This is a genomic window from Nibrella viscosa, from assembly GCF_039541875.1.
Lineage (GTDB): Bacteria > Bacteroidota > Bacteroidia > Cytophagales > Spirosomataceae > Nibrella > Nibrella viscosa.
On the sequence record NZ_BAABHB010000015.1, the window covers coordinates 1 to 115343 of the forward strand.

Consider the following 115343-nt stretch of genomic DNA (forward strand, 5'->3'; position numbering starts at 1 on the left):
CAGCTTCCTGAAGGATAGCCAGCTTCTCGTCGGCGGTCCAGGTTTTTCGTTTTTTGCTCATGATTGCTACAAAGTTAAAAGTGATACTTTGTAGAATCTATGTCCAGCTATTTAGGGGGCTAAGACACATTTAAAAGACCTGTATCGTGATATCAGCGGAAGGCATATTCCCGGTATCCGCAAAGTCGAAGAATTGCTATTTTAATCCTTATTGTTTTTAAGAAATTAATCGAGCCATTTTGGCTTGCCCCTACAGGGCAGGAAATAGGGCACGATTCGGCAGATGCTATAAACCGCTGACCCCTCCGGGGTAATATAAGACGCTCAACTTACCCCGGAGGGGTCAGCGGTTTATAGTTATGTCCCTTTCTGGAAAACATCACAGCCCTGTAGGGGCAAGCCTGCCCCTGCACAGTTATTTTCTCATAATCAATGAGGGGTGAAGAAGTTCACCAACAGCTTTACGCCAAATAGCTCCCGATACTAACAACATCCGCAAATACCCCCGAAGCCGTAACTTCAGCACCGGCACCGGGGCCTTTTACCACCAGCGGCCGGTCTTTGTAACGCTCCGTGGTGAACGATACGATGTTGTCTGAGCCCGACAGCATGTAAAACGGGTGCTCCGGCCCTACCGAGCGCAGCTCAATGGTTACCTTCTCGTTTTCCAGTGTGGCCACATACCGCAGCTTTTCGTTCCGGCTTTCGGCATCGGCCAGCAGGCTTTCAAAGTAGTCGTTGTTGTTCTCCAACTCCTGAAAGAACGCCGGAATGGTGGGCGCGGCTGTGCAGGCTTCCGGCAGCAGGTTTTTGATGGTCACATCGTCCGGCTCCAGCGGGAAACCGGCTTCGCGGGCCAGAATCAGAATCTTGCGGGCTACATCCATACCGCTGAGGTCTTCGCGGGGATCGGGTTCGGTATAGCCTTTCTCTTTGGCCTCCCGCACAATGGCCGCAAATGAGGTGCCCGACCGGAAGTTGTTGAAGATATACGACAGCGTACCCGACAGAATCGCTTCAATTTTCAGGAAACGATCCCCACTGGTCATTAACCCCTGCAAGGTATTGATAATGGGCAGGCCGGCACCTACATTGGTTTCGTACAGGAACTTAACGCCCCGGTTCAACGCCGTTTTCTGGAGCCGCCGGTACTCGGCAAACGAGCCGGAGTTGGCGACTTTGTTGGGTGTTACGACCGAAATGTTGGCATCCAGCAGCAGTTCGTAAAACTGCACAATGTCTTTGTCGGAGGTACAGTCGATAAACACGCTGTTCGGCAGGTTATAGTACTTCATCTGCTCCACAAAGGCCGGAAGCGAGGTGGTAACGCCCTCGGTGAGCAGCCGTTCCCGCCAATCATCGAGGCTGACGCCTTTCGGATCGAGCAGCATTTTCTTGGTGTTGGACACACCGACCAGACATACCCGCAGGAGTTTTTCGGAACGAAGGAACGCATACTGGGCGCAGATTTGCCGCAGCAGCGTACTGCCAATGAGTCCGGTGCCGACCAGGTACAGATTCAGTATGCGGGCTTCCGACTGGAAGAATACGTTGTGAATGGCGTTCAGGGCCTTCGACAGGTTGTTCTTGTTGATTACGACCGAGATGTTGATCTCCGACGACCCCTGCGCTACTGCCACAATATTCACCCCATTTTTGCCGAGTACCGAAAACAGCTTACCGGCAATACCGGAGCTTTTCTTCATGCCCTCCCCCACAGTAGCAATAATCGACAGATCGCGCTCGATACTAATGTTGTCGATATGCCCGTGTGACATCTCAACGGCAAACTCCGTATCCAGAATGTCTTTTACCTGTTGGGCCGCGCGTGGGTCAATGGCAAAACAGATGGAGTGTTCCGATGAAGCCTGCGAAATCAGGATAACGCTGATGCGGTTGGTCGCCAGCACCCCGAATAACTTGGCCGATACCCCGGCAACCCCAATCATTCCACTGCCCTGAACATTTACCAGCGCAATATCGTCGATAGACGAGATACCCGTAATGGTGTATTGCCGCCGTTCGGCCGTGCGGCTTACCAGCGTTCCGGCATGGGTAGGGTTGAAGGTATTCAGTACCTGAATAGGAATATTGCGGGCAAAGGCCGGTTGCAGGCTGGGCGGGTAAATCACCTTGGCTCCGAAGTGGGAAAGCTCCATCGCTTCGGCGTAGGTGATGCTGGGAATATTAAACGCATTGGGCACTTTGCGCGGGTCGGCGGTCATCATCCCGTCAACGTCCGTCCAGATGTCGATGCGCTCGGCATTCAGCGCGGCACCGATAATGGAAGCCGTATAGTCGGAGCCGCCCCGGCCCAGCGTAGTAGTCTCGTTTTTTTCTGTCGAGCCAATAAAGCCGGTAATCAGCGGTATGCCGCCAGTTTGTAAGGCGGTATTGCGGGCAAAAAAGTCCTGAATGAGCTGGTTTGTCAGGGTATAATTAACCTCCGCCTGCCCAAACTGGCTGTCGGTTTTGATAAGCTGACGGGCGTCGCAGAACACGGCGGGGATACCCCGGCTCTTGATACACTCCGTAACGATAGCCGTGGAAAGCCGCTCGCCGAAGCTCATAATCAGATCGAGTGTGCGGGGCGACAGCTCCCGGATCAGAGAAACGCCCCGGAGCAAGTCTTCCAGTTCATTGATAACCCCCCGGATGCTGGCAAACACTTTACTCTGTTCCTTAACCGGAATCAACGCTTTGATGACGTTGAAGTGCCGGTCTTCAATCCGCCGGACCAGCTCCAGGTAATCGGGGTTGCCGTTGGTGGCCATACGGCCGATTTCGATTAACTGATTGGTTACCCCACTCATTGCCGACAACACAACCGCAATGGACATATCCTCCTGCCGGTGTTGCTCAATAATGTTGATAATCTGCTTTATGCTGTCTACGGACCCAACCGAGGTGCCGCCAAATTTCAATACAATCATGGAAATAGGAATGCTAAATGCGCAAACGGTGGTGCGCGATGGAGCCAACCCGTTCAGGGAACTAATCTCTCAGTTAATGAAGCGTAATAAACTGCAAATATAGGCAAAAGGGCCGCTTATTGATATAGAGGATGGCTATTCAGTCGGGATCGCTGTGTCTTTGTTTCCTGATATTCTGGTGATACTTCAGCCCTAACCAGTAGCTGATTAAGAGCAACTGTAGAAAAATGGTACTAAATATTGGTAAAATGCAGACGTTTATCAGGCACCTAGCTAAAGACAGACCATTTTTCTGAATCCTACCCGCCGGATAGTCGCCTGGGTTTTTCCTGCCAATTCTAATATATTTACCAGAGATAGGCGGAGACGGACATTACCGTTGTGATCGGTATATCCAGCGCCTTCCATTTTCATTCAATGAACATGGCTATAAAAGAATTATCGATAAAAGGCATTGACCACCCCGCTGTGGCAGCCAACGATGTAGAAACGTTGGCGGACTGGTACTGTACCATGTTCGGCTACGAAAAATGGTTCCACCACCCTAAGCCTGTCTGGCTGTTGAAAGCACCTGATGGCTCTCTACTGGAAATAATACCAAAGGACGATACTGCCCGCCCGATGCGTACCTTCTGGACACCCGGCTGGTCGCACCTGGCACTTAAGGTTGACAATATTGATGACGCCATCGCTTTTCTGGACAGCAAGGGCGTCGTCTGGGGTGGTGAAATTGTTGACGCCATCGGCGGTGGCCGTGTTCGTAACCTGTTTGACCCAGATGGTAATATGCTCCAAATTCTTGAGCGCTTATAAGCAGCCGTTTACAATCTGCGCTGCAGAAGCCGACAGAATCGCGCATGTGTGGCTTGAAGGTAGCTTCTTCGGGTTCGTGATACCCAGAATGGTATCTGTCCGGGAGGAATGGAACCACTGCATTTAGTTCCATAGCTGATCGGGCATGAAGTGCAGCCCGTGACTACCCAAGAGATAACGGACAGCGGCCCGGCCAGGCCGATAGACCAGACGGTAGGCAGGGCTACTGGAACGTAGCGGTCTATTACATAGCCCGCTGTTTACCTATAAACTCAGCTTCTCTGCCTGTACCGGCTCTCCGTAGAACAAACTGGCCTGTCGGCTGAAATCCTCCGGCGAGTCGGTGGTGAAGAAGCGTATTTGTCCGCCTTTGCTGCATTGTTCGTCCATTTCGGGGTGACGATGCAGGTAATCGGCCAGGCTATCGGCCACAATCTCACCCTGGCTCAGTATGGTTATGTTATTGGGTATGTGTTCTTTGATTTTGGGCAGCAGCAGCGGATAATGGGTACAGGCCAGCAGCAAGGTATCAATAGCAGGCGATTGTTCCAGTAAGTGATCGATATGCTTTTTGACGAAGAAGTCGGCTCCTGCGCTCATGTATTCGTTGTTTTCGACCAGCGGTACCCACATCGGGCAGGCTTCCTGATAGACCTTTACATCCGGAAAAAACTTCTCGATCTCTACCAGATAAGACTCCGAGGTTACTGTTCCTTTGGTCGCCAGAATGCCCACCTCGCCCGATTTTGAATAGTTGCCGATCACTTCCGTAGTGGGCCGAATTACACCAAGTACGCGGTAATCTGGGTTTATTTTTTCCAGGTCCAGTTGCTGAATGTTGCGCAGGGCTTTGGCCGAAGCCGTGTTGCAGGCCAGAATGACCAGCCGGCAGCCCATACTAAATAAATGCTGCACACATTCGAGGGTGTAGTGGTACACCGTGTCGAACGAGCGGGTACCGTAAGGCGTGCGGGCGTTATCGCCCAGGTAGATGTAATCGTACTGAGGCAGTTTCCGGACAATCTCCTTCAATACGGTCAGTCCGCCGTAGCCGGAGTCGAAAATGCCAATGGGATGATAGGCTGACATACCACAAAGTTACGACTTCTGTTGCCTGGGGCCGTTTCGTCTGCTAAGTTTGGTGATAATCTTATGAAACTGCTCCGTATTCTCCTGAAAGTGCTGGCGGGCCTGCTGATCGCCATTTTTCTGTTCCTGGCTGTCAGTCTGGCTCCCGTCGACGATACCCCGTACCAGCAAACCGACTATTACCAACAAACTAAACAGCGGCTTACTCAGCTGAACCCAACTGTCACCGGCAAGTACCCTATCCGGGCCGGCTGGGCCAGCGCAAACCTGACGCCGGCGTATACGACACCCACCGGTGGTTACGGCGTCCGCCGGGGAAAACACTGGGAAACCGTTGCCGATTCCATTTATGTACGCGCCATCGTTCTCGACAATGGTACCACCAAGGCCGCTATTGTCAGTGCCGACCTGCTCATTATTCCGCCGACCGTAACGGAGCAACTCAAAAAGCGTTTGCCGGAGGTTGGGCTGCACTGGGATAAGGTATTCATGGGGGCTATCCATTCGCATAACAGCATCGGCGGCTGGGCACCGGGCGTGGTAGGTCGATTGTTTTCGGGCGAATACGATGAGATGATCGTTGACCATATCACCAACACCATTTTAAAAGCCATAGCCTCGGCGCAGCAGAATATAGCACCTGTAGCGGTTGGCTTTGGTCAGGTTATGGCCGGTAGCCTGTTGTATAACCGGCTGAACGAAGGTAATCCGGTCGACGGCTGGTTCCGGATGTTGATGCTGCAAAAGACCACCGGCGAGTTGGCGCTGCTCTGTACGTACGCCGGGCATTCCACCACGCTGGATGCCGTTCAGGATTATAAGTACCTGAGCCGAGACTACCCGGGTGTACTGGTAGACACACTGGCAAAGAAAACCGGCAGCTTTACCGTTTTTATGTCCGGAGCCGTGGGCAGTACCGGCCCCAAAGCTGAAGGCGAAACCGGGCTGGATCGAAAACAGTCTTACGCCCTTGATCTGGCATCTGTTGTTTTACCAGCCATACCGCAGATCACCACGAAGCCGGATAGTACCCTGGGCATAGCGACGCTGCCGCTAGGCCTGCGTGAACCCAATGCCCGCGTTCTCGGTAACTGGCGCATCCGGCCGTGGCTGTTCCACGATGTGTACGGCGATTTTCCGTCGGATCTGAAAGCCCTCCGCATCGGCAACACCATTCTGGTTAGCACGCCCTGCGATTTTTCTGGTGAACTGCTGCCGGAATTTAATGCGATTGTAAAAGAGAAACAGGTAAATTTGATGATAACCAGCTTCAACGGCGGTTATGTTGGATACATTACCCCCGATGCCTACTACAACCAGGAGGCATACGAGACACAAACCATGAACTGGTTCGGTCCCTACAACGGCGCTTACTTCGTCGAAATGATGAAAGGGCTTATTGCGAAGATGTAACTGAACAAATCCGATATTCCTGCTGTTTTTCGGGTAGCCGCCAAAAGCTCAGGCCGCTATCGACCAACGACTAACCGCTGACGACTATACTATCGTATGAAAGGCTTTCAATTTTCCGATTATGTTCCGCCCGAGAAGAAGGACGGCAGCAGTTTTGATAAACTGCTCAATATCTTCCAGCAGTTGCTGCTCATTACCTCGGGTGATGTAGAGCAGGCCATGTCGTGGATGAACCAGCTTGACCGGCAGTATGGCCTCACCGACGATAAATACGGCATGGGCGACTTTTTCGAGGACCTGAAAGAAAAAGGCTACCTTACCGAAGAGAACGAAGAAGGCCGGCTGGTGATGACGCCCAAAAGCGAGCAGACCATTCGCCGGAGCGCTCTGGAGGAGATTTTTGGAAAGTTGAAACGGTCTAAATCAGGCGGCAATCACCAGACACCGTATACCGGCACCGGTGACGAACTCAGCAGCGACCTGCGGGCATATCAGTTTGGTGATACCCTGGAGCAGATTTCCATGACGGAGTCGATCCGGAATGCGCAGATCAACAGTGGTCTGGAGGAGTTTGCCCTGATGGAGCGTGACCTGGAGGTAGTGGAGAAAGAGCAGAAGACGCAGACCTCCACGGTGCTGATGATCGACATCAGCCACTCCATGATCCTGTACGGCGAAGACCGCATTACCCCGGCCAAAAAAGTGGCCCTGGCGCTGGTTGAACTGGTCAGGCAAAAGTACCCCAAAGATACCCTGGATATAATTGTGTTCGGCAACGATGCCTGGCAAATTCAGGCAAAAGATCTGCCGTATCTGGAGGTTGGCCCTTACCATACCAATACTGTAGCCGGGCTGGAACTGGCGATGGATCTGCTGCGTCGCCGGAAAAACAAAAATAAGCAGATCTTTATGATTACCGATGGGAAGCCGACCTGCCTGAAAGAAGGCATCCGGTACTACAAGAACAGCTTTGGCCTCGACCGGAAGATCGTCAGCAAAACGCTGACGCTTTCCGCCCAGTGCCGCCGGCTGGATATACCCATCACCACCTTCATGATTGCTTCTGACCCCTATCTGAAGCAGTTCGTGCAGGAGTTTACCAAGGTAAACAACGGACGCGCTTACTACAGCAGCCTTCAGGGCCTTGGTAATATGATGTTTGAAGATTTCCAGCGCAACCGGCGGAAGAATATCAAGTAACAACTGTCGAGCCCAGCAGGGATGCTGGGCTTTTTTGTGCACTTAGCAAAGATGCTGAGGGAGACATCACTCCACCGTAAAACTTCCGGTGGTGCAGACATTGCCCGCATCGGTAGTGAGGCAGATGGGGCCGGTGGAGGCATCGGCCGGCACCGTTATGACAAGTGCATTGCCGGATTGCCGGAATTTAGCCGCCGATGATTTGCCCCCGCCAAACCGGACTTCCTTTACCCCCGTTACATGCTGCCCGGTCAGGGTAATCTCATCACCGGCTTTGCCTGCTTTTGGGGTAAAATCCAGGGCCGAAGGCAGCCGCAGCACGGTAAACGATTCGGGGGTGGTGGTCGATTCGTCGGAGTCGTTTGTGACGGTTAAGGGGCCGGTCTGAGCATTGGCCGGCACTTTTACCCATAGTTCCGTCTCCTCGTTTTTGCCGTCGGTGATGGCTGCGGTCAGGCTGCCCGTAAAGAACACTTTTGCATCCTGGAGATAATTGCCTTTGATAATCACCCGGCTACCCACGGTTGTGCTGCTGGTGAAGCTGGTAACTACGGCTTTCTGGACCACCGTCAGGCTGCGGGTAGTGGTAACGGTGCCGGCGCGGTTGGTAACGGCCACCGGCCCCGTAGTGGCATCGGCCGGTACGGTAACCTGGATCTCAGTACCCTCGGTGCGTTTGGTAATAAGGGCTGTTTTGTTGTTTATCTTCACCTCATTAATGCGGTGCAGGTTCTGGCCTGTAATGAGTACGTCTTTACCGCGACCGGCGCGGATGGGGGTAAACGCGACATTAGCCGGAGCCAGAATCAGCAGGAATGCCTGCTGACTCGTGGCGCTACCGCCAAGGCCACTGACCGTAACCGCTACTTCACCGCCCTGGCTCCGATTGGGAACGGTTATTTCCAGTTGGGTATCGCTAAGAATTTTGAATACGGCCGAGGTGGTGCCAAAAGTAACACTGGTCACATCCCGCAAGTTTTGCCCGGTAACCGTCAGTTTATCGCCGGCAGTGCCTTCTGTGCTGCTTAAACCCGCAGGATTAATAATAGGAGCAAGCGCAATAAACAGGGTGTCGGTGCTGGTAGTCCTAACGCGTTCAAACACGGTAATGGTAATGAGCCCCGTAGTGGCCGCTGCGGGAATAACCGTGCGTATCTCGGTATCCTGAATCTGCGTCCGGCTTTTATCAGTAGCCAGGCCATTTACAGCAATAACGCCATCGAGCAGGTTACGTCCCTGAATCACCAGTTCCGTACCCGCTTTGGCCCGTTTTGGGGTGAAGCTGGTAATTTCCGGCGTACCGGCCACAATAAAGTCACCGGTGCTGCGGCCTCCTTCCGTTTCTACCGTAATAGCCAGCGGTCCGCGCGGTATATTAGCCGGTACGGTAACGGTGACCTCCTGCGGAGAGGCTGGTGTCATATCCGCTACGGGCACATCCGCAAACCGGACGGCTTTTATCCTGTCCAGAAAATCACCGGACAGCCGCACCTTTGCTCCCGGCAGGCCATTGACCGGCACCACAGACGCTAATACTGGTGTTGGCTGAAGAATAATGAATGGAAGCGGGTCTGATACACCATTGTCATTGGAAACCCGGATCTGCGCCGGACCCGTGGCTGACCGTGGAACGATTACTTTTATGGTTTGCTCATCGTGGTTGCGAATGTCGGCATTTACAAAGTTCCCGGACTGTCCTACAGTAACTGCTGGTTTAGCACCGAACTGGGCCCCTTTGAGGGTAATTTCTTCACCAATGGCAGCCTTGTCGGGAAACACCTGCCAGAGCTCAGGCTGAGTTTTCTGAACCCGGCAACCCTGGATGCCAATACACATTAGAAAAAGAAAAAACGTGAGTATACGGTTATTCATACTGTAGGATTTTTAATCCGCTGCCACCAGAGGTGTGGTAAAATTAGCCAATTTAGAAGTCATAAAACCATTTATGTACAAACCCTGTTATCCGACAAAATACCCATCCTTTCAATTCAAGAGTTAATGAGCTACCACAGCCTGAAATCAAACCATTTACTGAAGCTAAAAACACTAGGCGACCTGAAAGCCGCCGGTTATCAGCCACGTTCGATCAAGCAGGAGTTACGGGAAAATCTAATACAAAAGATCCGGGAAAAAGAAGTGGTCTTTCCGGGTATCTGGGGCTACGAAGATACGGTAATTCCGGATGTTGAACGAGCAATCTTATCAATGCATCATATTAACCTGCTCGGTCTGCGCGGGCAGGCTAAGACCCGTATCGCCCGGCTGATGATTAATCTGCTGGACGAGTATATTCCGGTTGTTGAGGGGGCTGAACTGAACGATGATCCGCTCCACCCGCTGTCGCGCTATGCCCACGATCTGATTGCCGAGAAAGGCGACGATACACCTATTTCCTGGATGCACCGCGACGACCGCTATACCGAAAAGCTGGCAACACCCGATGTGTCGGTGGCTGACCTCATCGGCGACGTTGACCCCATAAAGGCGGCTACGCTGAAACTGCCGTATTCCGACGAGCGGACGATCCATTTCGGCCTGATACCCCGCTCGCACCGGTGTATTTTTGTAATTAACGAATTACCCGACTTACAGGCCCGTATTCAGGTGTCGCTCTTTAACATTCTACAGGAAGGTGATATTCAGATCCGGGGCTTTAAGCTGCGGTTGCCGCTCGATATTCAGTTTGTGTTTACCGCCAACCCGGAAGATTATACCAACCGGGGCAGCATCGTAACACCGCTGAAAGACCGGATCGACAGCCAGATCGTTACCCACTATCCGAAATCAATTGAGATCGGTAAGAAGATCACCCAACAGGAAGCGGTCATTAAAACGGAGCAGAAAGGCCTGGTTAAAACCAATGATCTGATTGCCGACCTGATTGAGCAGGTCGCCTTTGAGGCCCGCGAAAGCGAGTATGTCGATTCCAAGAGTGGAGTATCGGCCCGGATGACTATTTCGGCGTTTGAGAATATGCTGTCATCGGCCGAGCGCCGGGCCCTGCTCAACGGCGAGAAGGAGACCTACGTTCGCATTGCCGACCTCTACGGAGCGGTGCCGGCCATCTGCGGGAAGGTGGAACTGGTGTACGAAGGCGAGGTAGAAGGACCGGTAATTGTAGCGCAGAACCTGATCGGAAAAGCCATTCGCAACCAGTTCCTTCAGTATTTCCCGAATCCCGAAAAAGCGAAGAAAGACAAGCGGGGCAATCCGTACAAAAAAATTTCCGACTGGTTCGGCGACGGCAACACCATCGACATTCTGAACGACCTGAGCAACCGCGATTACGAAAACCGCCTGCGCACTATCGACGGGCTGGATGATGTAATCGATCAGTTTCACACCCGGCTCAGCCGTCAGGAACGACTCTTTATGATGGAGTTTGCCCTGCACGGTCTCGCCGAATACTCGGTCATCGGCAAAAAAGCCCTGGATACCGGCCAGCAATTTAAAGACCTTCTCGGTTCCATGTTCAGCCCCGGTAGCCGGTTTGAAGAGGAAGATGATGACGACGACAAATTTTAATGATGAATGATGAATGAGCTGTCGCGCTAACATTTATCGTTCATCATTCATCATTATTCTACCACCACGGCGGTGCCGTTGCAGCTCACCATGAGCATGGAACCGTTGCCGCCGATGGTTTCGTAATCCAGGTCGACGCCGATGATGGCGTTGGCTCCCAGCCGCTGAGCCTGGTCCATCATCTCTTTGATGGCAATACTTTTAGCTTCGCGCAGCCCCTGCTCGTAAGCACCCGATCGGCCACCTACGACATCACGAACGCTGGCGAAGAAATCTTTGACCAGGTTGGCCCCGATAATGGCTTCTCCATTCACCAGGCCAATGTATTTTGTGATGCTTTTTCCTTCGATGTTTGGTGTAGTCGTTATTAGCATAGCGGGCATGTTCACGGCGTATAATCCTGTATTCTTCGACGTATGAATGCGCAAAGGTCGCAGAGTTTTTAATTCTTACAAATACTACCGGACAGGCGGTCGGCTACCAGGATCGCACCGCCTTATTTATTGTTCGGCCGGAAAAAGACTCAACCGGCCGGCAACACAGAAACGGTGGAAGGCTACTCAAACCCGCGTTGGGGTGTTGGTGTGGTTATGTGTCTGAACGAGATGGTTAGGGAACACCAGCCGAAAGGTGGTGCCTTCGCCTACAAGGCTGTCTACCTCAATGGTGGCTTCCAGTTTCTCGGTGAGCGATTTCACAATAGATAAGCCGAGGCCCGATGAACTCTCGTTATTGGTTGGCTGCGCCGAGAGCCGCTGAAAACGCTTGAAAAGTTTAGACATGTCTTCGGGCGGGATACCGGGGCCTTCGTCGCGGACGGCAATGTAGAGCTGCTCCTGCCGCAGATAACTGTTGATGAAGATATTCTTACCGAATAAGGAGAACTTGAGGGCGTTGCTGATGAGGTTATCCAGAATCCGGACCAGCGATTCAGGGTCGGTGTGCAGGATTACCGGTATGTCGGGGCCGTTCAGGTGCAGTTTTATCTCTTTTTGCCGGGCCTGGGCTTCAAAACCATCTACCACCACCTCCAGCAGGTCATTCAGTTCCGTATCTGTCTTCTGCACCGGCTCGCTGGATGAAATAAGTTTGTTGTAGAACACAATACTGTCGATCAGGCCGGCTCCGCGCTTTACGGTTTTCAACCCATAGGTAATATTGTCCTGCTGCTCACTGTTGAGGGGTCCCAGTATCGGCAGAAAATCAAAGACAAAACGGATGGTTGCCAGTGGTGATTTCAGGTCGTGGGCGATCACGCTGATCAGGTTTTCTATCTCATTTTTGGCGTCGACCAACTGTTCGTTCTGCCAGACCAGCAACCGGCGCTGTTCATCAAGCCGGCTATATAAGTGGTATAGTTCCGATACGTCGTTGAACAGCCAGATCCGCCCTTTAAAATAACTGGTTCGAACTGGTTTTGTCAGAACACTCAGAATCTTATCGGGAAACGTCCAGATCCACTCTTTTGTCACAAAGTGAGCATCCATCAGCAGATGACCGGCGGCTTCGTTAATTTCCGGCTGGTTAGTGGCCTGGTTGCGAAGTCGCATCATACCGGCCGAAACGGCGGCTGCCGTTGGGCGCAGGTTGCCGGCTTCCAGCGCCAGCAGATCAATGGCGGCCTGATTGACCCAGGCCGAGTTATCATCTTCGTTGATGCGGATGATGGCCTGCGGAATGGTGGCAAATAAAAACTCGTACTGCTGCTCCAGGTTTAACCGGCTGGCTTCAAGCCGGTAAATGGTCACTTTATCACCCAGCATCCGGAGCGCCATTTCCACATCGACGGTGCCGGTATCCGCCTGGTGCCAGGCCAGTAAAATCCAGCCCCGGAGCGAATCGGTTATGACCCGCAGGCCGGCCACCTGTTTATATTGACCGAGCAGTGCCTTTACCGGCCGGCGGGGAACAAACTGCGGCTCCAGAAAAAAGTCGGAGGAGTGGGTCAGCTCACTAAGTTGGCCTGGATTGACGGACGCGGGGACCGGCATCGGCGGATGCACATACGGTATGGTTGCGGTCCACTCGTCGCGCTCACGGAGCATATAACAGCTATCGGCCCCGGTATATTCCCTGACCAGGGCCACATAGCTGTGGATGGCGTCGAGTGTCGAGGTAGAGGGGGCATATGCCCGCTGGTAGAATTGCTGCTGGAATTGCCGCCAGTTCATAGGCCGTTTAATTTAGAAACGACCTGATGCTGCTGATGACATCCTCCGCATCGCTGATGTGCGGGAAATGCCCCTCCGAATCAATAAAATCCAGCCGCGCATCCGGAATATGATTGTGCAGATAGTGGGTAGCCTGCGGGGGCACTACCAAATCATACTTGCCCTGGATGAGCAGCGTAGGCTGCATGAGCCTTTCAATATCGGTACGGTGGTCGGAGTAAAAGATAACGCGGGCGGTAGCCAGCGCTACATCGGGTCGCATGGCCGACAAGGTTCTGGCAAAGGACAGCGCCAGGTGAGGCCGGCCGGGATTCTGCATGGCCACTGGCGCAAAGCCGCTCGCCCAGGCATGATAGTTACTGCCCATCTGCTCAAAAATGCTTTCCAGGGTATCTTTATCAAAACCACCGGTATAATCAGTATCATTCATGTAGCGCGGTGAGGCATTCAGCAGCACCAGGCGCGAAAACCAGTCCGGCTCTTCAATGGCGGCCAGGGTGCCGGTCATGCCGCCCACGGAATGGCCGAAGAAGATCACATCCCGGAGCTGAAGCTCATCCATGATGTCCAGAATATCCTCCGCAAATACCGGCAGCCGGTTGTATTTGCGTGCATCAAAATACCGGACGGTATGCTCATTGGCCCCTACTATATCGAATAGCACCAGACGATAATCGCCGGCAAAGGCCTGCGCTACGTCATGCCAGGCTGTTTGATCGGTGCCGAAGCCGTGTGCAAATAAAATAGTTTGTGCGGCATCCGGTTTACCGGCAATCCGCACATTGTTACGTTCAGTTACTTTCATTCCGGCCAGTTGACTTAATACTATGGTACAAGTACGGTTTTTTTAGTTAATGGCTGTACTTAGACGAAACGCTCAATAAAAAGTATCGGCACTATCAGAAGTAGTTAAGCCCCAGCCAGTTCCGGTGAGCACTTTAGCCATCGGCCCTGATGGCGGAAATTCAGAGCTTATACCTCCAACTTAAAAAATAGATTCCGTTTCTGCAAGCGTTAGCCGAAATCAGAGCAGACAGTCGGCCAGGGTCCGGATGTATTGGTCTACATAAGCATCGGCCTCGCGGCTGCGGTACTGCAGAATATAGCGAGGGTGATCGAGGGTAACGATACGGTCAAAAAAGCCCTGCTGCCCGTTGAGCCGTTGCAGATAACCTTCATTTTTCCGGCCCAGGCAAACGGCTACCCGGCGGTCATAGCCGAATGCGGTCTGCTGCTTTACTGTATCGGTAATATACGGCCACAGAGCCGCCGTAAGCCCCCGGTCATCGTAGAAGTTGTAGTTTTTGCCGCTTTTCATCAGCGCCAGCGGGTACAGGGAGGTTAGAAAAAACTGGCTGTAAAAAGCTGCGGGTCCGCCGAAGGCATCGACTACCCGGTAAATAAACCGGCTCGACAGTTCGGGTGTCGGCGGCAGGTTGTTGTCAATGCCGCAGTGATTGATGAGGGCCTGGGGTGTGGTAAACGAAATGCCCGTAACACCGGCTCCAAACCGACCCGGATTGATGCCCAGCACAAAGATCCGGGGCCGGTGGTCACTGAAGTACCTGGTGAAGAATGTCTGAATGATTGTTTGCACCTCCGGTTGCCGGTAGGGGTTCAGCACCGATACGCCGGGCGGCAGATGGCCCGGATCTGTCAGGTTGAGGTAATAGCGGATGGCCTGATCGGCAAAAGTAGGGCTCATCGGATAAGGTTACGTTTCATGGTTTGAAAAATACGCTTCATGCGGAGCAAATACCTGTTTACAGCGTAAAGTATTGATCAACAACCGCTTCCCGGTCATATTTGAGCCGTAAATCTAATACGAACTGTTCACGCTACACACAATGAAAAATCTATTCGGACTGCGGCCATTCCTCATAACCGCGCTGGTACTCTCGGTTGCCGTAATTGGTTGCAAGAAAGACAATACGGAAATCAATCCCTCTTCCGGCAGTTCCGTGGAGGGCACCTGGAAAATGTCGGCTATAAAGGCAAGCCCTGCCATTGATCTTGGTAGCGGTCAGAAATTTACAGATCTCTTCGACCTGTTTGGCGCTTTTCCCGACGGCAGGCAGATCGTTTCCTGCTTAAAAGAAACAAAAATTACCTTTCAGAAAAGCGGTAAAGTTACGACCGCCACGTCTGCCGTCTGCAAATCGGTTGATGATGTCGGCCTCAGTGTTCAGGACAATTCTACCTGGAAAGTGCAGGGTAGTAAGATTATTTTGACAGATAGTGACGGTACCAATGAATACGACCTGTCTGTAAACGGTTCTGTTATGAAATGGAGCGTGGTTGCCGACGACGACTGGATGGGCAATGGAAAAGCTATCCGTTATACGTATACCATAGAGTTTCTCCGGCAGATGTAAACAGCCCTGGTGAATGATTCGGCGCTCTTCTCTTTGGAGAAGAGCTTTTTTGTTTACTGCTCAAAAAACCGATAGCAAATCAAGGCAATTTCGCCGATGATGGATTCGGCGTCCGTCGGATTTGTCCCCTGTACCAGTACCGACAGCACAAACGGCCGGCGGGCGTATACAATACCGGCATCTCCGCGCACATACGTGAGCGTACCCGTTTTGTGCGCAACGGCCACCGTTTTCGGTAACAGCCGGGGAATGGTGGTCTGGTCATCGCAGCGTTTTAGCATTTCCAGCATTTCCCGGCACAAGGCCGGAGTGGCCAGTTCATACCCCGCCAACTTCTTCAGCAGCGTATTCAGTTCACCAGCGGCTACGTAGTTGTCCAGGCCCCGCTTCACGGCCGCCGTATCCATCATCATCCGGTTCAGGCGGGTGTGGGTGAGACCCAGCGCCTGCATCCGCTGGTTAACAGCCTCAAAACCAATTTCCTGAATCAAAACATTCGTAGCCGTGTTATCACTATGGGTGATCATCAGCGTGATCAGGTCCCGGTACGACACCCGGCTGCGGCTGGGGTAGGCAGCCAGTACACCCGTGCCGCCCGCCTTTTCGGAATCCACCAGAATATGGATTTCGTCGGGGTCCAGCCGACCGGCTTTTACCCATTCCATAGCTTCGACCAGGATGGGGAGTTTAATGAGGCTGGCGGACGGAACGGGTACATCGGCCCGGTGAGCGAACATGGACTGACCGGCGGCTACGCTATCTGGTTGCAGCGGCTCTACGGCCAGGCTAACGCGGGCGGTGGCCGGAAGTTTTTGCAGGTAAGTGGATAACCGGCTAGGCAGCGACTGGCCGGAAACGACACTGGTAATGAGCAGAAAGCTGCTCAAGAGCAGGGGTAGGCGGAGAAGCGAATACCGGCTGAGTTCCTGGAGAATAGGCATATCGGGTAGCACAGGGCGTAGTACGATTTTTTAAAGATGAAAAAAGCGGTTCAAACGCAGGAAAATAGCGCCGGATACCACAAAAATACGGCCTCTTGGCTGAATCAGAAAGATTGACTTCCGGAAGCCGATTGATGGCAAAATAGTAGGAATTCAGCAAAAAAAGTTGTATTTTTACCATCTGAATTACCCTTACTTTCTGCACCCGCCAAGACCTGTTTATCGACACACAGACAATATTTTAGACACTATATGACAAACGAACTTGTTGAAGCAGACATCCGGACCGAATCAGACGGGCAGAATGGCTACGGCGCCAGCAACATTCAGGTGTTGGAAGGTTTAGAAGCTGTACGGAAACGCCCGGCTATGTATATCGGCGACGTCAGCGCCAAAGGGCTGCACCACCTGATCTGGGAGGTTGTAGACAACTCTATCGACGAGGCTCTGGCCGGGTACTGCGACACCATCCAGGTTACCATCAACGTAGACAATTCCATCACTGTACGCGACAACGGCCGGGGTATCCCGACCGACATGCACCTTAAAATGAAGAAGTCGGCCCTGGAGGTTGTGATGACGGTGCTGCACGCGGGTGGTAAATTTGATAAAGATACCTATAAAGTTTCCGGTGGTCTGCATGGCGTGGGCGTGTCCTGCGTGAATGCCCTGTCGACGCACCTGCGCGTGGAAGTACACCGCGAAGGCAAAGTCTTTGAGCAGGAGTATGAGATTGGCCGTCCGCTGTATCCCGTCCGGGAAATCGGTACGGCTTCGGATACCGGTACGACGGTCCACTTCAAACCGGACGATACCATCTTCAACGAGACGGTTTATAAGTTCGAGACTGTGGCCGGTCGTCTGCGTGAACTGGCTTTCCTGAACAAGGGTATCCGCATTACGCTGACCGACCTGCGCGAACTGGACGAAAACGGCCAGCCGCTGTATCAGGAGTTCCTGTCGCAGGGCGGTCTGACGGAATTTGTTAAGTACCTTGACGAGACGCGTCCGTCGCTGGCCGGCATGCAGCCGATCTACATGGAGAACGACAAAGGCTCGACGCCCGTACAGGTGGCCATGGTGTACAACATGGAAGCCAGCGAGAACATCTCGTCGTATGTCAACAACATCAACACCATTGAGGGAGGTACGCATGTGCAGGGCTTCCGGATGGCACTGACCCGTATTCTGAAGGGTTATGCCGAGCGCAACAGCCAGGTTTTGGGTAAGAGTGCCGGTAAAGTCACATTCGACGGGGGGGACTTCCGGAAAGGCCTCACCGCCGTTATTTCGGTCAAAGTAGCCGAGCCTCAGTTTGAGGGCCAGACGAAGACCAAGCTGGGCAACAGTGATGTAGTAGGGGCCGTTAGCACCACTGTGGCCGAAATGCTGGAAACCTGGCTGGAGGAAAATCCTAAAGTGGCTCAGGAAATTATCCGTAAAGTTCTGATCTCGGCGCAGGCGCGTATTGCCGCTGATCTGGCCTATAAACGCATCATGGCCGACCGTAAAGACTTTATGAGCGGTATGGGCCTGCCCGGAAAACTGGCCGACTGCTCGGATACCGATCCGGAGAAATGCGAGCTTTACCTGGTAGAGGGTGACTCAGCCGGTGGTTCGGCCAAGCAGGGCCGCAACCGGGCGTTCCAGGCCATTCTGCCCCTGCGGGGTAAGATCCTGAACGTGGAGAAGGCGATGGAGCACAAGATCTACGAAAACGAAGAAATTAAGAATATCATTACGGCGCTGGGCATTACCTTCAAGCGCGACGGCGATGAGACGGTGATGAACCTGGAGCGGCTGCGCTACCATAAGGTAATTATCATGACCGATGCCGACGTAGACGGTAGCCATATCCGGACGCTGATTTTGACCCTGTTCTTCCGCCATATGCGGCCGCTGATCGAAAACGGATACCTGTATATTGCCCAGCCTCCGCTCTACCTGGTGAAGAAAGGCAAAGAAGAGCAGTACTGCTGGACCGAGCAACAGCGCGAACAGGCTGTTAGCCGCCTGGCCGGTGCTGGTCGTGAAGAGAACGTACACGTGCAGCGGTACAAAGGACTGGGTGAAATGAATCCCGAGCAGTTGTGGACCACCACCATGGACCCCGACAAGCGCAGCCTGAAACAGGTGACCATTGAATCGGCCGCCGAAGCCGACCACCTGTTCTCCATGCTGATGGGGGATGAAGTGGCCCCCCGAAGAGATTTTATCGAGCGAAACGCTAAATATGCAAGAGTCGACGTTTAAAGAAAAGCGGGCTGATTGGCCCGCTTTTTTGTTTAGTTAACAGGGAGCTTTTCCGGCTTACCCGGTTTTATTTCTTGAACCCAACCGAACAATACCGTGATAGGAAATCTGATACATAAACTGACACAACGCAACAACCGGGAGGTTACCGGGAAGGAGGTAGATAAAATGAGTAAGGTCAGCGAAAAGGTCAGCAGTGTCATTGAACAAAGTAATTACCTCAGCCGGGACCTGAGCTGGCTGAAGTTTAACGAGCGTGTGTTGGATCAGGCCCGCAGCCTCGACCGAACCCTGATGGAGCGGCTGAAGTTTCTGGCTATTACGGCCTCCAACATGGACGAGTTCTTTACCATCCGCGTCGGGAGTTTATACAATTATCTCGACTACGGCAAAGAACGGGTCGATTACTCCGGTTTGCGCGAGGTGCCCTTCCGCAAGGCCTTGCTGACAGCCGCCCAGCAATTCAGCAAAGACCAGCACCAGGTCTTTCTGGAGGAGCTGCTGCCCTTGTTTGTCAAAAACGAACTCCGGCTGGTTTACCACGACGAATTGTCGGCCGAGGAGCAGCAGCAGGCCGAGGGTTATTTCGACCGGACGATCTACCCGATGCTGACGCCGATGCTGTACGACTACACGCATACGTTTCCGGTGCTGTTGCCGAAGGTGCTGATCTTTGGCGTAGTCACCAAAAACCCCGATCAGCCACACGCCCACGAAGATGATCACCAGCGACTGTCGTTTGTGCAGATACCCGCCAACCTGCCCCGGTTCATGAATTTTGAGCGGGAAGACGAGGTGCTGTTTTTGCCTATTGAAGAGATTGTCAGGCAGCATATTAAGAAGCTGTATCGAAATGTCGAAATTCTGTCGGCAAACCTGTTCCGGATTACCCGTAACGGTGATTTTACGCTGGAAGAGAGTGATGATATTGAAGCTGATTTTATTGACGAAATCAAGCAGAAGATCAAGAACCGCCGGCTGGGCCGGGTCGTTCGCGTTGAGCTGGAAGCCGGCCGGCAGGGGCCAGGCCAGGAGTGGATGGTGAATCTGTTGAAGAAGCGCTGGGAGATTGACGATTATAATCTGTTTGAAACGCCTTCGCTGATCGACTACACTAGTTTGTGGCAGATTATTCGCCATCCGGATTTCAAAGAAGAACTGCCGGCTCCGCATCCGCCCGTACCCCCGCTAGGCCTGGAGCGGGAGAAGGTGACCGATATTTTTGAAACCATGAAGGAGCGGGACATCCTGCTGCATCACCCATACAACAACTTTGAACCGGTACTTCAACTGCTGGAGCAGGCGGCTGAAGACCCGAACGTACTGGCTATTAAGCTTACCATCTACCGACTGGCCAAACGCTCCCGGATTACCGAGGCCCTGCTGAAAGCTGCCGAAAACGGCAAGCACGTGTCGGTATTGTTTGAGGTCAAAGCCCGCTTTGACGAAGAAAACAACATCCGCGAAGCGCAGCGGCTGCAAAAGGCCGGCTGCTTTGTGATCTACGGCATCAGCCGCTTCAAGACGCATACCAAGCTGTTGCTGGTGGTTCGGAATGAGGGCAACCGCGTGGTGCGCTACGCCCACCTGTCGAGCGGCAACTACAACGAAGAAACTGCCAAGCTGTATACTGACATTGGTCTGCTGACCACGAATGAGGTGTACACCCAGGATATTTCGGAGTTCTTCAACGTAATCACCGGCCACTCGCTGCCAAACGAGTATCAGTACCTCATTACGGCCCCGCGCGACATGCGCAAGCAGTTGATTAACCTGATCCGCTGCGAGGCCGAGAACGCGCAGAAGGGGCTGCCCAGCGGCATCTGTATCAAGCTAAACTCGCTGGAAGATCAGGAAGTTATCGATGAACTTTATAAAGCTTCGCAGGCGGGGGTACGTATCCGGCTCATCGTTCGGGGCATTTGCTGTCTGCGGCCGCAACGCCCCGGCCTAAGCGAGAATATCACCGTGCGTTCGCTGGTCGGCGATTTTCTGGAGCATACCCGCGTGTTTTATTTCCACAACAACGGCGACCCGAAAGTGTACGGGGGCAGCGCCGACATAATGGTCCGCAGCTTCGACCGGCGCATTGAATCGCTGTTTCTCCTGGCTAACCATCGGGTTAAGCAGGAGGCTATTCAGATTCTCCAGTACAACCTGCTCGACAACATCAATGCCTACGAGCTGAAAGAAGACGGCGATTACAAGCGTTGTCAGGTAGACGATGGTGGTGAGCCGTTCAATATTCAACAAAAGTTCTTCGATTTGACCGAAGACGAAGTGATGAGCGCCGGCTTATTCAACGATGTTCCGGCGCAGGAAGCGGTACCGGATGAAGTAGAAGAGCACGACGAGGAAGAGGTGCATTGAACAGCCTGAACCCTCAAAGCAAAGCCCGCGGAATAGACCTCCGCAGGCTTTGCCTTTTTATGCGTTGCCTGACCGCACAAACCGCAGTACGTCGCTGATAAACCGGTCGTGTTAAGTCTCATTCATCTCTTTTTTTTCGTTTAGCAGAAAGTTCGCAAATGGAACTGCTGAATGCAACCAGTTAGTAAGACCAAAGCCGATGATGCGTCTGATCTTTCGGTGGGGTTTACTCATTATGTTTGTATCTTCGCAGGCTTTTGCTGTAAACTGTACACCTGAAAACTTACGAATCACTTAATGAACCGTTTCACCGGATTAATCGGTATTGTTCTGATCCTGGGCGTTGCCTACGCGTTATCAAATAATCGAAAAGCCATAAATTACCGTACGGTGGGTGTGGGCCTGCTGCTCCAGTTTGGCCTGGCGGTATTTGTTTTGAAAACAGAAGCCGGCCAGCAGATCTTCCAATGGCTAGGGTACAACATCGACCGGCTTCTGCGGAAAGCCGGTAAAGGCGCTGAATTTGTTTTCTCTCCGCTGGTGAAGCCGGAGATCCTTGGCCGGGTATTTGGGCCGGAAAACAACTTTATCTTCTTCTTCCAGATTATTCCAACCATCATCTTCGTGGCGGTACTGGTCAATATTTTCTACCACCTGGGCGTCATGCAGCGGGTAGTAGCGGTTATGGCCCGCGTGATGAAATGGCTGATGGGCGTCAGCGGTGCCGAAGCCCTCTCTAACGTGTCGAGTACATTTGTGGGGCAGGTGGAGGCCCAGATTATGATCAAGCCGTACCTGAAAGGCATGACCATGTCCGAACTGCTGGCATCCATGTCGGGGAGCTTTGCCTGCATTGCGGGTGGGGTATTGGCAGTCTACATTTCGCTGGGCGTTCCGGCTCCGTACCTGCTGGCGGCCAGTATCATGGCGGCTCCGGGCGCATTGGTGATCAGTAAAATTGTGATGCCGGAAACAGAAGTATCCGAAACGCAGGGAACAGTTCGGGTAGACATCAAGAAAAATCACGCCAACCTGCTCGATGCCATTGCGGCCGGGGCCAGTGAGGGCCTGAAAGTAGGATTTAATGTGGTAGCGATGCTAATCGGCTTTATCGCTCTGATTGCCTTGCTGGATAGCCTGTTGTTCCGGCTGGGTTATTATGTGTTTGGCATGACCAACCTGAGCCTGAACTTTCTGCTGGGTAATGTATTTTCGGTGTTTGCCTGGGCTATGGGTGTTCCCGCCAAAGATATTCAGGCGGCCGGTGCGCTGATGGGGACCAAAATGGTGGTCAATGAATTTGTAGCGTATCTGGATCTGGTAAAAGTTAAAGAGACCCTTGACCCTAAAACGGTAGCTATCACCAGTTTCGCGCTCTGTGGGTTCGCCAACTTTTCATCCATTGCTATTCAGGTAGGTGGGATTGGCGAACTGGCCCCGACACGTCGGAGCGACCTGGCGCGGCTAGGCTTTAAGGCACTGATCTGTGGTACGCTGGCGTCGTATATGTCGGCCACGTTGGCGGGGTTGCTTCTTTAAGTTTTTAATCGCATCGGCGGACCGGCGCAAAGGCGCAAAGGAGTACGCCAAGGTCGCAAAGGTTTTCTCTGCGAACTTGGCGTTTTTCTTTGCGCCTTTGCGGTTAAAGTAAAACATAATCTTCCAATATTTACATGTCAATCCACAACGGAAGAACTCAACATGCTACAGACTAAACTTATTCCCCGTACCGCATCGGCTCACGAGCCACCTATGCTGATAAAGAGCTTACTAGCCCAGTCGCTGAAGTACGAACCGCAGCGCGAGATCGTTTACCGCGACCTGTTCCGGATGAATTACCTTGAGTTTAACCGCCGGGTGCGCCGGCTGGCCAATACGCTGACGGCCCTGGGCGTAAAGCCGGGCGATACCGTAGCCGTTTTCGACTGGGACAGCCACCGCTATCTGGAGTGCTTCTTCGGCATAACCGGCATCGGGGCCATTCTGCATACCATTAACGTCCGGTTGTCGCCGGGGCAGATTCTATACACCATGAACCATGCCGAGGATAAGCTGGTGCTGATTCATGAGGACTTTCTGCCCCTGCTGAACGCCGTAAAAGCCGACCTGACCACCGTTGAGAAGTACGTGCTGATTACGGATAAAGTGTACGCGGATTCAACCGTCGGCAATACCGTACCCGATGGATTTGAGGGTGAATACGAAACGCTGCTGGAAAAGGCCTCTGATGAATACGACTTCCCGGACTTCGACGAAAATACCTGGGCCACTACGTTCTACACAACCGGCACCACAGGTAATCCCAAGGGCGTTCACTTCTCGCACCGGCAGTTGTTTATGCACACGATGGGGCTGCTGACCTATGTCTCCGGTTACGAGTGCGTATCGTTTAAGTCTTCGACGGATGTGTATATGCCCATTACGCCTATGTTCCATGTGCATGCCTGGGGCTTCCCGTTCCTGGCAACCATGCTGGCGGCTAAGCAAATTTATCCGGGCCGCTATGAGCCGGAGATGCTGCTGAGGCTGTTGGTGAAAGAGGGTGTAACGCTTTCGCACTGCGTACCGACAATCCTGCAAATGCTGGTCAACAGTCCGGCCGCGCAGCAGTTTAAACCCCAACTGAGCCGCTGGAAAGTAATCATTGGCGGTTCGGCTCTGACCCAGGGCTTAGCCAAAGCAGCCCTGGAGTTAGGTATTCAGGTGTGCGCCGGCTACGGCATGTCCGAAACCGCCCCCATCATGTCGGTTACTTACCTGAACGACGAAGAGCGGCCGTTGCCCATTGGCGAGCAGGTAAACCTCCGCATCAGAGCCGGCCGGATTGCGCCGTTTGTTGACCTGAAACTGGTTGACGACCATGGCAACACGGTGCCGCATGATGGTCATTCGGTGGGTGAACTGGTGGCGCGGGGACCCTGGATGACACAGGGGTACTACAAAGAGCCGGAGCAGTCGGAAAACCTCTGGCGCGACGGCTGGCTGCATACAGGCGACGTAGCCAGCATCAGCCCCGACAACTGGATACAGATTGCCGACCGGACCAAAGATGTGATTAAATCCGGTGGCGAGTGGGTATCTTCCCTGGCGATTGAAGACCTGCTGTCGCGGGTAGAGGGCGTGGCCGAATCCGCCGTGATTGGCCTGCCCGACGACCGTTGGGGCGAGCGGCCACATGCCCTCATTGTGCTGAAGCCGGACTATACCGGCAAAGTGACACCGGCTCAGATTCGAGCCAGTTTGCAACAGCAGGTTGAGCAGGGCGACATTAATAAATGGTATGTACCCGACCGGGTTATTTTTGTGCCGGAAATACCAAAAACAAGCGTCGGCAAGATCGATAAGAAGAAGATTCGCTCGGAAATGCGGGAGATTATTCTGAATGCGTAAAAGACTTTTTAGCATAAATAGCGCGAGGGATGGTGTAGCATTCGCAACTTTGCACCATCCTCCGCGCTATCTGCTTTTATTATGACCCGAATTGGCCTGCTCTCCGACACCCACAGCTATTTAGACCCTCAGGTATTCGACTATTTTAAAGATTGCCACGAAATCTGGCATGCCGGCGATATAGGTGCCCCGCAGGTACTGGAGCAGTTAAAGGCGTTTAAACCGGTGCGAGCCGTATCGGGAAACATTGATGCGAAGAACGAGTGGGACTGGCCGGACAATCTGCGTTTTACCCTGGAGGGACTCACTGTCTGGATAACGCATATTGGTGGGTCACCGCCCGGCTACAACCCGATTGTCAGGCCGCTTTTACGGGCCAATCCGCCTGACATCTTCGTGTGTGGCCACTCCCATATTCTGAAAGTGGCCCGCGACCCAAAGCTGAATAATTTGCTGTACATCAATCCCGGTGCGGCCGGCAAGACCGGCTTTCACCAGGTGCGCACCTGTATCCGTTTCACGCTCGATGCCGCCCGCATAAGCGGTATGGAGGTGATTGAGTTGGGGCGGAAGTAGAACGGAGTTGTACTCCGTTTTTGGGGTGGCAGAAACGGAGTACAACTCCGTTCTACACGCCCTACTGCCACCCACCCCCAAGTGACCGGTATAAATCAATCAGCGAGTTGTACTGGGCCTGCCGGGTCCGGATGAAGCCTAACTCGGCGTTCAGTACGCTGCGCTGGGCGGTAATCACCTCCAGGTAGGAGGCATACCCGCTGCGAAACAGATCGTTGGAGATAGAAACAGCCCGCTCCAGCGCGTCAACTTCTTTCGCCTGAATGTCGGCTACCTGGCGATAATTATCAATGCCTTTCAGGTTGGTCACTACTTCGCTAAAGCCGGTCTGGATACGTTGCTGGTACCGGTACAAGGCTTCGCGACTCTGGGCGACCGAATAGTTATAATTAGCTCTGAGCGGTCGGCGGTTAAAAACCGGGGCTGCCAGGCCTCCCAGCACCCCCGCAGCCAGCGAAGCCGGATCAAACAGGGTAGTGGCTCTGAACGAATTCAGACCAACATACGGCGTTAAGGTCAGCGACGGTAGAAACTGGAGCCGGGCTACTTCCACATCAATATGCGCAGCTTCCAGTTCCAGCTCAGCCTGCCGGATGTCGGGCCGGCGACGCAGCATCTGCGCCGGAATACCAGCGGCCACGGTGGCGGGTAGCTCCTGGTCGTTTATCGTTTTGCTTCTCGGAATTGGCTGGGGGTAACGTCCCAGCAGCCGGTTCAACTGATTTTCGGTCTCCACAATCTGTTGCTGCACCTGTATCTCCAGACTGCGTGTTCCCAGCAACTGCGCCAAAAACTGCTGTACGGCCAGTTCGGTTACCCGCCCGGCCGCTTTCTGTACATCCACCAGTTGCACCGCTCGTTCCTGTAACGCAATATTCTGGCGAATGATATTCAGCTCGCTATCCAGCGCGATCAGGCCGTAATACAGCCTGGCCACTTCGGCAACCAGCGATGTTTTGACCAGATGACGCCCCTGCTCAGACGCCAGAAACCGCACAAAGGCCGCTTTTCGCCGGTTCTTCAGCTTGCCCCAGATGTCAATTTCCCAGGAGCTCCTCAGCCCCAGAAAGAAATCAGGCGTGGGGTTGGGAATACGCCGGTCGGTACCAATGTTATCCGACAAATTGGTGTCGTAATTACCAACGCCATTCATGGTGTACTTGCCAAACCTCTCTACGCCGGCCGAGCCGGCAGCATTCACCGCAGGCAGTAAGGCGGCCCGGTTTACGTCAAAAGTGGCGCGGGCCATCTCGATGCGCTGCGTGGCAATCCGCACATCCAGGTTATTGGCCAGGGCGGTATCAATCAGTCGCTCCAGGTCGGCGTCGGAGAAGAACGCTTTCCAGGTAAGGTCACCGACACTGGTCGAGTCTGCACTCCCGATAAACGAAACCGGGTGTGCGGGTGCTTTGGGCCGTTGCGTAGGCGCATAGACCTGACAACTGCTCAGGAGCAGCAGAAAAAGAAACGCATAGACAGAACGATATTTATTTGCTGACAGTAGCACCATTAACGTGATTTTGGGTGAATACAGGAACCTGATCTGACTCCGCGTCTTGCGGGTGTTTCGGCTTAAACCGCTCAGCCAGTTTGGCGAACAGCACATACAGGCCGGGAATCAGGAAGAGCCCGAAAACTGTGCCGATAAACATACCGCCGGCGGCTGCCGTACCAATGGAGCGGTTGCCTAACGCACCGGCTCCCGACGCAATACACAGCGGAATCAGACCGGCAATAAAAGCAAAGGACGTCATCAGAATCGGGCGCAATCGCGCCAGGGCACCTTCCAGGGCTGCTTTTACGATGGGCAGGCCCTCCTTCTGCCGCTGATTGGCAAACTCGACAATCAGAATGGCGTTTTTACCCAGCAGACCAATGAGCATGACCAGGGCTACCTGCGCATAGATGTTGTTTTGCAGACCCGCCAGTTGCAGGCATAGGAACGAGCCGAACACGCCGGCCGGCAGCGACAGCAGCACCGACAGCGGCAGGAAAAGACTCTCGTACTGCGCTACCAGCAGCAGATACACGAATACCAGACAGATAATGAAGATGTACATCGCCTGGTCACCCGAGGCAATTTCCTCGCGGGTCATACCGGTCCACTCGTAGGTATAGCCGCGCGGCAGTTTTTCTTTTGCCACTTCCTGCACGGCCTTGATGGCATCCCCGCTACTGTAGCCGGGTTTGGGCTCCCCGGTAATCATAGCTGAAGTAAACATATTGTACCGCGTAAGCTGCTCGGGACCGTAGACCCGCTCCAACCGGATAAAGTTCGATAAGGGGACCATTTCACCCGCTTCATTCTTGACGTGTAGCTTGAGTACATCTTCCGGCTTGGCCCGATAACTGGGCGGAGCCTGCACCATCACTTTATACAGCTGATTGAAACGAATGAAATTAGACGCGTAAAAACTGCCCATCAGCGTTTGCAGGGTATTCATGACCGTTTCAATAGATACCCCTTTCTGCGCAGCTTTATCCTGATCCACATGCAGCAGATACTGCGGAAAGCTGGGGTCAAAGCTGGTGAAGGCGTTGTTGATTTCGGGACGCTGATTAAGCGCTTCAATAAAGCCTTTTGTCACAGTGGCGGTCTTTTGCAAATCGCCATCTACGGTGCGGTCCTGAATGCGCAGTTCAAACCCGCTGGCGTTACCAAACCCAGGTACCGTAGGCGGTGAAAAGTACTGAATGCTGGCGTCGGTAATGTGTTTGGTTTTTCCCTGGAGTTCGGCAATAACATCATCGACCGAAGCAGTCCGTTCGTCCCAGTTCTTCAGGTTCACCATCCCCATACCATACGAGGCACCCGCACCATCGGTCATCAGGCTTAAGCCCGCCAGCGTCGACACGTTTTCCACCGCTTCCATCTTGGACGCTACCTCCTGCACCTGATCCATGACTTTTTCGGTCCGCTCGACCGTAGCGCCTGAGGGGGTGGTGACGTTGACATAAATCATCCCCTGGTCTTCCGTCGGAATAAAGCCGGTTGGGAGAATGGTACTGATACCCCAGGTTCCGATAACAAACAAGGCCAGGACGCTCAGCGTCACCGTCCGGCGGTTTATGAAAGGCCGCAACGCACCCCGGTACTTGTTGGCCAATGAGTCGTACGCCTGATTAAAACGGGTGAAGAAACGGCTTGACAGACCCTTCTGCTCCCCGTGCATCGGCCTGAGCAACAGAGCACATAGGGCGGGCGTCAGCGTCACCGCATTAATACCCGAAATGACAATGGATATAGCCAGAGTCAGCGAGAACTGCCGGTAGAAGATACCCACCGGCCCCGACAGAAATGCTACGGGTATAAACACCGCCGACATCACCAGCGTAATGGCGACGATGGCCCCGCTGATTTCGTTCATGGCCGCAAACGTAGCCGCCCGGGCAGATAAATGCTTTTCATGCATCTTGGCGTGTACAGCCTCGACCACCACAATGGCGTTATCGACCACGATACCAATGGCCAATACCAGCGCGAACAGCGTAAGCAGGTTAACGGAGAACCCAATCACACCCATCAGCGCAAACGTACCCACCAGAGCTACCGGTACGGCCAGGGCACAAATCAGCGTAGCCCGCCAATCCTGCAGGAAGAGGAACACCACGATGAATACCAGAATGAAGGCTTCAAACAGGGTGCGTACTACCTCGTGAATGGATGCGTCCAGGAACCGCGACACATCGTAAGCGAAATTATAGTTCATGCCGGGCGGGAAGGTTGTCTCCTTTAACTCGGCCATGCGTTGCTTTACATTGGCAATAACCTCCCGCGCATTGGAGCCCGGACGTTGCTTGAGCATGATAGCAGCCGACGGACGCCCGTCGGTCTTGGAAAGCACGTTATAGTCCTGCGAGCCGAACTCAACATCGGCAATATCCTTCAGACGCAGAATGGAGCCATCGGCGTTTGTGCGAATAACCAGGTTCTCGTATTGGTCTTTATCGATGAACTTACCGGTGTAGCGCAAGACGTATTGCAACTCCTGCGGGTCCCGGTCGGCGCTCTCGCCGACTTTACCCGGAGCGGCTTCTACGTTCTGTTTCCGGATTGCGGCAATCACCTCGTCGGTTGAAACCTCATAACCCGTCATCAGGTCCGGTTTTAGCCACACCCGCATCGAATATTCCCGCGAACCCATAATCTGGGCAAAGCCCACTCCATCAATCCGCCGGAGTTCCTTCAGGATATTGATGTCGGCAAAGTTGTAGATGAATTTCTCGTCGATGGTCGGGTCGTCGCTGACCAGGTTGAGGTAGAGCAGCATACTGTTTACCTCTTTCTCTGTAGTCACCCCGGCTTTGATTACCTCCTCCGGAAGCTCATCAAGTACCGTAGTAACCCGGTTCTGCACGTTAACGGCCGCCAGATCGGGGTCGGTGCCTACCTTAAAGGAGATTTGAACAAGGGTGGTGCCGTCGTTGCCCGATACCGAGGTCATGTACGTCATGCCCGGCACTCCGTTGATGGCTCTTTCCAGGGGTAACGCCACGGCTTTGGCTCCAACCTCGGCGTTGGCGCCGGTATAAGAAGCCGTAACGACCACCGAAGGCGGTACAATATCAGGGAATTGCGTTACGGGTAAATTCATGAGCGACACGATGCCCAGCAGCGTAATCATCACCGAGATGACGGCCGAGAGCAACGGTCTTTTGATGAATGTATTAAACATAAATACGATTTGGGATGTGGGAACGGTACGCCGTCGCGGGTCGGATTTTGGATTTGCTGTAGCAAGCATACTGAGCGCTGCTTTTCCAAAACCTGATTCCTAGTCTTGAGAGAGAGAGATAAGCCTTACTTACTCACTCATTCACTTTTTTGCTCTTTCACTCTTTCGCCGAAGCAACCAGCGCCGGAATGCTATCGGACGGAACAGGCTTGGGAACAATCTGCATACCTTCGCGAATGCCTTGAATTCCTTCGTAGACGATTCGCTCGCCCGGCTTTAACCCAGATTTCACCAGGTAAAATTTGTTGTGCCGGCCACTCGGAACAAAGCTTCTCATTTTAACTTTGTTGGAGTCGCCAACCACAAAGACATAGTTCTTGTCCTGAATCTCAAAAACGGCTTTTTGCGGCACCAGCAGCGCATTCTCTACCTCATTGGTCAGGCGGATACGGCCGGTAGCGCCGTGTTTGAGCAGCCGATCGGGATTGGGAAAGCGGGCGCGGAACGCCAGTGTACCGGAGTTCTCCTCAAACATGCTTTCCATGGTTTCAATTTTACCCTTATGCGCATAAGGGGTGTTATCGGCCAGTCGCAGGTCTACCTGGTTATTCCAGCCCGAGGGCCCCTGCCGTTTTTTGATGTATTCGAGGTATTCTTTTTCCGATACGTGGAAGTACACGTAGACTTCTTTAATGTCGGAAATAGTTGTCAGCAGCGCACCTTCGTCAATCAGGCTACCGCGTTTGAAGGGAATACGATTGATAACACCATTGAACGGAGCCCGGATGCTGGCCTGAGCCAGTCGTAAGGAAGCATTGGCTTTAGCCGACTCGGCTTCCTCAATGGCTGCTTTGGCGGCATCCAGTTTCGCCTTTACTACTTTCAGTTCCGACGGGGAGATTACGTTGTTGTTTACCAGCAACCGAACCCGCTCCAGTTGCACCTCGGCTGCTTTAGCACCCGCGGTTGCACTTTTCAGCGCAGCATTCGCCCGGGAAACGGCCATCTGGTATTCGGCCGGGTTAAGCTGGAAAAGCAGTTGACCTTTGCGGACGACCTGCCCTTCATCGACAAGAATTTTATCGAGAAAGCCCGATACGCGGGCGCGGAGTTCTACGTTCCGGACAGCCTCTAAATCCCCGACGTATTCCCGTTCGAGAGTAGTTGACTGGGTAGTAAGCCGAACGACAGGTAATATCCGTTCTTGAGTTTGTGTTTCTTTTTTTCCTTTGGCCGAACAGCCAATCAGGAGAGTTCCTATAATCAGCAACGGTATGACTGAATGCGTTTTCATAAAGGGTATCTGGTTGAATAAGTAATGATTTGTACCATTGGTGGGTAATATGGAGGGTGTTGTATTGGGTAAGCCCTACAACAGCTAATCTGAAGGAATAGCCATAACCTGTTGGTGTTTCTGACGAGCCGGCATTAAAGCCAGCCTTTCAGGAGATAGGTTATATGCTGAATGTAGATTAATTACAAATAACCGGCGTTTGAATTAGTAGCAGCTTAGAACTAGATTAGTATCTCATTAGAAAAATTCTAATCAAGGGCCGCTCTGTTACTAAAAGTTGGGGAGGAGGGGAGTCTGGTGGAATACACCAGAAAGACCGGTTGCAAAAGTACGTAACCGAGCCCTGGGTTTGGTGACCAATCCAGCGCCTGAAATCGTTTTCATTCATGTCCAGGAAGCCGGATAAGACATGTTGGGATTCGGCGGATTCGGATTGACCTTCAATTGACTCATCAGTCTGCAGGTTAACCTGCGAAACCAGCACCATTTTGCGCCGGATGGGCGGACGCTGGCGCTTCTTTTTGTAAATATCCGGGGTGTACGTCTGAATGGTTAGCTTGTTGATGTGGTTGGGTGATTCAGGCACCGCATAGGGGGCACTGAAAGCGGAATAACACGCTAACAGCAAGAGAACTGTTATATGAATAACACCTTTCATCTTTCCCTTTTTTAGGTGGAGAAACCCGCCTGCCTCTTCAGGATAAATAGTATTTTATCTTGAAGTTAATTAGAGATTTTCTAATAATTGACAGAGAAAGTGGCTTTTTTGACGTTACCTACTCATTTTAACCAAATAATTCTGATAAAAGTTGGAATATTTTTATTTGCCCAACAGCCGGAATTCATTCCGGCTGTTGGGCACCCTGCCTTATGTATTAGCTATAACAGCCGGAATGTAATTCCGGGGTACGAGGGCTTACAACGGTATCTGCTCAAACTTCACCGCTGGTTGACTTTCGTCTTTGAAGGCTTTGCGGGGGCGGATGTTCAGCGTCTGGAACATTTGCCTGTCCTGGTCTTCTTCCGGGTTTGGCGTGGTCAGCAGCTTGTCGCCGGCGAAGATGGAGTTGGCACCGGCCAGAAAACACAGGGCCTGTTCCTCTACACTCATCCGCACACGACCGGCCGACAGACGCACCATCGCTTTCGGCATGATAATACGAGCGGTGGCAATCATCCGAAGCATTTCCCAGACCGATACGCGGGGCTGGTCTTCCAGCGGGGTCCCTTCTACCGGCACCAGCGCATTCACCGGCACCGATTCGGGGTGTTCGGGCAGCGTCGCCAGCGTATGCAGCATACCGATGCGGTCCTGGTGCGACTCGCCCATGCCGATAATACCGCCGGAGCAAACGGATATGCCGGCCTGACGAACGTTCCCAAGCGTATCCAGCCGATCGTCGTAGGTACGGGTGGAGATAATGTCGCCGTAGAATTCCTCGCTGGTGTCGAGGTTGTGGTTATAGGCGTACAGACCGGCGGTCTTCAGCTTCTGGGCCTGCTCATCGGTCAGCATACCGAGCGTGCAGCAGACTTCCATACCCATGGCGTTTACGCCTTTCACCATATCCAGCACCTTGTCGAAGTCGCGGTTATCGCGAACTTCGCGCCAGGCGGCACCCATACAAAAGCGGGTACTGCCGGCATTTTTGGCGTGTTCGGCTGCGGTCAGCACTTCAGCTACTTCCATCAGTTTATGCACCTTCACGTTGGTATGGTAGCGGGCGGCCTGCGGGCAGTAGGCGCAGTCTTCGGGGCAGCCGCCGGTCTTGACCGACAGCAGCGTACAGACCTGCACTTCCTGCGGGTCGTGGTGCTGGCGGTGAATGGTAGCGGCCCGGTAAATCAGGTCCAGAACGGGGGAATTGTATATCTCGGCGATTTCGGCGCGGGTCCAGTCAGTACGTAATGTAGTCATGCAATCACAATCTCAGTGTTGAAAACTCTTGTTAAGCGTAGCCAAAAATAGGAAGTCTTTGGTAGGAAGCCAAAATACCGCTTCACCGGAACAAAAAAGCCCCGGCCTAGTCAGACCGGGACTTTTGTTCCCCTCACTCAACTCGAAACACAAGAACCACAGATATATACGAAAAATTGTTGCGCTTAGATTGGTATCCATAAAGAAAATTAGCCCGGCAATGTAGCCGGGCTAATCTAACCGTCATCATCTTTAACGCGCAAGCACAACCGTGCGCTTTCAGATGCTCCTTGCAACAATACATACGTAAAAACCGGCCGGAGCGTTGCGTCGGACAAAAAATCATTTCATACCGAACAGGAACCGGGTCACCTTAAAAGGGCGGATCAGCAGCAGATAGATGCCCACACATGCGACCAGGGATGTTAAACTCACGACCAGAAAACCATCGTACACCCCGAGCCCGGTTTTTGTCAGGATCTGATAGCCAATCAGCACAATAATCGTCTGGTGCAGAATATAGAACGGGTAGACGGCCTCATTTAATTTCGGCAGTATCGGCCGGTTAACATTCAGATAGCGATAGCCATACGCAATGGTAGCCAGCACCGACGAAACCATGAGACAGAGGCTGTTGGTGAAGAAGGTAAAATCGACCCAGAACAACTCATCAATCTGCTGAGGAGTGTACCAGATTCGCATACCGTATAAGATAACGGTAAACACGAGGGTTGCCGCCAGAAAAATCCGGCGCTGGTCGGTCAGCACCTGCCAGAATGAACGCCGGCTAATAAGCACATAGCCAAACCAGAACAGCAGCAGATTCTCCACAAAATACGCCCAGTCGTTAACCAGCGCGTGCGTTTCGTCGGGGTAAAACGGACGCGTCAGGTACTGGCTGGCAATGATAGTCAGGCCCATCAGCCACAACGCACCACCGGGCCGGGCAATCAGGCGACCGATACGATCTGTAAAGCGCTGCCCACGTTCACCGCGAAACCAGCGAAACACCGGAATGCTGACGAGCGAGTACAGAAACAGATAGGCCACAAACCACAGGTGATGCCAGCTAAAGGCTCCGCCCTTACCGCCGTCTTCGTAAGGTACAAAGTCAAAGACATTCGGGTAAAATTCGACATAGCTTCCGGCGAACCGATCCCGAAATACCCACTCCGTGTAAATCTGGGGTGGTACAATCACAAACATGCCAAACACCAGCGGAAAGAACAGCCGCCTGGTACGCTCCCAGGCATATCGGCCAAATGGGGAAGTAGGGATATCCCCCTTCGGTCGCCGGTTCAGGGCGAAGTAGGTGCCGGCGCCGGAGATGAAGAACAGCAGCGGCATCCGCCAGCGATGCAGCCACCGCATCACATTTTCAAAAACCAGACTGGTTTCGGTACTCTGGATATGCCAGCCCCAGCGAACATAAATCATACCCGTGTGGTAAAACAGCAGAGTCAGGATGGCGATGACCCGCAGCCAGTCGAGGTCGTAGCGACGGACGCTGGATAGAGGTAGAGGAGATGCTTCGGTTGGTGTGGGGCTTATTTGCGTTTGCATTGGGTAAACGTGGTTTGGTTTTGATGGACCAAAAGTGGCAGGGCAAGCGCTTAAAACAGCCATTTTCCGATAATAACGAAGTTCGCGCCGACCGGGACGAAGAAGAAACAGCTTTACCCTCGGCCATTCACCTCCCGCCCCCGGCCCGAACCGTCGGACCGTCCCTGCCTGTACTGCGCCGGGGTCTGGCCTGTAATGCGTTTGAAGGCGGTATGAAATGCTGAGGTCGAATTATAGCCGACGCGTTCAGCTATTTCGTCGATCTTCAGGTTGGTCGTAGCCGGGTCCTGTAGTAGCTTCTGCGCTTCCTGCACCCGGTAGGTGGCCAGCAGATCGAAGAAGCTTTGGTTGAGCCGGTCGTTCAGCAGTTGAGAGAGGTGGTGCGATGAGGTGTTCAGCCGCTGCGCCAGTTTCGGCAGCGACAGGTCTGCTTCCAGGTACGGCTTTTCGCTGGTCATCAACCGGGTCAAGCCATTCATCACAGCTTCTTCTTTTTCCTCCGAAAGCGATGACTTTTCGTACTTCTTTCGCGGTTCCGGTGCGGTGGCGGGCTGAGGAGCTTCTTTGAAAAAGTCGGAGCCGCGCATGACCAGCAGACTGGTGGCGTAAATGGTGACGGTGGCGTAGCAGGCAATCAGGTAATCGCCGAGATCATTGTGAAACTGCGGCTTTACCAGCACGATGACCAGTGGAAACAGGAGAAACAATAACGAAAGGTTTCGCAATTGCGCCAGCCGGGTGGGCGTACGGCTCCAGAGTGTCTGATTTTCGCGCCGGAAAGCGTTCCGAATCGCCAGCAGCGACAGAATGGCATAAATCAGACAGCTCAACAGGGTTAGCTCGTTGATGTAATCACGCAGGCGGGTGAAATCTTCGGGCAAATACGGCTCGGAATGAATAAAGGAGAGTTCCGGGTGATAGGAGTTCAGGTAGGAGTTGTATTTGAACTCAACCGGCTGATATAACCAGGTTACGGCATTGAATACCCAGATAACAAACGGGATCAGATGCCATGCCCAGCGTTGAGGAAGTCGTTGCTGAAGCTTTGACGCAATAAAAAAGAAAAAAAGCGGACCTATCAGAAAATTAACCGGCTCGGAGAAGTCGACAAACGCCAGCAACCGGAACATGTAATTGGTGTAGCACAGAAAGATCTCTGCCGTAATCGCCGATAACCCCAGCATAAACCAGCCAAGGCAGCGATTGGAGACAAGTTTACCCCGACTCCCGGTCAGAAAGAATACGCCCAGGAACAAAGCCTGCGCCACCCCAACCAGGATAATCAGAGCGAACAAATCAATGTGTACCGGCTGGAACTGCATACGTGGGCTAAGATACGAAAATACCCCCAACCCCCTGAAGGGGCCGGGGGTATCTGCGCTCTGCTTGTCTGCGTTTGCAACGCGATACGGGTGAGGTTCGCATTGGTAATGCGATTAAAGGCTTTTGCTTGAGGTGATACTCGCGTCGCAGACGCTGACCTCGCCCGTCCCACGATACAATCGCGGACGAACAAGGCGAAAAATTACCGGATTGTCAGTTCAAACGGCATTCGGGCCTGAATACCTTCCAGGTTTTTCAGCTTCTTCATGTACTTGAGGTACGGAGCTGCTTCGCCTAACTGGCTGTTGATGCGGGCTTCTTCTTCGTCGCTCAGGGTGTTGAAAAAGCGCTCCATAAAGCTGCGCTTCTCCGGAATAAACCGCAGGCGGTAATCGCCGTCTTTCAGGCCGGCGTCTTTGGCGGCCAGTTTTACAGCCTCGTCCAGGCCACCCAGTGCATCGATCAGACCGTTGGCTTTGGCCTGTTCGCCCGACCATACGCGGCCGGAAGCCAGCGCCTTCAGGCTATCGACCGACATTTTACGGCCCTGGGCCGCTTTGGTGGTAAATACATTGTAGGTTCGCTCCACACTTTGCTGAATGATATTCTTTTCAAACTCCGACATCTCGTGGGTTACCGAGGGGAAATCGGAATATTTGTTGGTCGTAACGCGGTCGTAGGTAATGCCCAGTTTTTCTTTAAAGAAGTTCTGCGCGTTGAACAGCATACCAAATACACCGATAGAACCGGTGATGGTATTCGGGTAAGCCACAATACGCCGGCAACCCATAGCCATGTAATAGCCACCCGACGCGGCATAATCGGACATGGAGGCCACTACCGGCTTCACCTTGTTGGTCAGGGTAATTTCGCGCCACATTACATCGGAGGCCAGCGCACTGCCCCCCGGCGAGTTGATACGCAGCACCACGGCTTTAACTTTATCGTCCAGCCGGGCTTTGCGGAGCTGCTCAGCTACTTTGTCGGAGGCTATATTATCCCGGTCGTTGTCTTTGCCGGAAACAATCTCCCCTGACGCCACTATGACGGCAATGCGGTTGCGGCTGTTGCCATCCAGGACATATTTTTTGGCCTTGCCGTATTTGCCCAGCGAGATATAGTTAATCTTCTTGTCCCCGGCAATGTCCAGCTTTTGGCGCAATTCGTTTTCCACTTCGTCAAAGTAGGCAACGCGGGTCACCAGTTTAGCCCTCTGCGCATCAGCTGCGGTTTGAATGCTCAGGTTATCGGCCAGTTTTTGCAGATCGGCGAGTTGCAAGCCCCGGCTTCTGGCCACATTTGCCATAAAATGGTTGTTGAGAGAGTTCAGGAACGACGCCGTCTGTAACTTGTTAGGCTGGCTCATGTCTTCCCGGATAAACGGCTCCACGGCGCTTTTAAACTCGCCTACTCTGAAGATCAGGGGCTTTACGCCCAGCTTGTCGAGGGTGCCTTTAAAGAACATATACTCGCCTTCCAGACCGTTCCATTCCAGGCTACCAATGGGATTGAGGTATATATTATCGGCGACAGACGCAACGTAATAGCCCTTCTCCGACATATTCTCCCCGTAAGCATAGACAAACTTCTTCGACTGCTTGAAATCGATCAGGGCGTTGCGCACCTCTTCGAGCGAGGCCCAGCCGGCTTGTGGGGATTCCGTTTTCAGGTAAATGCCTTTGATGTTCGGGTCAGCTTTGGCGTTGGCCAGCGCTTTGCGTAGTTCTATAAGGCCCATGACGTTACCATCTGAGGTAAACGGCAGCAGTTCGGCAAAGGGGTTGTCTTCGCCGATTTCGCGGATGGGGTTATCCAGATCGAGTTTCAGGACGGATTTTTCGCTGACACTTACCTGCTTGTCGGAGGCCATCGAGATCACCGACGCTATCCCAAACAGCAGCATAAAACTAATGAAGGAAAATAATAGCAGGCCGACAATAGTGGCCAGAACATATTTCAGAAACTGTCGCATGAAGGGTATTTACAAGAATATGATACTTAGGCAGTAACAAATTTAACTGATAAAAGTACTCCCGGACCGGAAAAGTGTTAAAAGTGCAGAAAGAGGGATGAAAGGTTCTGTTACGGGGTGGAGAAAGACTAAAAAAACAAGAGGCAGGTTACCGCCAGGCCCTGACAGCGCAACCCACCTCCTGCAATCCTGATACGCTAAACTTACAAAGAAAGCTGCGCGTAATCGTCCATAGCGGTCCGGATCACCTCTAGTGCTTCTTCCCGGCCATAGACATTGGCCAGTTCCATCACCGCCGGCTCGTCGGGCAGGTTTTTATAGGTCAGAAAATAGTGGCGTAGCCGTTTTACCACCATTTCGGGTAACTGGCTCAGTTCTGTAAACTGCTGGTACATGGAGTCGCCCTTGAGTACCGCAATAATTTTGTCGTCGGCTTCGCCTTTATCGATCAGCCGGAAGCCGCCGATAGGAATAGCCTGCAGAATAATGTCGCCGTGGGTGATTTCGCGCTCCGTCAGCACACAGATATCCACCGGGTCACCGTCTCCTTTTTCAACTCGCTTTCCCGCTTTCTCAGAAGCCAGCCGGGCAATACCGTCGCCACAGTAGGTTTGCGGCACAAAGCCGTATAGCGCCGGAATAATATTGGAGTACTGCTGCGGCCGGTCAATTTTCAGGTAACCGGTTTCTTTGTCGATCTCATACTTGACCGTATCGGTCGGTACAATTTCGATGAAGGCGGTCACAATATCCGGGGCTTTGTCGCCGGGAGATATGCCGTGCCAGGGGTGTGCTTTGGAAGTAGTCTTTGCCATTCGTTCAACAAATTCGCTGAGCATTCGTCAAGTTGGATAAAGTTAAAAATAAAAGGTCATGTCAGACGTACTGACATGACCGTATAAAAATACAGACGGGCAAAATTACACGGAAATCTTGTCGGAAAAACCTATTTTCTCGGCAATCAGGTAATCGCCCGTTTTGTTGGAGTTCTGCCGCACCAGCATTTCGCCGACAAATCCGGCCAGAAATAATTGTACACCCAGGATAATGGCTACCAGGGCAAAAAAGAACAGCGGATTGTCGGTTACGTTCCGGTAGCGCAGCCCCTGGGCAATATTATACAGCTTCTCGCCTAAGAGCCATAGGGAAATTACCGTACCGATAAAGAACGAGAGTGTACCAAACCCACCAAAAAAGTGCATGGGTCGCCGGCTGAATTTCTGCACAAAGGCAATAACCAGGATGTCCAGAAAGCCGTTGATGAAGCGATCCAGCCCAAATTTGGTCGTACCATATTTACGGGCACGGTGCTGTACTACTTTCTCACCAATGCGGCTGAAGCCGTTCCATTTAGCTACCATCGGCAGGTTGCGGTGCATTTCGCCGTAGAGGTTCATCGATTTGACCACCGGCAGCCGGTATGCTTTCAGGCCGCAGTTAAAATCATGCAGGTGTACCCCCGATACCCAGCGCGAGACGGCATTGAAGAGCTTGGTCGGCAGGGTTTTGCTGAGGGGGTCGTAGCGTTTCTGCTTCCAGCCCGATACCAGATCGTAGCCGTCTTCGGTCACCATCCGGTACAGTTCCGGTATTTCGTCGGGGCTATCCTGTAGGTCGGCATCCATGGTAATGACCACGTTCCCCTTAGCCGACTGAAAACCCGTTTGCAGGGCAGCCGTTTTGCCGTAGTTCCGGCCGAAGCGAATGGCCCGCACGTTGGGGTTAATACCCGACAGGTGCTCGATCACCGCCCAGGAGCGGTCCCGGCTGCCATCGTCGATAAACAGGATTTCGTAGGTATAATGGTGTTCCGTCATTACCCGAACGATCCAGTCGTGGAGTTCGGGTAACGATTCCTCTTCGTTCAGGAGGGGGATCAGCACCGATATGTCAAGCTGCTCGGCCATGCCAGTTTAGGGTATCCGAAGACCTGTTAACGTATAAAAGCTGGTTGCTCAGATAGTAAACAATATTTAAACGCAAAGTACACAAAGGTTCGCGCAAAGATGTCAGAAAATCAGGTAAAAGTCTGTCAGCAACGCCCGAAATGGTTGGGTGTACGTTCGGCCATCCGGCTCGTAAATGTCCAGCGTTTCATCAACCACGTTCCCTTCCTGATACGCAAAGCCGGTAATGAGCCGGAATACCGGTTTGCGAACATGGTGGCGCAGGTGCAGCCGCCGGAACGGCTTTAGCCCAACCGTTGCCGCCTGCCGGGCCAACTGACCCGCTTCGTAGGGCGGCAGCAATATCCACCACTGCCCGTCCTGCTTCAGTAACCGCACCACGGCCTCAATCAGTTCCGTACCCGGCAGATCGTCCGTATGCAGTGCCCGGTTCACAGCCGCATCGGGCGAGCGGAGGTGGTTGGTGTAGAACGGGGGATTGGTGAGAATGCGATCGTAGACCCTGGCCGGCGCAAACGCCTGAACCCTGCTTTGCACCACCCATACCCGTTCGGTAAAGGAACTGGCGGCTACATTCTCCCGGGCTTGCTGAGCAGCAGCTTCGTCAATCTCCACGGCATCGATCAGGGCAGTTTCGTTCCGCTGGGCCGCCATGAGTGCCAGCAGGCCCGTGCCGGTGCCAATATCCAGAATCCGGCCCCCCACACCCACATCGGCATACGCGCCCAATACGCACGCATCCGTACAGACCTTCATGGCCGTGCGGTCCTGCCGGATGGTGAATTGTTTGAAGCGAAACATAAAGGAGTTAAGAGTGATGAGTTACGAGTTAAGAATTAAAACGTCGGCTTATGATAACGTTTGGTGCGTCAGCTAACGCATTAGTCTTTAACTCATAATTCCTTTCATTTTCTTCCAAAATCTGCCGGATTTTCCCCCCAATGTGTTGTTTCCCATTTGAGGATGGGGTTGGCGAAGCGGTGGGTTTGCAGCCATTTTTCGGCGCGGGCGAGCAGGTCGAACAGTTCCTGATTGCGGGGGGTGGGGTCGAGTTTGGTATTGGCTTTCTTTTTCTGGACCCAGCCGATGGCGGTGCGGGAGTCGGAATAGATGGGAATATTGCTGTGCTTCTGGTCCAGCAGGGCCAGGGCGTGAACAATAGCCAGAAACTCGCCGATGTTGTTGGTGCCGTCGGCGTAAGGACCCATCCGGAAGATGGTTTGTTTGGTGGGCAGGTAAATGCCCTGGTACTCCATATCGCCGGTGGCAGTGTTCCAGGCGGCATCCACCACTACGCTGTCGGGTATGGGCTTGCCAACAATACCGGGTAACTTGCCCTGTGTGCCGGCTTTCTGCGGTGCGCCAATGTGCAGGTGAGGCTTTTCGGAAAGGGCTTTTTCGGCCAGGCTGCGGCTCTCGAACGATTTGTAGAGGGCTCCGTTAAACCCTTCGATCTGGGCCTGGCAGTCGGCCCAGCTATCGTACACGCCTGGTTGCTTCCCTTTCCAGACGACGTAATATTTTGGCGATTTGGCCATGTACTCCTTGCTTGCTCAGGGGGCAAAGTTACAGTTTTCACCGCTCAGAAGCAGCTATCGCTTCCGGTAAACGCACTGTGTGTTATCCGATGCGCGGTAATAAGACTTGTAGTTCAGCGCCTTCGGATCGGTGCAGCCTTTCAGGTTCAGCAGCTCTACTTTGCGAAAGTCGATGGCGTGGCTCTCACTCTGGAGAGCAATGTAGCCTTCTGCCAAAAGCGTATTGTCTTTTTTGATCCAGTAGTCGGGGTTGGGCACATGAGCCTGGACGAAGTCGTATTGCTTGCTGACGTAGCCGCCCCCGATGCGTGGTTTTTCGTAAGTAAGTACCGTATCACCGGCAATAATGTGGTGAATGATGGAGTCACCAAGCACCAGCGCTTCTACCGTTACCCACTGGTCCCCGTCGTAGGTTTTTGAATCGGAGTCAATGCAGTGGGCCGGGTTTACTTTTCCATTCATCTCCACAATGGTACCGGGGGTACACAGGTTGGCGGTATGCCGTTCGCCTTTCCCTAAACCGCCCAGCAGTTGGATCTCCAGTGAGATCGGAAAATCCTGGTCCTTACCCAGGCTTTGCGCCGACTGCGAGTGAATCATCACTCCGCTGTTCCGGTTGTTCCAGGTGGCTCCGCCCGGTAGCTGGTTGCCGATAAACCGGTACTCAAACCGCAGCAGGTAGTAGGAATAAGGCTTTTTGTAGTAGATGTGGCCATACTTATTGTCGAAATTCTGGTACTGATCATACGCAATCCGCAGCATCCCGTTCTCGACCCGGAACGTGTTTTTGTAGTTCTCGTTCAACGCGTGACCGGCAATCTTGATGTCCCAGCCGCTCAGGTCTTTGCCGTTGTACAACTGAATCCACTCCTGGCGGGAGGGGTTGTTTTGGGCGAGGGAGGGGAGACAGGCGATAAGGAGTAAAGAGAAAAGGAGAAGGGGTATAATGAATAGTTTCATTGGGAAAACAGGGGGCTTAGGCATTTACAGTATAAGTGAGACGCTGGTTTCGTCTACTCTCTCCGGAAGAGTTCGGAGTAGACATACAGTCGACTTTTGCATAGGCACGCAAGTAATCAGAATTTCACTATTTACCGAATAGTAAATCATACTTTCATAGCCTATTGATTTTACGTCTTTTACCGTACATTGGCTTTTATAGGGTACTAATCCGCTATGAGAAATTCCTGATTTTCAGGTGGCTATCCTTCCTGTTTTTTTCCAGCCGAAACTAACCATTTACCTGTATGAGACAACTTCTTTCCATTATTTTCCTTGGTGCTACTCTCACAATTGGCAGGGCTACACCGCCAACCGGTGAAACATTGTTGCTGCGTACGCCAACGCTCAGCGCAACCCACCTTGCCTTTACGTATGCAGGTGATATCTGGCTTGCAGATAAGAGCGGCAACAATCCGCAACGGCTAACGGTACATCCGGAAGAAGAATCCAACCCGATGTTTTCGCCCGATGGGCAATGGATTGCCTTTAGTGGTAATTACAACGGGAACAATGATGTCTATGTGGTTTCTGTGAACGGCGGTATTCCGAAGCGGCTCACGTATCACCCGGCTGTTGACCTGGTACGGGGCTGGACACCCGACGGCAAACACATTCTGTTTTCCTCCAGCCAACAATCAAATTCAACGCGTTACAGCCGGTTGTTCCTTATACCGGTCAATGGGGGAATGCCGGAAGTGCTGCCAATGCCTATGGCCGAACATGGGCAGTTTTCGCCGGATGGAAATACTATTGCGTATACGCCAATTCATGATGCTTTTGACACCTGGAAACAATACCGGGGCGGGCAGACCCCACCGGTATGGCTCTTTGACCGGAAGACGCAGGAAATACAGGTAGTGCCCCATACCAATGCCTCCGATACCAGACCCGTCTGGGCCGGAAAAACGGTGTATTTTCTGTCGGACCGGGCGGGGACTATGAATGTCTTCGCCTACGAAACCGAATCGAAGCAGGTGAAGCAGGTTACTCAACACCAGGATTTTGACGTAAAAGCGCTGGCTTCAAATGGAAAAGAAATTGTTTATGAGCAGGCGGGTCGTTTGCACCTGCTCGACCTGACAAGCGGAAAGGGTAAACCAATCAGTGTACGGATTGCTCCGGATTTACTTTCGCTTCGTGCGCAGTACAAGCCGGCAGCCAAGTTTATCCACCATGCCACTATTTCACCCACCGGGGTACGTGCTCTTTTTGAAGCTCGCGGGGATGTGTTCACGGTACCATTGGAAAAAGGAGATACCCGAAACCTCACTCAAACGCCCGGTACGTTTGAACGGTATCCCTGTTGGTCGCCCAACGGTCGGCATATTGCTTACTTCTCAGATGCCGGCGGAGAGTATAAGCTTATTGTCGCTAATCAGATGGATGGGAAACAGGTGGCGGAGATTGACTGGAACGATCCATCTCATTATTACGAACCAACGTGGTCGCCGGATAGCAAAAAACTGTTGTTTACCGATAAACGGCTCCGCGTGTATTACCTTGATCTGGCTACGAAAAAGCCGGTCCGTGTCGACGAAGATACCTATGATCACCCCCAGCGGTCACTTAATCCAGTCTGGTCTCCTGATAGCAAATGGATAGCCTATACCAAACGACTGGATAATCACCTCCGGGCAGTGTTTGTGTATAACCTGACTACGGGAAAATCGGCGCAGATAACCGATGGGATGAGCGATGCCGTTTCGCCGGCTTTCAGCCGTGATGGCAAATACCTGTACTTTGCCGCCAGTACCAACTTCGGCCTTAACTCAGGCTGGCTCGATATGTCCTCGTATGAGCGGCCAATCAAGCGAAGCCTGTATGTGGTTATGCTTAGAAAAGGAGAACCGTCGCCCCTGGCACCGGAGAGCGACGAAGAAAAGCCAGGCGATGAACCAGCCGATAGTGTAGCCAAAACACCGGCTAAGCCAAAGGGAAAAGTGGACGCTACCAGTAAACCAACCAAACCGGCCGATAGTGTGAAGGTGGCCGTTACCATTGATCTGGATCAGATTGATCAACGCATACTGGCGCTGCCTGTTCCGGAAAACAACTACGAAGATTTGCAGGTGACAGCCGAAGGTAAGTTGTTGTTTACCCAAATTCCGGCAGAGTCCGGAGCCCGAACGCTGCACTGGTTTGACTGGAAAACACGAAAGAGTGACGAGTTCATGAGCGGTATCTGGGGGTATACAATCAGTGCCGACGGCAACAAACTATTGTATTTTGCCCCTTCGGAGGTAGCTGGTATTGTAGACACCAAGGCAAAGCATAAGGTTGGAGACGGCAAACTCGACCTGAGCAAAATGGAAGTTTGGGTTGATCCACAGGCCGAATGGAAGCAGATGTTTGATGAAGTCTGGCGGATCGAGCGGGACTATTTCTACGTAAACAACATGCACGGCTCCGATTGGAAAGCCATAAAGCAAAAGTATGAACCCTTTCTGGTGCATGTAGGCCACCGTTCCGATCTTAATTTTCTCTTTGCCGAGATGATCGGCGAAATGGTGGTTGGTCATAATTATGTGGGTGGAGGTGATGTACCGGCGGTCGACCCTACACCCATTGGGTTATTGGGCGCTGATTACCGGGTTTCTAACGGGCGGTTCCAATTTGCCAGAATTTTCAGCGGGTTGAATTGGAACCCCGACTTGCGTTCTCCGCTTACGGCCCCTGGGGTTGAGATTAAAGAAGGCGAGTATCTGCTGGCGGTCAACGGCAAAGAAGTAACGGCAACGGATAACCTGTATAGTTTTTTTGAAAATGCCGCCGAACGCCAGACGTTGCTCACGGTGAACTCCCGGCCAACAATGGAAGGTGCCCGAACCGTTACCGTAATGCCCGTGAAGAGTGAAAGCGGATTACGCAACCGGGCGTGGGTGGAGAACAATCGCAAACGAGTTGATGAACTAACCAATGGACAGGTTGCCTATGTGTACCTGCCCAACACGGCCCAGGCCGGCTACACCTATTTTAACCGGTATTATTACGCCCAGCTCAACAAGAAAGCGGTCATTATCGACGAACGATTCAATGGGGGAGGGTCCGCAGCCGACTATATTGTCGATAACCTAAACCGGCCGCTCTTAAGCTACTGGGCAACCCGCGAAGGAAAGATGTTTTCTACACCGACAGCCTCAATATTTGGCCCCAAAGTCATGATTGTAAACGAGTACGCCGGGTCGGGTGGCGATGCGCTGCCGCTTTACTTCCGTCGCCGTAATCTGGGTAAGCTGGTTGGTAAGCGTACCTGGGGTGGTCTAGTTGGTATCTATGATTACCCGGTGTTAATGGACAATGGATTTATTACGGCACCCCGATTGGGCATTGTTAGCCCTGATGGCAAATGGGAGGTTGAAAACGAGGGCGTGGCCCCGGATATTGAGGTTGAAATGACGCCCAAAGCAGTTATTAACGGGGGAGATCCGCAACTGGAAAAGGCGGTAGAGGTGATTATGCAGGAGCTAAAAAATCAGTCTGCCCAGCCAGTAGCCAGACCTGTTGATCCCGTGCGGGTAAACAGTGGGAAATCCTGAAAGTTTGGTGTGTAATGCATTGACTGAATAAACCTGCAGCGGGTGATTTTAGCTTATCTCCTGAATACTACCCGCTGCAGGTTATCGACCGAAAAGGTAGTCACCTCCTGACTGGCAGCCGCCTGTTTCCGGCCGGAGGTGACTTCAAAAATCAATTGATTGCCTGAGAGTTCATAGGTAGCCGTAAGAACAATGCCCTGGGTTTCAAACACGCTGTATAGCTTGTTACCGAACAGGTGATCGGCAAGTTCGATACCGTTGCCTTCGTCAGTGACGTAAATTCCTTTAGCTGGGTCTTTGAGCCGCAGCACATAGTCTTTAACCACGGGGTGCTTCGGCGACAGGTACTCGGTTTTCCAGGTCCAGGCATTCGGATCAGCCGTTCTGGCCACTGTATGCCGGACCGGCACACTATCTTTAACCGCCCCCTGCCGGTAAATATACATCGTGCCCGTCCAGGTCCCCAGGCACGCATCACCAAACGGCCGCTGTGCCTGGGCAAAGGAAAGTAACCCCACCATACAGCCAAAAACTACAGATAAGGCTTTCATACAGAAGACGGGGAATGGCTGCGGCATGGAAAGTGACTACCGCTTTGAGCTGAAAAAGGTAAAGGTGCCCAGCAGAAAGTCCTGAATGGCATCGCCGTGGCCCTTGCCGGGCAAGGAGATTAACTCTACGTTGGTAGCCCCCCGCTTCTTCATCGCTTCGAAGGCGTCAACAGAGTTAAAATAAAAAACCTGCTGATCGACCGTGCCGTGGTAGAGCTGCATGGGCGTGCGCGGCTTCCAGTCGTAAATATTATTGTCTCTGACGGCATTGATAAACGGGGTATCCGTTCCGTCGTTTACCCCCTTGCGGAAGGAGTCCATTACGGCCTCGTTGAAGCTTACCGGAATGTTGGCACCGAACGGATTGCTCGTTACGGCCGTGGCATAGGGTTCTTTGAGGTAAAAACTTATCGGCCGGTTCAGCCCGTATACCCGGTTGTAGGTCGATAACACCATGGTATAAAGTCCGTTGTAGGCAGCAATGCCGTGGGTTTTCTGGTTAATCAGGTAGTTCATAAACGCTGAACTGTTATAGGCACCGGCTCCGCAACTGGAAGCAACCAGGTTGAATTCTGTGCCGGTTTCTTCCTCTATTTTCTTTTGCAGCGCCATAGTCGCGAAACCACCCAGCGAATAACCGGCAATCATTAGTTTCTGGTCCCACTTGATATTCTCCTGCCGAATAAACTCCCGCGTTGCCCGTATCATATCCAGCGAGGAAGAAGCCAGCGAGGCCCGGTGCTGATAGGGGTGCGGCAGATTTTTTGATACGCCGTAGCCAATAAAATCGGGCAGGGCTATAATGTATCCGTTGGAGGCTAGTAGCGAACCGATGGAGTAGGTTTCGCTGCCGGGACCATTGTTGGAAGGCGCGTCGGCGTCGGAGAAGATGGTGCCGTGCTGCTCGCTGATAAGCGGAAAGCTCAGGTTCTTATCTGCGGGGTTGGGGATTACCAGCGCTCCCGAGGCCTGCACTTCGGTACCATCGGTGTTTTTGGTTTTATACACAATACGGTACACCTTGATGGGGTGTATCAACAGGAATGCCAGCGCACCGGAATTGGGGATGGCTCCCGTCACCCGGGAAATCACCTGCTCCCGCGAATACTCGCCCAATAGCGTATTGCTGACCAGGTATTGATTGGCGGGTTGGGGATCTGTTGGCTTCTGACAACCGGCCAGCCAGACCAGCAGCAGCACAGTGGATATAACGCGGTAGTAATGACGAAGTGGGTGCATATAATGGGTGTTTAAACAGGACAGAAAGATACGATTTTTGCAGTAGGTATCCTATTAAGTTCTGGTAACGGCTATGACGTATATAACTTACGTGCCTTCAAGGCAAAAAGCGGCTACGCGCCTTCTTCCCAGACCTGACACAGATTGACAATTACTTCCACAGCCTTTTGCATATCCTGCACCGATACCCATTCGAGCCGGGAATGAAAGGCGTGTTCGCCGGCGAAGATATTGGGGCAGGGCAATCCCATAAACGATAGCCGGGAGCCGTCGGTACCGCCCCGGATGCTGCGCCGTGCGGGTGTGAGGCCGCTGCGCCGGATGGCTTCCAGGGCATTGTCGACTACGGCCGGGTGCTGGTCGAGTACCTGCTTCATGTTGCGGTACTGCTCAATGCTGGTAAACAGGGCGCTGGAATTGGGGTAGCCGGCAAGTACCTGCTTTGTAACATCCTGTAGGTAATGCTCTTTTTCCAGCAGTCCCTGTTCCGTAAAGTCGCGGACAATGAATTGCAGCACGGCCTTATCCTGATTCCCTTCCAGATGGGTTGGATGCACAAAGCCGTCGTACCCTTCCGTGGTTTCGGGCGATAGCTGATCTTTGGGCAGGGCGGCCAGCAGGTCGGCGGCTATTTTCAGCGCATTTTCCAGCTTGCCTTTGGCAAAACCGGGGTGCGTGCTGACGCCCTGAATGGTAATCTTAACGCCGTCGGCCGAGAACGTTTCGTCTTCGAGCGTGCCCAGGGCTTCGCCGTCGATGGTATAGCCATAGTCGGCACCCAGCTTCTGAATATCCACTTTGTCGGTGCCCCGGCCTATTTCTTCGTCGGGCGTAAAGAGCAGCCGGATTTTGCCGTGTTTTACCTCCGGATGGGTCATCAGGTAATGGGCAGCATCCATGATTTCGGCTACACCGGCCTTGTTGTCGGCCCCAAGCAGGGTAGTACCACTGGCCGTAATGATGTCGTTGCCCACCTGAGCCGCCAGATCGGGATGGTCGGCAACGCGGATAACCTGCGGAAGGTCACCGGGATTTTCTACGTCGGGCAACACAATGTCAGAACCGTCCCAGGCCTGATGGATAATCGGTTTTACGCCCGCTCCGGTCACATCCGGCGAGGTATCTACGTGGGAGCAGAAACAGATAACAGGCACATTCTCCTTATCGGTATTGGCCGGAATGGTGGCGTAGACATAGCCGTAGGGGTCCAGTTCGGCATCCTGAATACCCATGGCGTGCAGCTCTGCCACCAGCACCCGGCTCAGGTCTTTTTGCTTTTCGGTAGACGGATTGGTCGCAGCATGCGGGTCCGACTGGGTATCAATCTGCACGTAGTGCAGAAAACGATCGGTAACGGTGAATGGGTAATCGTGCATAGGTTATTTACTCAGGATACTCTCCAGATCGGCCGGGGAGTAGTTGATGTTCTTGAGGGTTTTGTTGTCGGCGGTGCGGTACACCAGAAATTTGCCTTCCGACCCGATGTAGTGGCAGTCGACGCCCTTGCTCCGGTAATGATCGACGGTCGCCTGGGCCTCTTCCTCGGTCAGGCAGGCTTTGCTAAGGTTAGAACGTTGTACTTCGTCGAACAGTGTCCTGAATTTCTCGCCCAGCCCGAATTCGAGCACAGCCCCGGACAGAACGTATTGTAAATCGCACAGGGCATCGGCCACGGCCACGATGTCTTTTTCCAGAATAGCCACCTCCAGCTCTTTCAGCTCTTCGGCCAGCAGGGCTACGCGCAACTGGCAGCGGTTTTCGGCCGGCAACTGCGGAGTATCCAGAATGGGGTGGTGAAATGTACGGTGGAATTCGGCAACTTGATTGAGTGAGTCAGGTGATTGCATGGTCTGGAACCAGGATTTTACAGATTAACAGGATACAAGGAGGTCCAAAATAAGGACTAAAATCCGTTGGTAAGCAGGAAGTCTTTTAACGTTTTGATTTCCTCTTCGTCAATGGCCGGAAAGTTGGCGATACGGAAGGTGGTGTTTTTCCAGTCGCCGTAGCCGTTGCCGAGGGTGATGCCCTGCGCCAGCGCTGCGGCCTTAATGGCTGCAATACGCTCGGCCGAACCTTCTACGGCAATAACGGTATCGGAGCGGAGAGCCGGGTTTTGGATCAGGAGGTGCAAATCCTGCTCCGCCGATGCCGCCTGCCCCGACGCAATGAACGTATACCAATCTTCCGCCCGCTGCTTTATCAGGCGGTCTACCTCCTCAATGGGCGGCACCTGCTGCAAGACCCGCATGAGCAGGTAAATGCCGAGACCGTTGGGCGTGTACTGCGTCTGGAACTTCCCGATGTTCTCGTGAATGAAGAGCAGGCTGTTGTAGTACTGACGGTCACTAATGATTTCGGCTTTTTTCAGCGCGGCCGGGGAGTAAATGAGCAGACCTAACCCGGCCGGTAGCCCCAGGCATTTCTGCACGGAGGCAATCCAGACATCCGCCAGCGTCCAGTCGAGCCTGATACCGCCCATCGACGATACGGCATCGACGGCAATCAACCCAGTGAAGCCGTGCCGAAATTCCGCCAGCGTTTCCATCCGTACCTGCGTGCCGTTGGAGGTTTCGTTCTGCACCACGCACAGCACATCGGCCAGACCGGGCTCGATCATCGGCTTGATGCGGTGGGCATACTCCATCCACTTTTTACCGAAAGCCCCGCTATGCGGATGCAGACTGGTAGCCACCGTCAGCGACTGCGCTACAATTTCCCAGCCCTCGGTGGCCGATGAGATAAACGCAATGTGGTAATCGGCCGGGATGTCCAGCTTTTCGTGCAGCAGCCGCAGCGTTTCCTGAACAATGTCCATAAACCCCCGGCTGCGGTGGTTCAGGCTGACAATGCCCTGCTGCACCGCTTCCTGCGCATACTGCGCCACCTGCGGGTAGACTTTGGAGGGGCCAGGGTAAAAGGTGATCATGGGCCTACTGCTGACTTAACAGATACCGAATTGCCAGCTCGTAGCCCATTAGTCCCAGCCCAACGATCACGCCTTTGCATTTGGCAGAGAGGTAGCTGTGGTGGCGGTACGACTCGCGGGCGTGAACGTTGGAGATATGGACCTCAACGGCCGGAGCGGTTACGGCCGAGAGCGCATCCGCCAGGGCGATGGAGGTATGCGTGTAGGCCCCGGCGTTGATGACGATACCGTCGATGGTGAAGCCCAGCTCGTGTATTTTATCAATCAGCTCACCTTCGTGGTTTGACTGAAAATAGTGTAATTGCACGTCGGGGAACTGCTGCTCGACCGTCTTGAGGTAGTCGATAAACGAGCGGTTGCCGTAGATGTCCGGCTCGCGCTTGCCCAGCAGGTTCAGGTTCGGGCCGTTGATGATAAGGATTTTTTTCATAGTGTACCCCGGAATGTAATTCCGGCTTTTATTTTCTCCCGGAATGCAATTCCGGGGTACAGACATGTGGCAAAGTTATATCAATGCGTTTAAAAACTACCTGAAGTTGGAGCGGTCGCTGGCCGAAAATTCGGTGGAGGCTTACCTGCACGATGTCGGGAAGCTCTGGCAGTTTCTGGCATTGGCCGATGAGAAACCCGTTGGACCGCTACAGGTGACGGACCTGCATCTGCGCGATTTTCTGAAATACCTCGGCGAACTGGGGCTGTCGGCGCATAGCCAGGCCCGCATCTTGTCGGGACTGAAAGCGTTTTATAAGTTTCTGGTGCTGGAGAATACCATCCAGCATGACCCTACCCAACTCATTGAGGGGCCGAAGCTGGGGCGAAAACTGCCCGATACGCTGAGCTACCCGGAAATTGAGCAGATGCTCGATGCCATCGACCTCTCCACGCCCGGCGGCACCCGCGACCGCGCCATGCTGGAGGTGCTATACAGCTCCGGCCTGCGCGTCTCTGAACTACTTGACCTCAGGCTGACCAACTGCTATTTCGACGATGGGTTCCTGCGTATTTTCGGGAAGGGCAGCAAATTCCGATTAGTACCGATTGGGGAGGATGCGATTCGGTATACCCGCATTTATGTAGAGCATGTGCGGAACCAGTTGGCTGTGCAGAAAGGCGATGAAGACACCGTTTTTCTGAACCTGCGCGGCAAAAAGCTGTCGCGGGTATCCGTTTTTACCACCATCAAGCGGCTGGCGGCTGAAGTGGGCATCCGCAAAACCATCAGCCCCCACACCTTCCGCCATTCTTTCGCCACCCACCTCATTGAAGGCGGTGCCGACCTCCGGGCCATTCAGCAGATGCTCGGCCACGAGTCCATCACCACCACCGAAATCTACACCCATATCGACCGCGATTACCTCCGGCAGACCATGATCGACTACCATCCGAGGGGGCGTGGTTGATTGGTTAACCAATCAACCAATTAACACATTGCACACGCAGCTACCCTTGGAGGTAATCGTCCTGGTTTCATCCAGTAGCCTGAAGCCGCCTTTGATGGAGTCCCAGAGTTCAGCGCTGTGCTTGTGGTCGTTGATGGTGACAATGAGCAGGCCTTCCGGTTTCAGGTAGGTTGCCAGGCGTTGCAGCGTTTTGAGCGGATGTTTGCTGTAGTAAATGACTTCGTTGAAGATAATCATGTCGAAGGTCCCCTCCGGCTCGTACTTGTCCATATCACCCACCAGGTAGGTGCATTTGGGGTCGGCTGCGGCTTTGGCCTGTTCGATGGCTTTGTCGGCAATATCCATGCCTACATACCGGCCGTAGTTCTGCTCTTGTAGCCGTTGTTGCAGCAGACCTTCTCCGCAGCCAATTTCCAGGATCTCCGGCTGCCCGGGCTTCAGGTATTTGACGTAGCCGACAATGACACTGAACCGCGCCAGCTCATCCAGCGCCTTTAGCCCGTCCCATAAGCCTTTGTCGTATTGATAGTTCCAGCGGTCGCGGTTGATACGAAGGATCTTGCGTTTGAGAAATGACGTCAGTGGGTGCATTCGGTTCGGGCCAGTTGGTTAATCAGTCGTAAAGTACGTCATTTTTCGATAACTTCCCGGCCCGAATACAACCGTTATGTTACAGACAGCCCCCTTATTGACTGGTCAGAAAGACGCTTTTAGCCTGCCCGAAGGCGTACACTACCTCAACTGCGCTACCCGCGCCCCGTTCAGCAAAGCGGTGGAGCAGGCGGGTTACAACGCCATCCGGCAACAGACCAACCCCCTGAACCTGAAGCCCGACGATTTCTTTACGGGTGCCGGTCGGGTGCGTGACTTATTCTCCCGGCTTATCAGCAATCCGGACCCGGAGCGGATCGCCATCATCCCGGCCGTATCGTACGGCATGGCTGTCGTGGCCCGCAATCTGTACCGCAAGCCTGGTTTAAAACCCGGTCAGCACATTCTGATGATTGAAGAAGAATTCCCGAGCGATGTATATTCCTGGGATCGGGTGCAACAGGAACTGAGCCTGACCATAAAGCAGGTGCCGATGCCGGAAGGCTTCCCCAAAAGTGACCGGTGGAATGAGCAGGTACTGGAGGCCATCACGGCCGATACCGCGTTGGTAATCACTCCGCCGGTGCATTGGATGTACGGCACGCGGTTCAATCTGGAGGCTATTTCCCGACGCGCTAAGGAGGTAGGTGCCCTGCTGGTCGTTGATGGGACGCAGGCCGTAGGGGCGTTGCCGTTTGACCTGCAAAGCGTGCAGCCGGATGCCCTGATTTGTGCCGCCTACAAATGGCTGATGGGGCCGTATTCCATCGGCATGGCGTATTTCGGGGAATTCTTCGACGATGGCGTGCCGCTGGAAGAAAGCTGGATGAATCGCCTGGGCAGCAATCAGTTTCACCGCCTGACGCAGTACGAGCCCACCTACCGGCCCAAAGCCTACCGGTACAACATGGGCGAACACAGCCAGTTTATCAATATGCCGATGACCGAAGTAGCTCTGGCGCAGTTGCTCGACTGGCAACCCGAACGTATTCAGGCATATTGCCAACGCCTGACGGCCGGGGTGCTGCCGGTCCTGGAAACAATAGGATGCCGCATTGAGCCGGAGACCGGACGGGCGCAGCACCTGGTGGGCATCTGGTTGCCCGACCATGCCGATTCAATGGCGGTGCAGCAGGCGTTATTCGCCAGAAAGGTATCGATCTCCGCCCGGGGCCGGGCCTTGCGGCTGGCTCCGCACGTCTACAATGATGAAGCCGATATGCAGGCGCTGGTGGATGCCCTCAAGGGGGTGCTATAAGCTGTCGGTAGGTATGGCAGTCGTATCAATCAGGGTATCGGCGGCCGTGTTATCAATTTCGGTAGGCAGGGCCCGTTCCAGTTGCCGGCGTTTATTCCAGGGCGCGGTGGTCCGGCGGCCCATGTCGATGGTAATCAGAATGACAATGGCCGTAAAAATGATGAAAACGATGACAAAGACACGGCGATTGCGTTTCATGCTTCTTTCAGGTGTTTCGGCGCTACGTAAAACAAGAGATTTCCGGTGCGGCCCGAGACCGCAGCCCACTCCAGGTCGGTAAACTCAATGGCCGCTACCGCCCCCTTGCTCATGGAGCCTACGTCCTGGTGCGTCAGGAACTCGGCAAAATAGGTAATGTCCGGATTGTGCCCGAACAGCATCGCCGACTGACAATTGGCCGGCAGCCGGTTCACGGCCGCCAGGTAGGCTTTTGGCCCTCCGTCGAACATGTGTTCGTCGTAGCTGATCGTCTCCGGATCGATACCGAGCTGTTCGGCTACGATCCGGGCGGTGTCCTTTGCCCGCAGGGCTGTACTGCTAATGAGGCAGTCGGCCGTAATGCCTTTATCTTTTAAGTGCCTGCCGATCCGCGCCGAGGCAATAATGCCTTCCGAAACCAGCTCGCGGTCGTGGTCGCGCATAAACGGTGCCCGGTCTTCGGCTTTGGCATGACGAACCAGGTAAAGCGTTTTCTTCATAATCTGCTCTGAGGGGCTTTCTGCAAAGAACAATGACGGAACGTATTAGTTTGAAAAGTTTGAGCAGGTCGACCAGGTTGAAAGTTGTTTTTAATAACTCACCCACCTGGTCAACCTGCTCAATTTTTCAAACGACACCCTTATAGCTCGCGAACCCAGATATTCCGGAAGCCAACGGGGTTACCGTGGTCCTGCAGCAGAATGGGGCCTTTGCCGTGGGGTTGTACTTTCGGGTAGCCGATGTACTCGGTTGTACCTTTGATGGCAACATGATTCTGCACCAATACGCCATTCAGCAAGACCGTCACATAGGCGGGCTCGGTCATCAGACCGGCTTTGTTAAACCGGGGGGCCATGTAAATGACATCGTAAGTCTGCCAGTCGCCGGGCTTGCGGCTCGGGTTGGCCAGCGGAATAGCTTGCTTGTAAATTGACCCAACCATGCCGTTTACGTAGGTCGGGTTGTTGTAGTTGTCCAGCACCTGCAATTCGTAGCGACCCTGCAGAAAGACCCCGCTATTACCGCGCCCCTGTCCGGTGCCTTCTACCTTTTCGGGCGTTTTGAATTCAAGGTGCAGTTGAAAATCGCCAAACTCCTGCTTTGAGCGGGCCGAAAAGCCTTTGGTCGAGTAAAGAACGCCATCCTGTACGGGCCATTTCAGCGGACCTTCGTTGGTGTTCTCCCAGTTGGCTGGTGAATACCCTTTAATCGCTACCCACTGATCGGTATTCTTTCCGTCGAACAACACAATGGCATCTGAGGGGGCTGAGATGCCGGTGGCGTTAGGCCCGGTGGTGCCGGGGGTAACCACCGGCGGAACGGGTTCCCAGATCTCGGACGATTGCGGATTCTGCTTCACTTGTTCGTTTTGCGCAACGGCCATACTAAAAACGCCCAGGCTTAGGAAAAGAGGTAAGACAAGTTTTTTCATGGTTAGGAGAACTGAGTTTTTTGCTACAATAAACGCCCAAATATAGAGCAATTGTCTATTCACCGGCTTTTATCCTGAAAAAATGGTAAATTTCCGCTCCGATTTCTAATCCAATTAATTTTCAATGTTGTTCCCTATGAATCTATCACGCTTCGTGATCGGCGTGGGCTGGGTGTTAGGAGCCAGTCTGGCCCTGGCTCAGGCTCCGGCCCCTAAACTGACCACTTTGCCGCTCAACGATCTGAGTGCTTTTCGCAAGCCTACCCCCAACTGGCGTATCGCCGGTGACGCGACGGCTGACCTGAACCAGAAAGACGTTATGACCGCCAAATCGGGCACGGGCGTTCTGGTAAACATCCCTGTGCCCAAACAGGGGTATGGTATGCAGTATGATCTGCTGACAAACCTGGAACATGGTGACCTGGATCTGGAACTGGACTACATGATGGCCAAAGGCTCCAATTCAGGCGTTTACCTCCAGGGGCGTTATGAAGTTCAGTTGATGGATAGCTGGGGCGACAAAACGGCTCGTGTGGGTGGTAACGGCTCGGTTTATGAGCGCTGGGACGAAAGCCGGCCTGAGGGTCAGAAAGGCTATGAAGGGTACCCCGCCCGCCAGAACGTCAGCAAAGCGCCCGGCCTGTGGCAGCACCTGAAAATATCGTTTCAGGCACCACGCTTCGATGCCGGTGGCCGCAAGATCGAGAATGCCCGGATGCTGCGGGTAGAGCTCAACGGCGTACCTATCCACGAGAACGTTGAACTATCAGGGCCGACCCGCGGCCCGCTGGCCGAAAACGAAGTAGCCCTGGGGCCGCTGCGTTTTCAGGGTGACCACGGCCCGGTGGCGTTCCGGAACATCCGGTATGTGGCCTACGACAAACCCCGCCCTGAACTGATGAACCTGCAATATACCGTGTACCGGGGGCACTTTGAGAACGAAGGTGATCTGGGCAACACTCCTCCCGAAGCGCAGGGTCCGATTAACATCCTGACCGCCAATGTTACCCGGATTCCCAATGATTTTCTGATCCGCTACACCGGTACGCTGCGCGTGAAAGAACCCGGTGAGTACAGCTTTAACCTGGGCGCACCGGGTGGTGGGGGTCAGCTACGCATCAATAACAACGTGGTGGTAAAGCCCGGCGGGGGTAACCTGCGCGGAACGGCCACCCTGCCCGCCGGGGACCTGCCGTTTGAACTGCTGTACACCAAATTTGTGAGCTGGGCAAAGCCGGGTCTGGGTCTGGCAGTTGCCGGTCCGGGCATCCGGGAGTTTGTCATCAGCAGCCCGGTTGATGGCGGGAACGATGAGACAGAACCGATTTTTGTGGATGCCCCAACCAACACTCTGCTGCGGAGCTTTATGGATATTCCGAATGCCAGCGGTCAGGGTCGCCGTACCCGCGTAACCCATGCTGTTTCGGTGGGTAGCCCGGAGCAGGTGCATTATACTTACGATATGGACAAAGGCGCCATTGTGCAAGTCTGGCGGGGCGATTTTCTGGACACCACGCCTATGTGGCACAGCCGGGGCGATGGCTCGTCGCGCCCGCGGGGTACGGTGCAGCGCCTGGGTATGCCGGAGCTGTTTGTGGGCAAACTGGCGTCGCAGCAAGCGGCCTGGGCAACCGATACCACCGGCAGCGGCTACCGGCCGAAAGGCTATGTGCTGGATGAGAACGACCGCCCTACCTTCCGCTACCAGGCCTACGGCACCAGCGTAGAAGATGCCATCCGGGTAGCCGATAACGGGCAGGGTGTACGCCGGGAGGTGACGTTCCGGAACCCGTCGGCCGATCTGTATGCCCGGCTGGCGGAAGGCAGCACCATTGAGCCGATGCCGAATGGTATGTATATGATCGACGGTAAGTCGTACATCGTGCGCGTCGAGGATGCCGGTGGCGCAACGCCGGTGGTCCGGTCAGTAGGCGGTAAGCAGGAACTGCTGGTACCGGTACGCGGAGGTAAACTGAGCTACTCCATTCTTTTCTAATCCAGATTTTCCGACTCATGAAAAACATACATAAACACCTGCTTCGCCGGGCTGCCGGCTCGCTGCTGACCGCTGCGGTGCTAACCTCGGCCACCTGGGCGCAGGAGTCACCAAAAGAAGAAGATTTCTTCAAGATCATGCGGGTGACCGCACCCGAAGGTACCCTGCTCGAAGTGGGCGGGCTCACGGTACTGCCCAACGGCGACCTGGGCGTTGCCACCCGCCGGGGCGATGTCTTTGTGGTCGAGAACCCCACCAGCCGCCGGCCGTATTTCCGTAAGTTTGCGTCGGGCCTGCACGAGATCCTGGGTCTGGTGTACAAAGACGGCGCCTTCTACTGCGCCCAGCGGGGTGAACTGACCAAACTGGTCGACAGCAACAAAGACGGCAAAGCCGATGTGGTTGAGACCGTATACGCCTGGCCCATTTCGGGGCACTACCACGAATATAGCTTCGGGCCTAAAGTTGCCCCGGACGGCTCCTTCTTCGTATCGGGCAACGTAGCCTTTGGCGACGAAGAATGGTGGCGGGGCGAAAGCCGGGTGCCCTGGCGGGGCTGGATGATGAAGATCTCCCCGGATGGCCAGATGCAACCCTGGGCAACGGGTATGCGCTCGCCGGCCGGGCTGGGCATGATTGACGGTGAACTGTTCTATTCCGACAACCAGGGCGACTGGGTCGGCTCGGGCGGTATCTGGCACGTAAAAAAGGGCGCGTTTATCGGCCACCCGGCGGGCCTGCGCTGGACCGGCATGCCGAACTCGCCGGTGAAGCTGACCACCGAGCAGCTCTACGCAAAAGCAGATCCCCAGCAGAAGAAGAACGCCCAGGGACGCTACATCAAGCCGGAAAACAATGCCGAGGATAAAGGTACACCGCTTTATACCCTGAAAGATCAGTTTCCGGAGTTACAGTTGCCGGTGGTCTGGTTGCCGCACGGTATTTTCGGTATTTCCAATTCCGAGATTGTACAAATCCCGCAGGGGAGCTTCGGGCCGTTTGCCGGTCAGTTGCTGATTGGCGACCAGGGCCAGAGCAAGATCATGCGGGTGTTTATGGAGAAAGTGAACGGCGAATACCAGGGCGCGGCTTTCGACTTCCGCAGCGGCTTCCAGTCGGGCGTACTCCGGATGGCGTGGGCCAAAGATGGCTCGCTGTTTGTGGGCGAAACCAACCGGGGTTGGGGCTCCGCCGGCGAGGCTAACGATGGTTTGCAGCGGCTGGTGTGGAACAACAACCTGCCGTTTGAGATGCAGGCCATCCGGGCGCAGCCGGACGGTTTCGAGATTGAGTTTACCGTGCCGGTCGACCGTAAGTCAGCGGAAGATCTGGCTTCGTACCGCGTCGGCAGCTTTATTTACAAATACCACCCGGTATACGGTAGCCCCCCGATCAACCGCGAAGAAAATCCGGTCAAGGGCGTGAAGGTATCGGCCGACGGCATGAAGGCCCGCATCATTGTGGATAACCTGCGCCGGTACCATATCCACGAAATCCGGCTGGACGGCGTTCGCTCAAAAGACGGCTCGTACTCGCTGGTGCATCCGCTGTCGTACTACACGCTGAACAACATTCCGACGGGGCAGAAGCTGGCCATGACGGAAGTGAGTACGTTCAACTCGGAGGCCAGTGCGTCGGCAGCCAGCACACCGGCACCGTCTGCTACAAAAAAGCCGGCAACGGCCACTCCGGCCAAAGCCGGTGCCAAGACCGGCGCAGTGACCAAACCGGCGGCCAAAGCTGCGAACACGGTAGCTTCGGCCAAGGCTCCGACGTACGATGAAGTGAAAGGGCTGCTGTCGCGGCACACCTGTCTGGCCTGCCACCAGACCGAAAAGCGACAGGTCGGTCCGGCGTACGTGGACGTAGCCAAGCGGGGCTATACCAACGAGCAGATTGTAGACCTGATTTACAATCCCAAGCCACAGAACTGGCCCGACTACGCCACCGAAATGCCACCAATGCCGCAGGTACCCAAGGCCGACGCGCTGAAGATTGCCGCCTGGATTAATTCGCTGGCCCCCGGTCAGAAAACAGCCGCCAAGACAACGAAGAACCCGGATGAGCAGTAGGGGTTAGTAAGCAGTTGGCAGTTGGCGGTTCTCAGTAAGCAGTTTGCAGATAGGGGCAGCCCGGCCGTTTGGCCGGGCTGCTTTTTTGGAAAGGGCCAGAGGGTTTTCTGGCATATGGCAAAACCATTGTAAAGCGAAAGCGTTAGTAGACAAGACTGAGCAGGTACAAAGCTGAAGGATGGCGAGAAACGTACCTGTGCCTGTTACAACGTATGAAACTTTTCAAATGCACTCACTGCGGCAATCTGCTGTATTTTGAGAATTACCGCTGTGAGCAGTGTGGCTATCCATTGGGCTTTGTAGCGCATTCGCTCGAACTGCGGCCGCTGGTGCCGCAAAAAAACGATACTTATACGGTTTACAACGATGAGGCAACTCTCTACCGGTACTGCGCCAACCATCAGTACGGCGTCTGCAACTGGCTGGTGGCCGAGGGCAGCCAGACCGACTATTGTAAGGCCTGCACGCTGAACCGCACCGTACCAAACCTGAGCAGGCCGGAGTACGTGCAGCGCTGGCAGGTCATTGAAACGGCCAAGCACCGGCTGGTGTACAGCCTGCGCCGGATGAAACTGCCGCTGGTCAGCAAAACCACCGACCCGGATAAAGGACTTTCCTTCGATTTCCTGGCCGATGAAAACCCCGACGGCAACCAGCGCATCCTGACCGGCCATACCGGCGGCCTCATTACCCTCAACATTGCCGAAGCCGACGATATTGAACGCGAAATGACCCGCAAAGCAATGGATGAGCCGTACCGAACCGTGCTGGGCCATTTCCGGCATGAGGTGGGTCACTACTACTGGGACCAGCTCATTGATGGATCTGATTATCTGGACGAGTACCGCCGGTTGTTCGGCGATGAACGCCGGGATTATGCCGACGCCCTGAAGCAGCATTACGAGCAGGGCCCGCCCACCGACTGGCCGAAGGAGTACATCAGCTCCTACGCCAGTACCCACCCCTGGGAAGACTGGGCCGAAACCTGGGCGCACTACCTGCACATCATCGACACGCTCGAAACCGCTTATTCCTTTGGTCTAAGCGTGCAGCCGCGTGTAGTAGAAGACGGTACCCTGCTGACGGCCGACCTGAATACCGACCCCTACAATCTTGATAATTTCGAGACGCTGATGAGCCTGTGGCTGCCGCTGTCTTTTGCCATGAACAGCATCAACCGCAGCATGGGCCACCAGGATCTGTACCCGTTTGTGATCCCCCCCCGCGTAATGGAGAAGTTGAGTTTTATCCACCGGGTATGTTACGAAGCCAGGATGGTGCTGGGGTAGTTGATAGCCCGCTGGTACATTATGACACCCGTTTCGCCTTCTCCTGCTGGTACGCATGGTAAGAGTACCATAGCGACCAGAAAACTACCAGCATAATACTTCCCATAAAAGCCCAGATTTTTACGGGGAGGGGAATCAGCAGGGCTAATACCGCAGCCAGCAGGCCAACAGCCACAAAAACAGGCGCAGCTTTCTGGTGCGTCCGGCGCCAGACCGTTTCGCTCTCCAGCGTCCAGGGTGTGCGGATGCCGACAAAATAGTTGGGCCGGATGCTGTACATGGCATTGCCGATACCCGCCAGCATCAGGCCCGAACCCGCCAGAATATACGTCAGAAAAGACTCACCGGCCGCTCCGGTTGCCGTGGCATACCACATAAATGACACCAGGACAGCCCAGAAAACGGCAATCACCAGCCGGATTTTATAATACGATGTGGTGTTCAGATTCTGCTTTGGGTCAAGGGCCGGAATGAACCGGAACAACAGATACAGGAATACCGTCATGCCGCCGAATAGGCCGATCAGACCCAGTTTAGGACCATACTGGTCTGCCTGCCCATCCGGTCCATAATGAAACGGTACCGTTTCGGGTAACTGATTATACAGTACCAGCAGCATAACAAAGGGTAAGGCCAGCACTGCCAGCAATACCCAGTCTGAATACAATACATTCTTTTTCATAGTCGTAAATGGTTATTGAGGGTGAGAATTCTGTCGAATTGTCAACAGCCAGGCCAGCAGTTCATCCAGCACAGTGGTGTTGATGGTGTAGATAATAAACTGCCCTTTTTTCGTGGCCTCGACCAGGCCCGCCTGTTTCAGCAAATCCAGATGGTGCGAAATGCTGGGCCGGGTCATGTCGAATTGCTCCGCAATCTCCCCGGCGGTCAGGTCGGCCTCCCGGAGCAGGTCCAGGATCTGCCGGCGCGTCGGATCATTCAGGGCTTTAAACAAAGCATTCATACGGCTGTTATTAAATAATTAGACAATTATCTAAATAACCGGCGAGCCGAAGAAGGGTTTTCGGATAAATGGCTTTGGAATTTGATAACCGGTACAAATAAGAAGGGCGACAAAACGCAGGAGCCTGTCCTTCTACTATCTTTGTATAGATACCTAATGGGGTACTATGTCGCTTTCGTTTCTGCAACTGGTATTGATTTCTGGTGCCCTGCAAGGTTGTTGCCTGGCGGTACTGCTGTTTACCCGCCCGGTCAACCAGTTGGCGAATCGGCTGCTGGGGACTGTCATGGTCCTGATGGCTGTCCAGACCGCGCTGGTTGCCTTCGACAACCGGGAATTCTTTATGCGGTTTCCGCACCTGAGTCATGTGGGCTGGTCGCTGCCTGCCCTGTTCGGACCGCTGCTGTTCCTGTTTACGCAGAAACTCATCAGCGAGCGCCCGCGCTGGCAGCGCACCGACTGGCTGCATTTTGCCCCCTTTGTGCTCATTCTGCTGTACCTGCTGCCATATTACCTGCAATCGGCGGACGCTAAGCGGGCGTATCTGTCGAACTTCGAGCGCTCCTTGCAGGACGATTTTGGCCCCGTCAATAGTCTGCTCAATGTGCTGCATATTGTGTATATCTCGGCGGCTGTGTATTTGCTTCGCCGGCATGAACAGCGGGTGCTCAATGAGTTTTCGGAAGTTTACCGGCTGCGGCTCCGGTGGCTGCAGCAGTTTCTGTCGCTGGTACTGGGGCTCATTGTTTCGTCGGTGATCATCTTTTACGCCCGCAAGTGGAACATTCCCGGTCTGGGCGACCTGTATAGGTATCACTACCTGGGCGTGATTGTCCTGATCTACTGGATCGGCTACAAAGCCCTGTCGCAGCCGGTCCTGTTCAATCAGAAACCGGCGGTTACAACGGCAGAACGCCACCAGGTACCTCCACCTATACCCGCTATTGCTCCGGTGGTCGCTATGCCGGAGAACGCGGATAAATACAAAAAGTCGGCTTTGCCCGATGAACTCGCCGATCGTTACCAGACCCGGCTGCTGGCGTACATGGATGAGGAGAAGCCGTATCGTAACCAGACGCTGACGATCCACGAACTGGCCGACGTGCTCGGGATCTCCAAACACCATTTGTCGCAGGTACTCAACGACCGGCTGGGCCGGAATTTCTATGACTTCGTAAACGAGTACCGGGTGGCCGAAGTGAAACGGCTGCTCACCGACCCGCAGTACAGCCACTACACCACGCTGGGTATTGCCGAAGAAGCGGGGTTCAACTCTAAGGCTACTTTCAACGCCGTTTTCAAGAAAATGACGGGTCAGACCCCGTCCGAATACGTCGGGAGAGCCGGTAAACTGGTCTGATTCGGTCGGATTAGACGACAGATGGGAGAATTAGCCGCAATTTTGGGGCGTAAATCAAGTCCACACCACATCATGAAAACGATTCTATCCCTTGCCGCCTGGTGTCTGCTAACCGGTAGCGCCTACGCACAAACAACCGCTCCGACGCCGGAAGAACCCTTGCTGACGGTGCCGCAACTCCAGGAAGACTTCAGCCGCTTTCGGACGGCGCTGGAGGAAGTTCACCCCGAAATGTACCGCTACACACCGAAGCAAACGTATGACTCCCTGTTTGCCGCAACAGCAAAACAGCTTCATCAGCCCATGTCGCGGCAGGCGTTTTATGTTACCCTGAACCCGCTGGTTGCTGCCTTGCATTGCGGCCATACCAAATGGCTGGTCGCCGGCCGTGACGAGCATTACCCGTTCCACCCGGATCGGCAGTTCCCCCTAAAGTTATATTTTCTGGGCGAGCAGGCCTGGGTGGTTGCCAACTACGGTTCCGGCGCCGTACCGGCCGGGGCAGAGATCGTAGCGATAAACGGTCGGCCGATGGCAACGGTCATCCGGCAACTGCTGCCCCGTCTGACCTTCGCCGACGGCAACACGGTGAACGGGAAATACGCCGACCTTAACCAGTTCTTCTCCGGCTTCTACGCGACCTTTATCGAGGCTCCGGCCGTGTTTGCTATCACCTACAAAGCCGGAAATGCCGAGAAAACTGTAAGCCTGCCGGCTACCACGGAGCAGAAAATCAGAGAAGTTGAACAAGCTCCTAAACCGGCCTCGCAGCAGCCCTTTCGCCTGACGTTTGCCGATAACCAAACCGCCATCATGACCATTGAGCGGTTCTGGAGTATGGAGAAGCAAGAGGATTACAAAGCCTTCCTGAAAAACTCCTTTAAACAGATCAGCCAGAAGCAAATACAGAATCTGGTGCTCGACCTGCGCAACAACGAGGGTGGGGAGGAAGCTTATGGCGTGCTGTTGTATTCGTACCTGGCCGACAAGTCGTTCCGGTACTACGACTACATCAGCGTCCGGCAGAAGCAGAAATATTCCTTCAAGGCCTGGACACCTAAGTTCTACGGTATCCTGCGCCACCTGATCCGAAAGACCGACAACGGCTATGTCTGGCCCTACCAGACAGGCCTGAAGGCGCATATGCCGGAGCGCGACGCCTTCCACGGCAAACTGTACGTGCTGCTCAACGGTTCCAGCTTTTCGGTCACGACCGAGTTTGCCGCCCGCGCCCACGCCGACGGCCGCGCTACGTTCATCGGCCAGGAAACCGGGGGCGGGTATACCGTTAACAGCAGTGGCGTGTTTACCATCGTGCAACTGCCCCACGCTAAACTGGACCTGGGCGTGCCGATGTTCGGCTTTCATATGGCCGGCGCAGACCGCTACCCCTACCACGACCGGGGCATTATTCCCGACCATACCGTCGTGCCGACGATTGACGACGTGCTCAGCGGCCACGATCGGGTGATGCACTACACGCTGCAACTGATCCAGCCGAAATCCGTCGGTGGTTCTACTGCCAATCTATCCACAACCAAATAACAATCAATCACATTATGAAATCGCTTTTTTCGACAGCCCTGCTGTCGGTCGGGTGGCTTGTTGCCTCCGCTCAAACAGTACCAATCCTTCAGTCTGCCTATGTACCGGTATAGCTACCTCCGTTATCCTGACCCGCAGCTGATCCGGGCGGCAGCGCATACGGCTAATCTATCCATCATCTACCATGTCAACTTTTTCCGGTCATGAAAACGAATCATATCTTCAATACCGATACTGACGGTACTGCTCCTGAGTCTGAGCGCCTGCAACGACCTGACCCTCGGCCTGGAGCCGGCCAATACTCCCGAAACTAATTTTTGAGCAGCGCCGGCAGCAGGGCAGCCGGCTTTACGGATTGTTCGGGGTGAAAAAGGTCTACTGGCCCATTGCGCCGAAGATTACCGTGGTAAATACAAAAGAAGACCTGGCTGCGGGTAGCGATAAAGTACTGGATCGAGCATTGGGGGGATATTGCGATAGGTGAAGCGGGCTTGTCTCGGCCGCCTTACCCCAAAACGGCCACCACCTACCGTAACGGCAATGTAAAACCCGTTGGTAGCGTAGGTAGGCAGGGAGGCCATCTGCCCCAGATCGGTATTGCTTTTCCACTGCGCCGAACCGGGGCTGACCAGATACCCGGCGCGTAGTCCCAGCATCAGCCCACTGAAACGCTCGCGGTTGCCCGACCAGTTACGGAGCTTCAGATCGGCGTTGAGGCTGACATCCGTAGCGTAGCTGAACAGGTGACGAATGGTTATGTACTGACCCGGTTCGTGTCGTGTCAGGCTGAGCGTCGACAGGCCGGGGCCAACGGCAGGGTACATAAACCACCGCTTCCCTTCATGAATGATCCAGCCGAGTTTGGCCGTGCCGGCGGATGCTGTGCGCTCGATAGCGACATCGCCAAGTCGGGTGGTGCGAGACTGCATGGCCATAACGCCCAGCCCGACAATCACCCGGTTATACCGATAGTAGCCCTCGCCCCCGGCCAGAGCAAAGCCGTCGCCCATGGCCGGAAAACCAGTTGTGGCAAAGCGGCCGGCTGTGACACCGGCATTGCGTAGATTGATGTAGCCGGTCCGGAAAAAGCCCGCTCCGCCCACCGTAAGCTGGGCCAGTACCGGTGCCAGGCCGGCAAATAAACAAATCAGGGTGTAGCCTATCCGTTTCATAAGCTGCTGCGCAGCGGGTAAGTGCCGTTGCCGCGGTAAAGATGACGGTTGTCAGCGGCTTGGGGTATGATTTGGGTGGCGGGTGCGCCTGATTGTTGTCAGGCCAGTGAGAAAGGCATCCTGATTAAGGTCTGTAGTAAAAATTTACTAGTTTGTCTATCGGGTTTATAACATTATTGCCCGCTCCTGGTTGAACGTATAGGACTCGAATAACTCGGTCCTGTACACTCAACAAAACCACAAGAAGTATGACTAGTTACCCAGACAATACCGGTACGACCGGTTCTTCATCCTATGGGCACAGCGGAATGATGACGGCCATCTTTAATGACCGCGATAGCGCTGAGCGCACGTATGATCGCCTGTTAGACCACGGCTTTTTAAGAGATGATGTGAACCTGGTTATGTCTGATGACACGCGCAAGCGGTATTTTGACAACGACGGCGATCGGCATCACGATTCGGATATGGGTGATAAAGCCATGGAAGGTGTAGGAAAGGGATCAGCGATTGGGGGTACACTGGGAGCTATTGCCGGTGCCGTGGCAGCTATTGGTACTACGCTGGCTATTCCCGGTCTGGGCCTGCTGATTGCCGGTCCCATTGCGGGCGGTCTGGCCGGCGCGGGTGCGGGCGGTCTGACAGGTGGCCTTATTGGTGCCCTAACGGGCGCTGGTGTTTCCGAAGACCGTGCCAGAGAGTATGAGACCCATATCAAAGATGGCGGCATCATGATCGGGGTACAACCGCGCAGTGAAGCTGATGTGCGTTACCTGGAGCAGCACGGTTTCCATTGATCGTAAAGACGTATAGAATTATCTTCTCCGGAGGCCGGAACGCGCAACGTTCCGGCCTCTTTCTGTTTACGGCGGCTTAACCCTTTTTAAATTTCGGTTTAAGACGGGTTTAATTCACCCAGGCGGCTGGTGGCCTACCTTTGAAGCATACTTTAAACGACACAGCTATGAGACAGTATTGGGCCGTATTTGCAGATGAGGTGAGTTCTCACCGGTTAGACTTCGACAGTCTGGTCTCCGCCATTAATTACCTCAATTTTCTGTTCCTGACCCGCGAGGGCTCATCGAGCTACAAAGCCGGCATTTACGACCTCCGCAACGAGCGGCTGGTACCTATCTACGAACTGACCCAGGCGCTGACGACTACCCGGACCAGCAACCTGACCTGGTTACCCGCAATGTCGGGGAACTAAGCCCGCCAGCTACCACCGTATTTTCCTGCCTCACTGCATCCGGCCCCGCTCACACGGGGCTTTTTTGTTTGCTGGCGGTTCCGGAATTAGCCGTATTTTGCAGGTCTGTTTCCGACTTGCCGTAACCGTTCATGAGTACCGCCAAACCATACAGCACAGCCCGTCAGGCCCTCAACAAAGCGTTCCGCATCCGCCCCGTCGGGCGCGACGAACTGGAGCAGTTTAAGACCCAACTCCGCCTGCTGCTGAGCCGTATCGACGAAAACGAGTCGGAGGAGAACGTAAAAGGCCACCTGGCCGATTTTCTGAAAGATACCGGCTTCAAACCGGCCCATCTCATTGCCACCAAAGACCATAAAGACCTGGTAATTCATACCGGCTCTGAAGCCGATAGCCCCGTTGGGCTGATTTTTGAGGTGAAACGCCCGAAGAACCTCACCGAAATGCCTACACCCTACCAGCTCAACTCGCGGGCGCTGCACGAACTGATGCTGTACTACCTGCGGGAGCGCGTGCTGGACGGCAGCAACGACATCCGCCGGCTGGTCATCACCAATATTTACGAGTGGTATATCTTCGACGCCCACGATTTTGAGCGGCTCTTCGGCGTCAATACCCTGCTGGCCAAACGCTTCCGGCAGTGGCAGGCCGGGCAGACCAGCAGCGCCAGCACCGAACATTTTTACAATGAAATTGCCCGGCCTTACCTGCGGAACCTCAAAAATGATACGCTGCCGTTTACGTACGTCAACCTGAAGGACCACCAGATGGCCCTGAACAGTAATGACCCGGCTGTCGACAACTCGCTCATTCCGCTGCTGAAGCTGCTCTCGCCTACGCACCTGCTCAAACTCGCCTTCGGTAACGACAGCAATACGCTGAACCGGGAGTTTTACCACGAACTGCTCCACATCATCGGGCTGGAGGAGGTGAGAGACGGCGGCAAACGGCTGATCCAGCGAAAGCAGCAGCCCGACGAGGGCTCGCTGCTGGAAAATACCATAACGATTCTCGATTCGGAGATTAACCTGGACCGCCTGCCCGATCTGGCGCAGTACGGCGACAGCCGGGCCGAGCAGTTGTATACCATCGCCCTGGCACTGTGCATTACCTGGATCAACCGTATCCTGTTCCTGAAACTGCTGGAAGGGCAGTTGGTCGGCTACCACCGCCACGATACGGCAAAGCAGTTTCTGCGCCCCGATCAGATCCGCGACTACGACATCCTGAACAAACTCTTTTTTCAGGTACTCGCCAAACGACCCGAAGACCGCCAGGCCAGCGTGCAGAAGCAGTTCGGCTTTGTGCCGTACCTGAATAGTTCGCTCTTTGAGATCAGTGACCTGGAGGAGCAGACGCTCCGCATCAGCAGCCTGGACGATAGCCTGACCGTGCCGATGTACGGGCATTCGGTGCTGCGGAAGAATACCCCCCTTAGTCTCTCGTTAAACAAGGAGGGAGAGGGCCTGGCGGGTAAGCAAACGGGGCAGGTGAATACGCTGCATTACCTGCTACATTTCCTGAACGCCTACAACTTTGCCTCGGAGGGGACGGAGGAGGTGCAGGAGGAGTCGAAGACACTGATCAATGCCTCCGTGCTGGGGCTGATCTTTGAGAAGATTAACGGCTACAAAGACGGCTCGTTCTTTACGCCCGGCTTCATCACCATGTATATGTGCCGCGAAACCATCCGGCGGGCGGTGGTGCAGCGGTTCAACGATGCGCTGGGCTGGCACTGCGCCCATTTTCAGGAGTTGCAGGACCGCATCGAGTATACCGACAATACGGTACGCCGGCAAGCCAATGAACTAATCAACCACTTACGAATTTGCGATCCGGCGGTGGGTTCCGGCCACTTCCTGGTATCGGCGCTGAACGAACTGATTGCCGTTAAGGCCGATCTGCGCGTGCTGAGCTACCGCGATACCGGTGAGCGGGTGCGTGGCTACGACATCAGCATCGAAAACGACGAACTGGTCATCATTGAGCAGGAGACCGGCCAGCCGTTTGCCTACCGGCTCAACGAGAAAGGCCAGCCCATTGCCGATCGGCAGCGGTTGCAGGAAACGCTCTTCCACGAAAAACAGACCCTGATCGAAAACTGCCTCTTTGGCGTCGACATCAACCCCAACTCGGTGAAAATCTGCCGCCTGCGGTTGTGGATCGAGTTGCTGAAGCATGCCTACTACGTAGCCGGGGGCAAGGGGCAGGGAGCAGAGAGTAGTGGAGAGATGAGTAAAGGAGAAAGGGGTATGGAGAGGCTGCCTCAGACCCCCAGCCCCATGCCCTCAGCCCCACGCTCCATACCCCCTGCGCTTGAAACGCTGCCTAATATCGACATCAACATCCGGCAGGGGAATAGCCTGGTGAGCCGCTACCCGCTGGAAGCGCCTTTTGAAACGGCTGGGCTGGAACGGCGGCTCAACGATTACCGCAGCTTTATTCAGGAGTATAAGACCAATGCGGAGGGCGAGCGCAAACGCGGCCTGCGCCAGTTATTGGCCGACATTCGCAGTGAACTGGTGAAGCAACTGCCCGACGAAGCCAAACCCCTCCGCGATAAGCTCCGGAAGCTGGAGGTGGAGCTGTTTCAGAAGTATGAAACGGGGACGCTGTTCGGCACCAGCCTGAGCCCGGCGCAGCAGAAAGACCGCGCGCGGCTGGAACAGGACATTACCGACACCCAGCAGAAAATCCGGCAGATTGTGGATAATCCGCTGTTCCGGAATGCGTTTGAGTGGCGGTTTCAGTTTCCGGAGGTTCTGGATGAGGCCGGGGCGTTTGCCGGTTTCGATGTGGTCATCGGCAATCCTCCCTACATCCGGCAGGAGGAGATCAAGGCCATTAAGCCCTACCTGGCGCAGCAGTACCAGACCTACGCCGGTACGGCCGATCTGCTGGTGTATTTTATCGAAAAAGGCCTCTGCCTGCTGAAGCCGGGCGGGCATTTCTCGTTCATCATCGCCAACAAATTTACCCGCGCCGGCTTTGGCAAGCCGCTCCGGCAGTGGCTGAAGCAGTGGCAGTTGACGGAACTCTACGACTTCGGTGACCTGCCCGTATTTGACGAAGCGACGACGTACCCGCTCATCCTGTCGGCCCGGAAAACGGCCCCCACACAGCCGATCCGGGTGGCCAATGTGCAGACGCTGAAATTTGGCAGTCTGGCCGGTTACCTGACCGAAAACGCTTTCCAGACCGCCCCGGCTGCCCTGAACGACGAAGGCTGGATGCTGACCGACACGGCGGTACACCAACTGCTCGAAAAAATAAAACGGCAGGGCGTTCCGCTGGGCGAATACGTGCAGGGCAAAATTTACCGAGGTGTTTTGACCGGCCTGAACGAAGCCTTTGTCATCAACGACGAAACCCGCCGGCGGCTCATCGACGAAGACCCGCACAGTGCCGGGATCATCAAGCCGTTTCTGGCCGGGCGGGATGTAAAGCGGTATCAGGTGCCGAAACAAGGCACCTTCCTGATTCTGCTACCCAGCGGATTTACCGTGAGCCGATACGGAAAACTGCCGGAAGCCGACGCGTTTGACAAGTTAAAAGCCGACTTTCCGGCCATCAGCCGCCAGTTGGAGCCGTTTGCCGAAAAAGCCCGGAAACGCACCGATAAAGGCAATTACTGGTGGGAGTTGAGGGCTTGTGATTACTATGCCGAGTTTGAAAAGCCAAAGATCATTATTCCGGCAATTATTCAGCGGGCGTCATACGCATTTGATACCGCCAACTTTTACAGCAACGATAAAACCTCAATTATCCCCTGCGATGATAAATACCTGCTGGCGCTGCTGAATAGTAGCACGGTCGATTTTATGATGCGTCAGATTGCCGCAACAAAACAGGGCGGCTTCTTTGAGTACAAACCGGTTTATGTATCAAAACTTCCCATCCGGAAGGCATTACCCGACGCCAAAAAGCCGTTTATCGAAAAAGCAGAAGCCATTTTATCGGCCAAACAGCAGGACCCCCTGGCCGACACCTCCGCCCTCGAAGCCGACCTTGACCGGATGGTGTATGAGTTGTATGGCCTGACGGCTGAGGAGATCGCGATTGTGGAAGGACGGTAGGCGGTGCTGGTCCGCGTTGTTTGCCCTGTAGGGGCCATGGCTACAAACCGATGGCCCCTACAGGGCAGGGGTCATTCAACGGCTTTGGCCTTTCTACAAACCGCTGGCGGTACCGACCGCCCGGTCCTCCGGAGCAGACGCCGACGCATCGTTAACTCTCCTCGTACGGCAGATACACGGTAAACGTTGATCCTTCGCCGGGGGTGCTGTGGGCGGAGATGGCGCCACCGTGAAGCTCGGCCACTTTTTTGCAGAGGGCCAGCCCAATACCGGTGCCTTCGTACTGGTTGCGGCCGTGCAGCCGCTGGAAAAGCTGAAAAATGCGGTCGTGGTGCTTTTCTTCGAACCCAATTCCATTGTCTGTTATATCGATAACTACCCATTGGCCTCTGCGTTGGGCAATGGGGGCGTTGGGCAGGTCTTTGGCGTCGACAGTCCGGGCGCTGATTTGTATAACGGGCGCGGTACCGTGCTGTTGGAACTTTAGGGCGTTGCTGATCAGGTTGCGGAAGAGTTGCTGCAACTGGGTGGCGTTGCCCTGCACAATGGGTAAGGCACTAATGCTAATCTGGGCCTGTTTCTCAAGAACGGCCTCGTTGAGATCAAGTAGCACCTCCGCCAGAATACGGTTCAGCGGCACGTTTCGTATCTGTTCGTTGCCGATTGTCAGCCGGGAATACGCCAGCAGGCTCCGGACAAACGTTTGCAGCCGGACCGATGACTTGCTGAGCCGGCTGAGGTAGTCGCGGGCCGTATTGTCCAGCGAAGCTGCATAATGCTGGGTGAGCAGGTTGCTGAACGCTTCAATCTTACGCAGGGGTTCCTGCAGGTCGTGGGAGGCTATATACGCAAACTGTTCGAGGTATTCGTTGGAGCGCTTCAACTCTTCCACCATCTGCTCCAGCCGCTGCTGCATAACACGGCTCTCGGTAATATCGGTATACGACAGCACCAGCGTGTCGCTATCCATGCGGGAGATGGCGAGGTCGTACCATGCCTGATAGCCGTCTACATTGTAGAAAAACTGGGTGCGCTGCGGCTGCCCGGTTTCCAGTACCGAAACGTATAAGTCAAGCAGTTTAAAGCTTTTTGCCGAGGGGAACAGGGTGTTCAGAGAACCGCCAATCAGTTGCTCCAGCGGGATACGGCACATCTGCACGGCCATTTGGTTGGCCATGGTAAACCGGAAATCCTGCACGGTGCTGCCCTTGCGCACCGGTTCCATGGCTATCATACCGTTTATGGAGCCGTTGAGGAGCCCTTCCACGCGCTCCGCCTGCCGGATGGCCTGCCGGGCCGTAAGCCGGGTAGCGGTAGTATTGACAAAGGTAATGACCAGACTATCATTGTCCATTTTCACCGCCGAGATCTCGTACCACAGGTTCTGAAGCGGATAATGCCGTTCTGACTGATGCGGCTTGCCCGTTTGCAGTACGTCTTTGTAAATGGTAAACAATCCCTGGTCCTTACTGGCCGGATATATTTCCAGCAGGGTCCGGTTGAGCGGGTCAATACCAAACTGAGTGAGTAGCTCCTGCTGGGCTACGCGATTACACTGCGTAACCCGGTAATCAACCACCGCGCCGGTAGCGTCCCGGACGGCCTGTAAGAGATAGATGCCGTTCAGCGAGGAGTCGAACACCTGCTTCAGCAACTGGCTTTGTGTCTGAAGCGCCAGCGAAACCTGCTTGGTATCGGTAATGTCCTTCACAATGGTGAGCAGTCCATCATTCAGTTTGGTAGCCGTAATATCATGCCATCGGGTGTTCCCGTTATAGTCGTAAGCCCGTTCGGCGCGGTAGGGCGTGCCGGTTTCAATTACCCGTACGTAATTGGCAAAGATCTCATCGGTAACCATGTGGATCTGTCTCAGCGTGTGGCTAACCAGCACCTCCGGCGAAATAGCAAAGGTCTCCAGAATACGCGGGTTATAGAGGGTCAGCCGGAAATCAATGATGGTTTCGGCTTCATCGCGAACGGGCTCCCAGAGCAGTATATAACCAACCGAACTATCCAGAATACGTTGAAGACTGTCTGACTGAGGCCTATTTGCCACTTGTGAGGGTAATTGACTTTCCACTGAATATAAACGTTTACCGACTTCAACATTGAGTAAAAACAGTTGAATATCAGTATATTTTCTGAATAACTCTTCCCGGTCAAACGAAAAGCCCGGCTCCTGAGCCGGGCTTTTCGTTAAATCAGGTATTTCAGCTTAACCACTTCTTTAGGTTCCAGAAACCGCCACTTGCCACGCGGCAGGTCTTTTTTGGTCAGACCGGCATACATGGTCCGGTCCAGCTTGGTTACCTCGTAGCCGAAGTGTTCAAAGATTCGGCGGACAATGCGATTGCGGCCGCTGTGAATTTCAATACCTACCACCTGTGCATCGGGGGTTACCAGACCCAGGTCATCAGGCTTGATAAATCCGTCCTCCAGTTCCACACCCGCCTGAATGGCGTCAAAATGTTCTTCAGTAATCGGCTTGTCCAGTTCTACCTGGTAAATTTTTTTGATGTTGTTCGACGGATGCGTCAGCTTCTCGGCCAGTTCGCCATCATTGCTCAGCAGCAGCAGACCGGTGGTGTTGCGGTCGAGCCGCCCAACAGGGTAGATACGGAATGGCCCGGCATCGGCTACCAGCTCCATTACGGTTTTGCGTTCTTCCGGATCGTCGGTGGTGGTGATGTAGTCTTTCGGCTTGTTCAGCAGCACATACACCATCTTCTCCGGGTTCAGCACTTTGTTACCATACTTGACCACATCGGTAGGTTGGACCTTATAGCCCATCTCGGTCACAACCTGACCATTAACCCGAATATCGCCACGGGCGATCAGTTCATCGGCTTCCCGGCGCGAGCAGATACCGGCATTGGCGATGTAACGGTTCAGGCGGATCAGGCCGTCGGCGTCCTGCGCCGTCTGCTTTTTGGCTAAGGCCGTTTGTTTCTGCTTTTTCTTCGCCAGCCCTTCCCGAATCGCATCCAGGTTATAGGTTGGCGCTTTATCGTATTTGCCTACCCGCCGTTCGCGACTTTCGTCCTGGAACTTCTCGCGGTTATCTTCACTGCGACGGTCATCCGGACGCCGGCGGTCTTCCCGACGATCAAACCGATCCGTCGAACCTTCCCGGCGGTTATCACCTCTACCGAACGGACGCTCTTCATTCCGGCTGCTCCGTGGTCTGTCGTGACCCGGTCTGTCGTGACCCGGTCTGTCGTGACCCGGTCTGTCGTGACCCGGTCTGTCGTGACCCGGTCTGTCGTGACCCGGTCTGTCGTGACCCGGTCTGTCGTGACCCGGTCTGTCACTACGTGGTCCGTCATTACGTGGTCCGTCAGTACGGCCGAACCGGTTACCACCTTCCCGGCGGTCATTCCGGTCAAAGCGGGGGCGATCATCCTCGTTCCGGCGATCATGTCCCCGCCGGTCTTCGGAGCGGAAACTGCCCCGGTCATCGTTTCGTCGATCGTTGCCAAAGCGCGGGCGATCTTCGCGTGGTCTATCGCGACCCGGTCCACCATCGCGGTTGAAGCGCGGACGGTCCGACCCACCGAAACGGTCGCTCCGCCGGTCATCGCCGAAACGTGGGCGGTCTTCGTGTGATCTATCGTGACCCTGTCCGCCAGAACGGTCTTCCCGATCAAACCGGGGGCGGTCGCTGCCACGACGATTATCATTGCCACGACCCTGTCCGCCAAAGCGCGGTCCGTCGTTACGCGGTCCGTCGTTACGCGGTCCGTCGTTACGGTTATCGTTATCCTGGCGGCTGAAGCGTGGGCGCTCCGGCCCGCCGGAGCGTGGTCTGTCGTGACCCGGTCTGTCGTGACCCGGTCTATCGTGACCCGGTCTATCGCGACCCGGTCTGTCGTCATCACGGCGATTATAGCCACCCCGTGCGTCATCATCGCGACGCCCAAAAAAAGGTCGTCCACCATCCCGGCGGTCATTATTGCGAGCATCACCCCGACGATCCGGTCTGTCGTGACGTTCATCGCGGGAATCGCCGTCGCGCGGTCCGCCGTCGCGCGGTCCGCCGTCGCGCGGTCCGCCGTCGCGGTTAAAAGGATTGTTTTTCTTCATGAAAGAGTACAGTAATCACTACTGTAAAAAAATAAATGGCTTGCTATCAGTGATTTATGGACGTGGCAAGCGTAAAAAATGGCTGCAAAGATACAGCTTTTACACACGTATTTCGTTATCGTTCCGGTTGATAACGTAATTTGACCCAAAAGAATTCGGACTAAGTAATAGTCGTTAGTCGATAGTCGTTAGTCAATAGTGCTGACGCACGCATACTCTGACGACTATCGACCAACAACTATCGACTCATACTTCATGACTCCTACCTCTATTCGTCCTTTATGGAAACCCGACCATCGCTTTCTGGAGCAGTCGCTCATGAAACAATATATGGACTGGCTGTTTGTGAAAAAGGGGCTTTACATTCGCAACTACAACGACTTGTGGGAATGGTCGGTGACCGACCTCGAAGATTTTTGGGAAAGCATCTGGCAGTTTTTTGATATCCAGAGTCATACCCTGTACCGGCAGGTCATTATCAAGCCCGACCGGGGCATGATCGGTACCCAGTGGTTCGACGGGGCCAGGCTGAACTATGCCGAACATATTTTCCGGCATAAAACGGCGCAACGCCCGGCTATACTGTTCCAGTCGGAGCGGCAAACGACTACCCGGCAGCTTTCGTGGGCCGAACTCGAACGACAGGTGTCGGCCGTGGCCGCGTTTCTGCGGCAGAACGGCATTGGTCCCGGCGACCGGGTAGCGTCGGTGCTGCCCAATATTCCCGAAGCGGTTATTGCCTTTCTGGCGACAAATGCCGTAGGGGCTGTCTGGTCGAGCTGCTCGCCCGATTTTGGTACGGCCAGTATTGTCGACCGGTTTCAGCAAATAGAGCCTAAACTGCTGTTTGCCGTAGACGGCTACACCTACAACGGCAAGCCTATCGACAAAACCGACGCGTTCCGGGAGCTGCGGCTGGCGCTACCTACCCTTAAAAAAGTGGTCTGGTTTCCCTACCTCGACCCGGAGAGCCGGCTGGAGCGGTCTACGCTTTGGGAAGATGTCTTGTGGACGTCGGCAAACGGTCTGGAGTTTGAGCCGGTGCCGTTTGATCACCCCATTTGGGTACTGTACTCTTCGGGCACCACCGGCAAGCCCAAAGCCATTACGCATAGCGTGGGTGGTTGCCTGCTCGAACACCTGAAAGCCCTGGCGCTGCACCAAGATGTGCGGCCCGGCGACCGGTATTTCTGGTACTCTACCACCGGCTGGATGATGTGGAATTACTCGGTAGCCTCTCTGCTGGCGGGCGCTACGCTGGTGCTTTACGATGGGTCGGCCGGTTACCCCGGCCTGGACGTACTCTGGAGTCTGGCCGAACGGACCCAGATCAACCATTTCGGCGGGGGGGCTGCATACTACCTGTCTTGCCTAAAAGCCGGTATCGAACCGGCTAAAACGCATAAGTTGACCGCTTTGCGCACCATCGGCTCTACCGGTTCACCGCTGCCGCCCGAAGGCTACCGCTGGATCTATGAGTCGGTCAAAAAAGACGTCTGGCTGATTTCGCTCAGCGGAGGAACCGATGTATGCAGCGGCTTTGTGGGCGGCTGCCCGGTGCTGCCTGTCTACGAAGGCGAAATTCAGGCGCGGCTGCTGGGCTGCAAGGTCGAAGCGTTCAACGAAGAAGGCCGGCCCGTGCGGGATCAACTGGGCGAGATGGTTATTCTGGAGCCTATGCCCTCCATGCCTATTTATTTCTGGAACGACCCCGGCAACAAGCGCTATTTCAGCAGCTATTTTGAGCAGTATCCGGGGGTATGGCGGCACGGCGATTTTATCCGGATTACGGAGCGCAACGGTGTGATCATTTACGGCCGGTCAGACGCTACGCTCAACCGCGACGGTGTCCGGATCGGCACCGCTGAAGTATACAGCGCTGTAGAAACTATTCCCGAAATTGCCGATAGCCTGATTATTGGCATTGAGAAGCCCGGTGGGGCCTACCTGATGCCGCTTTTTGTGGTGCTGCGGGAGGGGCAGACACTATCGGGTGAACTGGTGACCCGTATCAAACAAACCCTGCGTTTGCAGTGCAGTCCCCGGCATGTTCCCGATGCCGTATACGCTATTCCTGAGGTACCTTACACCATCAGCGGCAAAAAAGTAGAAGCGCCTATCAAGAAAATTTTGTCTGGGGTTGATCCGGCTGCGGCCGCCAGTAAAGACACGCTGCGGAATCCGTCAGCCCTCGATTTTTTCGTGAATATGAACCTTGAGAGTTTGGGGCAAAGTGTGTAAATTTAACAACACTGCCTGGGTCGCTTTTCCGCAGTCTTTCTCGGTTAGCCGTTTCATCTACCTTACAGGTAGATGAAACGGCTTCTGGCATAGGTTTGGTGGTGAATTTGGCTGAAACGCGTAGGCCGGCAAAACACTATTCACCAAACAGCGCGTTTTTACGTTTTATCCAAGTATGATAATTGATTGACCTATGGCAGAGAAAGAGGAGTTCGGCAAGGCCGCAAAGGAGCGGATTCAGAACGACAAGGCAACGGTTCGTTTGCCGATGATACTGGGGGTCACGCTGGCCTCGGGTATGCTGATCGGAGCGACGTTTTTTGGAGGGACCAAAAGTTTAACCAACATTGGTCGCGGCTACACTAAATACAAGGAGATTCTTCAACTGATCGAAAACAACTACGTTGATACCGTTAATACTGAGGAACTGGTTGATTACTCCATCACCAAGATGCTGGAAAAGCTTGATCCGCACACGGCCTACCTGAATCCGCAGGATGCGGTGGCCGCCCGTACGCAACTGGAAGGTGGTTTCGATGGCATTGGGGTCGAGTTCAACATCTACAAAGATACGGTGTATGTAGTTACCCCGCTGGCCGGTGGTCCATCTGAAACAGCTGGTATCCAAAGTGGCGATAAGCTTATTAAGGTGAATGATACTCCCCTGACCGGCGAGAAAGTTGATAATGGCGTGGTGTTTAAAACGCTGCGTGGCCGGCGCGGTACCGAAGTCAGCCTGACCATCCTGCGCAAGGGGGAAAATGAACCCCGGACTATTAAAGTGATGCGCGACCGCATTCCTACCTACTCGGTTGATGCTGCCTATATGGTAGATGATAAGACCGGCTACCTCAAAGTAAACCGGTTTTCTGAGACTACCTACGATGAATTTAAAACGGCCCTGGCGTCGCTGAAGCAGCAGGGCATGACGCAACTGATGCTCGACCTGCGCAACAACCCCGGCGGCTATATGGACCGGGCTACCAGCATGGCCGATGAGTTTATCTCCGGCAACAAGCTGCTGGTGTATACCGACGGTAAAGACGACCGCTACGACCGCCGGATTCATGCCCGTATTGCCGGTCAGTTTGAAGAAGGAGCACTGGTGGTGCTGGTAGACGAGGGGAGTGCCTCGGCCTCCGAAATTGTGGCTGGTGCCCTGCAGGATCACGATCGGGCGTATATTGTAGGCCGCCGGTCGTTTGGTAAAGGCCTGGTGCAGATGCCGGTTCAACTGACGGATGGGTCTGAACTGCGGCTGACGATTTCCCGCTATTTTACTCCTAGTGGCCGCAGTATTCAGAAACCCTACGTACCGGGTAAGGAAGGCGACTACGAAAAAGAACTGGAACTGCGCTCGAAACGGGGCGAATACTTCATTGCCGACAGCATTAAGAATGATCCGAAACTGAAGTTTCAGACCGCCCACGGCCGGGTTGTTTACGGTGCCGGCGGCATTACTCCCGATTATTTTGTGCCGCGCGACACCACCTGGCAGACCAGCTACCTGGCGCAGTTGCTGGCTAAGAACATTACCCGTGAGTATGCCCTGGAGTACGCCAATACGAACCGCAAAAAGCTGGAGAAAATGTCGTTTGACGAATTTAACCGGTCGGTTGTGTTCACAGACGCTATGCTGCAGCAACTCGTGAAGGATGCCACTCAGCAGGGAGTTAAGTTTAACGAGAAGGAATATAACCGCTCGAAAGACTTTATCCGGACGCAGGTGAAAGCGTATGTAGCCCGGTATGTGTACCAGAAGAATAGCCGGAACGGTCAGCAGAACGAGTTTTATCAGGTGATGGCCGATGCCGATAATACTTATCAGAAGGCCTTGACGCTGTTTGATCGTGCCCGCATGCTGGAACACGGTATTCTGACCACTCAAGTCGGCAAGTGACGGGATATACCCAAACGTAGCCGGAAGCGCAGACGCTGCTGTCTGCCTTCCGGCTATTTTTTATTCTTTCCGGCCAAACTGGTAAACAACACCGAGGTATGAATACAGGATACCACTTTTAAAGTCACGGCGGGAGAATGGCGAAATCTCAAAAGCTACCCGCAGGTTCGGTAAGGTGGTTACCGGAGCCACCCGCACCCCCGCATGCAGTGAGTACCCCTCCAGCACCCGCGCACTAACCAGCGTGTTGAGGGCGTTGAACCGGACACCCAGCCCGGCATAATACGCTGCCGATTGCCGGCGGCTGATGGTTATCATCGGGGCCAGGGTAGTGCTCAGCGACCCAAACAGCGTATTGGTCTGCACGCGAGCGTCGACCCACAGCGGCCGGTTGGGGTTGGTGCTGACCGAAAACAGAGAGTTGAACGGGTAATACGCTACCGAAGCCTGACCGAATGCGGATATGGTGTTTACGTACAGAAGGATGGTAACGACCAAAGCGGTTTTTTTCATGCCGCAAAGATAGTCCTCAGTATAATACCGTAAGGGTACCCTGATACCGAATTCCCTTCAGGTTTGTTTCAATCCGGAACGTGTATAAGCCAGGGTCGACCCGTTCTCCTTTGTAGGTGCCATCCCAGGGTTGCCCGTATCCCTTTGAATAATAGATTACGTTGCCCCAGCGGTTGAAGATATATACCTCACAGGCCGGAAAGTTATGCACACCCTGAATCACCCAGGTGTCGTTCAGACCGTCGTTGTTGGGGCTAAAGGCCGTTGGAATAAACATCCGTTCGATCACTTTCACGCGAATGGTAGCCTCGGCCGTGCAGCCCAGAAAGGTACTGACCCGGAGCTGGTAGGTTTTTGAATCATCCGGATTCGTGGTGGGGCGTAGCAGGCTCGGATTGCTTAGCCCGTCGGGGGGTGACCAGGAAGCTTCTTTAACAGGCACCCGGATGGCTACGGGCATCAACGTCGGTTCGCCCCGCAGCACTACCAGTTCTTCGGGCAGGCTCAAGCCGATTTCGTCTTCCACCCATACCGTGCGGGTTTGCTGGTTGCGGCATCCGTTGGCATCGGTATAGGTGTAGGTAATGATATGCGGACCCGTGCCCGCTATGGCCGGGTTAAACTGATTGCCGGTAACGCCGGGTCCCTCGTACTGCCCCCCGGCGGGCGAGCCCATCAGAGGAACCGCTTGTTGCCTGTCGCATACCGGAGCAATTGAATCGAAACGGATGGTGGGGAGGGGCGTCGCCGTAACGGTAAATGGGGCCGATGTTGCCTGGCATCCATTGGCATCGGTAATGGTCACCTGGTAGATGCCCGCCTGCGTTGTACTCAGCGTATTCTGGGTGGTCAACTGCCAGAGGGAGCCGTTGCGCTGCCACCCGTATCGCACCCCGCCCGAGTAATCGGCAGACAGTTGTACCGATTCATTGCCGCAGATAACAGCCAGGGGGGCGGCTGTCAGGCTGCTTTTTGGCAGTGGGTTTACCTGTACCTGAAGGCTGCTGCGGCCGGGGCAGGTATTGCCGGTTTCGTAATACTCGACCGTATAGGTGCCGGCAAGCTGAGCCGTAATGGAAGGGGTGTTTGGCTGGTTCAGGGCGCTATTGTTATAATACCAGCGCAGGGTGCCTTTGGTCTGACTGGCCTGTAGCCCTACGGAGCCACCCTCGCAAAACGTCAGCGGGCCCGTGGCGGTCAGGCCGACGGTGGGCGTGGGGATCAGGCTGACGGTTACCCGCTGCGAGATGGTGTCTTTGGCGCAGACATCGGCCAGGCTTTTTACGACTGTATAAATGCCGGGTTCATTCACCGTCAGAACGGCGCCGGTGGCTCCGGCAATATTTACGTTATCTTTTTGCCACTGGAGCGACCATTTCGGGTCGGTCTGGGTTTCGAGCTGGGCATTGCCGCCCTGGCAGAAAGAAATGGCGGTGGCCGGCTGGTAGTTGCTGGTAACCACCGGGGCCGGCGGAGTCATCGGGTTACAGTCTTTGACCATCAACTGAAACTCCCGGCGGGCCAGTCCAATCCGGACTCCATTCCGCATTTCCATCACTTCCACCGCAAAGACAAACAGGCCTTCCTGACCGGCGGTGAGAGACAGCTCGCCGGTGCGGTCGTTGATCTGCAGCGGCACAGGGCCCGGAATCATGGCCTGGTTGCTGAAGCCGGGTTGCCAGATAGCGGTTGGGTAGGAGGTGCGCGACTGTGGGTTGGAAGGGAGGCTCTGCGCCTGCGTTGTATAACCGATCAGGGGCGTAACCAGGCGGTAGCGGAGTTCGTCGCCGTCGGCATCGTTGGCCGAAAAGCGAAGCTGAAACGGTTTGTTGACGCAGGCGTATTTTCCGTTTGGCAACACAAAGTCGGGAGACGAATTAATGAGGTCGCGGCCGTTGGGGCGCATGGCGGGAAACTCCAGGTAAAAGACCATGCCTACCTGACCCGGACTAACGATGTTGCTGATGGCCGCATTGCGGCAGCAGCGCTCCCAGACAATGTAGTAGCCGGAAGCATCGGTGTAGCGGTCGGGATTGAACCGTACGTCGGCCGTATAGCGTACTTCTGACGTACGCAGTCCCTGCGAGCGGGCGCAGACCGGGTTTTCGTAGGAGAACTCCTGCTTACTGCTGCGGTTCAGTTGAAACTGATCCATCAACTGCCGGGTACGCAGGCTGTATACATACACTGTCAGTACGGTTTCGTAATTACCGGCATTCCCACTTCTGGCAATGCCGTCTTCATCCCAGAACTGATTCAGGGTAAGCCGAAAGTTACCCGGCTGACCAAGGTACGCCATATTGATGTCTCCGCCGACAATATGGTTGGCCAGTAGCCGGGCAGCCGGTAACAGCCAGGCTACCATACACCAATAAATCCATTTCGGGTAGGTAGAAATGTTCATACGCATCAATCAGGCGACAGGCATAGAGGATCCAAAGATTAAAGATACTCGGAAGTACGTAAAAAAGCGGCTCTATGGCCGCTTTTTTACGCTAAAAATCTGTCGAACAGACTATTTACCGCGTCATTTTGCTCAGCTTGCCGGATGCCTGCATCTGATTCATTTTCTTCATCATCTTCCGCATCTCGTCAAACTGTTTCAGCAAATTATTCACCTGCTGAATGGTGGTGCCGCTACCAGCCGCGATCCGGCGTTTGCGGTTGTTGTCGATGATGTCGGGCCGCTCGCGCTCCTTCGGCGTCATGGAGTTGATCATGGCTTCGATGGGCTTGAAGGAGTCGTTGTCGATGTCCAGATCCTTCACCATCTTGCCCATACCCGGTATCATGCCCAGCAGGTCTTTGACGTTACCCATCTTCTTGATCTGCTGTAACTGCGACAAAAAGTCGTTAAAGTCAAACTGGTTCTTGCGCATCTTGGCGTTGATGCGCTTGGCTTCGTCTTCATCGAAGGCCTGCTGCGCCCGCTCTACCAGCGAAATTACGTCGCCCATGCCCAGAATCCGGCTGGCCATCCGATCGGGGTAGAATACGTCGAGAGCTTCCATTTTCTCGCCCGTGCTGATGAACTTGATCGGCTTGTTCACCACCGTTTTGATGGACAACGCTGCACCACCGCGGGCGTCGCCGTCGAGTTTGGTCAGCACCACGCCGTCGAAGTTCAGCCGTTCATTGAACGTCCTGGCCGTGTTCACGGCATCCTGTCCCGTCATGGAATCTACGACAAACAGGGTCTCCGAGGGGTTCAGGGCTTTTTTGAGGTTCTCCACCTCCTGCATCATGGCTTCGTCGATGGCGAGACGACCGGCGGTATCCACAATCACCACTTTCTTACCCGTTTTGCGGGCGTGGGCCAGGGCGTTCTGCGCAATCTGAACGGCGTTTTTGTTCTCCGGTTCGGCGTATACCTCCACACCGACCTGCTCTCCCAGTACTTTCAACTGGTCGATGGCCGCCGGGCGGTAAATGTCGCAGGCGGTGAGCAGGACGTTGCGGCCCTGCTTTTTGAGGTGGGCGGCCAGCTTGCCGGAGAAGGTGGTTTTACCCGAGCCCTGCAGACCCGCTATGAGAATAATGGCCGGATCGCCTTTGACGTTGATGCTTTCGGCTTCACCGCCCATCAGGTCGGTGAGTTCTTCCTGCACGATTTTTACGAACAGTTGGCCGGGTTCTACAGCAATGAGTACCTTCCGGTCGAGGGCTTTCTGCTTAACGCGGTCGGTGACTTCTTTGGCTACCTTATAGTTAACGTCGGCGTCGGTAAGTGCCCGGCGCACCTCCTTCACGGTAGTGGCGACGTTGATTTCGGTAATCCGGCCCTGCCCTTTGAGGGTCTTGAAGGCCTGATTCAGTTTATCCTGCAGATTCTCAAACATATACTACGTTATTATCCGATTTGATCCCGGTCGATACCGGCTTGTTTTAATAAAGAGAAGAACGTTCCTTTCGCCATATCCCGGTTACCATGAACTGGGACAGGGAGGGTGCGGTTCAATTCACTATTGAAATAAATATGGTGACTGCATTTATACGTTTCAACTCCCAACCTCGTTCCTCAAGCGTTTGGGTGAATAATCCATTAGCTACCTAGTTAGGTTGGGAGTATTCAGCCGACTGATTCGCGAGTGGATCGGCTACGTTTATCGAATATTCAAACGTATCGCTGTCGTCGGGAATTTCGATTCCCTGCTCGGTGTAAACTTCGAGGCATCCTTCTGCCGCTTCGCGGGCCATTTCAATAGCCTCTTCAATGGTTTCTCCCCAGGTAACACAGCCAGGAATCGATGGCACCATTGCTGTATAGGTGCCCTCCGGCTCTTTCCGCAAAATAACCCGGTACGTGCTTTGCTTCATGCTGCCTTTGTTATGCCCTAACCACAAAGTTAGTGATTTTTGGCGGGACGTTGTGAATCCTAGCGGCTTAAGTTATCTTTGGGATATACCTGTTAAATCCGTTGTTTGTAAAGCTATGGCTGTTGAGGTGGGCGTGAAAAAGATAAGCATACACGAGTTTCGGAATCTGGAGTTCGACGAGAACGATAGGCACTGGTATGAACTTTTAGATGGTGAACTTGTAAAAAAAAGCCCCAACGCCCGCCCACCAGCGCGTCGCCCGGAAACTTACCCTGGCATTAGACGCATTTATCAGCCAGCATAACCTGGGAGAGTTGTTTTTCGCCCCCGTTGATGTGTTTCTGGACGATACCAGTTCTCCACAACCAGATTTGGTTTTTGTCGGCAAAGCAAACGAAGTCATCGTTACTGATAACGGCATTGAAGGCGTTTCCCAACTGGTAGTAGAAATCATTTCACCAACCTCCGTGGTGCGCGACCGGGTTACCAAAAAGGAGCTATACGAACGCTTTGGCGTTAAGGAGTGCTGGATTGTTGATCCGTCTGACCAGGAAATAGAAATCTACACGCTCGAAAACGAGCGGTATGAGTTGCTGAGTGCCGCTTCGGTGCTGGAAGGGGAACTAAAATCCAATGTGCTGGACAGCGTTGTGCTGGATGTAAAGACCCTGTTTTAGGTCTATTGCTGCGAACGCAAACCCAGTCGGTTGCCCTCCGAATCTTCGAACAATCCCATAAACCCCTGCTCCGGGCTAATCTGCGTTTTTGGCCGGATGACCTTGCCGCCCGCCGGTTCTACCCGGTCAAGTAGCTCCGCTAAATCATTGCCACCGTCGAAAAAAAGTAACGCGCCTTCGTGGGAAGGTACATAGGCTGGGTGCTGCACCAGCGCACCCTGACCGCCGGCAAGCAGGCCCATTTTCAGATCACCTAAATCTAAATGCATTACAGGATTATCGAATAGTCGACCGTAAAAGCCGGCGGCACGGGCTAAATCGGAAACGGGTATTTCGAACCATTTGACAGAAGGCTGCATGAGAAGAAAGGTTTGCGAGTTCAGGTGTAAGTTACGGTTTTTACCGTTTGGCCATATCCGCATAGGTATTGTTCTTCCGCATTGCTTTCAGATAAGCCACCAGGTTGTCCGGTTTCTGTCCTGCCTGAAAGACGGCATTTTACCCAGTCCCAGCGAAAAGGCTTTACTACGGACCCGGAATTTATTAGCGATACCCGGAACAGGAACCTGGGGAAATGGCCACCCGGCGGCTCTTTATCCCTGCGGGTGACAGGGCTGGCAGTGCATCATATAGACCTGCTGGCCGTAGCGCCCCGCCGTCCAGCGGAATGCGCATGACGGCCCCGCTGCACGGAATCTGCCCTTTAATGACCTGGTTGGGGGGGCGAAGGCGTACCGTAGGGCAGAAAGGTACCCGTGGTAACCTTGTACTGTCGGCCAGTACGTTTTCGGTGGAGTAATTCTGGCCCGTGAGCGTAATGTCCTGGCACGGAATATCATGGAAGTTGGGCTGGCGCTTCAGCCAGCCGGACTTGAAGGTATCTTCACCCACTACGCCACTGTTGGTGGCGGTGCGGTAGAAAAATACAGGTAATTGTCGTTGCCGATAACCGGGCCGTTGGTGTGATGATCGCCCATAGTGGGCAGGTTAGCGATGAGAACCCGGCGCTCCCCATTGCGGGACACGCGGACGATAGTATCCCCGGCTGTTTCGCCCCCTTCGGCAATATAAAAATAACCGTTGCGGCAGGTGACACTATTCCAGGGGCCCCCAGACAAAAAAGCGGGTCAATGCCCGCCTTTCTGCTTTTCAAGGTATATCAATTCCCAAATCTGAACCGCGACGGCGTACCAATTCTCAATCCTACTTGCCTTTGGACTCTTTGGGTTTGAGCAGTTCGGCCCGCTGATCCTCGCGGAGGGTCGGGTACTTGATGCCCAACTGCTCCAGGTAGGTTTTATACTTGCTGGGGTCGTAGTAGTATTTCTTCAGCTCCGGTTTAAATTTGGCCATGATCTCCCGGTTCAGGTATACGGCCGGTATTTCCTTGGGCGAAATCAGCGGGGTGTACTTCACGTCTTTGGTTTGCTCCTCCTTGTAATACGCCCAGGCATTTTTGATCAGGTCGGGTTTGGTCAGCAGGTCGAGCAGCGTCATGGCTTCGGCCTTGGCACCGGCAATGATCCCTTTGTGGGCAATGGGCGTCGCCATCGAAATAGCGTTGGACCAGTGGTGACCCGGCAGGCCCGGAATGTTGGACGGGTAGCGCAGCACCACCGTCGGCAGCGACCACGAAATGTCCGCAATATCGTCGGAGCCGGCGTTCATGGATATGGCCTGTCCGCCCATCATCATGGTTGGGGCACCGGCGGGCAGGCCGATGGTGTCGAGCGTACTGGCCAGCCCTTCCACTTTGGGCGCCTGCATTTCCATCTGGCTGGCTTTGGCCAGTAGCTGATCTTCTTCCGACCAGGTCGGCAGGCCAACTTTCCGGATGTTCTCGTACATGGCCTCGGCAATGGGTTTGTTGAAGTGCCCCGGCCAGGCAGACCCCAGAATCTCGTAGGTAAACTTGGTGTCGGTCATTAGTGCAGCACCTTCCGCTATTTTCACACCGGTGTCGAACAGCTTCTTGATTTTGGGGTAGCTGCGCTCGCGGAAATAGTACCAAACGGCGGCTTTAGACGGTACTACATTAGGCTGATCGCCCCCGTCTGAGATCACGTAATGCGAGCGTTGGCTGATCTCCAGGTGTTCGCGCCGGAAGTTCCAGCCGATGTTCATCAGTTCGACGGCATCCAGGGCACTCTTGCCGCGCCAGGGTGCCCCGGCTGCGTGGGCAGCCTGCCCTTCAAAACTAAACTTCACTGATACCAGACCCGTGTTTCCGGCATCACCGTACGAAACGCCCAGGTTATTGCCCACGTGGGTGAAGATACAGGCATCGACATCCTTGAAGTAACCATCCCGCACGTAAAACGCCTTAGCGGCCACGAGTTCTTCGGCCACCCCCGGCCAGAGCATCAGCGTGCCCGGTATTTTTTCCCGCTCCATCAGTTGTTTCACCGCCAGCGCAGCTACAATGTTGAGGGCCTGACCCGAGTTATGGCCTTCGCCATGGCCGGGAGCGCCTTCAACCAGCGGAGAATGATAGGCTACACCGGGCTTCTGGTTGGCTTTCGGTATACAGTCGACGTCGCTGCCGATGGCGATTACCGGCTTACCCGAACCCCAGGTGGCAATCCAGGCGGTAGGCATGTTGGCAATACCTTTCTGGATGGTAAAGCCTTCTTTCTCCAGCAGCGTCGTCAGGTACTTAAACGTTTCTTCTTCCTGAAAGCCTAATTCGGAGAAGCTGAACAGCATATCGTTGATCTGCTGACCGAGGTCTTTGCGTTTCTCTACCTCGGCGATAGCCTCCTGCTTTAATTTGTCGAGGCCCTTGTCGGCGGTTTTCGGTTTTTTGGGCTGAGCCACCAGCAGCGTCGGGAGCGACATTGCCAATAACAGCCATTTGGTAAAAATTTTCATGGAAAAGCCAAATAAAGTTAGGTTGTTAAGCGCATTACCGGATAAATATACGGAAAAAGGTAATTAAGGCCGCAGGAATGAGAACATCGGAATATTGTTTTCCCTGTTCCGGCATTATTAGTACTTTTGCGCGTTAATTCCCGAATCGTTTCATCTGATTTACAAATCGAAGCACATGGAGAAAATTAAAGTGGCTAATCCGGTTGTCGAACTGGATGGCGACGAAATGACCCGCATTATCTGGAAATTCATTAAGGACAAGTTGATTCTCCCCTACATCGACGTAGACATCAAATATTATGACCTGGGTGTTGAGTATCGCGATGAGACCAACGACCAGGTAACCATCGACGCGGCCAATGCCATCAGGGAGTATGGCGTAGGTATCAAATGTGCCACGATTACCCCGGACGAGGCCCGCGTGAAAGAATTTAACCTGAAGCAGATGTGGAAATCGCCCAACGGTACCATCCGGAACATCCTGGACGGTACGGTGTTCCGCGAGCCCATTGTGATTCAGAACGTACCGCGTCTGGTAACCAACTGGAAAGCGCCGATCATCGTTGGCCGTCACGCCTTCGGTGACCAGTACCGCGCTACCGATTTTGTGGTGCCGGGTCCGGGTAAGCTGACCATGAAGTTTGAAGGCGAAGACGGCACTCTACAGGAGTACGAAGTCTATAACTTCAAAGGTGCCGGCGTGGCTATGGGTATGTACAATACCGACGAGTCGATCCGGGGCTTTGCCAGGGCGTGTTTCAACATGGCGCTTCAGAAAAACTGGCCGCTGTACCTGTCGACCAAAAACACCATTCTGAAGAAATACGACGGCCGGTTTAAGGACATTTTCGAAGAAATTTACCAGAGCGAATTCAAAGCGAAAGGCGTACACTACGAGCACCGCCTGATCGACGACATGGTGGCCTCGGCGCTGAAGTGGGAAGGGAACTTTGTGTGGGCCTGTAAGAACTACGACGGCGATGTGCAGTCGGATACCGTTGCCCAGGGTTTTGGCTCTCTGGGTCTGATGACCTCGGTACTGGTAACGCCGGACGGCAAGACGATGGAAGCCGAAGCGGCCCACGGCACCGTGACGCGTCACTACCGCGAGCACCAGAAAGGTAACCCAACCTCGACCAACCCCATTGCCTCGATCTTTGCCTGGACCCGTGGTCTGGCTTTTCGGGGTAAGCTGGACGGTAACCAGCCTCTGATTGACTTCTGCAACGCCCTGGAACAAGTATGTATTGAAACTGTCGAGAGCGGAAAAATGACCAAAGATTTGGCGGTGTCGGTATACGGCAACGACGTGAAGCACGGGCTGCACTACCTTTATACTGAAGAGTTCCTGGAGGCACTGGACACCAACCTACAGGAAAAGCTGAGTCAATCGGTAGAGAAATAACCTAACAGTATATTGGCCCAAGCGGCTACTTTTTGAAGCGCTGCCCTGTTTGGGGTGGCGCTTCTCTTATCAAATTACCTGTAGAACCTTATGAAACGATTTGTTGCACTGCTGGCTTTTACCTGCCTGTTGTCTGCAGGCGCTTTTGCCCAAACCGGAAAAAAAATGAATGGACCTGTATTGCAGCATATTGTGCTGTTTAAATTCAAGCCGGAGACCACGCCGGCGAAAGTAAACGAGATTGTGGCTGCTTTTGAAGCGCTGCCCTCTAAAATTAAGGAGATCAAAGGCTTTCAGTGGGGCACCAACAACAGCCCCGAAAACCTCAACAAAGGCTTAACTCACGCTTTCATCCTGACCTTCGACAACGAAAAAGATCGGGATACCTACCTGCCGCACCCTGCGCACAAAGAATTCGGTAAGATCGTTGGCCCCTGGCTGGCCGAGGTAACGGTGGTGGATTTTACAAATAAGGGGAAGTAAAGTGTATGTACTCCGGAATGTAATTCCGGCTGTTAACTACCTTGCTGGTAGCTAACCGGCCGGAATTACATTCCGGGGTACATGCTATTTCTCACTCTCAGCCAGCAGCCCCTTCCGCTTCAGCAGGACATCCATGAAGCGCAGGTCATTTTCGGTCGTAAAAATGCTGTACGGCAGGTACAGAAACTGGGCGCGGGCCATCTGCTTCGCCAGCGCTTTCATAACAAAGTTCATCGACATCGATGAAATGGCATCTTCATTAGCCAGCATCAGCACGTAGGCATTTTTTTCTTTCTGCACGCCCCGGATCTGGTTCCACTTCAGAATACCGCCTTCTTTGGCATTGATACGCATCAGAATCTGGCGGCTGTCGATTTCGTAGACGTACTTCTGAAACATGGGCTTAAACTGCTCCGACTGCGTAACGCCCGTAAACTGAATGGCCCAGAACACGATGTACAGAATAGTGAGCAGCACCACCACAATGTAAATCCAGATATTGGGGTAAACGCCCGTTACGTTCAGGATCACGTTCAGGAGAATCAGCGCCAGAGGAATAAAACCCCAGTACCAGTTTGTTTTTAACCAGTTCCGGATGGCCAGATTTATGTACGTTTTGGTATCTAAAGCGTATTTTTTTGTTTTGATAATCATAATCACTCATCAACCGATGGGTATTCGGCAGCCTCTTTACAATGAAGGCACAAAAATAGGCAACTTCGGTGTAATTTGCAGCCAAATCTTTTAGGATCGCATGAGTTCGCAGCCAACCCAGATACTGACCGCCGAGCAGCTACAGCAGAAGATCCGGCGGATTGCTTTTCAGATTTACGAGAATAACTTCGAGGAGTCGGCGCTGGTACTGGCGGGTGTTTCGGGCCAGGGATATGTGTTTGCCCAATTGCTGGAAAAAGAATTAAACCAGATTGCTCCACAGGCGGTTACGTTGCTGCATATCGACCTGGACAAAACGAAAAAGGCCCAGCCGCCGATTCAGATCGATAATCCGGAGGCTGAGTTTGCCGATAAAGTTGTGATTGTGGTGGATGATGTGCTAAACTCCGGTCGTACCCTGACGTTCAGTTTGCAGCCGTTTCTGATTGTGCCGGTGCGCAAATTGCAGGTGGCCGTGCTGGTCGACCGTAACCATCCGCGCTACCCGGTGTCGGCCGATTATATCGGCTACGAACTGTCGACCACGCTGACCGAACACGTAGAGGTTGTATTGAGCGATCAGAACCGGGTGGGCGTGTATCTGCACTAACTGGGTCCGGCTTGCCAGTCCCGCCGGAATTACGTGCCTTACTACCTGTTATGCCGAAATAGTCGATTATAGAAACAGCTTTTACCCTGTGTTGTTCGCCACCGTCCGATACTGCTGTCTGGTACTCTTCACCCTGAACTTTCCGGTTATGGGGCAGAATCTGGTGCCCAATCCGAGTTTTGAGGAAATCAAAAGGCCGCAATGTGATTTTACCCGGCAGAATGAGAACGTCAGTGAGTACATAACCGATTGGTATGCGCCTACGCCCGGTACGCCCGATATGTGGTCGGCTGCCGACATACTGACCCAAAACTGTCAGCAGCGCCTGAATCAGTTTGAAATGCAGCCCCGCACCGGCACTAAATGCCTGGGACTCTATACCTACGTAGCGCGTACGGGTTCATACCGGGAGTACATCCAGGTTAAACTGAGACAACCGCTGAAGAAAGGAGGCACCTACTACGCCGAAATGTATGTCTTACTGCTCGATAGGCGCCCCGGCAACTCGTCGACGGAGGTGACCAGCAACACCGCTTCCAACAACCTGGGTATGTCTTTTTCCGCTACTCCCATCGGGTTGGGTACGGGTCCGTTTGGCATTGGGTATATATTACCCAGCAGGCCGCAGATCAACGAGACCGAAGTGCTGCGGGAAACAAGAAGCTGGGTGAAGGTTTCGGCCTGCTTTGTGGCCGACGATGCATATACGTATTTAACGATCGGCAATTTTTATGCGGATGCCCAAACCCGCATTGAAGTGGTAACGGGCGAGTTACCCCGCAATGCCGCGTATTACCTGATCGACGATGTACTGGTCAGGGAAGTGTTTGACCGGATTCCGGTGGCGAATCTTGGGGCCGATACAACGCTTTGCGCCGGCCAGTCATTGTCCGTGGTACTGCCTGATTCGCTGAATACGACTTTTCGCTGGCAGGATGGTACCAACCGGCCACGTTATCTGATCCGGCAAGCCGGCGTTTACGCCGTTACAGCAACGCGGGGGGCCTGTAGCGTAAGCGATACCCTGCGCATTACGGTGGAGCCGGCCATTTCGCTGCCGTCCGATACCGTGCTGTGCCGGGGTGAGCAACTGGTACTCCGGGCCAGTCATCCGCTGAATACGTTTCAGTGGAATACCGGTTCTACAGCCTCGCAACTGACCGTCAGTACCGATGGCACTTACATCCTGACTATTCCTTCCCGCTACTGCCGCCTTACCGATACCATTCGGGTGGATTTTTTAGACTGTCCCGGCCCGGTCCCCAACGTGTTTACCCCCAACGGTGACGGCCGCAACGAAACCTTTTACATCGACAACATACAGGTGATTCCCTGGCAGCTTACCGTCTACAATCGTCTGGGACAGCGCGTCTACCAGTCCGAAGCCTATGCCAACGACTGGGACGGTGTCAACCTTCCCACGGGGCTATACTATTACCGCCTGCAAAACGCAAGATTGAAGCGGGAACTGAAGGGGTGGGTTGAATTAATGCGGTAATGATGAATGATGAACGTGTTGCTTCGGAGTAACTTATGGGCGCGTCAGCACATTCTTCGTTTATCGTTCATCATTATTCGAGCAGCGCCATCACATCCTCTTTGGTCAGGGATTTGACGAAGCTTTCTTCACTGGAAATGAGGTCGCTGGCTAGTTTTTGCTTGGAACGCTGGAGGGCCAGGATCTTTTCCTCTACGGTGTTTTTGGTGATGAACTTGTAGGTAAAGACCGTTTTCTCCTGCCCGATGCGGTGCGCCCGATCCACGGCCTGCGCTTCAATGGCGGGGTTCCACCAGGGGTCCAGGATAAATACGTAATCGGCAGCCGTCAGGTTGTGCCCAAGGCCACCCGCTTTGAGCGAGATCAGAAACAGCTTGATGGAATCGTCGGTCTGGAACAGCTTTACCTGCGACTGCCGGTCCTGCGTGGAGCCGTCCAGATAAGCGTAGCTGATCTGCTGGGCCTTCAGGTACTGCCGAAACACGTTGAGGTGCTTGATAAACTGGCTGAATACCAAAACCTTGTGGTTTTCGGCCATGGCGCTTTCCAGGCGCATCAACACATCGTCAAGTTTGCCGGAATCGCCCTCATAGGTTTCGTCGATCAGGCGGGGGTGATTGGCAATCTGGCGGAGTTTGGTCAGGCCCTGTAAAACCACCATCTGCGACTTGGCCATGCCGTTTTCTTCGATCTGCTCCAGGATCAGGTTACGGTAGTACGATTTAGCTTCCTCGTACTTTTGGGCCTGATCGGTAGTCATTTCGCAGTAATGAATGCTCTCTACCTTTTCGGGCAGATCGGTGGCGACCTGCGCTTTGTTGCGCCGGAGCATAAATGGTTTGATCAGGCTATACAGCCGTTGCGTTTTCTGCTCGTCGTTGCGCTTTTCAATCGGTAACTGAAACTCGTTGCGGAAGAATGTCTGGCTGCCCAGCAGGCCGGGATTGATAAAGGTCATCTGCGCCCACAAATCCATTGTGCTATTTTCCAGCGGTGTGCCCGTCAGAATAAGCCGGTGACCAGCATTGAGTTGCATAACGGCTTTGGTAATGTGCGAGGAGGGGTTTTTAATCGCCTGCGACTCGTCCAGAATGACATAGTTGAACCGGTAGTCTTTTAGCAGATCAATATCAATGCGCACAATGCCGTAGGAGGTGAGGATCAGGTCATAATCGTCGAACTGCCCGGTGTTTTTGTCGCGGTAGGTGCCGGTGTAAACCATTAGCCGAAGGTCAGGCGTAAACCTGCGGGCCTCCAGCTCCCAGTTGTACAGCAGGGAGGTAGGCATAACCAGCAGCGACGGCTCGGGTGCGCCGGCTTCTTTCTGCGCCTGTAGCATGGCCAGGGTCATCACGGTCTTTCCAAGCCCCATATCATCGGCCAGGCAGCCGCCAAAGCGGTACTGATTCAGAAAGTTCATCCAGTCGTACCCGGCTTTCTGGTAGGGGCGCAGCGTTCCGACAAAGCCGTCGGGTAAGGGATTGCTCTCAATTTCCTCAAAGTTGCGGAGCCGTTCGAGCTTGCGGCTGATGACGGTGGTAGCCAGGCTATCGCGCTCCAGGTCCTGCACCAGCGCCAGGTGATGCTTACGCAGCACAAGCTGGTCGCTGCCGTCGGGATGTTCCAGAAACGTGAGCAGCTCCGAATACTTGGTGAACCAGGTTTCGGGAATAACGGCTATTTCGCCATTGGGGAGGGTAAACTCCCGCTTCTTGTTCAGGATCAGCGAACGGAGCCTGATAAACGGAATCTCGAATTCGCCAAAACGAACCTTAGCGTAGATGTCGAACCAGTCGCGGTCCTCCTGAATAGACACCTGAATGGATGAGTAGCCGAGGAAGTAACGCTTGGCGTTTGTCACCGGCTGCCGGACTACAAAGCCGGCATGGTGCAGGGTATGGCCCCGGCTCGACAGCCACTCAAAGGCTTCGCCCTTGCCCAGTGTGATAAAGCCCTGTTTGAGGTCCAGTCCGTTCTCTTTCAGCCAAAGCAGCTTTTGCGTTTCCGTGCGGGTGTCGCGTCGGACTTTATAGAAGATGTACTCGTCGCCTTTTTTCTCCAGGCTTACATTGGCCGTGGTAGCGGGTGAACTGTCGTAGCGAAACAGGAAGGTGCCGTACTGGAAGAAAAGCTCAAAACGCATTCGGTCCGACTCCTGTCGCTCCGGCTCGTCGTCGTCGCCCACGGCCGCTCCCGCATACAAGGCGGTGGAGACCGGCTGGCTGGTCGCCGGCTGCTCGGCCACGGTCAGCACCGGCACCGGGGCAAGGGTTTCGGTCCGGATTTCAAAGCCTTTGGCAAACACATCGTAGGCGGCAATCAGCGGGGCCACAAACCGCTGGTAGTATTGATCCTCAATGTTTTTAGGAATAACAATGTGGTTTTTATTCAGAAACGGCCGCAGTTTCTTACCATCTATCAGTTTGTCAAAATGGTAGAGCTTATTGTCAACCATCATCCAGGCCGGGTCATCGCACAGCAGCAAGGCATTTTTAAACTGAAATTCAACGCGGGTATCCTGATACCGAATAATGGGAAAATAGTGGGTCGAGTCGGCGTTACGAACGAAATGAAAAAAAATCCGGGCGGGTTCGGTCATCCAGTCAACGGCCTGCCAGGCCGGATTACCATCGTTGCCCATAATGTACAGGGGTTTGCCGACAATGCTGGGCAGAATCCGGGCCTTCATCCGCTCCAGGTAGTCGGCAATGGCTTCCTGAATCAGCTTATCGCCTTTTTGTGGGTCGTAGGTTTTCAGAAAAAAATCAACAGAGGGCAGCTTTCGGGTGTTGTACTTTTTCAGAATTACATCCTGCTGAATGGCTTCAATGAGCCGGATCGAGTTGAAATCCCGCTCGTCGAGGCCGTCGGCAAACTCTCCCGCGTTCTGGGTCGACAGCGTTTGGTTGAGCAGTGTGAGTTCGCCCCGGCCGTTGAGCTGAACCACAAAGGCCTCAATCAGATAGCCCAGAAATTCATGCTCCAGCAGAGAATACACAATTTGATACGGTTCGGTTGGTGAGACCTTCATAAGGGAAAAGGATGATAACGGCCAAAAATTCAACAGAATGCGCACCAGTGTAAGCCACTACTCACATCGGACAAGCACCACGGACAGGCAGGCAGCGCAAGGAACAAAATTGCTTAAAACGAGCAGATTGGCTTCCGTTTTGAAAAGCAACGATTTCAAATATACAACGCCAAACCAAAATGACAAATGAAGAAAAAAGAAAATAAAGAAACGTTAGGATTTGGTCACGATTAACCAGAGAAGTGGCAGCTGGTACCTACCTTTGTGCGCTGAGAAAGAAGATTCGGTATAGGCCCCTGCCAGCCCGGCATAAACGATCCTGGCTGAAGCCTAATGATGGGTACCATGATGTAAGCGCTGTTTGTAAAGTTGAAACGTATTATTGAAACCTTACGAAAAAACTAAGTATTTTTCTTGCCCATTCCTTACTATTTTGGTGATAAATACACGGGAAACGCGTTTTAATTTCGCTGGTAATCAGCCACCACAAACTACCTGACGTTATGAAGGCCGCCCCCACTGCTTTGGTCTATTTGCCCCTCACGCTACCGGCCGGCGGAGTGATCTCCTTCACCGCCGTTCGGGGTAAAGACAGGCAGATTGCAGACCTGATCGTGGGGATGATCAGCCCTCAGGATAGCCTGACAGGGAGCCCGTTGGTGCCCGGCACCCGACTATCGACCTTACGGCCAAAAGCGGAGTGGGAACCTGCCGTTCGCTGGGTTATACAACTGGCCGACGATGTGATTACCCATCAGCACCCTGTTCGTTTCCGGCAGGGCTTAAGTGGCCGGTCGGCCTTACGCTACTACGATCTGTCTGTTTTTCCCGCCGAAGACGGCATTATGATGATGTATCAGGATAGTTCGAATGAATCACAAACATCAGCGGATCGGCTGTTAAGACAACTGCTGGAGACGGCCACCTGCGGACTGCTGTTCGGCCTACCCCTGCATGACGCTGAGGGCCGGATTGTCGACGTTCAGGTGGAGGAGTGTAACACGGCTATGGCGGAGCTGACGGGCTTTTCCTGCCGGCAACTGCTCACACAAACCCTGCGCACCTGTGACCCCGCCGGTCGGGTCATGGGCCTTTTTGATCGTTGGGTGCAGGTTATCGAATCGGGCCTGACCCAGGAGGCCGATCACTATCTGGCCGAGCGCGGACGGTGGCTGCGGCAGCGGCTCACCCCGTATGAGAACGGCGTACTGGCCTGCTTTGACGATATAACCGGCCAGCGCAATCACCGGCAGACGGAATTGCTGCAAACCGTAATCGATAACATTCAGGCCGGCTTAATGCTGGTCGATGCGATGCGTGAGCCGCAAACCGGGCAGATCATTGATTTTCGGTACCGGCTGACGAATGCGTACAACGCCCGGCTGGGCGGTAAAACCGTGGAGGAGATGACCGGGCGACTGATCAATGAGGTTTTTCCGGGTTGGCAGGATTCGGATCTGTTCCGAGGCATGGTAGCGGTAGTGGAGTCGGGCCTGCCGAAAAATGAAGTATTTCCGTATGTGGGGTATACCTGGAACGGCTGGTTCGACGGCGCGTTTATTCCTATGGGCGATGCGCTCCTCTATACGTATCTGGACGTAACGCCACTGAAAAAATCGGAGCTGGAGGCCCGGCAGGCCGAACAGGAGCGGCAGTATCAGGCCGATACGTTCCGGGCAGTACTGGCCACTATGCTCCACGCCATAGCGATCTTTAAGGTGGTTCGGGATACTGAGGGTAAGCTGGTCGATTTGTACTATGAGTATATCGGCGACGAGGGCCTGCGGGAGTCGGGTCTTAGCCGGGAAGAGGTAATCGGGCAATCCATTCTGATGTTGTTTCCGGGCGTCCGCCAATCCCGGTTCTGGCCGGCATTTGAAGCGGTGCTGGAAACTGGAGAGCCCCAGCAGTTTGAGGAACATTATGTGCACGACGGCTACGCTAATTATTTGAACTGCCAGGTAGTACGGCTCGATGCGGATCGGATAGTGTCTATGTACCAGGTTATTAATGAGCTGAAGAGAGCGCAGCGGCAGACCGAGGAACAGGCCCGGATGCTGCGTACGGTACTGGATGGTTCCCAAAACGGGATAATTGCTTTTGATGCTTTGCGCAATGAAACCGGTAAGATCATCGATTTTCGCTATGTGCTACAGAACGAGGCTAACCGCCGGCGGGTAAACCGGACGGATGAGCAGTTACTGGGTCATACGATGCTGGAATTCTTCCCGGATGTGGCTACCAACGGTCTGCTGGACAAGTACATTGCCGTGGTGGAAACAGGCGTGCCGTTCCGGGAGGATGTGGAGTACGACTACGGCCAGGGCAAAGGCTGGTATAACCTATCGGTGGTGAAGCGCGACGACGGTATGGTACTGACGGTGATGGACAAAACGGCCGAGAAACGGGCCGAAGAAAAGCTGCGGGCTAATCAGCGCCAACTGGAAGCCGCCAACGAAGAGTTGCGCCGATCGAACGAAAACCTACAGTCGTTCGCCTACGTAGCTTCCCACGATTTGCAGGAACCGCTGCGGAAAATTCAGGCGTTTGGCGACCTGCTGGTGAGCCAGTACGTATCGACCATACCCGCCGAGGGGCAGGATCTCATCCGCCGGATGCAATCGGCCTCGGCCCGGATGTCGGGCCTGATTCAGGATATTCTGGCTTATTCCCGGATTTCAACGCACGGTCAGCCGTTTGCACCCGTGTCGCTCACAGAGGTATTGCAGCAGGTAGAGGGTGATCTGATGCCGGTCATTACCCAAACAAACGCTGTTCTGGCCATCGATCGCCTGCCGGTTGTCTGGGGTGATACCAGCCAGCTTTGGCAGTTGTTCAACAACCTGTTGGGTAATGCCTTAAAGTTTACCCAGCCCGGTGAGCCTCCGTCTGTACAGGTAAGCGCCCGGAGTCTTCAGGGGCAGGAGTTGCCCCCGGCCCTGCAACAGCGAAGCGAGCCGGTCTGGTGGGAAATCAGCGTCAGCGACAACGGCATCGGTTTTGAAGAAAAGCACCAGGAGCGCATCTTTCAGATTTTCCAGCGCCTGCACGGCCGCAGCCAGTATCCCGGCAGCGGTATTGGTCTGGCCATCTGCCGCCGGGTTGTAGAGCGGCACCAGGGCTTGCTCACCGCCAGCAGCCGGCCCGGCCAGGGGGCCACCTTCCGGATTTACCTGCCGGCCATGAGCAAAAACGCAGACTCTCGGCTTTGACGCACTGTGCGGCACAAAAAAGCCCCGGCAACCATTGGTTACCGGGGCAAGTACACGGTGGGTCAATTCCCAATTAATAAGCAATCAGGAATTACTTAACGGATGCGGTGGATACGGTATTGCCTGCTTTGACGGCGACCAGATCAATGGTCAGCTCAAAATCGTTGTTGATGGCCTTATCGCCCAGGTTATCAAAGAAGCTGCCGGAGCCGTATCGGATGTCATATTTGGTACGATCAACGACCAGTTTCGCCTTGCCGCGCAGTTGGTTGCCATCCATCGTAATGGTAGCCGGAAACTCAACGGGCTTCTTAATACCCTTAATGGTTAGATCGCCGGTTACCTTGTACTGATTCTTACCCGTTGGCGTTACTTTGGTCAGCACCAGCGTTGAGGTGGGATACTTCTCGGTGCCGAAGAAATCGTCCGACTTCAGGTGGCCTACCAGCTTCTGGTTGTACCCGGCATCGGTCAGATCGGCGTTGGTGATGGAGGTCATGTCGATGGTAAAGATACCACCGGTGATGGTGTTACCTTTGGTCGTGAGCTTACCGTCGGCCAGGCTGATGGAGCCGTTATGCTCACCGGTTACTTTTTTGCCTAGCCAGGTAATTTTGGTTTGCTGCTTGTCGGCCTTGTACTCAACGGCTTTAGGTGTGTTCGGCGTAAAGCCCAGGGATAGTACGGCTACTGAGGCCGACAGGAGGATGGTACGAAAATTCATAACTGTAACGAGATAGTTGGGTTAAATCCTTTAGTAATGTGTAATCACATCTATTGTATATACATTTAATTTTTCCGAAAAATTCCCGACTGTCAATATTTTTCCAAACTAATTAATTAACGGCCGGGAAACTGCTTAGCCGGCATGTTGCTTCACCAGGGCCTCCAGTTTGTGCAGCGGCTGCACGCCCGACTGCCGCCAGACAATCTTACCCTTGTGAAACAGGATCAGCGTCGGCACGCTCTGAATCTGGTATTGATTGGCGGCTGACCGGCTCCGGTCGATGTCTACTTTCACAATCCGGACTTTATCGCCGGCCCGCTCGGCGAGTTGCTTCAGGGTCGGGGCCATCATTTTGCAGGGGCCGCACCATTCGGCAAAGAAATCGACCAGCACGGGTTTGTCGCCCCGGATAATATCCTGAAACGTTTCTTTCTGCTGTGTTTGGCTCATAGGAGTTGCTGCTTACGGTTGAACAGGTTGTCTCTGTTTATAAAACAAGCGACGCCGGCATACAGTTCGCCGGCGCTCGGCGGATACTATTCTACATAATCTGTCGGATAATCAATTTAATGAAACCACGGCTGCGTTTCCGGGTTAAACCACGTATCCGCTATCCGGAGCAATCTCTTCTAATTTTCTTCATTATGAAAGCAGCCGTTTTTCACAAGCCTAAAGACATTCGCGTGGAGACCGTAGAGGACCCGCGCATTGAGCAATCCCGCGATGCCATTCTCCGCGTCACTTCCACCGCCATCTGCGGCTCCGACCTGCACATTTACAACGGTATGGTGCCGCAGCCGCGAAGTATGGTGCTGGGCCACGAGTTTATGGGAATTGTGGAAGAGGTGGGGCCGGGCGTTCCCAACCTGAAGGTTGGCGACCGGGTGGTGGTGCCGTTCCCAATCTCCTGCGGTGGTTGTTTCTTCTGCTCCAATGGCCTGCCTACCCACTGTGAAAACTCTAACCACAAAACTTATGGACCGGAAGGCGAACTGATCAAGGCCAAAGGTGCCGGTGCGGCCCTGTTCGGCTACACTGATCTATATGGCGGTTATGACGGTGGCCAGGCCGAATACGTGCGGGTACCCTATGCCGACTATGGGCCCCGCAAAGTGCCCGATAACCTGACCGACGAGCAGGTTCTTTTTCTGACCGATATTTTCCCGACCGGCTGGGCTGCCATTGACTGGGCCGAGCTGAAAGGGGGTGAAACCGTGGTGGTATTTGGGGCTGGTCCGGTGGGAATTATGGCCATGAAGTCGGCCTGGCTGCAGGGTGCGGGTCGGGTTATTGGCGTGGATATTGAACCGTACCGGCTGGATATGGCCCGTAAATCGGCCAATGCCGAAATACTGAACGCCCGGCAAATGGACGTAATCGAAGTGATTCGCGAAATGACCGGCGGCTACGGAGCCGATGTGTGCGTAGATGCCGTGGGTATGGAAGCACACCGCTCTGCGTTTGAAAAAGCCATGAACGTGGTGCAGTTTGAAAAAGGCTCCATGAAGGTGCTGGAAATGTGCCTGGATGCCGTCCGACGCGCCGGGGTTGTCACGGTGGTGGGTGTTTATGGATCACCGTACGACAATTTTCCGCTCTATAAATGGTTCGACAAAGGTATCAAACTGATGGGTGGGCAGGCCTGGGTACACCGGTACATTGATCACCTGCTGGATCTGGTGCAGAGTGGTCAGGTAGTGCTCAACGACATTATTACCCACGAAGTGCCGCTGAGCGAAGCATCCCGTATGTACGACATTTTCAATAAGAAGGAAGACAACTGCGTAAAGGTAGTGCTGAAGCCGTAAGCCTTCGGCAAACAGGCAATCAGAAGCCCCGACCAGTGCTGGTCGGGGCTTCTGTGTTGTAGGATAATACCGCAAAGGAAAAGCAACGCGTCCTGCTATTTCTGCAATTCCCGAAGCAGGCTCTCCAGGTTCAGCGGCCGGGTGAACATCTCCAAACCGCCTTCGTCGTTCAGCGGCCACTCATCGCGGGGACGGTCCCAGTAGAGTTCAACGCCGTTCTGGTCGGGATCATTCAGGTAAAGGGCTTCCGAAACGCCATGATCGGAGGCACCCGTCAGCGGGTAGTTAGCTTCCCGCAGCCGCTGAAATGCTACGGCCAGGTCTCTCCGCTCCGGATACAGAATGGCCGTATGGAACAGCCCCGCACTGCGAACCGGAGCCGGTGGGGCATTTTTGCTGTACCAGGTATTGAGCCCGATATGGTGATGGTAGCCACCGGCCGAGATAAAGGCGGCATCGTTGCCGTACATCTGCATCAGCGTAAAGCCCAGCAGGTCGCAGTAAAAGGCCAGTGCCCGGTCCAGGTCCGCTACCTTCAGGTGGACATGACCGATGCGGGTTTGAGCAGGAATTGTGTAAGCCATACGCTTTCGGTTTACGGAACAACCGCGTAAATCGCAGCCGCAAACTACGAATACATCAGAGGAATTGGAGGATGACAGGATTATTTCTTGTTAAACACCCTGTTCAGAAAGCTTACTGTATAGGTTATCATCGGCTCGAACCAGGGGTGAAATAGCCAGAAAGGGTGGGGCGCATCGGCAAAGGTGTGTACGTCGGAATAAATGCCCTGTGCGTTCAGTTTGCCGATCATATCGTCGCGACCGGCATGCATCCGGTCGACGGAACTGTTCAGGAACAGGATGGGTGGAGTGTGCTTATCGACGTAGGTCAGCGCGGAGGCTTCGCGCCATAGCTCCGGCTTTTCGGTGTTGGACGCGCCGAACCAGTAGGTAGCGGCTGAAGTGGAGCGGCTATCGTCGCCTTCGCCGGACTCCGGGTGGATAAACGCCAGCACGCCGTCGACATCCACAATGGCCTGCACCGCGCTGGATTGTTCAGACTGGCACCCGGTACCTTCCAATTCGTTCCTATTGCCGGTCGTACCCAGCAGAGCCGCCAGTTGCCCGCCCGCCGAACAGCCCAGCACAGCAATTTTATTGGGATCAATATTGTACTCACGAGTGTTGGCGCGGAGCCACCGAATGGCCGCCTTTAGATCATGCACGGCAGCGGGGTACAGCGCTTCGGTCGACAGGCGGTATTCGGCGGTGACGGCCACGTAGCCGTTGGCCGCCAACTGCTGCGCCATCGGTATCTGCTGCGAACGGTCGCCCGACCGCCAGCCCCCGCCATGAATCAGCAGCACCGCCGGACGAGGTTGGTTGCGGTTGGCTGATTGGTTAACCCGACGGTGCTGGTTAAGATTAGTTGATTGGTTAACCGGATAAAACGCGTCGAGGTGCAGATCCCGACCGTTCCGGTTGCAGTAGACCACATTCATTCTGGCCTGTACATTGGGCGGCAGGGCCGGGGCGGCAATGCGAATGCCGGGATGCGTTTTCTGCGCTTTTACGTAGGCGCTGTACACGGTAAAGGAAGTATCCGGTATGCCGGTCAGGCCATTGGTTCGCTGGGCCAGCGTCAGCATAGGACATAGGCAAAGCAGAACACAGATAGCGATGATTTTATACATACTATTATCCTAACACCCCTTCGGGCTTGAATTTACAGCTGTCCTATACGGGTAGCTTAAGACGGTTAATCGTTCTCAGACCCTACTAACCGGTCGGAGAGATCGAGCTGTAAGGCTCGGATATTTGCCAATACCAGCAGGTCGGTATGAACAGGACAAACATTGGGCTGGCTGAAGGGTGGGTTGTCTTCTGCGTTGTCGGGGATAGTTGATTCGATACCTGGCTCCACGGATTTAGGGTATATTTAGAAATTTACTTTGGTTGCTTTCAATAAAGGCTTCCACTGATCATGGCCGGCCAGGACATTGCTCCGGTCGTACCGCTGCACTTCTTCTTTAGTAAGTTGCTTGGACCAGGCAACCCGCGTCTGCGGATAAGCACCGGGGCCTTCGGACCCGTATTCGGCGTAAAAAGCGGTTTTCTCGGCATCCGGTTTGCTCCAGTTGTGCCAGCCTTCGGGGCGGATGTGTTTGCCCATGCGGGTGCGGATGAATACGGTCTGCGCAAAGTTCCGCCACGGCCGGCCCAGATATACACCCGCTTTGGGCGCGTCGCCGATCAGGGTACAGTCTACAAAGACGTAACCGAACGGTTTGCCTTCCGGTGTTGATGCAGCCGTGATGTATTGCCCGCCCTTTTTGCTGAAGATGGTGCAGTGGTCGAATACCGCCGTGGCCGAGCCGAAGATGAAATCGGTGGTGCCCTCGATGTAGCAGTCTTTGTAGTACTGGCGGCCGTAATGGCGCGGACTGCCGGTATACAGTGTATCCTGAAAGCCCAGAAAGCGGCAGTTGATGAATACGGCCCGGTCGCCGGTGACAAACGCAGCTACGGCTTGCCCCACTGGTCCGGCGGTGTTTTCAAACGTCAGGTTCTCGGCCCGGAAATCGTTGGCGAAGATGTAGAACGAACCGGAGGTGGATGTGGTCAGTTTCGTACCGTCGGCCAGTGTCTTGCCAGAATAATCGTCGTACGTCAGAGTTGTATTTGCTTTATCTTCTCCAATCAGGGTGACGTAATGCCTGGTAGAGTCGAGCGAGAGCTTTTCCCTGTAAATGCCTTTTTTGATCAGGATCGTAATCCGGTTGGGGTTATTCTGCGGAACAGCATCCAGGGCAGCCTGCACTGTTTTGTAATCACCACTGCCGTCCTGCGCTACCACCAGACGCTGTTTCTGTGCAACAGCGAGTGAAGCAAACAGGGTGCAGCAAGCGAGCAAAAACAAGGAAAGGCGAACAGCGCCTGCGTTTACACGAGTCATGATCGGAAATCTGGTCAGAAAAGATTAGTGCCCCCACTTTTTTACCCACTCCGGATAATCTTTGGACAGGAGTTTGGCGGGCCAGGTGCCGTACCAGGCATACCCGGTCCGGCGTTCGTTTTCGATCTCGGCCAGGCTTTTCTTCTTTACGCCATCGCGGCCGCAGAAGAAGGGCGTATTGGTGTCAAGATCGTAAAACCGGGCCCAGAGCGTGGAATTGGAGTCCTGTACCACAACTACATCCTGTCCTCTGGGTTGCGAGGGGGCTTTAACACGTTTAATAGCAATGCCCGTCAGCTTCACCGACTCCAGCCACGCTACAGCCGCATGCACAGCCTGCCTGATTTCGGGTGAGGGGTTGTCGAGACTTATCAGAAACTCCACAATACCCACGCTCTCATTACCACTCAGAGAGGCCAGTTCAAAGGCGCGGGCATTGGCCGGCAGAAGTGTTTTCCGGTCGTGCTGCGCACACCAGGCGGTCAGTTTGCCCTGCTGTTTGTACTGCGTTTTAAGGATACATTGTACACCTCGATCAACGGCTGTGCGGGCCTGTGGGCCGAGCGTTTTATCTACAGCATCAAAGCCATGCGTGCCGTCGGCGGTGTACTTCATGACCCACATCACGTCGATCATTGCCTGGTCGTTATAGGTGATGTGCTTGTGATAACCGCTGGTATCGGGATAAAACTGCCCCCACCCACCAGTGGTGTTCTGCGCCACGAGCAGGTAGCGAATACCGCGCTCAGCCGCCTGACGATAGGCCGGGTTCTCTGTTTGCTGAAACGCCTGTACCAGATAGTTGATCTCCCGCGTAGTAGCCTGGTCATCAATGGTCGCGTCCAGTTTTCCTTTCTCCGCCCTGAGCTTATTCTGTTGCACTACCGTCAGCCCCTGGCCATACTTGATAGGATCGCCACCCGGCTGCGGCCACCCCCCGTTATCCCGCTGGTACAGCAGCATCCGCTCCGCCACCGAGTCGACGGCGACCGTTACCGCCTGCGCCTTTGTTTGAACGAGTAATGAACAATGTATAACTACTAAAAAAAGTATGCGAATGCATTTACCCCTACTTGCCTTACTGCTCATCGTTGTTCGTTACACATTAATCATTACACATTCATCGTTCATCATTAATATCCGTAATCCTGCTTCAGCTTCGGATTGGCGTCCAGCGCGGCCTGGTTGATCGGGAACAGTTCGCTTTTGTTGGGGGTGAAGTACTGCGCTACGCTCGTGACATAGGTAGCGGTAACGTTCTGCCGCCAGTCTACGCGGGTCCAGCCGGTTGGGGCGGTGGTCAGTGTTGTCGGCTTGTAAAGAGAGTTCAGGAAAACCATCTCCTCACCGTTGTTGCGATAGAACATGTATCGGGGTACGTTGGCGTATCTGCCGGAAGCGTTCATCAGATCAGTCAGGTTGGCGCGGGTCTCTTTGATCTTGGCTTCCAGCAAGTTCCAGCGGATCAGATCGTATTTGCGGATACCTTCGCCCCCAAACTCCAGGAAACGCTCGTTGACAACGGCCTCGAAGAACGCCTGTTTGGTCGTTGGCGTTACTCCGATCTTGCCGGCGTCGCCTTTAAACGCCCGCTTCCGAACCTCTTCATAGGCGGCAATGGCTGCGGGTGTGGGTCCGTTTTTGAGTTCGTTCTCGGCCTCGGCAAACATCAGCAGCACGTCGGAGAACCGAATCAGTGGCCAGTTTATCCCTAAGTTCTGCGCTGAGCCGGGCAGCAGCGGACTTCGCCAGTCACGGCGGAACTTACCATCGGTAATGGTAGTCAGACGCTGCGGGCTTTTCACGTTCGTGGCGGCTACCTGGTAAATCGTGATGGTTACGTCCCGGCGCACATCTGTTGAGTCGAAGGCGTAGAAGTAGGTCGGCAGCGCATTGATACCGCCCCCGCCCTGACCATACCGCGAGTTGGCATCGAGCCGCGGACCGTTGTAGTAGCCCAGCTTGCTATCCGACTGGGCGCTGTTACCGGCGGAGCCCACCTCAAACATAATCTCGTAAGCCGGATCGGGTTGCAGGCCGTTGACGTATCGCTTAAAGAGGTCTTCGTAGCTGGCATTCAGGGTGTGCTGATCCCGGCGCTGCATCAGCTCCGCCGTTTCGTCGCGGGCAATCTGGTAGTACTTCAGGTAGTCGGCCCGGCGCTCCATCTGTTTGGTTTCGCGCCGGAGCGAGTAGCCGCCCCGGTACAGTGCCATCCGCGCCCGCAGGGCTTTTACGGCTCCCCTGGTGATGCGCTCGTTACGTACTCCGGCATCGGTCCGCCAGGGTACCAGGTCGGTAGCTACTTTCAGGTCATCCAGCAACTGGTCGTATACTTTATCGCGATCTTCTTTCTCCAGAAACAGATCCGTCTGCTGGTACGAGGGCTTCATGGGTGCCGGAACATCGCCCCAGGTGCGGATCAGTTCGAGGTAATACTGTGCCCGCAGCGTCAGCGCTTCGCCATGCAGCCGGCGCAGTTCTTTCTGCTCCGCAGCCGTGCCGTTGCTGTACAGCGACATTTGCGGGATCTGCTCAATGCACAGGTTGGCGCGCTCAATGCCTTTGTAGAGTTCATTCCAGGGGTTGGTCAGTTCCGTATTACCCGAGCGGAGGTCGTACCGGCCGATACCCCGCCGACCGTTGTCGAGGTTCCCGCTGGTCATCATTTCGTCGGAGTCATATGGGTAGTACATGCTGATGCGGATGCCGTAGCCGTTATCGCCCGAGAGCGGATCGTAGGCCCCCAGTACGGCCAGCGTAGCGTTGCTGACGTTGGAGAAAACCGCCTGGTTGTCGAACTGCGAGATGGGTTCAACGGCCAGGTACTCTTTGCAGGCCGACAGACCGGCCAGCGACAGAGCCGCGGCCAGGGCCAAAACTTTATAGGAACGAGTTGCTTTCATTGCGTGTAATGCTTGGGAGGTTAGAACGTGATATTGACACCCATAACGTAGGTACGCGTTTTCGGATAAGCCGCAAAGTCGACACCGGGCGTCAGCGGATTAAACCGGCGGGCGTTTACCTCCGGATCGAAGCCGGAATAGTTCGTCAGCGTCGCCAGGTTGTTGACGGTTCCGAAGAACCGGGCGTTCTGCATTTTTACCTTATTAATCAGCGTCTTCGGCAGCGAGTAGCCCAGCGTAACGTTGTTGATCCGCAAGAATGAGCCGTCTTCAATCGCCCACGAGTGCAGGTACGGCCGGTTGTTGGTAATGGGCTGCCAGATCTGGGCGTTGGCGTTTAGCGCGGCCAGTTCAGTCGGGTCGGTTACGACCTGGCCCTGTGCGTTTACAGTCTTCCAGCGGTCGGCCATCACATCCAGCATGTTTACGTTGCGGTAGAAGCCTGATGTCAGTTCGATCTTATTGGCATTGTAGATACTGTTGCCGTACACCCAGTTCATGAACACGCTGAAGTCGAAGTTCCTGTACGTAAACTGGTTGTTGAAACCGCCAATATGCTTCGGATTGGCGTCGCCGATGATGGTCCGGTCGTCTTCCAGCCGGATAACGCCGTCGCCGTTCAGGTCCTTTAGTTTGATAGTGCCGGGTTGCGGAGCGCCAAAGATGGCGGCTGCGGTCGGTACGCCTTCTTTCAGTGTATACGTCCGGGTAGTGGCGTTGTAGTTGAAATCATCCACTTTGTAAAAGCCATCTGTTACGAAACCGTACATCTGACCGACCGACTGGCCTACTTTCAGGATGTAATCGTCGGCACCGTCGCTGCCCTGCCAGCCCGAGTTAGTGGTCTGCTGCTGCACAGGTCCCAGGTCTTCGACCCGGTTTTTGTTGAATGAGATGTTGAAGTTGGTGGTCCAGTTAAAATCTTTGGTCCGCATGACATTGGCACTCAACTGCAGTTCGACACCCCGGTTGGAGGTAGCGCCCACGTTTTTGATCTGCGTGGTGTAGCCGGAAGTAGACGGGATCGGCAGGTTCACCAGCAGGTTTTTCGTCAGGTTGTTATATACATCGGCCGACAGTTGCACCCGACCGCTCCATAAGCTCACATCCAGACCAATATTACGGGAGTAGGTGGTTTCCCACGTCAGGTTCGGCTGGGCCAGCGAGGCCGGGGCAAACGCGGGCAGCACCGTTTCGCCGAGGGCGTACTGGCCGCTGGTGTTGTACAACTGCGCGAACAGAAAGTCGCTGATCCGGTTGTTCCCGGCGGCTCCGTAGCTGGTGCGGAGTTTAGCGTCGTTGATAAACGTCAGCCCCTGCATGAATTTCTCCTGCGAGAACCGCCACGCCAGTGATGCCGCCGGGAAGTAGCCCCACTGGTTGCTGGGTGCGAACTTTGAGGAGCCATCGGCCCGCATGGTGACCGTAGCCAGGTACTTCTTATCGTACGAGTAGTTAACCCGCCCGAAGAACGACAGCAACCGGCTCTGCGACTCGGCACTGGTAGGCTGCGGCTGGATCGAACCCGGCGGAGGTGAACCCAGGTTCATGTTGGCCAGCGCTTTTTCGGCCGAAATATCTGAAGGAAAATACCGCGTCTCCAGACCGGTAGCGCGTGAACTGGTCTGGTAGATTTCCTGCCCCAGCAGGGCGTCGATGTCGTGCTTACCGGCAATACCGGATCTGTTAAACGTCAGTACGTTGGCGTTGTTGATTGTCACGCCATTGGCGTTCCGGATCATAGCAACCGGCAGGCCGGAGTAGTTGCGGGCTGTACCGGTTACCTTGCTGTAGAAAAGATCATCGCGGCCGACGTTATTGTCGTAACCCGCTGTTACCCGCAACGACAGACCCGGAATGAACTGGTAGCTGAAATAACCGCTGATGTTGGTGGCGTTGGTGTACCGTTTCTGATACTCCGCCTGGGTTAGCACAATCGGGTTGCTCAGGCGGGTAGCATTGTAATAATCTTCGTCGAAGTCAATGACCGAGGCCGAGCCCCGGCGATTCAGTTCCAGCGGCTGGTACTGAATGCTGTGCCGGAGCCGGTTATTGCCGGCGGCACCACTGCTCGACGTACCGGCACCGTCTACGCGCTGACCGAGGTAACGCACGACAAAACCAACTTTAGCCTTGTCTGAGATGCTGTGATCCAGCTTGAAGTTAGCGAGTTTCCGGTCGAACGCCGATTGCAGCATCACACCTTCTTCGGTGTTGCTGGTCAGGCTCAGGTTATAGCTGGTGGTGCGGTTACCACCATTCACCGAAATGTTATGGTTCTGGTAGGCCGCTCTCCGGCCGAACACCTCATCCTGCCAGTTGATAAACGGTGCGTTGCGGTAGTTGGCCAGCGTGTCCCATGAGGAACCAAACTGGTTGGCAAAGCTGGTGCTGTCGGTAGCGTTACCACGGGTTTTCTCGTACTGATACAATACATAATCATACGGTTTCAGCACACCCAGGTTTTTCAGGTTCTCGCGGAAACCAAACGAACCGTTGTAGTTTACGGTAGTACGGCTGTTGGTCTTCCCCGATTTGGTGGTGATGATGATAACTCCGTTGGCACCCCGTGCGCCGTAGATGGCGGTTGCCGAGGCATCCTTTAGTACGTCGATGGTCTCAATATCCTGCGGGTTCAGGGTGTTCAGCGCGTTGTCTAACTGAATACCGTCGACCACATAAATCGGCGAGTTATCCTGTGTGATGGAGTTACCACCCCGTACCCGGATGCGGATATCGGCACCCGGTCCCCCTTCAGAGGTAGTTACCTGTACTCCCGCCAGCCGGCCCGTAATGGCTTCGGCCGCGTTAGTGATGGGTATATCCCTTAGTTGCTTCGAGCCTACCGACGATACTGAACCGGTCAGGTCCCGGCGGTTTACGGTTCCGTAGCCAATAACGACTACCTCATTCAGCGTTTTTTCGTCGGGGCTCAGCGTAATATCAAGCGTGGTGCGGTTGCCGACCGCTACTTCCTGCGATGTGTAACCAATGAAGCTGAACGTCAGCGTGATGTTACCGCGTTCAGAAACGCGGAGTGTGTACTTACCGTCGGCATCGGTCGACGTTCCGGTGGAGGTGCCCTTCAGAACGATGCTAACACCGGGGAGGGTACCGCCGGAGCCGCCGTCTTTGACCTGCCCCGTAATGGTTCGGGTCTGCTGGGCGTAACCAAAGGACACGCAGCTAAGCAGGAGCAGGGTTAGGAGTAATGGGTTTGTCTTCATAAGGTAGTTGAATGTTCAGACAATGGTCAGTACAAACTCGAATAGAAGTTTTTTGAGATGTAATAGGTTGGTTGTTGTTGCTGGTACAATTAAGTACCGCTATGAAGCTATACCCGTATTTTGGAGGTCGCAAGGAATAAACAGACTCTTTTTACGCAATCGTTGCCGGGAACGTTGCCAATCAGTACAATTTTGAGTAGGTGTTGTAACGTGTCGGGAAAATAACCTTCAATAGATAAAATAAAGGTGAGGAGGTCTAACCCGTATTATTACTTTGTTATTTTGTACAAAATGAAGATTAGCTCTTTATTGGCCTACTACTAAACTCCAAGCCTTTCAGGCTTGGAAATAGGGTTAAGGGTAGCCGTTTATTTTTACGTTTTTCAGTGTTCATTTTTGTAGCTTTTTCCATTTTGCTTAACGTTTGTGACAGTACTCCACATTGTACAATCATCAAATTATGGGAAAAGCACAAAGGGAACGAACTGTAGATGATCTTAAGGAACAGCTAAAAGAGCAAATACATTTTCTAAAGGCATCAAGCCATTCCTTTGACTCAGGCTATTGTAGAGAAGCTAAACGACTGGCTGTAACTTTAAGAATCTTATTACATGATACTAGAAATAGTAAATCTGTTCTCGATCAATTAGGGTATAAAGGAAGCATTGGATTTATAGATACGTGCTTGGATTTAGAACCAGATAATTTATTGACTCAGTGTAATTTACTCGCAATAACGTCGTCAAATAGTTTCGATGGTTATGTTCCACTTCTGGGTGAAGGCTATTTAGGGGTAGAGCACTCAAAGCCGTTTGATGCTTGGTGGAACAAGCCAGTATTGAAGGATAGTACAGGTAAAGAGTTTACCAGAAAGGAATTAGTCCTATACTTAGCAGAACAGGATGGAGGAGCACATGTTGACCCTAAGCTTGATGAGGAGTTTATCAAGCTATCACGGGAAAACTCCATGCAATGGACCATTGCTAATGGAGTAGATCAAATACCTATCAACTCTCCAGTACTACCAGCAGTCAGGCAAATTGCATATGAAGTTGAAAAGTCTCTTGACATTATGCAGCCGCCTAATAACAAGTCTACTGCGTCAGATTGGAGTAATTCCACTTCGGAAAGTAAAGAACCTTTAAAAAGCACATATAAGCTGGGTAGAAACGAAATCTGTTTTTGTGGTAGTGGATTAAAATACAAAAAGTGCCACGGAAAACCGTAACAATTATGACTGTGCTCCAGTTGGGCATTTTATCCGGAGATCGTGTGAAGCCCCGGATTATCATCATGAAGCCTTTAGCAGGCACGTTCAATTTCCTTGCTCAGCTTGGTCATTTTTGCATAAGTACTGGCTTTGTTACTCCGCCAGCAGCCGCAGGTAAACGCCGTTGGTCCAGCCGAAGCCGTCCTGGTTGGGGTAGTTGCCGCCACCTGCCAGCAGGGTGGTATCCACTACATTGTATTTCTCCATCATTTTGCCTGTTGCATGGAACACCTTATCGTTTAAAGCCAGCCAGCGGTTGCGAACCTCGCGGGCTGTTTCGGCGTAGCCATAGTTCATCAGGCCCCGGTACGCCATCCACTGCAACGGAGCCCAGCCGTTCGGGGCGTCCCACTGCTCCCCTGAGTTGACCAGGGAGGTCACCAGACCGCCCGGCATCAGAAACTCCTGCCGAAGCCGTTGGTGTACCTGATAGGCCTGCTCGTTGGTGGCTATGTTGAAAAACAGCGGGTATACGGCAGCCAGCGTCAGGATCTGAGTAGGCTGACGCGTAGCTGGATCGTAGTCAGTGAAAAAGTTAACGGCTTCGCTCCAGAAGAGTTTCTGGATTAAATGCTTCCGGTTTTCGGCTGCCTGTCTGAACTCATCGGCTTTTGCTGCATTGCCTTTTTGGGCGTACCCTATAGCCAATGTCACTTCCAGGTAATATACCAGGCAATTGAGGTCGACCGGTACCAGATCAGCAGCCCGGATGGTGCGCATGTGCTGCCCGTCGGCAAACCAGCGGCTGCTGAAGTCCCAGCCCGATTCACAGGCGGCCCGGTTGTGGCTGTAAAATATTTCTACCGGTATGCCTAGTACCTGTGCCTTCTGCTGAGCGGGAACCTCTTTAGGGTAGGCTTCGGGCCGGGGGGTTGTTTTCGGGTCCCAATGGCGGTTAACTACCCACCCATCCGGTAGTTGCACGACTCGCCGGTGTATTGGTGTGGAGGCCGATAGCTGCTCCTGTCCGCTCATCCAGAAGGTATACTCCTGTTCCAACTGAGGAAGGTACTGTGTCACGATATCATGTTCATCCAGCTCGTTCAGCAACTGTACCATCAAGGCAAAGAACGGCGGCTGCGACCGGCTCAGGAAGTAAGTCCGGTTGCCGTTCGGAATGAAGCCGTACGTGTCGATCAGATGGGCAAAGTTGTCGACCATGTTGCGGATCAGCGAAATGCGCCCTGACTGTTGCAGGCCGAGCATGGTGAAGTAGCTGTCCCAGTAAAAAATTTCCCGGAAACGCCCGCCGGGTACAATGTACGGGTAAGGTAAGGGCAATCGGGAGCTTCCTTCCACATGCGGATCGGGGGGGCGGGTCAGTTGGTCCCACAAGCGTTCGATATGGTTGGCGGTGGAGACGGATCGGTCGCTGATGAAGTCGGCGGCCGGTTGGCTCGGTAACGTAAAATGCTGCTGAACAAAGTCGGCTAAGTCAAAGTCCGGCTTTTCTTTTTGGGCCTGGTACAGGCCGACAATATCGGCCGGAGCCATGATGGGTACACTGTCGACAAACGTTTTGGTATCGCCCAATACCCGGCTTTCCTGAACCGCCAGAAACAGCGGCCCGTAGAGTTCGTCGGGGGTAGGCGGATAAAGCATGCTCGTAACCATACGGTATCAGAAGAAAAACATGGGTTGATGGCGGATTGTCCGATGCGTTTTCTACTAAACGGGCCATTGGTTTGGATGTTCGCCGGCCAATAAGAAAATGGTGAGTCTTGATACGATTACACCGTTCCAGCTGCCGAACAGTTTTTTTCAAGCTATGGTCAGGACTTGGCGCTTACCAGCTTGTTTCTTTCAGGGTCATGGTCTGCAGATCAGACGGCGTGGCTTTGAAGTCGCGGGTGCGGCTCACGTAGAGGGTTTCCGCTGAAGCCGGCTTCAGCGTTACCTTCAGCTTGCCGTTCAGGTGAACATACACAGTACCATTATTTAGGCGGTAAGCCGCCGTTCAGTAATTAAAACGTTTTTCATTTTCATTAAATTTTAGTTTAATACTATAAGTATATGTGACTAGTAAGGTCGCAAATAGTCTAAATGGTATAAGTAAACAAAGCTTTCGGTTTTTTAATCTTTTTTTAAACTATAGCGCCCCATGAATATGTTTCGCAGTTTTCTGGTATTAGCTGTTTTTAGTATCAGCACCTATGTGGCTTTAAACTGGCTTCTCGATATTTCCTGGAATTGGGTATTAATCGGTCGGATTACAATTGCTGTTTTTGCCATTATCAGCTCCGTTGTCATTGGCAGCATGATTGCTCATGGATTACTGTCCCTAATGCAGCGAATTACATTTAACCGGGGTATCTTTGGGCATTAAAGCAGCGTATGCAGACTAATACGGCTTTTATATGGCTCAGGTATGAAATGGTTGTATGGTATGCTGTTGACAGGTTGGGCTTTAGCGGCTAATGCACAAACCAACCGGATGGCCTACGAAGAGGAGATTGCCCGGCATCGTGCCGACTACAAAGCTGAGTTTTTGACGTCAGCCAATGGCCCGCTTAAAAACGCGCAGGACCTGGCGAACCTGCAGTTTTTTGAACCAGATTCCACGTTTCGGATTGAAGCTGTCGTCCGCCGTACCCCCGAATCCGAACCGTTCAACATGCCCACGTATAATGGGCAGCAAAAGCCCCACGTCAGGTATGCGGTTCTAACGTTTACCCATAAAGGCCAGGTTCTGCAACTGGCGCTGTTCCGCAGCCTGCAACTGATGAAGCTGCCGCAATACCGTGATTACCTATTTCTTCCGTTCAAAGATGCCACGAATGGGAGCGAAACGTACGGGGGCGGCCGTTACCTCGATTTTCGGGTTGGAGATATCAAAGACGGTAAACTGATTATCGATTTCAACAAAGCCTATAATCCGTACTGTGCGTACAGCGATGGCTATTCCTGCCCGATTCCGCCGGCGCAAAACGTTCTGCCCATCCCGATCAGAGCTGGTGAGAAGAACTTCGGCAAAGCGCATTAATCCGGTAAATCTTATTTTACCCGCGTCCAGACTGATGTTTTGCCCAGGAAACTCATGCCGAGCATATAGCCCCGCACTTCGAGGGTGTTAGGGTTTTTCAGCGTTAGTTCGCAGCTATAGGTCTTGCCGTCTTCCGGGTTATAGATCTGGCCGTTGGTCCAGACTTTGTCGCCCCCGTACCGGAAGCTCGACATGATGTCAAGGTTCAGAATGGGCCGCTGACGAAGCCTTTCGTCGGGGTTATTCCGGTCGGTTTTGGGTTTCTGGGTAGCCGGGTCATACGGCTCCTGCATCCAGACCAGCTTACCGTAATACCGGTCTCCCCGCCTATATATGTCGATCTGATTTTTCTTTTTGGGGCTGAGCCACCGTCCTACCACTGCGTCCTCATCATCGGCCGCTGCCGTAAAACTGGTTAATGAAACCAGCAGTACCAGCAGCCAGAGGCTACACCGCCCTATGTTCATACGTACTATTGCTTTATTTGTGATTTGTGTCCGTATATAAACGCAGCGCAAGCCGAAATAAGTTTAAAAAACGATTTTCTCACAAAAAAAGCCCCGGCGCTTCGGCGTCGGGGCTACTACATCCAGTTGTATAAAGAGTCGAAGCGACCTCCTACTCGATTAACTCCACTCGCGGTCGTTCGAGTCGCGGCTGTTCCAGGAGTCGGTTGGGGCAAACCAGGGGGTATCTTTTTTCAGATACCGCTTGGCTACCTCTTCGTTCAACTCGACACCCAGGCCGGGCTTGTCAGGAACCCGCACGAAACCTTTGTCGGCAATCGGCTTCAGGCCCGTTACAATATCCTCCCAACCGGCTACGTCTACGCCGTGGTGTTCCAGCGCCACAAAGTTTTCGGTAGCGGCAGCGCAGTGAACGTTGGCCATCATAGAGATGGGAGAACCG

Annotated in this window: 93 protein-coding genes (1 of these 93 running past the window's edge); 33 read left to right on the forward strand and 60 right to left on the reverse strand. The window is 53.9% G+C overall.

What is annotated here, in order from left to right:
• Nucleotides 1-461 precede the first annotated feature (461 nt).
• The gene (gene thrA / locus ABD931_RS24800) at nucleotides 462-2933 is read right to left on the reverse strand and encodes a bifunctional aspartate kinase/homoserine dehydrogenase I (RefSeq protein ID WP_345270718.1); all 2472 of its coding nucleotides are present in this window, start codon (nucleotides 2931-2933) and stop codon (nucleotides 462-464) included.
• A gap of 417 nt (nucleotides 2934-3350) precedes the next feature.
• Here thrA and ABD931_RS24805 point away from each other — a divergent pair, with 417 nt between their 5' ends.
• A complete protein-coding gene (locus tag ABD931_RS24805) occupies nucleotides 3351-3746 on the forward strand; it encodes a VOC family protein (RefSeq protein ID WP_345270719.1) in 396 nt (131 codons plus the stop codon).
• Nucleotides 3747-4010: 264 nt separating this feature from the next.
• On the opposite strand, the gene murI is transcribed toward ABD931_RS24805, so the two are convergent.
• Nucleotides 4011-4835 carry a glutamate racemase gene (gene murI, locus ABD931_RS24810; protein ID WP_345270720.1) on the reverse strand — a complete coding sequence of 275 codons (825 nt, stop codon included), beginning with the start codon at nucleotides 4833-4835 and terminating at the stop codon, nucleotides 4011-4013.
• Between the two features lie 63 nt (nucleotides 4836-4898).
• Between murI and ABD931_RS24815 the strand changes: the two genes are divergently transcribed.
• A complete protein-coding gene (locus ABD931_RS24815; RefSeq protein ID WP_345270721.1) occupies nucleotides 4899-6248 on the forward strand; it encodes a neutral/alkaline non-lysosomal ceramidase N-terminal domain-containing protein in 1350 nt (449 codons plus the stop codon).
• 96 nt (nucleotides 6249-6344) lie between these two features.
• Nucleotides 6345-7448, forward strand: a complete 1104-nt coding sequence (locus ABD931_RS24820) for a vWA domain-containing protein (RefSeq protein ID WP_345270722.1) — start codon at nucleotides 6345-6347, stop codon at nucleotides 7446-7448.
• A 66-nt stretch (nucleotides 7449-7514) separates the two neighbouring features.
• Here the strand turns inward: ABD931_RS24820 and ABD931_RS24825 are convergent, their stop codons facing one another.
• Nucleotides 7515-9320 (reverse strand): IPT/TIG domain-containing protein, encoded by a 1806-nt coding sequence (locus ABD931_RS24825; RefSeq protein WP_345270723.1) that lies wholly within the window; start codon nucleotides 9318-9320, stop codon nucleotides 7515-7517.
• A 126-nt stretch (nucleotides 9321-9446) separates the two neighbouring features.
• On the opposite strand from ABD931_RS24825, the gene ABD931_RS24830 reads away from it, so the two are divergent.
• On the forward strand, nucleotides 9447-10973 hold the full coding sequence (locus tag ABD931_RS24830) for a P-loop NTPase family protein (protein ID WP_345270724.1): 1527 nt from the start codon (nucleotides 9447-9449) through the stop codon (nucleotides 10971-10973).
• A gap of 53 nt (nucleotides 10974-11026) precedes the next feature.
• Here the strand turns inward: ABD931_RS24830 and ABD931_RS24835 are convergent, their stop codons facing one another.
• The 4 genes from ABD931_RS24835 to ABD931_RS24850 all read right to left on the reverse strand — a co-directional run bounded on the left by ABD931_RS24835 (nucleotide 11027) and on the right by ABD931_RS24850 (nucleotide 14849).
• On the reverse strand, nucleotides 11027-11347 hold the full coding sequence (locus ABD931_RS24835) for a heavy metal-binding domain-containing protein (protein ID WP_345270842.1): 321 nt from the start codon (nucleotides 11345-11347) through the stop codon (nucleotides 11027-11029).
• Between the two features lie 186 nt (nucleotides 11348-11533).
• Nucleotides 11534-13144: a sensor histidine kinase gene (locus ABD931_RS24840; RefSeq protein ID WP_345270725.1), complete on the reverse strand. Its 1611-nt coding sequence runs from the start codon at nucleotides 13142-13144 to the stop codon at nucleotides 11534-11536.
• 7 nt (nucleotides 13145-13151) lie between these two features.
• Complete coding sequence (locus ABD931_RS24845; protein ID WP_345270726.1) at nucleotides 13152-13949, reverse strand: alpha/beta fold hydrolase; 798 nt, start codon at nucleotides 13947-13949, stop codon at nucleotides 13152-13154.
• Between the two features lie 219 nt (nucleotides 13950-14168).
• Nucleotides 14169-14849: a uracil-DNA glycosylase family protein gene (locus ABD931_RS24850; RefSeq protein ID WP_345270727.1), complete on the reverse strand. Its 681-nt coding sequence runs from the start codon at nucleotides 14847-14849 to the stop codon at nucleotides 14169-14171.
• A gap of 142 nt (nucleotides 14850-14991) precedes the next feature.
• On the opposite strand from ABD931_RS24850, the gene ABD931_RS24855 reads away from it, so the two are divergent.
• Nucleotides 14992-15519 (forward strand): lipocalin-like domain-containing protein, encoded by a 528-nt coding sequence (locus ABD931_RS24855; protein ID WP_345270728.1) that lies wholly within the window; start codon nucleotides 14992-14994, stop codon nucleotides 15517-15519.
• 53 nt (nucleotides 15520-15572) lie between these two features.
• Here ABD931_RS24855 and ABD931_RS24860 read toward each other — a convergent pair whose 3' ends face one another.
• A complete protein-coding gene (locus ABD931_RS24860) occupies nucleotides 15573-16460 on the reverse strand; it encodes a serine hydrolase (protein WP_345270729.1) in 888 nt (295 codons plus the stop codon).
• Nucleotides 16461-16712: 252 nt separating this feature from the next.
• Between ABD931_RS24860 and gyrB the strand changes: the two genes are divergently transcribed.
• The 5 genes from gyrB (at nucleotide 16713) to ABD931_RS24885 (ending at nucleotide 25049) form a co-directional block, all read left to right on the forward strand.
• On the forward strand, nucleotides 16713-18713 hold the full coding sequence (gyrB, locus tag ABD931_RS24865) for a DNA topoisomerase (ATP-hydrolyzing) subunit B (protein WP_345270730.1): 2001 nt from the start codon (nucleotides 16713-16715) through the stop codon (nucleotides 18711-18713).
• A 168-nt stretch (nucleotides 18714-18881) separates the two neighbouring features.
• On the forward strand, nucleotides 18882-21083 hold the full coding sequence (ppk1, locus tag ABD931_RS24870; RefSeq protein WP_345270843.1) for a polyphosphate kinase 1: 2202 nt from the start codon (nucleotides 18882-18884) through the stop codon (nucleotides 21081-21083).
• Between the two features lie 297 nt (nucleotides 21084-21380).
• Nucleotides 21381-22622, forward strand: coding sequence for a NupC/NupG family nucleoside CNT transporter (locus ABD931_RS24875; RefSeq protein ID WP_345270731.1), 1242 nt, complete (start codon nucleotides 21381-21383; stop codon nucleotides 22620-22622).
• Nucleotides 22623-22784: 162 nt separating this feature from the next.
• Nucleotides 22785-24473, forward strand: coding sequence for a fatty acid--CoA ligase (locus ABD931_RS24880; RefSeq protein WP_345270732.1), 1689 nt, complete (start codon nucleotides 22785-22787; stop codon nucleotides 24471-24473).
• Between the two features lie 81 nt (nucleotides 24474-24554).
• Complete coding sequence (locus ABD931_RS24885; RefSeq protein WP_345270733.1) at nucleotides 24555-25049, forward strand: metallophosphoesterase family protein; 495 nt, start codon at nucleotides 24555-24557, stop codon at nucleotides 25047-25049.
• Nucleotides 25050-25110: 61 nt separating this feature from the next.
• Here ABD931_RS24885 and ABD931_RS24890 read toward each other — a convergent pair whose 3' ends face one another.
• From ABD931_RS24890 to ABD931_RS24950, 13 genes are all read right to left on the reverse strand, one after another.
• On the reverse strand, nucleotides 25111-26559 hold the full coding sequence (locus tag ABD931_RS24890; RefSeq protein ID WP_345270734.1) for an efflux transporter outer membrane subunit: 1449 nt from the start codon (nucleotides 26557-26559) through the stop codon (nucleotides 25111-25113).
• Nucleotides 26537-29725: an efflux RND transporter permease subunit gene (locus ABD931_RS24895; RefSeq protein ID WP_345270735.1), complete on the reverse strand. Its 3189-nt coding sequence runs from the start codon at nucleotides 29723-29725 to the stop codon at nucleotides 26537-26539. The genes ABD931_RS24890 and ABD931_RS24895 overlap by 23 nt, the downstream gene beginning before the upstream one ends.
• A 157-nt stretch (nucleotides 29726-29882) precedes the next feature.
• Entirely contained in the window at nucleotides 29883-31019 is a 1137-nt protein-coding gene (locus tag ABD931_RS24900) for an efflux RND transporter periplasmic adaptor subunit (protein WP_345270736.1), read from the reverse strand.
• A 226-nt stretch (nucleotides 31020-31245) separates the two neighbouring features.
• Complete coding sequence (locus ABD931_RS24905; RefSeq protein ID WP_345270737.1) at nucleotides 31246-31647, reverse strand: hypothetical protein; 402 nt, start codon at nucleotides 31645-31647, stop codon at nucleotides 31246-31248.
• 288 nt (nucleotides 31648-31935) lie between these two features.
• Entirely contained in the window at nucleotides 31936-32937 is a 1002-nt protein-coding gene (gene bioB, locus ABD931_RS24910) for a biotin synthase BioB (protein ID WP_345270738.1), read from the reverse strand.
• A 342-nt stretch (nucleotides 32938-33279) separates the two neighbouring features.
• Complete coding sequence (locus tag ABD931_RS24915) at nucleotides 33280-34500, reverse strand: acyltransferase family protein (protein WP_345270739.1); 1221 nt, start codon at nucleotides 34498-34500, stop codon at nucleotides 33280-33282.
• Nucleotides 34501-34613: 113 nt separating this feature from the next.
• Nucleotides 34614-35822 (reverse strand): helix-turn-helix domain-containing protein, encoded by a 1209-nt coding sequence (locus tag ABD931_RS24920; protein WP_345270740.1) that lies wholly within the window; start codon nucleotides 35820-35822, stop codon nucleotides 34614-34616.
• Nucleotides 35823-36025: 203 nt separating this feature from the next.
• Nucleotides 36026-37795: a signal peptide peptidase SppA gene (gene sppA / locus ABD931_RS24925; RefSeq protein WP_345270741.1), complete on the reverse strand. Its 1770-nt coding sequence runs from the start codon at nucleotides 37793-37795 to the stop codon at nucleotides 36026-36028.
• Between the two features lie 203 nt (nucleotides 37796-37998).
• Nucleotides 37999-38634, reverse strand: coding sequence for an inorganic pyrophosphatase (locus tag ABD931_RS24930; RefSeq protein WP_345270742.1), 636 nt, complete (start codon nucleotides 38632-38634; stop codon nucleotides 37999-38001).
• A gap of 81 nt (nucleotides 38635-38715) precedes the next feature.
• Nucleotides 38716-39702, reverse strand: coding sequence for a glycosyltransferase family 2 protein (locus ABD931_RS24935; protein ID WP_345270743.1), 987 nt, complete (start codon nucleotides 39700-39702; stop codon nucleotides 38716-38718).
• Nucleotides 39703-39804: 102 nt separating this feature from the next.
• The gene (locus tag ABD931_RS24940; RefSeq protein ID WP_345270744.1) at nucleotides 39805-40503 is read right to left on the reverse strand and encodes a tRNA1(Val) (adenine(37)-N6)-methyltransferase; all 699 of its coding nucleotides are present in this window, start codon (nucleotides 40501-40503) and stop codon (nucleotides 39805-39807) included.
• 104 nt (nucleotides 40504-40607) lie between these two features.
• Nucleotides 40608-41240 carry a ribonuclease H1 domain-containing protein gene (locus tag ABD931_RS24945; RefSeq protein ID WP_345270745.1) on the reverse strand — a complete coding sequence of 211 codons (633 nt, stop codon included), beginning with the start codon at nucleotides 41238-41240 and terminating at the stop codon, nucleotides 40608-40610.
• A 54-nt stretch (nucleotides 41241-41294) separates the two neighbouring features.
• Nucleotides 41295-42200 carry a 3-keto-disaccharide hydrolase gene (locus tag ABD931_RS24950; protein WP_345270746.1) on the reverse strand — a complete coding sequence of 302 codons (906 nt, stop codon included), beginning with the start codon at nucleotides 42198-42200 and terminating at the stop codon, nucleotides 41295-41297.
• 287 nt (nucleotides 42201-42487) lie between these two features.
• On the opposite strand from ABD931_RS24950, the gene ABD931_RS24955 reads away from it, so the two are divergent.
• The gene (locus ABD931_RS24955; RefSeq protein ID WP_345270747.1) at nucleotides 42488-45778 is read left to right on the forward strand and encodes a S41 family peptidase; all 3291 of its coding nucleotides are present in this window, start codon (nucleotides 42488-42490) and stop codon (nucleotides 45776-45778) included.
• Between the two features lie 53 nt (nucleotides 45779-45831).
• On the opposite strand, the gene ABD931_RS24960 is transcribed toward ABD931_RS24955, so the two are convergent.
• From ABD931_RS24960 to aroQ, 6 genes are all read right to left on the reverse strand, one after another.
• On the reverse strand, nucleotides 45832-46329 hold the full coding sequence (locus tag ABD931_RS24960; RefSeq protein ID WP_345270748.1) for a hypothetical protein: 498 nt from the start codon (nucleotides 46327-46329) through the stop codon (nucleotides 45832-45834).
• A gap of 36 nt (nucleotides 46330-46365) precedes the next feature.
• Nucleotides 46366-47568, reverse strand: coding sequence for an alpha/beta hydrolase family protein (locus ABD931_RS24965; RefSeq protein ID WP_345270749.1), 1203 nt, complete (start codon nucleotides 47566-47568; stop codon nucleotides 46366-46368).
• A 113-nt stretch (nucleotides 47569-47681) separates the two neighbouring features.
• Nucleotides 47682-48944, reverse strand: coding sequence for a peptidase T (gene pepT / locus ABD931_RS24970; RefSeq protein WP_345270750.1), 1263 nt, complete (start codon nucleotides 48942-48944; stop codon nucleotides 47682-47684).
• 3 nt (nucleotides 48945-48947) lie between these two features.
• On the reverse strand, nucleotides 48948-49415 hold the full coding sequence (locus tag ABD931_RS24975; RefSeq protein ID WP_345270751.1) for a pyrophosphohydrolase domain-containing protein: 468 nt from the start codon (nucleotides 49413-49415) through the stop codon (nucleotides 48948-48950).
• 56 nt (nucleotides 49416-49471) lie between these two features.
• A complete protein-coding gene (locus tag ABD931_RS24980; protein WP_345270752.1) occupies nucleotides 49472-50497 on the reverse strand; it encodes an aminotransferase class V-fold PLP-dependent enzyme in 1026 nt (341 codons plus the stop codon).
• Nucleotides 50498-50501: 4 nt separating this feature from the next.
• Nucleotides 50502-50927 carry a type II 3-dehydroquinate dehydratase gene (gene aroQ / locus ABD931_RS24985; RefSeq protein WP_345270753.1) on the reverse strand — a complete coding sequence of 142 codons (426 nt, stop codon included), beginning with the start codon at nucleotides 50925-50927 and terminating at the stop codon, nucleotides 50502-50504.
• Between the two features lie 64 nt (nucleotides 50928-50991).
• Here aroQ and xerD point away from each other — a divergent pair, with 64 nt between their 5' ends.
• The gene (gene xerD, locus ABD931_RS24990) at nucleotides 50992-51897 is read left to right on the forward strand and encodes a site-specific tyrosine recombinase XerD (RefSeq protein ID WP_345270754.1); all 906 of its coding nucleotides are present in this window, start codon (nucleotides 50992-50994) and stop codon (nucleotides 51895-51897) included.
• Nucleotides 51898-51909: 12 nt separating this feature from the next.
• Here xerD and ABD931_RS24995 read toward each other — a convergent pair whose 3' ends face one another.
• The gene (locus ABD931_RS24995) at nucleotides 51910-52488 is read right to left on the reverse strand and encodes a class I SAM-dependent methyltransferase (protein ID WP_345270755.1); all 579 of its coding nucleotides are present in this window, start codon (nucleotides 52486-52488) and stop codon (nucleotides 51910-51912) included.
• Between the two features lie 76 nt (nucleotides 52489-52564).
• Here ABD931_RS24995 and ABD931_RS25000 point away from each other — a divergent pair, with 76 nt between their 5' ends.
• A complete protein-coding gene (locus ABD931_RS25000) occupies nucleotides 52565-53746 on the forward strand; it encodes an aminotransferase class V-fold PLP-dependent enzyme (RefSeq protein WP_345270756.1) in 1182 nt (393 codons plus the stop codon).
• Here ABD931_RS25000 and ABD931_RS25005 read toward each other — a convergent pair.
• The 3 genes from ABD931_RS25005 to ABD931_RS25015 all read right to left on the reverse strand — a co-directional run bounded on the left by ABD931_RS25005 (nucleotide 53741) and on the right by ABD931_RS25015 (nucleotide 55376).
• Nucleotides 53741-53944: a hypothetical protein gene (locus ABD931_RS25005; protein ID WP_345270757.1), complete on the reverse strand. Its 204-nt coding sequence runs from the start codon at nucleotides 53942-53944 to the stop codon at nucleotides 53741-53743. The genes ABD931_RS25000 and ABD931_RS25005 overlap by 6 nt on opposite strands.
• Nucleotides 53941-54444, reverse strand: coding sequence for a SixA phosphatase family protein (locus ABD931_RS25010; RefSeq protein WP_345270758.1), 504 nt, complete (start codon nucleotides 54442-54444; stop codon nucleotides 53941-53943). Before ABD931_RS25010 ends, ABD931_RS25005 begins: the two co-directional genes overlap by 4 nt.
• A gap of 140 nt (nucleotides 54445-54584) precedes the next feature.
• The gene (locus tag ABD931_RS25015) at nucleotides 54585-55376 is read right to left on the reverse strand and encodes a 3-keto-disaccharide hydrolase (RefSeq protein ID WP_345270759.1); all 792 of its coding nucleotides are present in this window, start codon (nucleotides 55374-55376) and stop codon (nucleotides 54585-54587) included.
• Between the two features lie 136 nt (nucleotides 55377-55512).
• Here ABD931_RS25015 and ABD931_RS25020 point away from each other — a divergent pair, with 136 nt between their 5' ends.
• The 3 genes from ABD931_RS25020 to ABD931_RS25030 all read left to right on the forward strand — a co-directional run bounded on the left by ABD931_RS25020 (nucleotide 55513) and on the right by ABD931_RS25030 (nucleotide 60733).
• Entirely contained in the window at nucleotides 55513-57372 is a 1860-nt protein-coding gene (locus ABD931_RS25020; protein ID WP_345270760.1) for a 3-keto-alpha-glucoside-1,2-lyase-like domain-containing protein, read from the forward strand.
• A 17-nt stretch (nucleotides 57373-57389) separates the two neighbouring features.
• A complete protein-coding gene (locus ABD931_RS25025) occupies nucleotides 57390-59444 on the forward strand; it encodes a hypothetical protein (RefSeq protein WP_345270761.1) in 2055 nt (684 codons plus the stop codon).
• Nucleotides 59445-59656: 212 nt separating this feature from the next.
• Complete coding sequence (locus tag ABD931_RS25030) at nucleotides 59657-60733, forward strand: zinc-binding metallopeptidase family protein (protein WP_345270762.1); 1077 nt, start codon at nucleotides 59657-59659, stop codon at nucleotides 60731-60733.
• Nucleotides 60734-60752: 19 nt separating this feature from the next.
• Here ABD931_RS25030 and ABD931_RS25035 read toward each other — a convergent pair whose 3' ends face one another.
• Both ABD931_RS25035 and ABD931_RS25040 read right to left on the reverse strand, forming a co-directional pair.
• The gene (locus ABD931_RS25035) at nucleotides 60753-61415 is read right to left on the reverse strand and encodes an SdpI family protein (RefSeq protein WP_345270763.1); all 663 of its coding nucleotides are present in this window, start codon (nucleotides 61413-61415) and stop codon (nucleotides 60753-60755) included.
• Nucleotides 61416-61427: 12 nt separating this feature from the next.
• A complete protein-coding gene (locus ABD931_RS25040; protein WP_345270764.1) occupies nucleotides 61428-61697 on the reverse strand; it encodes an autorepressor SdpR family transcription factor in 270 nt (89 codons plus the stop codon).
• Nucleotides 61698-61863: 166 nt separating this feature from the next.
• On the opposite strand from ABD931_RS25040, the gene ABD931_RS25045 reads away from it, so the two are divergent.
• Both ABD931_RS25045 and ABD931_RS25050 read left to right on the forward strand, forming a co-directional pair.
• A complete protein-coding gene (locus ABD931_RS25045) occupies nucleotides 61864-63057 on the forward strand; it encodes an AraC family transcriptional regulator (RefSeq protein ID WP_345270765.1) in 1194 nt (397 codons plus the stop codon).
• A 72-nt stretch (nucleotides 63058-63129) separates the two neighbouring features.
• Nucleotides 63130-64602 (forward strand): S41 family peptidase, encoded by a 1473-nt coding sequence (locus ABD931_RS25050; RefSeq protein WP_345270766.1) that lies wholly within the window; start codon nucleotides 63130-63132, stop codon nucleotides 64600-64602.
• A 398-nt stretch (nucleotides 64603-65000) separates the two neighbouring features.
• Here ABD931_RS25050 and ABD931_RS25055 read toward each other — a convergent pair whose 3' ends face one another.
• Nucleotides 65001-65774, reverse strand: a complete 774-nt coding sequence (locus ABD931_RS25055) for a hypothetical protein (protein ID WP_345270767.1) — start codon at nucleotides 65772-65774, stop codon at nucleotides 65001-65003.
• 248 nt (nucleotides 65775-66022) lie between these two features.
• Here ABD931_RS25055 and ABD931_RS25060 point away from each other — a divergent pair, with 248 nt between their 5' ends.
• From ABD931_RS25060 to ABD931_RS25070, 3 genes are all read left to right on the forward strand, one after another.
• Nucleotides 66023-66571 (forward strand): hypothetical protein, encoded by a 549-nt coding sequence (locus ABD931_RS25060; protein WP_345270768.1) that lies wholly within the window; start codon nucleotides 66023-66025, stop codon nucleotides 66569-66571.
• A gap of 167 nt (nucleotides 66572-66738) precedes the next feature.
• The gene (locus ABD931_RS25065) at nucleotides 66739-66984 is read left to right on the forward strand and encodes a hypothetical protein (RefSeq protein ID WP_345270769.1); all 246 of its coding nucleotides are present in this window, start codon (nucleotides 66739-66741) and stop codon (nucleotides 66982-66984) included.
• Between the two features lie 131 nt (nucleotides 66985-67115).
• Nucleotides 67116-71060: a DUF7149 domain-containing protein gene (locus ABD931_RS25070; protein ID WP_345270770.1), complete on the forward strand. Its 3945-nt coding sequence runs from the start codon at nucleotides 67116-67118 to the stop codon at nucleotides 71058-71060.
• A gap of 151 nt (nucleotides 71061-71211) precedes the next feature.
• On the opposite strand, the gene ABD931_RS25075 is transcribed toward ABD931_RS25070, so the two are convergent.
• Nucleotides 71212-73116, reverse strand: coding sequence for a PAS domain-containing sensor histidine kinase (locus ABD931_RS25075; protein WP_345270771.1), 1905 nt, complete (start codon nucleotides 73114-73116; stop codon nucleotides 71212-71214).
• A 140-nt stretch (nucleotides 73117-73256) separates the two neighbouring features.
• Nucleotides 73257-75143, reverse strand: a complete 1887-nt coding sequence (locus tag ABD931_RS25080; RefSeq protein ID WP_345270772.1) for a pseudouridine synthase — start codon at nucleotides 75141-75143, stop codon at nucleotides 73257-73259.
• 255 nt (nucleotides 75144-75398) lie between these two features.
• Between ABD931_RS25080 and ABD931_RS25085 the strand changes: the two genes are divergently transcribed.
• Together ABD931_RS25085 and ABD931_RS25090 are read left to right on the forward strand one after the other, a co-directional pair.
• Nucleotides 75399-77384 carry an acetoacetate--CoA ligase gene (locus ABD931_RS25085; protein WP_345270773.1) on the forward strand — a complete coding sequence of 662 codons (1986 nt, stop codon included), beginning with the start codon at nucleotides 75399-75401 and terminating at the stop codon, nucleotides 77382-77384.
• A gap of 193 nt (nucleotides 77385-77577) precedes the next feature.
• Nucleotides 77578-79284 carry a S41 family peptidase gene (locus tag ABD931_RS25090; protein ID WP_345270774.1) on the forward strand — a complete coding sequence of 569 codons (1707 nt, stop codon included), beginning with the start codon at nucleotides 77578-77580 and terminating at the stop codon, nucleotides 79282-79284.
• Nucleotides 79285-79344: 60 nt separating this feature from the next.
• Here ABD931_RS25090 and ABD931_RS25095 read toward each other — a convergent pair whose 3' ends face one another.
• The 5 genes from ABD931_RS25095 to ABD931_RS25110 form a co-directional block, all read right to left on the reverse strand.
• The gene (locus tag ABD931_RS25095; protein ID WP_345270775.1) at nucleotides 79345-79797 is read right to left on the reverse strand and encodes a hypothetical protein; all 453 of its coding nucleotides are present in this window, start codon (nucleotides 79795-79797) and stop codon (nucleotides 79345-79347) included.
• A 16-nt stretch (nucleotides 79798-79813) separates the two neighbouring features.
• Nucleotides 79814-82201: a T9SS type B sorting domain-containing protein gene (locus tag ABD931_RS25100; protein ID WP_345270776.1), complete on the reverse strand. Its 2388-nt coding sequence runs from the start codon at nucleotides 82199-82201 to the stop codon at nucleotides 79814-79816.
• A 115-nt stretch (nucleotides 82202-82316) separates the two neighbouring features.
• Entirely contained in the window at nucleotides 82317-83636 is a 1320-nt protein-coding gene (gene ffh / locus ABD931_RS25105) for a signal recognition particle protein (RefSeq protein ID WP_345270777.1), read from the reverse strand.
• 11 nt (nucleotides 83637-83647) lie between these two features.
• Nucleotides 83648-83806 carry a type II toxin-antitoxin system HicA family toxin gene (locus tag ABD931_RS29320; RefSeq protein WP_370469354.1) on the reverse strand — a complete coding sequence of 53 codons (159 nt, stop codon included), beginning with the start codon at nucleotides 83804-83806 and terminating at the stop codon, nucleotides 83648-83650.
• A gap of 41 nt (nucleotides 83807-83847) precedes the next feature.
• Nucleotides 83848-84114: a type II toxin-antitoxin system HicB family antitoxin gene (locus ABD931_RS25110; protein ID WP_345270778.1), complete on the reverse strand. Its 267-nt coding sequence runs from the start codon at nucleotides 84112-84114 to the stop codon at nucleotides 83848-83850.
• A gap of 290 nt (nucleotides 84115-84404) precedes the next feature.
• Here ABD931_RS25110 and ABD931_RS25115 point away from each other — a divergent pair, with 290 nt between their 5' ends.
• A complete protein-coding gene (locus ABD931_RS25115) occupies nucleotides 84405-84791 on the forward strand; it encodes a Uma2 family endonuclease (protein WP_345270844.1) in 387 nt (128 codons plus the stop codon).
• A 2-nt stretch (nucleotides 84792-84793) separates the two neighbouring features.
• Here ABD931_RS25115 and ABD931_RS25120 read toward each other — a convergent pair whose 3' ends face one another.
• The 4 genes from ABD931_RS25120 to ABD931_RS25135 form a co-directional block, all read right to left on the reverse strand.
• Nucleotides 84794-85213: a VOC family protein gene (locus tag ABD931_RS25120; protein WP_345270779.1), complete on the reverse strand. Its 420-nt coding sequence runs from the start codon at nucleotides 85211-85213 to the stop codon at nucleotides 84794-84796.
• 121 nt (nucleotides 85214-85334) lie between these two features.
• Nucleotides 85335-85682, reverse strand: coding sequence for a hypothetical protein (locus ABD931_RS25125; protein WP_345270780.1), 348 nt, complete (start codon nucleotides 85680-85682; stop codon nucleotides 85335-85337).
• Nucleotides 85682-85909 (reverse strand): hypothetical protein, encoded by a 228-nt coding sequence (locus tag ABD931_RS25130; RefSeq protein WP_345270781.1) that lies wholly within the window; start codon nucleotides 85907-85909, stop codon nucleotides 85682-85684. The genes ABD931_RS25125 and ABD931_RS25130 overlap by 1 nt, the downstream gene beginning before the upstream one ends.
• Before the next feature lie 85 nt (nucleotides 85910-85994).
• Nucleotides 85995-87662, reverse strand: a complete 1668-nt coding sequence (locus ABD931_RS25135) for an amidohydrolase (RefSeq protein WP_345270782.1) — start codon at nucleotides 87660-87662, stop codon at nucleotides 85995-85997.
• A 175-nt stretch (nucleotides 87663-87837) separates the two neighbouring features.
• On the opposite strand from ABD931_RS25135, the gene ABD931_RS25140 reads away from it, so the two are divergent.
• Entirely contained in the window at nucleotides 87838-89067 is a 1230-nt protein-coding gene (locus tag ABD931_RS25140; RefSeq protein WP_345270783.1) for an NADP-dependent isocitrate dehydrogenase, read from the forward strand.
• A 90-nt stretch (nucleotides 89068-89157) separates the two neighbouring features.
• Nucleotides 89158-89550 (forward strand): Dabb family protein, encoded by a 393-nt coding sequence (locus tag ABD931_RS25145; RefSeq protein ID WP_345270784.1) that lies wholly within the window; start codon nucleotides 89158-89160, stop codon nucleotides 89548-89550.
• An 84-nt stretch (nucleotides 89551-89634) separates the two neighbouring features.
• On the opposite strand, the gene ABD931_RS25150 is transcribed toward ABD931_RS25145, so the two are convergent.
• Nucleotides 89635-90204, reverse strand: coding sequence for a YcxB family protein (locus ABD931_RS25150; RefSeq protein ID WP_345270785.1), 570 nt, complete (start codon nucleotides 90202-90204; stop codon nucleotides 89635-89637).
• Nucleotides 90205-90304: 100 nt separating this feature from the next.
• Between ABD931_RS25150 and ABD931_RS25155 the strand changes: the two genes are divergently transcribed.
• A complete protein-coding gene (locus ABD931_RS25155) occupies nucleotides 90305-90814 on the forward strand; it encodes a phosphoribosyltransferase family protein (protein ID WP_345270786.1) in 510 nt (169 codons plus the stop codon).
• Nucleotides 90815-90902: 88 nt separating this feature from the next.
• Entirely contained in the window at nucleotides 90903-92312 is a 1410-nt protein-coding gene (locus ABD931_RS25160) for a T9SS type B sorting domain-containing protein (RefSeq protein ID WP_345270787.1), read from the forward strand.
• A 73-nt stretch (nucleotides 92313-92385) separates the two neighbouring features.
• Here ABD931_RS25160 and ABD931_RS25165 read toward each other — a convergent pair whose 3' ends face one another.
• Nucleotides 92386-95343, reverse strand: coding sequence for a DEAD/DEAH box helicase (locus tag ABD931_RS25165; RefSeq protein ID WP_345270788.1), 2958 nt, complete (start codon nucleotides 95341-95343; stop codon nucleotides 92386-92388).
• Between the two features lie 503 nt (nucleotides 95344-95846).
• Here ABD931_RS25165 and ABD931_RS25170 point away from each other — a divergent pair.
• A complete protein-coding gene (locus ABD931_RS25170) occupies nucleotides 95847-98555 on the forward strand; it encodes a PAS domain-containing sensor histidine kinase (RefSeq protein WP_345270789.1) in 2709 nt (902 codons plus the stop codon).
• A gap of 91 nt (nucleotides 98556-98646) precedes the next feature.
• On the opposite strand, the gene ABD931_RS25175 is transcribed toward ABD931_RS25170, so the two are convergent.
• Together ABD931_RS25175 and trxA are read right to left on the reverse strand one after the other, a co-directional pair.
• Complete coding sequence (locus ABD931_RS25175; protein ID WP_345270790.1) at nucleotides 98647-99279, reverse strand: YceI family protein; 633 nt, start codon at nucleotides 99277-99279, stop codon at nucleotides 98647-98649.
• 135 nt (nucleotides 99280-99414) lie between these two features.
• The gene (trxA, locus tag ABD931_RS25180) at nucleotides 99415-99732 is read right to left on the reverse strand and encodes a thioredoxin (protein ID WP_345270791.1); all 318 of its coding nucleotides are present in this window, start codon (nucleotides 99730-99732) and stop codon (nucleotides 99415-99417) included.
• A 194-nt stretch (nucleotides 99733-99926) separates the two neighbouring features.
• Between trxA and ABD931_RS25185 the strand changes: the two genes are divergently transcribed.
• Nucleotides 99927-101090 carry a zinc-dependent alcohol dehydrogenase gene (locus tag ABD931_RS25185; protein WP_345270792.1) on the forward strand — a complete coding sequence of 388 codons (1164 nt, stop codon included), beginning with the start codon at nucleotides 99927-99929 and terminating at the stop codon, nucleotides 101088-101090.
• A 95-nt stretch (nucleotides 101091-101185) separates the two neighbouring features.
• Here ABD931_RS25185 and ABD931_RS25190 read toward each other — a convergent pair whose 3' ends face one another.
• The 7 genes from ABD931_RS25190 to ABD931_RS25220 form a co-directional block, all read right to left on the reverse strand.
• Complete coding sequence (locus ABD931_RS25190; protein ID WP_345270793.1) at nucleotides 101186-101674, reverse strand: VOC family protein; 489 nt, start codon at nucleotides 101672-101674, stop codon at nucleotides 101186-101188.
• Between the two features lie 80 nt (nucleotides 101675-101754).
• The gene (locus ABD931_RS25195) at nucleotides 101755-102741 is read right to left on the reverse strand and encodes an alpha/beta fold hydrolase (protein ID WP_345270794.1); all 987 of its coding nucleotides are present in this window, start codon (nucleotides 102739-102741) and stop codon (nucleotides 101755-101757) included.
• 110 nt (nucleotides 102742-102851) lie between these two features.
• A complete protein-coding gene (locus tag ABD931_RS25200; RefSeq protein ID WP_345270795.1) occupies nucleotides 102852-103016 on the reverse strand; it encodes a hypothetical protein in 165 nt (54 codons plus the stop codon).
• A gap of 15 nt (nucleotides 103017-103031) precedes the next feature.
• Complete coding sequence (locus tag ABD931_RS25205) at nucleotides 103032-104048, reverse strand: pectinesterase family protein (RefSeq protein ID WP_345270796.1); 1017 nt, start codon at nucleotides 104046-104048, stop codon at nucleotides 103032-103034.
• 24 nt (nucleotides 104049-104072) lie between these two features.
• Entirely contained in the window at nucleotides 104073-105137 is a 1065-nt protein-coding gene (gene pelA, locus ABD931_RS25210; RefSeq protein ID WP_345270797.1) for a pectate lyase, read from the reverse strand.
• Nucleotides 105138-105181: 44 nt separating this feature from the next.
• The gene (locus ABD931_RS25215) at nucleotides 105182-106954 is read right to left on the reverse strand and encodes a RagB/SusD family nutrient uptake outer membrane protein (RefSeq protein WP_345270798.1); all 1773 of its coding nucleotides are present in this window, start codon (nucleotides 106952-106954) and stop codon (nucleotides 105182-105184) included.
• Between the two features lie 20 nt (nucleotides 106955-106974).
• A complete protein-coding gene (locus ABD931_RS25220; RefSeq protein WP_345270799.1) occupies nucleotides 106975-110181 on the reverse strand; it encodes a SusC/RagA family TonB-linked outer membrane protein in 3207 nt (1068 codons plus the stop codon).
• A gap of 460 nt (nucleotides 110182-110641) precedes the next feature.
• Here ABD931_RS25220 and ABD931_RS25225 point away from each other — a divergent pair, with 460 nt between their 5' ends.
• The gene (locus tag ABD931_RS25225; RefSeq protein WP_345270800.1) at nucleotides 110642-111409 is read left to right on the forward strand and encodes an SEC-C metal-binding domain-containing protein; all 768 of its coding nucleotides are present in this window, start codon (nucleotides 110642-110644) and stop codon (nucleotides 111407-111409) included.
• Nucleotides 111410-111544: 135 nt separating this feature from the next.
• Here ABD931_RS25225 and treF read toward each other — a convergent pair whose 3' ends face one another.
• Nucleotides 111545-113065, reverse strand: a complete 1521-nt coding sequence (treF, locus tag ABD931_RS25230) for an alpha,alpha-trehalase TreF (RefSeq protein ID WP_345270801.1) — start codon at nucleotides 113063-113065, stop codon at nucleotides 111545-111547.
• Between the two features lie 172 nt (nucleotides 113066-113237).
• The gene (locus ABD931_RS25235) at nucleotides 113238-113378 is read right to left on the reverse strand and encodes a hypothetical protein (RefSeq protein WP_345270802.1); all 141 of its coding nucleotides are present in this window, start codon (nucleotides 113376-113378) and stop codon (nucleotides 113238-113240) included.
• A 174-nt stretch (nucleotides 113379-113552) separates the two neighbouring features.
• On the opposite strand from ABD931_RS25235, the gene ABD931_RS25240 reads away from it, so the two are divergent.
• Nucleotides 113553-113777 carry a hypothetical protein gene (locus ABD931_RS25240; RefSeq protein ID WP_345270803.1) on the forward strand — a complete coding sequence of 75 codons (225 nt, stop codon included), beginning with the start codon at nucleotides 113553-113555 and terminating at the stop codon, nucleotides 113775-113777.
• A 42-nt stretch (nucleotides 113778-113819) separates the two neighbouring features.
• A complete protein-coding gene (locus tag ABD931_RS25245) occupies nucleotides 113820-114434 on the forward strand; it encodes a DUF1684 domain-containing protein (protein ID WP_345270804.1) in 615 nt (204 codons plus the stop codon).
• An 11-nt stretch (nucleotides 114435-114445) separates the two neighbouring features.
• On the opposite strand, the gene ABD931_RS25250 is transcribed toward ABD931_RS25245, so the two are convergent.
• Both ABD931_RS25250 and ABD931_RS25255 read right to left on the reverse strand, forming a co-directional pair.
• Nucleotides 114446-114901 carry a DUF2147 domain-containing protein gene (locus tag ABD931_RS25250; protein WP_345270805.1) on the reverse strand — a complete coding sequence of 152 codons (456 nt, stop codon included), beginning with the start codon at nucleotides 114899-114901 and terminating at the stop codon, nucleotides 114446-114448.
• A gap of 159 nt (nucleotides 114902-115060) precedes the next feature.
• Nucleotides 115061-115343 carry the 3' portion of a mandelate racemase/muconate lactonizing enzyme family protein gene (locus ABD931_RS25255; protein ID WP_345270806.1) on the reverse strand. 1187 nt of this gene lie beyond the right edge of the window, so 283 of the gene's 1470 nt are visible here — the last part of the coding sequence; its start codon lies off the right edge, out of view; the stop codon is at nucleotides 115061-115063.

What these genes read in the sequence shown, in the direction of transcription:
- ABD931_RS25060 (WP_345270768.1), top strand. Translation starts at nt 66,023, where the DNA reads ATGACTAGTTACCCAGACAATACCGGTACGACCGGTTCTTCATCCTAT.
- aroQ (WP_345270753.1), bottom strand. Translation starts at nt 50,927, where the DNA reads ATGAAAAAAATCCTTATCATCAACGGCCCGAACCTGAACCTGCTGGGC.
- ABD931_RS25240 (WP_345270803.1), top strand. Translation starts at nt 113,553, where the DNA reads ATGAATATGTTTCGCAGTTTTCTGGTATTAGCTGTTTTTAGTATCAGC.
- ABD931_RS25225 (WP_345270800.1), top strand. Translation starts at nt 110,642, where the DNA reads ATGGGAAAAGCACAAAGGGAACGAACTGTAGATGATCTTAAGGAACAG.
- ABD931_RS25000 (WP_345270756.1), top strand. Translation starts at nt 52,565, where the DNA reads ATGTTACAGACAGCCCCCTTATTGACTGGTCAGAAAGACGCTTTTAGC.
- ABD931_RS25055 (WP_345270767.1), bottom strand. Translation starts at nt 65,774, where the DNA reads ATGAAACGGATAGGCTACACCCTGATTTGTTTATTTGCCGGCCTGGCA.
- ABD931_RS25175 (WP_345270790.1), bottom strand. Translation starts at nt 99,279, where the DNA reads ATGAATTTTCGTACCATCCTCCTGTCGGCCTCAGTAGCCGTACTATCC.
- murI (WP_345270720.1), bottom strand. Translation starts at nt 4,835, where the DNA reads ATGTCAGCCTATCATCCCATTGGCATTTTCGACTCCGGCTACGGCGGA.
- ABD931_RS24820 (WP_345270722.1), top strand. Translation starts at nt 6,345, where the DNA reads ATGAAAGGCTTTCAATTTTCCGATTATGTTCCGCCCGAGAAGAAGGAC.
- pepT (WP_345270750.1), bottom strand. Translation starts at nt 48,944, where the DNA reads ATGCACGATTACCCATTCACCGTTACCGATCGTTTTCTGCACTACGTG.
- ABD931_RS25005 (WP_345270757.1), bottom strand. Translation starts at nt 53,944, where the DNA reads ATGAAACGCAATCGCCGTGTCTTTGTCATCGTTTTCATCATTTTTACG.
- ABD931_RS24855 (WP_345270728.1), top strand. Translation starts at nt 14,992, where the DNA reads ATGAAAAATCTATTCGGACTGCGGCCATTCCTCATAACCGCGCTGGTA.
- ABD931_RS25095 (WP_345270775.1), bottom strand. Translation starts at nt 79,797, where the DNA reads ATGAAAAAAACCGCTTTGGTCGTTACCATCCTTCTGTACGTAAACACC.
- trxA (WP_345270791.1), bottom strand. Translation starts at nt 99,732, where the DNA reads ATGAGCCAAACACAGCAGAAAGAAACGTTTCAGGATATTATCCGGGGC.
- ABD931_RS25150 (WP_345270785.1), bottom strand. Translation starts at nt 90,204, where the DNA reads ATGATTATCAAAACAAAAAAATACGCTTTAGATACCAAAACGTACATA.
- ABD931_RS24805 (WP_345270719.1), top strand. Translation starts at nt 3,351, where the DNA reads ATGAACATGGCTATAAAAGAATTATCGATAAAAGGCATTGACCACCCC.
- ABD931_RS25085 (WP_345270773.1), top strand. Translation starts at nt 75,399, where the DNA reads ATGACTCCTACCTCTATTCGTCCTTTATGGAAACCCGACCATCGCTTT.
- ABD931_RS24845 (WP_345270726.1), bottom strand. Translation starts at nt 13,949, where the DNA reads ATGAAAGTAACTGAACGTAACAATGTGCGGATTGCCGGTAAACCGGAT.
- gyrB (WP_345270730.1), top strand. Translation starts at nt 16,713, where the DNA reads ATGACAAACGAACTTGTTGAAGCAGACATCCGGACCGAATCAGACGGG.
- pelA (WP_345270797.1), bottom strand. Translation starts at nt 105,137, where the DNA reads ATGAGCAGTAAGGCAAGTAGGGGTAAATGCATTCGCATACTTTTTTTA.
- ABD931_RS25155 (WP_345270786.1), top strand. Translation starts at nt 90,305, where the DNA reads ATGAGTTCGCAGCCAACCCAGATACTGACCGCCGAGCAGCTACAGCAG.
- ABD931_RS25185 (WP_345270792.1), top strand. Translation starts at nt 99,927, where the DNA reads ATGAAAGCAGCCGTTTTTCACAAGCCTAAAGACATTCGCGTGGAGACC.
- thrA (WP_345270718.1), bottom strand. Translation starts at nt 2,933, where the DNA reads ATGATTGTATTGAAATTTGGCGGCACCTCGGTTGGGTCCGTAGACAGC.
- ABD931_RS25100 (WP_345270776.1), bottom strand. Translation starts at nt 82,201, where the DNA reads ATGAACATTTCTACCTACCCGAAATGGATTTATTGGTGTATGGTAGCC.
- ABD931_RS24975 (WP_345270751.1), bottom strand. Translation starts at nt 49,415, where the DNA reads ATGCAATCACCTGACTCACTCAATCAAGTTGCCGAATTCCACCGTACA.
- ABD931_RS24885 (WP_345270733.1), top strand. Translation starts at nt 24,555, where the DNA reads ATGACCCGAATTGGCCTGCTCTCCGACACCCACAGCTATTTAGACCCT.
- ABD931_RS24945 (WP_345270745.1), bottom strand. Translation starts at nt 41,240, where the DNA reads ATGGCCAAATCGCCAAAATATTACGTCGTCTGGAAAGGGAAGCAACCA.
- ABD931_RS25065 (WP_345270769.1), top strand. Translation starts at nt 66,739, where the DNA reads ATGAGACAGTATTGGGCCGTATTTGCAGATGAGGTGAGTTCTCACCGG.
- ABD931_RS25080 (WP_345270772.1), bottom strand. Translation starts at nt 75,143, where the DNA reads ATGAAGAAAAACAATCCTTTTAACCGCGACGGCGGACCGCGCGACGGC.
- ppk1 (WP_345270843.1), top strand. Translation starts at nt 18,882, where the DNA reads ATGAGTAAGGTCAGCGAAAAGGTCAGCAGTGTCATTGAACAAAGTAAT.
- ABD931_RS25135 (WP_345270782.1), bottom strand. Translation starts at nt 87,662, where the DNA reads ATGAAAATTTTTACCAAATGGCTGTTATTGGCAATGTCGCTCCCGACG.
- ABD931_RS24835 (WP_345270842.1), bottom strand. Translation starts at nt 11,347, where the DNA reads ATGCTAATAACGACTACACCAAACATCGAAGGAAAAAGCATCACAAAA.
- ABD931_RS25190 (WP_345270793.1), bottom strand. Translation starts at nt 101,674, where the DNA reads ATGGCTTACACAATTCCTGCTCAAACCCGCATCGGTCATGTCCACCTG.
- ABD931_RS25015 (WP_345270759.1), bottom strand. Translation starts at nt 55,376, where the DNA reads ATGAAAAAACTTGTCTTACCTCTTTTCCTAAGCCTGGGCGTTTTTAGT.
- ABD931_RS24940 (WP_345270744.1), bottom strand. Translation starts at nt 40,503, where the DNA reads ATGTTTCGCTTCAAACAATTCACCATCCGGCAGGACCGCACGGCCATG.
- ABD931_RS25215 (WP_345270798.1), bottom strand. Translation starts at nt 106,954, where the DNA reads ATGAAAGCAACTCGTTCCTATAAAGTTTTGGCCCTGGCCGCGGCTCTG.
- ABD931_RS24850 (WP_345270727.1), bottom strand. Translation starts at nt 14,849, where the DNA reads ATGAGCCCTACTTTTGCCGATCAGGCCATCCGCTATTACCTCAACCTG.
- ABD931_RS24915 (WP_345270739.1), bottom strand. Translation starts at nt 34,500, where the DNA reads ATGCAAACGCAAATAAGCCCCACACCAACCGAAGCATCTCCTCTACCT.
- ABD931_RS25040 (WP_345270764.1), bottom strand. Translation starts at nt 61,697, where the DNA reads ATGAATGCTTTGTTTAAAGCCCTGAATGATCCGACGCGCCGGCAGATC.
- sppA (WP_345270741.1), bottom strand. Translation starts at nt 37,795, where the DNA reads ATGCGACAGTTTCTGAAATATGTTCTGGCCACTATTGTCGGCCTGCTA.
- ABD931_RS25070 (WP_345270770.1), top strand. Translation starts at nt 67,116, where the DNA reads ATGAGTACCGCCAAACCATACAGCACAGCCCGTCAGGCCCTCAACAAA.
- treF (WP_345270801.1), bottom strand. Translation starts at nt 113,065, where the DNA reads ATGGTTACGAGCATGCTTTATCCGCCTACCCCCGACGAACTCTACGGG.
- xerD (WP_345270754.1), top strand. Translation starts at nt 50,992, where the DNA reads ATGTGGCAAAGTTATATCAATGCGTTTAAAAACTACCTGAAGTTGGAG.
- ABD931_RS24830 (WP_345270724.1), top strand. Translation starts at nt 9,447, where the DNA reads ATGAGCTACCACAGCCTGAAATCAAACCATTTACTGAAGCTAAAAACA.
- ABD931_RS25205 (WP_345270796.1), bottom strand. Translation starts at nt 104,048, where the DNA reads ATGACTCGTGTAAACGCAGGCGCTGTTCGCCTTTCCTTGTTTTTGCTC.
- ABD931_RS25010 (WP_345270758.1), bottom strand. Translation starts at nt 54,444, where the DNA reads ATGAAGAAAACGCTTTACCTGGTTCGTCATGCCAAAGCCGAAGACCGG.
- ABD931_RS24995 (WP_345270755.1), bottom strand. Translation starts at nt 52,488, where the DNA reads ATGCACCCACTGACGTCATTTCTCAAACGCAAGATCCTTCGTATCAAC.
- ABD931_RS25195 (WP_345270794.1), bottom strand. Translation starts at nt 102,741, where the DNA reads ATGCTGACGCTGGCCCAGCGAACCAATGGCCTGACCGGCATACCGGAT.
- ABD931_RS24935 (WP_345270743.1), bottom strand. Translation starts at nt 39,702, where the DNA reads ATGGCCGAGCAGCTTGACATATCGGTGCTGATCCCCCTCCTGAACGAA.
- ABD931_RS24920 (WP_345270740.1), bottom strand. Translation starts at nt 35,822, where the DNA reads ATGCAGTTCCAGCCGGTACACATTGATTTGTTCGCTCTGATTATCCTG.
- ABD931_RS24825 (WP_345270723.1), bottom strand. Translation starts at nt 9,320, where the DNA reads ATGAATAACCGTATACTCACGTTTTTTCTTTTTCTAATGTGTATTGGC.
- ABD931_RS25050 (WP_345270766.1), top strand. Translation starts at nt 63,130, where the DNA reads ATGAAAACGATTCTATCCCTTGCCGCCTGGTGTCTGCTAACCGGTAGC.
- ABD931_RS24840 (WP_345270725.1), bottom strand. Translation starts at nt 13,144, where the DNA reads ATGAACTGGCGGCAATTCCAGCAGCAATTCTACCAGCGGGCATATGCC.
- ABD931_RS24890 (WP_345270734.1), bottom strand. Translation starts at nt 26,559, where the DNA reads ATGGTGCTACTGTCAGCAAATAAATATCGTTCTGTCTATGCGTTTCTT.
- ABD931_RS24930 (WP_345270742.1), bottom strand. Translation starts at nt 38,634, where the DNA reads ATGCTCAGCGAATTTGTTGAACGAATGGCAAAGACTACTTCCAAAGCA.
- ABD931_RS24895 (WP_345270735.1), bottom strand. Translation starts at nt 29,725, where the DNA reads ATGTTTAATACATTCATCAAAAGACCGTTGCTCTCGGCCGTCATCTCG.
- ABD931_RS24900 (WP_345270736.1), bottom strand. Translation starts at nt 31,019, where the DNA reads ATGAAAACGCATTCAGTCATACCGTTGCTGATTATAGGAACTCTCCTG.
- ABD931_RS25140 (WP_345270783.1), top strand. Translation starts at nt 87,838, where the DNA reads ATGGAGAAAATTAAAGTGGCTAATCCGGTTGTCGAACTGGATGGCGAC.
- ABD931_RS25120 (WP_345270779.1), bottom strand. Translation starts at nt 85,213, where the DNA reads ATGCGGATATGGCCAAACGGTAAAAACCGTAACTTACACCTGAACTCG.
- ABD931_RS24965 (WP_345270749.1), bottom strand. Translation starts at nt 47,568, where the DNA reads ATGCACCCACTTCGTCATTACTACCGCGTTATATCCACTGTGCTGCTG.
- ABD931_RS25220 (WP_345270799.1), bottom strand. Translation starts at nt 110,181, where the DNA reads ATGAAGACAAACCCATTACTCCTAACCCTGCTCCTGCTTAGCTGCGTG.
- ABD931_RS24875 (WP_345270731.1), top strand. Translation starts at nt 21,381, where the DNA reads ATGAACCGTTTCACCGGATTAATCGGTATTGTTCTGATCCTGGGCGTT.
- ABD931_RS24955 (WP_345270747.1), top strand. Translation starts at nt 42,488, where the DNA reads ATGAGACAACTTCTTTCCATTATTTTCCTTGGTGCTACTCTCACAATT.
- ABD931_RS25025 (WP_345270761.1), top strand. Translation starts at nt 57,390, where the DNA reads ATGAAAAACATACATAAACACCTGCTTCGCCGGGCTGCCGGCTCGCTG.
- ABD931_RS24860 (WP_345270729.1), bottom strand. Translation starts at nt 16,460, where the DNA reads ATGCCTATTCTCCAGGAACTCAGCCGGTATTCGCTTCTCCGCCTACCC.
- ABD931_RS25045 (WP_345270765.1), top strand. Translation starts at nt 61,864, where the DNA reads ATGTCGCTTTCGTTTCTGCAACTGGTATTGATTTCTGGTGCCCTGCAA.
- ABD931_RS25165 (WP_345270788.1), bottom strand. Translation starts at nt 95,343, where the DNA reads ATGAAGGTCTCACCAACCGAACCGTATCAAATTGTGTATTCTCTGCTG.
- ABD931_RS24815 (WP_345270721.1), top strand. Translation starts at nt 4,899, where the DNA reads ATGAAACTGCTCCGTATTCTCCTGAAAGTGCTGGCGGGCCTGCTGATC.
- ABD931_RS25110 (WP_345270778.1), bottom strand. Translation starts at nt 84,114, where the DNA reads ATGAAGCAAAGCACGTACCGGGTTATTTTGCGGAAAGAGCCGGAGGGC.
- ABD931_RS25170 (WP_345270789.1), top strand. Translation starts at nt 95,847, where the DNA reads ATGAAGGCCGCCCCCACTGCTTTGGTCTATTTGCCCCTCACGCTACCG.
- ABD931_RS25030 (WP_345270762.1), top strand. Translation starts at nt 59,657, where the DNA reads ATGAAACTTTTCAAATGCACTCACTGCGGCAATCTGCTGTATTTTGAG.
- ABD931_RS24980 (WP_345270752.1), bottom strand. Translation starts at nt 50,497, where the DNA reads ATGATCACCTTTTACCCTGGCCCCTCCAAAGTCTACCCGCAGGTGGCG.
- bioB (WP_345270738.1), bottom strand. Translation starts at nt 32,937, where the DNA reads ATGACTACATTACGTACTGACTGGACCCGCGCCGAAATCGCCGAGATA.
- ABD931_RS25020 (WP_345270760.1), top strand. Translation starts at nt 55,513, where the DNA reads ATGAATCTATCACGCTTCGTGATCGGCGTGGGCTGGGTGTTAGGAGCC.
- ABD931_RS24880 (WP_345270732.1), top strand. Translation starts at nt 22,785, where the DNA reads ATGCTACAGACTAAACTTATTCCCCGTACCGCATCGGCTCACGAGCCA.
- ABD931_RS25145 (WP_345270784.1), top strand. Translation starts at nt 89,158, where the DNA reads ATGAAACGATTTGTTGCACTGCTGGCTTTTACCTGCCTGTTGTCTGCA.
- ABD931_RS24960 (WP_345270748.1), bottom strand. Translation starts at nt 46,329, where the DNA reads ATGAAAGCCTTATCTGTAGTTTTTGGCTGTATGGTGGGGTTACTTTCC.
- ffh (WP_345270777.1), bottom strand. Translation starts at nt 83,636, where the DNA reads ATGTTTGAGAATCTGCAGGATAAACTGAATCAGGCCTTCAAGACCCTC.
- ABD931_RS25035 (WP_345270763.1), bottom strand. Translation starts at nt 61,415, where the DNA reads ATGAAAAAGAATGTATTGTATTCAGACTGGGTATTGCTGGCAGTGCTG.
- ABD931_RS25250 (WP_345270805.1), bottom strand. Translation starts at nt 114,901, where the DNA reads ATGAACATAGGGCGGTGTAGCCTCTGGCTGCTGGTACTGCTGGTTTCA.
- ABD931_RS24950 (WP_345270746.1), bottom strand. Translation starts at nt 42,200, where the DNA reads ATGAAACTATTCATTATACCCCTTCTCCTTTTCTCTTTACTCCTTATC.
- ABD931_RS25245 (WP_345270804.1), top strand. Translation starts at nt 113,820, where the DNA reads ATGAAATGGTTGTATGGTATGCTGTTGACAGGTTGGGCTTTAGCGGCT.
- ABD931_RS25090 (WP_345270774.1), top strand. Translation starts at nt 77,578, where the DNA reads ATGGCAGAGAAAGAGGAGTTCGGCAAGGCCGCAAAGGAGCGGATTCAG.